Raw genomic sequence first — 91074 nt, 5'->3', positions numbered from 1 at the left:
TGACCCCAATACCCCAATACCCCAATACCCCAATACCCCAATACCCCAACACCCTCCACCCTCCACCCTCCGTCCTGAGGAACACTGCTCTCCGGCAAAATCCCGAAGCCGCTTTCCCGATAATTACGCAAGCAATTGGTACCGGCTTCAGACAACAATAAGCGTGAAAGCCAGACGTGGTAAAACCCATGGTTTTCAACGCCTACAGTAACCCTATCCAAAGCCAGCACCAAGGATTGTGGGCGGATACTCTGCTCCGTTACACCATCGCCTTGATGCGATGGAGCCTACCATGAGTCCTTTAACCTGGACTTCTACCCCAGCTTCTGAGGTGAGCCAACGTCAGGGATGGAATTTCCCCAGCATTGGGAACCCTAGGCTCGACAGTGTGCATGCCCCTACCTTCCAGGATCTTCCCTTGAACCACCATCGTGCTGACCTGGCTAAATCTTGCCCCTCTGTGGTTCCCATACCCATAGAGGCGGCATGTTACCTGATCAAGCTCACGACCCATAACCAAGAACCCCTGTTTGGCCACCTAGTAGACGGTTGTTTTCAACTCAACGCCCTAGGCCAGGTAGCCGCCGACGAATGGTTGCGATCGCCCCAGGGCAAGCGGGGGATCGAGCTAGACTGCTGGGATATTTCCAGCGATCAGCTCCAAGGTATTGTCATTATCCGCGAACCAATAGGCAATAAAGGTTACGGATCCCCCGTCTCAAACAAACCCCGACTCCTCTCCTCCTTCGTCGCTGGGTACAAAGCAGCAGCAGCCAAGCGCATTAACCTGATCAGGAACCATCCTGGATCATCCGTTTGGCAGCGTAGCTATCAAGAACGCCTGCTGCCAGACCAGACTGTGCTCCAGCGGGTACGCCAAATGCTGTCCCACCCCGCCGCGTCCTAGTGTTCTGGCAAGAAAATCTTGAGGGTCTTTGACCCCCAAGATTTAAATGCAGACAAATTAAATACAGACAAATGCCCTACTCATCCAACAATCCCGGTGGTGGATTAATTTCCAGAAAGCCCTCAGCCAGATTGACCGTAGGCACAATTTCGTGAACAAAGGGCACCAGTACGGGCAGCAGTTTGCGAGAAGAAGTTTTAGGGGAACGGCTGGAGGAACGACCGGACGAGACCTTCACAGGCTCACCGCCAGCTTTAGGGTCGGTCTGGGCAAACAGTTCCACCGCCAGCAGATCATTGCCCGCAGCGAACAAGTCCACGACGATGCCGATGGCCTCCCCATTAGTCTGGAGGCGCACCTCTAACCCCACCAAGTCACTGACATGAAATTCCCCCGGCTCTAGGGGGGGACGATCCTGGGCAGAGACTAGAATCTCAGCATTCTTCAGGGCGTCTGCCTGCTCCCGCTGCTGGATTTCGGCAAACTGCACCACATACAAGCCTTTGCCCTCTAGGCACCGTCCAGTCACCAACGTCAAAAGCTCAGGTTCCGCATTGGGCTGACGCCGCAGCCACCGCTTACCAGGGGTAAGAAACCGCTCGGGGAAATCAGTGTCAGGATAAATTCGGACCTCCCCCTTGAGTCCTTGGGAAGATACCACACGGCCAATTACCGTCCACATAGGGTGTTGCAAGACGCTAGAACCCTAACTAAGGAGACTCGCTGCCACTGGAGCTGATGACTGGAGCACCGGCTGATACACCTGATTCACAACGGTAGCAAGGTGCCTCATGCCCGTAGCGATCTCGTCATCGGTAGCAGTCAGGCTAATGCGAATGCACTGATGGGTATGGGGCCAGTCTTCCTTAATGCCGGGGAAGAAGGGGCTTCCAGGCACCGTAATCACACCGTACTGCTTCAGGGCCTGGTAGAGTTCCCAATCACTGATGGGGAGCTGATCAAACCACAGCCATGCAAAAATGGCTCCCTCGCCCCGATGGAGGAACCAAGGCACCTCCTTCGGCATGTAGGCGTCCAAATTCTCCTCCAGCACGGTGAACTTGTGGGCGTAGTGGGGTCGAATTACCCGCTCAGAAATTTCCGCTAAGGCTCCAGAGGCGATGGCTTGAGCTGCGATCGCTTGCCCATAGCGGGAGGAGTGGATACAGAAATTGGTCTGGAAGGATTGCAGCACTTGAATAATGGCCTCGTCCCCTAGAGCGATGCCGATGCGCTCTCCGGGCAATCCTGCTTTGGAGAGGCTGACGCAATGCACCATATTGTCCCCAAACACCGGAGCCATGTCGGTGAAGTTCAAGGCCGGGTAGGGCGGAGCATAGGCCGAGTCCACGAAGACGGGAACGTTGTGGGCTGCGGCTAGGGCGGCAATCCGGTTCACCTCTTCATCCGTCAACACATTCCCCGTGGGATTGCAGGGCCGTGAGAAGAGGACAAAGCCGGTGTGATCGGTAATTTCGAGCTGGTCAAAGTCGGGGCGGTACTTGAAACGATGGGGCTCGACAATATCCAACGTGGGTTTATAGGCTCGCAGCGCTTCCTGCACTAGTGAAACACCGCCATACCCGGTGTAGTCCGGGCTCAGGGGCAGCACAATGTCCTTGAGTACGCCATCACGGGTATAGCCGCCAAAGGCATTGGCCGCAAAGAAATACAGGGCTTGGCTACCGGGGGTGATTAGGACGTTGCGCTCAGTCATGGAGAGACCATAGCGCTGGTTGTAGTCCCCCAGCACCGCCTCAACGAAGGGTTCATACCCTTGGCTAGAACCGTAGCGGCAAACCACTTCGCCGTAGTCAGAACTGGCTAAAAGCTGGGCGGTGCAATCCCGCCAGAGCTGTTCTACCTCGGGCAGGATTACCGGATTTCCCGCACTGAGGTTAATAAAAGTTTGACCGTTTCCCGCTCGCAGGGTCTCAATAATGTCTTTCATGATGGCCCGAACCCCTGTCAGGTGGGACATCTGATCGCCGAACTGAGTCAGAGCAGGGTTCATAGGCCGGAGGGGAAAACCTGTCAGGAGGTCAATTTAATGTAGTGCCAATATTATCGGATCTTGATCTGAATTCCGAATTTTATAGATATCCGATTTAGATCCAACCTTAACCAGCATCGCACGGATTGTTGGGCGATGAACAGCGATCGCAGATCCCCTGTACCGTGACCTCATAGGATTCCGGCTGGAGTCCTGGACGGAGAGCGGCTTTAGCCAAAGGGCCAAAGGCATCCCAGGGAATATCTTCAATGCAGCCACAGCAACGGCAGCGGAAATGGTGGTGGGGCGACACATTGGCGTCGTAGCGCGACACCCCCTCCTCCAGCAGCACCTCCCGAATCAACCCCACCTCCCGTAGAGCCTGCAACGAGTTATAGACCGTCGCTTGGGACGAGACAGGCCCCCCCTGATTCAGGTCCGCCAGCAATTGCTCCACTGTGGGGTGGTCCCTACGCCCCAGCAAATTAGTATAGACGGCATAGCGCTGGGGGGTTACCCGCAGCCCTTGGGCCTTGAGATTGGCAACGATGGCATTTGGTGAGAGTTCACTCATCTCGATTCGTGGAGCTGTGGCTTCAGTATGAATTTGGGGGGCAGGCGGAATGGCTTGCGGATGTCCGAAGGATGACAATACATTCCCTTTTTATCCTAGTAGCATCTCTGCGGTGCATAGCCCTACGGCGAAGCAATGCACCAATAGGCAAGGTGGCAATTGGTACCTTATTTTCTTGCGAGTCCCTAAGGTCCGCTCCTTAAACTAGAAATATTCTAACCTGTTGTCAGTTTCCGAATTTAGAACTATTCTAACTTATGGAGGCCGAAGGGCTATCCACAACATCCATAGAGCTGGATCTCCAATGCTAGCGGCTCCTGTCTTGGCTAGGATGCAGTCCTTCGCCCGTATTACGGACAGATACCTAGGGCAGGGCTCAGATGCTCTGTGGATTTTCAAAAACTAGACGCAGAGGTTGTTATGGCTGTAATTGAGCGCGTACCCGACGTTGTATTCAAGACCCGCGTACGGGATGAGTCCGTCGAGGGGCCAAATCCCTTCCGTTGGCAAGATCGCACCACCCAGGAAATCTTTGGCGGTAAGCGAGTGGTGGTCTTCTCTCTACCCGGAGCCTTTACCCCCACCTGTTCCTCCACCCACCTGCCTCGTTATGAGGAACTGTACGAGGACATCAAGGCCCAAGGTGTTGATGAAATCCTCTGTATCTCTGTGAACGATGCTTTTGTCATGTTCCAGTGGGGCAAGGCCCAGGGTGCTGACAAGGTAGTCCTGCTGCCCGACGGCAACGGTGAATTTACCCGCAAGATGGGGATGTTGGTGGACAAGTCTAATCTGGGCTTTGGGCTGCGGTCTTGGCGCTACTCCATGGTGGTGAACGACGGCGCGATTGAAAAAATCTTCATCGAGCCTGACTTCAGCGACAACTGTCCCACCGATCCCTTCGAGGTGTCTGACGCAGATACGATGCTGACCTACCTGAAGAGTGCCAAGGCGTAGTCCTAGTAGGCCAAAGGTCCGCCAGACTGGGGCCGAAGGAGCATCCTTCTGGTGGCAGGAATAGGGTCTAAGGTAAGGGGAGGCCAACTGACGGTCTCCCCTTTGCTATGGGGAGTTTTAGGGGGAAGGGGTAGCGGATTCACGGGAGTCGCGTTCTCCCAGTCATCCCCGCTGGAATTTACGGTGTTGACAAGACTGTACTGAAAGTTGCCATTTGCTATTGGCTGGAGGGGACAATCACCATGAGCTATGACTTTGACCTATTTGTGATCGGGGCTGGGTCCGGCGGCATCGCCTCAGCCCGCCGTGCCGCCCAGCACGGAGCCAAGGTCGGTATTGCGGAATCCTGGACCTTGGGGGGCACCTGTGTAAACCGGGGTTGTGTGCCCAAAAAGCTGATGGTCTACGCCTCTCATTTTCCCGAGTATTTCCATGCTGCGGTGGGCTATGGCTGGAGTCCGGTGGAAAGCAGCTTTGACTGGGGCCACCTGACCGCTGCGGTGAACAATGAGGTGCTGCGGCTGAATGGGATTTACCAGCGCATGTTGGATAACTCTCAGGTAACTGTTTTTCCCCACCATGCTAGTTTCATCGACGCCCATACCCTGGCGGTGGGGGATGACAAGGTAACGGCGGACAAGATTCTCATCGCTGTGGGGGGAGAGCCGGTGAAACCGCCCCTTCCCGGCATTGAGCACGCCATCACCTCTGATGACATTTTCCACTTGCCTAACCAGCCCGAGCGCATGGTGATTTTGGGTGGGGGCTATATCGGTTGTGAGTTTGCCTGCATTCTGAATGGCTTGGGCACTGAGGTGACTCAGGTAATCCGCTCTGAGAAGATTTTGCGGGGCTTTGACGCCGATATTCAGGCGGAGGTGCAGGGGGCAATGGCGGAGTCGGGCATTCGCATCCTCGCCCACACGGATCTGCGCGGTATTGAGAAGACCGAGCAGGGGGTGAATGTCACTGTTCGTACCCAGGCGGGTGAGGAAATTTTAGTGGCGGATGCGGTGAGTTTGGCGGCTCTGGGTCGGAAACCAAAATTGGCGGGGCTGGGGCTGGAGCAGACCGGGGTGGAACTGGCGGCAGGTGCGATCGCAACTGACCAGTACAGCCGCACCGCTGAGCCCAACATCTTTGCCGTCGGGGACTGCACCGATCGCATGAACCTGACCCCCGTGGCCATCAACGAGGGCCGCGCCTTTGCCGACACGGAATTTGGCGGCATCTCCCGCACCATGAGCTACGAGAACGTTCCCACCGCCATTTTCACGACGCCTGAAGCGGCCACCGTCGGCATGACGGAGGCGGAGGCGGTGGAGAAATATGGGGAAGACGGTATCCAGGTCTTCCGCTCTAAGTTCCGGCCCATGTACTACACTCTGCCCAACATGCAAGTCAAAACCCTGATGAAGCTAATCGTCCATCGGGAGACGGATCGGGTTCTAGGAGCCCACATGGTGGGGGATGACGCAGCAGAAATTATCCAAGGTGTTGCGATCGCACTTAAAACCGGAGCCACCAAGGCCAACTTCGACGCCACCGTGGGCATTCACCCCAGCGCCGCCGAAGAGTTTGTCACCATGCGCTAGATAGGGCAACCGACCTAGGGACCTACCCTAGGCCATAGGCAAGCTACACACCGTCGAGATGGCACAATGCCCCGTCTCGACGGTGTGTATGTTTAGGAAGCGGATGGGCACCTTAAGAGCGCTTGAGCCTGCTCCATCAGATCCCAACCCTCCCGTTCTGGCGATTCGGGGAAGAATTGAATCGGGGAAGAATCGGTCGGATGCTTTTTGAGATGGAATACCCTTAGGGTTGAAGCGTGAAAAACGGCACCGTCATGAGGTGTACCGTCATTATGTGTGTTGAAGTCCAGGTAACCCCATCGGGTTTCTTTCCCATTGTTGAGGATAACGATTAACCATGACGCAAGTGAAGCGTGCCCTGCTAACCGGCATTACAGGACAAGACGGGTCTTACCTGGCGGAATTACTTTTAGAACAAGGCTACGAGGTCCACGGCATTATTCGCCGCACCTCTACCTTCAACACCGATCGCATTGATCATATCTACGTCGATCCCCACAGCGATGATGCTCGACTGTTTCTGCACTATGGCGACCTCACCGACGGCACCATGCTGCGACGCATTTTAGAAGAGGTCAAACCCCACGAGGTCTTTAACCTGGGAGCCCAATCCCACGTGCGGGTCAGTTTTGACTCCCCAGAATACACCGTAGATACAGTCGCTATGGGCACCCTGCGTCTGCTGGAGGCCATTCGCGACTACCAGCAGCGCACCGGAGATGAGGTGCGCTTTTACCAAGCGGGTTCCTCAGAAATGTTTGGCAAGGTGCAGCATATTCCCCAGAAGGAAGATACGCCCTTTTATCCCCGCAGTCCCTACGCCTGCGCCAAGGTGTTCGCCCACTGGCAAACCATCAACTACCGCGAATCCTACGACCTCTTTGCCTGCAATGGCATCTTGTTTAACCATGAGTCGCCTCGACGGGGGGAGACCTTCGTCACCCGCAAGATTACCCGTGCCTTGGCCCGAATTGTAGCCAAGCGTCAAGACAAGATCTACATGGGCAACCTCGATGCTAAGCGGGACTGGGGCTATGCCAAGGACTATGTCCGGGCTATGTGGCTGATGCTGCAACAGGATCAACCCGATGACTATGTGGTGTCCACGGGGGAGACCCATTCTGTACGGGACTTTCTAGACATCGCCTTTGGCCATGTCAACCTGGACTGGCAAGATCATGTGGAATTTGATCCGCGTTACCTGCGACCTACAGAAGTGGATCTCCTGATTGGAGATTCCTCTAAAGCCCGCAAAACCTTGGGATGGGAACCTTCCGTCACCTTTGAGGGCTTGGTGAAGCTGATGGTGGAGGCAGATCTGCAAGCCCTGGGGATTAACCATACAACGGGTAATGGTGATGGCCTCTTGGCCTCTGGAGACAAAGCGACGGTACGGCGAGAGGCACAACAGGCGATTTCTTGACAATGGAAAACACCATGAATCTGGCAAGTAAGCGTATTGTCGTCACCGGGGGGGCCGGGTTTCTGGGGCAACAGGTGATTGCCCAGTTACACCAAGCTGGGGTTGACCCCGCCAAAATTACCGTCCTGCGATCGCGGGAGTATGACCTGCGCCAGTGGGATGCCTGTGAGCGGGCTGTGGCCCAGCAGGACATCGTCATCCACCTAGCGGCCCACGTCGGCGGCATCGGGTTGAATCGAGAAAAGCCAGCGGAATTGTTCTACGACAATTTGATGATGGGGACACAACTCATCCACGCCGCCTATCAGGCTGGCGTAGAGAAATTTGTCTGTGTGGGCACTATCTGCGCCTACCCCAAGTTCACCCCCATCCCCTTCAAGGAAGATGACCTCTGGAATGGCTATCCAGAGGAAACCAATGCCCCCTATGGCATTGCCAAAAAGGCGTTGCTGGTTCAACTTCAAGCCTACCGAGATCAGTATGGCTTCGATGGCATTTACCTGCTGCCGGTGAACCTCTACGGCCCCCAGGACAATTTCGATCCCCGCAGTTCCCACGTCATCCCAGCCCTGATCCGCAAGGTCTATGAGGCTCAGCAGGCGGGGCAAACCCAACTGGCTGTGTGGGGAGATGGCAGCCCCACCCGCGAGTTTCTCTACTCGGAGGATGCCGCGCGGGGAATTGTCATGGCGACTCAGCACTATAGCGGGGCTGAACCCGTAAATTTGGGCACCGGCCAGGAAATTACCATCCGTACCCTGGTAGAGACGATCTGCGAGGTTATGGGCTTTACCGGCACCCTGGTTTGGGAAACCGATAAACCCAACGGCCAACCCCGCCGCTGTCTAGACGTAGAACGAGCCCGCCAAGCCTTTGGCTTTGAGGCCCAAATGGACTTTCGCCAGGGCTTGCAAAACACGGTGGACTGGTATCGCCGTTATGGGGTTTCTTCGTAGCGGGAGGAACCTGGACGATCAAAGTTGTCTGGGTTGGGGGGATATTCCAATCCCAGACCCAACTCCAAGCCCCAACCCGTGAAGGGTAGAATTCAGACGGACTGCGATGGTCATTGGCGTAGCCGCACCAAAGGGGCTAGACCGACCCAAAGGGCCATCGCGGCAAGCGACAGAGACAGAAAGCGGTTTATCCTAATGCTTAATACCTAGGACGAGCGTCCCCGAGGATGCTCTATACCCCTGGCAGAGTGATCATCTTTCGGAAATACCATGGCTGAAGACGAGAAGAAATCCCCGACTACGGCTCCTGCCGCTGCGGCCAAGGCCAAAGCCAAGAAGGAAAAGCCCCCTGCCCCGGAGGACAAGCCCTTTGGAGAATTTATTCAAGAGCACTATCTCCCTACCCTAGCAACAGCATTGACGGAGCGAGGATTTCAGGGTACTCGCCTGAGCTTTGAGGATGCCCCCCTAGCCTTAAACCAAGCGGGCACGGAATCCTATTGGCAGGTCAGTGGTCAACTCCCCTCAAGCCAGCGCCAGTTCAGCGTAGTGTTTACCCAGGAAGATATTAAGGGGCCTAAGTTTTTCTACTGCACCGAGGGCCGCGATCGCGCCAGCACGATTGAGCAATTCATGGGAGACGAACGCAAGATCACCCTGGATCTGATGGTGCTGTACGTCCTTCAGCGACTAAACGGTCAAAAGTGGTTAGTCCGCAATTAGGGGAGCCATAGATTAAGGACAATAGAGCGTATCTCGGGTATCGCGGCCTGTGACGGGGTTCGTGCCCTGGGCCACAGCGCAAAGAAGATCATTAGTCTTGGGGTCTAGAAAGACATCGGTGAAGTCGGCCCCGTCAATGATGGCCTTGCGAAAGTCCGTATTAAAGGCATAGGAGCCCGCCAAAATAGCGTTAGTCAGGTTGGCGGCTAGGAACCGGGCTCCGTCCAGGGTGGCTCCCCGTAAGTCTGCCCCTTCCAGATTCGCCTTGGTGAGGTTGGTGTCAAAGAGGCGGACTCCCTGGAGATTGGCCCCGGTCAGGTTGACCTCTGCCATATCTGCCCGAGTGTAGTCATTGCCCCGCAGATCTTGTCCCGAAAAATCCCTCATGCGGAGGTTTTGACGGTCAAAGCTTTCGGCTTGGGCTACGGGAGAGATAACCACAACCATCAACAACACCGCTAAGCCAGTCAGTATCCATCGCCGTGCGATGGATACTGACTGGCCAAAGGCCATCGCACTTATATCTGTCCTTGGCATCACTTTCACCCCATCTCTGCTCAGTAGCTTCGATCCTACTAGGCCGGGGTTCGCTTGCAACAGTCCTTGAACTTGGGACACTTACCCGCCATCACCGCAGCAGGATCAAGCTCACCAGAAACTTTAACTCTGCTTAATATTTAGCATCGCATTTTAGAAGTCTTCATGAAGTAGCCCCAGAGAAAATACGGATCTTAGACAAATAAATTTATTGTTTTAGAGGGTAACTTGCGTAGGACTTCGCAGGAGCTGATGCCTCCGTCCACCCTAGCGGAATGAGTCAGCCAAACCTATCGGGTGCAGGACGTACCGCAGCTCAAGCTCATTACTCAGCAGCGGTCATCCAGTCAGTACACATACACCACGGGAATTTTGTTGTGCGGGCTCAGGGTAACCAGCCTAGAAGAGAGAGGCGACAGGCCCTACAGGCTTTGCCGCCGCCGCCGCGCCTGCGGACGGCACGATTTCAGTTCCTCTATACCTTTGAGTCTGGAGGGCAGTTAGAGGGCTGGTTAGAGGGAGATCACCTCTGGAATCGGCCCAATCTGGTGTTCAATCTGCGATCGCTAACAGCAGCGTATCAGGATCTCAACCTGCGATCGCCCCTCTACTTCGATACCGTATACGGGCAGTGCAACCTAGATTTTCCCGGTGCGCTCTTCTCCGGCTCCAACGCTGCCACCCATGGTTTTTTCAGTTTCAACTACCGCAGCTTGGAAGCGATCGTTTACGACCAGCAGGCCGGGGGTTGGCTGGCCGAGGGCTGGAATCCCAGCCAGTGGCAAATTCAGCAACTAACCCCAGTCAAGTCTGTCGGCATACCTGCTGCATCGTTGCTGGTCAAACAAAGCGCCTAACGTAGCGTTATAGCGGTTCCCTAATGTATGAGGTACACCTCAACTTAATGACACTTTGGCGAACAAGGGGCTTAAGCCCCTTGCCTGTACTTAACCCGAGTGAGAACCACTATAGCCAGGTCTAACAGTCCTAAGGAACCCGGATCCTTAATAATGTGCAATTCTTGTGGGTCAGGCAAGATGCCTGACCATGGACAGCCGGAACGGCCAGACCACATTCTTTGATCTCACTCCTAAGAACCAGAGTAGGTCAAGGCCCGCAGGGCAAACTTAGGCAGAGCCAACATCCGTCGCCAGCGCCAGGGCTCTTGGTAGAGACGATAGAGCCACTCTAGATTATTGTTACAAAACCAGGCCGGAGCCCGTTCCTTTCGCCCTGCCCAAATGTCAAAGCTGCCCCCAACCCCAATCCAAATCGCCTGGGGACAGAGATGCTGATGGGCCTGCATCCAAAATTCCTGACGCGGCACCCCCAGGGCCAAAAGGATCACCGTTGGCTGGGTGGACTGGAGGTGGGTCTGAAAGGCTGCCTCCTCATCTGGGGTGACGAACCCGTGCTGGAGTCCCGTTACCTGCAACTGGGGATTGCGCTGCTGCCACGCAGCAGAAGCCGCTGCCGCCACACCGGGAGCCCCCCCAAAGAACACCACCGACTGATCCATTCTCAGGCTTTGCAGTACCGCTTCCGCCAGCTCAATGCCGGGACAGCGCTGAATACGTTTGCCCTTAAGGCGAAAGTAGAGCACAATCCCCGCCCCGTCAGGAATCACCAAGTCTGCCTGCTGAATCATCGCCTTGAGTTCAGGAGTGCGATCCGCCAGCATGGCCATTTCTGCATTTAGGGTGACCACTTGAGCCCCCAATCCCTGGGACTGGCGCAGCAGTAACCAGTCGGCGTACTGATCGCCGATGTGGACGGGTAACCCCATGACCGATAGCGTTGTCAACTCTCTGGATTGCAACTCACCCATAGCCTCCTCCTGCCGATTCCTGACCCATCTTAGAGTTTTCCAGCTCAATCTATGGATAGGGAGTGGGGGGGTGTTGGGGTAAATCCCGTAGGGGCAATGCCTATCCTGCCCTATGCCCTGCGGACCGGCTCCGTCCTAGCGTTAGCCTTAGCGTAGCCATGCCAAAGGCTATGGCCCGCAGGACGGGGGGTCACTTTTTCCACAGGCTGTGGAAAAAGCTGGGGAAGACGTTCTGTATTCTAGACCACAAATTTAGGGGCTTTTCGGATTTGAGATGCCCCTAAACTGACCTGGGTATGCAGTACTCTTGAACTATAAGCCCATTATGATGGGGCTATTACCTGTTGTGTACCCGTCGTAGTGCCATGGGTCGTCCACCGCTGCCGTCGCTATCCCCTGTCCATCGGTCTGATGGGCCACGACCCCATCCCCTGGGCTCGATCTGGGCTATGGTCTTGGCTGCGATCGCGGGTTCTGGAGTGGTTTGGGGTTTGGCTGTGGGACTAGGGTTGTCGGACCTAGCGGAGACCCAGAAGCCAGGGGATCCAGACCCCGTTGCCGAGATACCATCATCCCCACCGCCCCCTGCGCTCGATCCTGTGGTGCTGACCCTGGAGCCAGACCAGGACAATGTGGTCGCGACCAATTCCCTAGAAGCGGAGCTGAGGCAAGATCCGGGGAAGCAAGCTTTGAGCAAGGCTGGGGATGGGGATGGGGAATCGGAGGTGAGCGTTGATAGCCCTTGGGATCCATGGCAGGGGGGATCTTTCCCCTTAGAAAACTTTGTGGCCTACACCTCCCCCTTTGGCTATCGCCAGCACCCCTTTGGGGGGTGGCGGTTCCACTATGGGCTAGATTTGGCGGCTCCTATGGGTAGCTACATCCGTTCCTGGTGGGAGGGCAAGATTGTGGAGGTCTCCGATGACACCGCCTGCGGCACCAGTATTGTCATTGAGTCTGGAGATTGGATTCATATCTACTGCCACATGCAGGGCTATGTGGTGATTGAGCCCGATGGCGATCGCTGGCTCGTGGACAATGCCGGTGGGGTGCAGTTGCGGCAAGAGACGACGGTTTACACCGGGCAGCGCATTGGTCGGGTAGGGATGACCGGGCGCACAACGGGACCACACCTACACTGGGGCTTGAAGTACCAGAACCGTTGGGTGGACCCAGCCATGGTGGTGCGGGCGATGCTAGCGAGTCAGGGGGAGTGAGCGGAATATGACCTCTCCAACCACGGTGCGTGGGATTAGGGCGCAGTCACCGTCAGGCGGCGGGTATCAATGACCCAACCATCGGCCCCCACGATGACAGAGGAAACCCAACGCTGATCAGCCTTGCCTGGAGCCCGCCCAATCTTGAACAACCCTCCCGCCGACAGCGAATCTAAAGTGAGGGGACGAGGAGTCAAAAAGTCTTCGGAGGTTACCCCCTCCTCAAAGGCCCGCCCCAGAAGCACCCGATTGCCCAAAGGTTCTTGCACAATGGCGTCAAACCCATAGCGAGCATTCACCCGCACCGTTTCTGGCAGTTGCACCACTACGGTAGGGGCAGCATTGCCCAGGGTCAGCCGTGACTGCTCCGCCAAAACCTCCTGGGATACCAACTGACCTGCCTCTAGGCGCTGCCGCGATCGCACCGTTGCCCGCAGGGTAAAATTCCGTCCATCCTCCAGCCGGGTGCCCGTAATTGTCGTCAGGGTTTCCACCACGAACCCACTGCCCATTGGCTCCCAAGACAGGAGTTCTACGTCGTACTGCAAATTTTGATAGGCTGCCCAGACTTCCCCGAGGGTCGCCGCATATTGGCTACGGTCAAAGCCATCGCCATGGACGAAGCCCGCTCCATAAAAAGCCATCACGCTCTCTAAATCCTGGGCATTAGCCGCCGCCTCAATCTGGGCCAAGGTATCTGCCACCTCAGGAGGCGCAGTTTCGGCAGGTGCCGCTATTGCTGCTCGGGGAGCACTCCAGCCCCAACAGGCTGCGCCCACCACCAGTACCGACGCTACAGACCATAGCCGACCTGCCATATTTCCTATCCTCACGCAATACCCCATGACTTACCCTGCATTTTCTCAGACTAGCGCGGAATGCAGGGACTGTCCCTGGTTCCATCTATCCCTTGTCATCGGGGAGCATGGGTTTCTCTTCTGGCAAATCGATATCCTTTAGCAGAGCATTGGCCGTCGGTAGGGGCAGACGACTCGAAAACGCCAAAGCTGCCACCTTTTGGTTGCGCAAGTTAGCCCAAAGACTACAGTGCTCTGGAGCCACCGTTACCACCACATCGGCTCCATGCTGGGAAAGTTTGCAAGCCAGATGGTACAACCTTGCCCGACGGCTGGTTCTCCAGGTATGGAGGCGATAGTACAACTCAGACTGATAATGAATACCGTCCTGCACACTGTTGTTAAACCAAAATTTAAAGGGACTTACCTGGGTTTCCTGAATAACTTGGGGCAACACAGTGACACGCTTAGGTGTTGAAGCAGCTATAGACAGGTGCCGTTCCCGAGGGGAAGACAATGGGGTAAGCCCCCAAAATCCATCCGTAGCTAACATGATTCCCATAGAGAGTGCCCTAATCTAAGGTATTGATGTACACGGACTGGCTACAGCAAACCATTGGGATTTGTCCAGACCACAACCTTCAATCGTCACGCCACGCCATTACGGGAGTCTCAAGGCCCGATTCCAAAGACGAGAAGGAAACTCGGTAGGACTGCTTGACCAGAGCAGATTGGATGAGAGAGGTAAGGACATCGTCGGTCAAGGGCTTGACTAAAAAGCCATCCAAATCAGGCGTTTCTTCCTGGGGCTCCCAATTGGGGTGGGTTGAGTCCGTCAGAGCCAAAATGGTGGCTTCCGTCGCCTGGGTAACCTGCCGCAAGGTATGTACTTGGGCCTTGACCCAATTTTGGTCATCCCCCACTAGGATGACCAAACAGGGAGGAGCCTGTTGGGCTTGAGCAATCGCCTGTTCTGAAGAAGAGGCAACGTATACAGGGCAGCGTACTGAGGTCAGGGGCAAATCTGTTTGGGTTAGCCACTGATATTGCTCATCAATAATGAGAACGTAATTGCGTGAGGGGACCATTACTTACCAGGGTGTTAGACAATCTCAAGGAAAATTTCAGGAGCACTTAGTACTGGGCGGCGGAAATACCCTGGCCGTTCCATCGTGACACACTCGGCCCCTCACCCTAGCCCTCTCCCAAGGGGAGAGGGGACCGGAAAAAGTTGAGCTGGTGCGACAATAGTGGGCTGATTTACGCCCTGCGGTACTAGTGTTCCGTCAGGAAAATTTTGATGGGTCGAAGACCCTCAAAATTCAACCCCAACTAAACTCCAGGGTTTCGGTCACCCGTCAATCATTAATTGACTGAACACAAGTACTCGACGGCGTAAATAAGCCTTGCCCAAGTCCAGAAGTGAAGTTTTCCCGGTGGGGAAACTCCAGATTTCGAGCTGGACTTGGTATAACCAGCATTGCGCCGTTATATTGATGACCTGCCCTAGGGCTAAATATCACAATGTTCTACAGAGAACCCAAATTTATTACTCCCTATTGTTCTGCACTCGTGGGGAAAAGATGGGATTTAAGCAGTTTTTTTTCAGATTTACAGAAGTCAACAAAACGCAGTATCCAGTAATTTCTTGTCTTAAAACTATTTTTTAGGCGTAATGATTGCTCCATCTTAAGGATTAATTTCAAAGGCGTGTATATTATCTAGTTGCTTGAATTGACTGAGCACTAGTGCAGCGTCAAGCTGCGATTTGTAGGCTGGGTTAGCGCTAGCGTGACCCAGCAAAACCCTTGCCTGTGCTGGGTCTCACTTCGTTTGACCCAGCCTACATCAATCACAAATTGAAGGTTGACAGACCACTAGGGTGCTAGGCGGGCTTTTTTGAGACGATTGTCTTCATACCAAGCCGCGATCGCAGGTACCCAGGTTTGAAAATGGGGCCAGATACATTCACAGAGCTTTTGGGCCTCTAGCTGGGCATCGGCTTTCCAGCGCAAGTCTAGAAGATGCATCAGCGATCGCACATTTGCCGACATCACCCAATGCTGCCGCACATCAAAGGGAATTAATCCCCGCGCATGTTCCTCCGCAAAACCTTGTTCAATTCGTACTTTGTAACGGCGACAGGCTTCTAAACACCACTCGATATCCTGCTGTCGCTGCTCCGCAGTGTATTCATACTTCTTGCCCTGACGGTCGGCATAAAAACCCAGAGGCCGGAGATAAAAGACTTCTTCAACCTCAAGCTTGTCATCCGCAACATCCACAACCCGTTGCCCGGTGTAGCGGAAAGAATTGTGGACAACCACGCCGTTAGCCACAAAGTTATGCCAGGAACCTTCGACTTCCAGATCGTAGGTGGTCTGCATACCCAGGTATTCAACCGAAACCACCTGAACCGGGTGAGCTTTGAGCTTACGCCCCGTTGGCGTTGGCTTAGCTGCCCAAAACATAGAACATCCTGCTAGGGCCGCGATGTCATCGACGTAAAGCCCTTGGGCAAGCTGGGCCTGGAGCCACGCTTTGTCGCGATAAAGGCCATTGCCTGCAACGGTCTTAAGCCCGCGCCACCGTCCTGAGGGCAACTTGAGCTGAAATTGTTTGGCCCAGTGACGAATAACCTCGACAGAACACCCACACTGCTCGGCAATTTGTTTCGCTGTTAAGCCCTGGTTGACCTGGGCTTTTAACCAAGGCTCCTGACTGTAGAGGGCATCGGGGCGTACAACACCGTTGGTCATCAGTTCACAAGTTTTAGTAACCGCCAGCACCTGATTGTCGGCATCGGCAATTAACCCCAGAGCATCTCCCATGCGCTGCCAACCTTGGGAGGTATAGAGGCGATGGTTGGTGGTGCAGTCGAGGGTTTTACCATCGGCCAGGGTGAGGCGATAGACCGGCTGCAAGCCGCTACACATGACATCTTGAATGTGGCCAAGTTCAAAAATGTCTGTTTCTTCATTCAGAACCCGCAGACGCATTTTCTTGAGACGAGTTTTGCAATCGCGGCGATAGGTGCCGGGGGGTTCGCCCTTGCACCCACGAATTTTGCGTTCTCGGCTTGCTTGCTCGCCGTTAGTCCACAAATCGTACAGCTCAGCAATTTTGATTTTTCTTAGACCCCCAGAGGCGTGAACGAAAGTCACCTCAGTATCACCAGCAAGACACTGCACATCAAAGCTCACGCCAACCCTGTGAGTGCGGATCTGTTGCATGGTGCTGTGGGGAAACCAGCCACAGTTGAGCACAATTTGGGGATGCTCTAGGGGGCCATAGTGACCGCGTCCGCCCTTGAGGAGGTTTTTGATCACCAGTTCGCCACAGCGGGATTCATCGGGCCAGCGATCGCGCTCTCGGGTTACAAATTCCTCTGCATAGTCCTGGTGCATCGCCGCATAGATGGTCTGCTGCGGGTTGGGGGTTTGGGTAATGACTTCGACTGCAAAGCGATCCATAGGATTTAGAGAAGGGCGGCTAGCTAGGGTGATCGGGATATAGCGGTTCCCTAATGGATGAGGGACACCTCAACTTAATGACACTTCGGCGAACAAGGGGCTTAAGCCCCTTGCCTGTCCTTAGCCCGAGGGAGAACCGCTATATAACAGCTAGATATTAGTATTTCGGTGGGGCGATGCCCCGCATCCTTTTAGAACCCTCAAGGATTCGAGCCATAGTGTTTTAGTCCTCGGGGGCCGCAAGCCCTGGGGCCAAGGCCGCTACCAGGCGCTGGATGTGGGTCTCTTCGTGGGTGGCCATCAGGGTCAGGCGGAGGCGGCTAGTAGGTACCGTCGGGGGACGCACGGCAGCCACCCAGACTCCAACCTCTCGGAGGTGCTGCCCCCAGGCCAGGGCCGTAGCAGCATCCGCCACCTCCAGACAGACAATGGGGGACTCGGAGGGGAGGCGACGGCGGATCCCCTCCGGTGGGGCTGCTGCCAACAGGGCATCCAGTTCAGTGGAGAGTTGCTGTACCCGTTGCCAGAGCCGTGCGCGCCGTTCTGGCTCTGTATGGATCACCTGGATGGCCGCTAGGGCCGCAGCGGTGTCCGCTGGAGACAATCCTGTGGTGTAGATCCAACTGGCGGCTCGGTTCCGGAGCAAATCCATTAGGGTGGCCGACCCAGTGACATAGCCCCCCAAGCTCCCCAGAGCCTTGCTGAGGGTGCCGACTTGGATCAGCGATCGTCCCCGACAGCCTAAATACTCCACAGCTCCAGCCCCAGTTTTTCCCAGTACCCCAGTGCCGTGGGCTTCATCCACCAACACCATCGCTCCATGGGTGTCAGCTAGATCCAAAATCTCCGGCAGAGGGCACAAATCCCCATCCATACTGAAGACGGTATCGGTAAGGATCAGGCAACGGCGATACTGCTGGCGCTGGGTTTCCAGGTGGCGGCGCAGGTCATCACTGTCTCCGTGGGCATAGGTACAGACCGTGGCTCCACTAAGGCGGGCTCCATTGATCAGGCTGGAGTGGTTGTACTGATCGGAGAGCACGAGATCCCGACTGCCGACTAGGGCGCTGATGGTGCCCAGATTGGCGCTGTAACCAGAGCTGAAAACGATGGCGTCCTCGGTGCCCTTCAGATCTGCGATCGCACTTTCCAACTGACGATGGATAGGACGATGACCGCTGAGCAACCGCGATCCCGTACTGCCGGTGCCGTAGGTCCGAATCGCCGCGATCGCCGCCGCCGCCAGACGCGGATCCCCCGCCAGCCCCAGGTAATCGTTGCTGGCAAAGTTCAGCATCGGTTGGTTGGCCCAGGTCACCACTGGCCCCGGCAAACCATCTAGGGGCGACACAACCCGATGCCAGTGGGCCTTATGAAGGGTAGCTAAGGACTGATCGATCCAATCGTAGGGACTCGGAGAAAGGGCCATAGCTGAAATCGTTGAGTGTATTAATCTAAATTAATATTGGTGAAGTTTAAATCCGTGGCAGTCATCAATGGCAGCAATCAGCAGTAGTAATCAGCAGTAGCGTGGTAGTACGGCACAATTAATTAGGCTTAAGTTAATTAAGCTCAGTTATTAGGACTAGCGAAAAACTATGGGTGAAGCCAAAAATGTACTCGGTGAAGCGCTACAACCCTGTTCCACAGACCCCATGACCGGGTTCTATCGGGATGGTTGCTGTCATACCGGAGCCGAAGATCACGGCCTCCATGTGGTCTGTGCCCAAATGACAGAATCCTTTTTGTCCTATACCCGTGCCCAGGGCAATGATCTCTCCACTCCTGTGCCCGCCTACAACTTTCCTGGACTGAAACCGGGCGATCGCTGGTGCCTATGCGCCACTCGCTGGCGGGAAGCCCTCAACGACGGTGTTGCCCCCCCAGTAGTTCTAGCCGCCACTCACCTCGCGGCTTTGGAAATCCTAGAGATCATCGATCTTCGAGCCCATGCCCTCGATCCCTAGTACTCTGCGGCGTAAATACCCTGGCCGTTCCATCGTGGCACACTCGGCCCCTCACCCTAGCTCTCTCCCACGGGGAGAGGGGACCGGAAAAGGTTGGGCTGGTGCGACAGTAGTAGGCTGATTTACGCCCTGCGGTACTAGACCCTTTCAAGGGGCATTTCAATCCGCATACTTAAATCCAACCAGGGTGACCGCGTAATCGGGGCACTGGTGGAAATATAATCCACGCCAGTCTCCGCCACTGGACGGAGAGTATCGAGGGTGATGTTGCCAGAAGCTTCAATGGGGACGGGGCGATCGCTCTGGCGAATTAGGGCGACGGCCTGCCGCATCAGGTCCAGAGGCATATTATCCAGCATGATGATGTCTGCCCTTGCGATCAGAGCTGACTGGACCTGATCTAGGGTTTCTGTTTCCACCTCAATCGTGAGGGGATAGGGAATTCGCTGGCGAATCTGGTCCACAGCGGCTTGGATGCCCCCAGCAGCAGCGATATGGTTTTCCTTGACCATCACCCCGTCATCGAGACCCATGCGATGATTCCTGGCCCCACCAACCCAGGTGGCGTACTTTTCCAAAAGTCTGAGTCCCGGTGTTGTTTTCCGGGTATCTACAAGTTGAGTAGGGAGATCAGAAATGCGATCGCAATATTGCCGCGTCATAGTGGCAATACCGCTGAGACGCATGGCCAGGTTCAACGCCACTCGCTCCCCCATCAGCAGGCTGCCCAGGGAACCCGTCACACCCGCAATCTTCTGCCCCGGTTCACAGGTTGCCCCATCTTCTACAAGGAGCGCAAACTGCACAGTCCCATCCAAGAGTTGAAACACTCGCCGCGCCACGGATAACCCCGCCACAACTCCCGTCGCCTTAGCCACCCACTGAGCCTCCCCGAGGGTGTGAATGCAGCTCCCCAGTCCCTGGGTCGTGCGATCACCCCGACCAATATCCTCCTGCAACCACTGCCGCAACAACGGGTCCAAAACCAGATCCAAGGGCACCACGGCGATCCCTCCACAACGTCACCTTAGTATCTTCGCAGTAAGGCCAAAGCGGAGCGCGTAGGACAAATGTGAGGAAATTCTAAAGAAACCCCTATTTGGGGGGGTCAAGGGTTGACAACATTGGGACAAAACTGTAAATTTAGATACAGAAAGCAAAACGTTCATCTCTAAAGCAACTTGCAGCAGAGACGGAAGTAAGGATATTCCTGAAGGAACGCGCCTCTTTCCCTTCAACCAGTTGTGATTTTGAGGCGACAACTATGAACTTGCGTTATCGCGGTGTTGACTATCAACCCAACCAAAGCAATCTAGAAACCACAGAAGAAGTCATCGGTCGTTACCGGGGCGCAGTGGTAACCCGTCGAGTAACTAATCAAGGGGCTAAGACCCATCCCCAAGGGCTTAAGTACCGGGGCGTGGACATCCACTAAACCTGTACGGGTTCTGGCCTCTGAGCCCACGTTCCTGAGTCCCTTAGTGATTCTGGCCCGTGAAGCTATCGTCAACAGCCAGAGCTGATATTGCTCATCAAGCGACAAAAGCGGCATCCAAACAGATGCCGCTTTTGTCGTTTTTTTCACACCTCCAGACCTACAACTCTGGCCCTATGGCGAAAATCCGTCCCCATGACTAGGATTGCCCAGATATCCCCATGGAGGGAGAAGAGGGGCACCTAGGACAAAATCGCCCTTAATCGCCCTTAAATGAGGCTCAAAACTCGTATAGACAGCCCATGGGCTGTCTATACGAGTTTCCCGGCAGGGGATTTATAGATGAGTTCCAGGCTGCCTAGGCGGCATCCTCACGCTCAACATACAAAAATAAGAACGCCATGGTCGCGGCGGGAAAAACAATGCCCACCAGAGGAACTAGGACGGAGGGTAGAAATGAAGCTGCCATATCAGATTTCCTATCGCATCCTTCAACACAGATTAAATGTCCCCGACTTAACCCGCCGCAGAGGCTCTACAGCCCGCTAAATTAGGGAACTTCTCGACTAGATTACTGTGAAATGGTGGGAAATACTACGATTCATGGCGGGGTCTGCTGCATTTCTTAACGTTTCTCGATGCCCTGAGGAGCAAGGCAAACCGGATCTAAATATCCTCGTCAGCGGGGAGATCTAAGAGGTGGGGCGGAATAATCGTACGGTGTAAGGCCACCTTGCGACTTTCCTGCTGATTGGTGAGGTCAATGGCAATGGCTTCAAACCGAGCCGCTAAACAGCCCATAGGCACCTGTATCTGCAACACCGTTTCCTGTCTCTCTCCCTCCAGGGGGGTCCAGGTCATCAGCCAGCGGGGTTTTTCCACCAGGCTGCGACTCTGGATATCAGTCATCCAAAACTTCACTGCTAGACGCTGAGGTAGACGCGGCAGCCGTATCACCACCGTAATCGGAGTCCCCGCAATTAGGTCACCCTCAGGCAGGTCTAGCTCTGGTACGGGCACCACAGGGATGTCCTCTAGGGCGTCTGGGCCTAGGGCTGCTGTGGGGATGTCGCTGGCTCCAGAGACCGGGGTAGGCTCTGGAAAATTGGGGTCGGCATCGTACATCACCACCTCGTGCTCAAAGGCGATGGCCTCCTGGGCGGTAGCTTCCGGGTCAATCGCAGGGGAATTGGGGACGGGCGTCGGCAGCGTTGGTAGGTTGATCTCTGGGGCGGAGGAATCTAAATCCAGGCCCGCCGCCTGCATTTCAGTTTTAAGACTAGCAGCGGAGGTATGACCATCCTGAGCCAAGGCACTCAGCCGTGACCAAAAGCGATCTTGCAGCCTTAACGCTTGGAAGTCGGGGTCGGTGGAAGCATTCATGTCTCCCGTATCTCCCGTGAAAGCTGGAACATCGGCTGCGGTAGCCGCCTCTGCTGGAAAGCTCGGAGCCGGAGGTTCCTTAACAAAATTGGGGAGGTCAAGGGGGCGGTCCACGGGAGCATCAGGTGCAGTTTCCGGAGGTAGGGATGCCACTGCCAAGGGGGGCAGTTCCAGGGCTCGATCTGGACGGTTGGGGTTGGCGGGGTGGGACGTGCGCACCGTCTGGTTAGGTAGGGCGGGCAGTGCGATGGCCCCTTTGGGCCGGTCTCTGACCATCGCGGATGGAATTCCCCTGGTACTCTCTGGGCGATGGATTTGGGGGGGCAGGGTAAGACCAGTGGTGGGCAAGTAAATCTGTCGGAAGGGAATATCTCGGGGGCGGGGTATCTGAAGCGGCGGGGCCGGTTCCTGAACTGAGGCTGTTGTCTCGGGGGACGCCGTTGCCACAAAGGGATCCAGACGACCCTGTTCCCCTTGGTTCGCCACCACCTCTAGGAGGGTATCGAGGTTGATGGTGATGGTGAATCCCTGAAGGGCAATAACCTGCTCTGGTGGTGTGCCCTGCCAGAGACTCATTTCTCCCACCAGAAGACGGGTGGGTTGGTGTTCCGGGAGGGGCACCGTCAGGGTAAACGGCCCTTGATCGAGGGGCAGCGATCGCGATAGACGACTGACGATGGCCCCGGTCTCTGGGTTGCGAAGCTGTACCCAGAGATGGGCATTTTCCCCCAGGGTCATGGGCTCTTCTGCCGCTGCAACCACCTCTCCCCGTAACACCACAGGAACACCCTGGCGCGCCACCAAAGCCTGTTGTTCTAGGCGCAGCCGTAGGGGTAGAGCCGTAAGTTGGGCCGTGTCAAGGTCCGGGGGAGCCTCAGCGGTGGGAATCAAATCTCCCGGTGCAGACGTGAGCGGGACCCCAGGGGAATCCTGGTTTGCCGGATGAGCCAGATTGGCCAATTCTGGAATCTGGCCTAAATCCTGAGCAGGGTCCGGCAGTTCCCAGTCAGGAGCCCAACCTTCGGGATCTGCCTCCACGGGAAGGACTTGGAGCTGGACACCGTATTCCCATGCCTCGGCTCTGGCCTCGGCAGCGCGACAGCGCACGGTCCAGGTTCCCGCCACCAAATGAGTGAAGGGCATGACGGCCATCAGTCCCTCCCCATTGGTCTGGCCTTGGCGCTTCAATCCCCGGCGCTTGGGAGGCTGGGTATCCTGAACAACTTGAATCAATTGCACCTCTACCGCCGTGTTGTGGTGACTGGTGTGGGCGACGATGCGATAGCGCCCCTCCAGGATTTCCACATGGGTGGTTTCTAGGGGCAGCCAACTGCGATCGCCCTCTTGCTGTAGTAGGAACTCCCAATAGGCCATAACCCACGCTGCCGCCCGCTAGTGAAATACTAATTAGTGGAATACTAATTATTTGGTGTTGGTGCAATTCTAAGGAGTAGAAGTATAGCGGTGATCCTAGCGGGTTACCCTAGTTCCGGCAAATTCTTGCTCTCCTTCGGCCAGCGCCAGAACCGCCACACAAAGGCTCCTAGTACCGTGCGGTGTAAATACTCTGGCCGTCCTATCGTGGCACACCTCGGTCTCTCACCGTTCGGCTGAGCTCACTATGGCTAGGTTGCTCCTCCGGAGCAACGGACCCAACCCAAAATGTTGGGTAATGCCCGGAAGAAACAGAGGGAAGCCTGTCATTCCGAGCGAAGGGAGGAATCTCGGTCTGGCTCACGGAGATCTGAGTTCGACTTAAGCTTCGCTGCCCATCCGCCAGGGAATAAATTGCCCTGGCTCATAGCAGAAGTCCGTTAAAACGGACTCGCCCCCCTATTCCCAGCCCAGCTCCCAGTCCATTTTTAATGGACTTAAGCCTGTTAGCCGGGAATTTTGAATTCCCGGCGGGGTGACAGCGCTGATACCGCATTGACGTTTTTTAGCCCCCTACTCCTTGTCGAGCTCAGGTCACGGAGGGAAGTTTCTGAGAAGTCGCTCCGCGAACAACATGACAATCCGCCTGTCATTCCGAGCGCAGGGGGAAATTTGGGTCCTGCCCACAGAGGGGAGTTTCTTAGAAGCCGCTACGCGAACAGGGCAAGCAAGAGATTGCTCCTACGGATCCAGATCAATATCGGTCACCCGCAAACTGGGTAGGGCGGGTTTTGAGCCTCCCATTTTGGATTTCCCAGTCAATACGAGCCAAACCCGCCCCTACGGCGACATTCTGCATTGGGCGCGGTTTCCGCGCCCCTACACCATCACCTGTCACCCCCTGCATTGGGCGCGGAAACCGCGCCCCTACGGGTAATTCAATTCAAAACGAAACGACTGGATTACCCGGTACGGGGCAGGGCGGGTTTTGCCAGCTCATTCCTGAATCACCCACCCAATCCCGGCTAAACCCGCCCCTACGAGACATTCCATTCAAAACTCAAAACTCAAAACTCAAAACTCAAAATTCCTGCCACCCCCTGCATTGGGCGCGGGCACTGCGCCCCTACCCCATCACCCCCCTACCCCATCACCTCCCTACCCCATCACCCCCCTACCCCATCCACCCCAATATCGGTCACCCGCCCACCGGGCAACCACAAGGGATTGCCCCTACGGCGACATTCTGCATTGGGCGCGGAAACCGCGCCCCTACCCCCACCTCACGGAGCAAGAGAATAGCGATCGCGGCCCTTTTGCTTCGCTTCATACAGGGCTTCGTCCGCCGCCTGGAGCAGGGTCTTGGCAAAGTCTCGCGCCTGGGGGCAACGGCTAGCAATCCCAAAGCTGAGGGTGACCCGATCGCTCACCAACGAGGTGCGATGGGGCAGGTATCGATCATGGAGGGCCTGCTGAATCGATTCCACCACCGCGATCGCACCCGTCACCGTGGTATTGGGCAGCACCATGACAAATTCCTCTCCCCCAAAGCGGGCTACCAGGTCAGCGGGGCGCTGCATGGCCCCTTGCAGCGCCGCTGCCACCTGGGCTAGACACTTATCCCCCATGACGTGGCCATAGGTGTCGTTGTAGCGCTTGAAGTGGTCCACATCGCACAGAACCAAGGTCAGAACCGTCTGGTCGCGGTGAGCCCGCTTCCATTCCTGGCCCAAGTGCTTCATAAAATAGCGGCGATTGGGTATGCGGGTGAGGGCATCATGGTTAGCCAGATATTCCAACTGCTGGTTAGTGACCTGCAATGTTTGGTAGAGGTGGGCCTGACGAATGGCAATGCTGAGCTTTTGGCTCAACTGCTGAAGCAAATCAATATCTGCGTGCTGCCAATGGCGAGGGCGATCACATTGCTGAATCGCCAGTAGCCCCCATAGAGTTGCTTCTTGCACAATGGGCACCACCAAATTAGCCCGCACCTGGTAGCGCTGGAGCAACTCCCGATAACAGGAGGCTAGGGGCACGGCGTCGATATCTGCGATCGCCTGCACTTTACCCCGTCGATAGGCTTGAGTCCGCTGCTCCTCCCCGAGGCAGGGCTCATCTATCGTCACGTCCTGCATCGAAGGCCAATCACCCTCCACTGCCTCCGATACCACGATCCCCCGGATCTGATCACGCCCCTGCTGCTGATCGGTAATTTGATACACGAGGACACGATCGGCCTGGAAAAAATGCAGAATGGTGAGGACTGCTGCATCCAGAATGCTCTGAATATCAAAGGTTTCCTGAATGGTGTTAGTAACCGTGGTTAACACCGCCTCCCGCGCCGCCTGCTGCTGGAGCGCCACCTCCGCCAACTTCAGATCCGTGAGATCCCGACTGGCCACCACAACCCCCGCCAGTTGCCCTGCTGAATCATAGTAGGGCGCGTAGGTGGCCCCCACAAAACGTTGCGTCCCTTCGGCAAAGGTGAGCCAGTCCTGGTAGCGGACAATTTCCCCGCGTAGAGCGCGATCTAGGCTGGGTTTAGTCACGGTATAAAACACTGCTTCCCCCAGGAGATCGGCAGCGGACTGACCTAGAATGTCCTCCCGGCGTCTGTGGTGCCAGTCGAGGTAAACCTGGTTCACCATCTGATAGGTGTAATCAGGAGCCACTAGGGCCATAGCATCGGGGATAGCCGACACAATTCGCTCATACTGCCGCAGGGCTTCCTCCGCCTGCTTGCGGGGGGTAATATCCACATCCACGCCGACAAAGCGTAGGGGGCGTCCCCCTTGATCTCGCACCACTTGACCCTGGCTGGCCAACCAATGTTGAGTCCCATCCGCTTTGAAAAAGCGAAACTCTATATTGTAGGGCACCTCCTGCTGGATACTGGCCTGCACCGCCGCTTCCACGCGCTCTACATCCGCCGGATGCAGTAAGGGCCGCACTTGTTCGATCATGACCAGGGTACCGGGGGCAAAGCCCAACAGGGTTTCTAGACTTTCAGAACAGGTCACCTGACCCGTGACCAAGTTCCAGTCCCAACTGCCCATCCCGGCCCCCTCCAAGGCGAGGCGCAACCGCTCCTCATTGCTGCGTAGGGCCAGTTCGTACTGCTGTCGGGCCGTAATGTCTTCGTAGACAATGGCCACCCCATAGTTGGACAGGGGAATCGGGGTGGCGGTGACATTCAACCAACGGAGGGTATCATCGGGGCGCAGGATGCCCATTTCCACATCCGCCACGGTGCGGTTTTCCCGCAGGGCCAAGATGCCGGCATATTCCGCTGGGGGCATAATGCTGCTGTCTGGGTGCAGCATCTGCCAGGGGCTAGAATCACAGCTACGACCCACCAGTTCCTCACGGGAAATTCCCAACAGGGTCTCGGTGGCAGGATTAACCTCTAGAATTACTCCCTCGGCATCGGTAATGGTGATGCCCATGGGCAGGATATTGAACAGGGTTTGGTACTTTTGCTGACTAGACCGGAGTTGATTACTCATCTCCATTTGATCCGTAATATTGCGGGCCACTATGAGGACTTCGTTGGCCCTAAGGGGAACGACGCGGGCTTCATAGTAATGGGTATGAGTATTAATATTCAGACTATATTCGACGGTGCTAATATGCTGATTTTGCAGGGCTAATTGAATAGCAGCTTGGATATTTTGGGCAGTCTCTAGGGGAAATAGTGCATGAAAAGACTGGTTGAGACAGTCTGCTAGAGAGACATAGAAATCCTGCTGCTTCTCCTCCGATAGACTTACACTTTGGCATTCCAAAATGGTGCCGTCTCCCCGCACCCGAAATACCAGATCGGGAAACGCCTGGAGCATAGCCCGAAGTTCCTGATTGCGCTGCTCTAGGTCAGATTCTGCCCGTTTACGATCGCTGATATCGACATTGAAGGCGGTGACGACCCAACTCTGGCCCTCCGGTTCTGGGCGCACTGAATGGTGACTGGCAATCCAGCGCAGATCCTGCTGACCATGGTGAAACCGAAACTCCAGGGTAAAGGGTTGTCCCGATAGGATCCCTTCGTAGCAGGATTCGAGAAGGGTTTCCCGGTCTTCAGGATGGACGTGTGACAGCCAGAGGGTGTTGTCTGCCAACAGCGCCTCAGGGGAATAGTCGTAGAGATGTTGACAGCCTGGAGAGAAGTACAAGTACTCCCAGTTGCGACTTGCGAACATCCGAAACACAACAATTGCCGCCTCACTATGATCCAGGATGTCCAGTAGAACAGAGGCATCTGGATAACGGTATTCAGGAAAAGCGTCACTGTCTAAGTTGATGTTCGACAATTCAAATTGATGTTTAGAAGACTCAGAAAAAGGTGGAAATGCGAAAGAAGTACCCATTTTCATGGCACCGCCTACAAGAAGTTTTGGGAAGAGGCGATAGCGCGGCAGAGTATTCCATCTAAAAGAATCACCCTCTGATGAGGCAAAAGGAATCGCTTAGCTTAGTTTATGTTTTAGATTCTACTCAGATCTGGGGCAGGGATTGAGCTGGAACACTCTTAATGGGATTCTACAGATGGGCAAGGTTCAATGGATCCAGTCTTGTGGGGGGCTTGCATCTCAAGATCAGAGGTACGGCGAAAGGTGAACCCCTGCAAATACATCTGTAAAATCCCTACAAAATACTTGCGAAATCTGCAACAACTGAAACATGGTCAGGGGTTCTGCTACTACTATTCTTCCCTATAAACTTCAAAAAATGGAAATAAATGACGCAGAGATTTACCTAAAAAAACGATAGTTTAGAAATCCTTCGGAGCATCAAGTATTAAATACTACAAACTGCGTCTACTAGAATACGGGGCTTCTACCCCTAGACTGCACTAGCATCCACACCATAGACCAAGCTCTGGGTGGACGCTGGTGGGGACGGTTCCTAGTCAACGATCGAGGTATCGGTCTCTTTCCTGAATTCTGGGACAATGGCGGGCATGGTTTTGGAGGGTAGCTCGTGGCAAAAGCAACACAGGTAATTGGCATCGACTTGGGGGGCACCGCCATCAAGTTGGGGCAATACACGGCGACGGGAACCTGTCTCCGAACCTTAGTTGTGCCGACTCCTCAGCCCGCTACGCCCGATGCGGTGTTGCAGGCTATGGTGGCCGCGATCGCACAATTAGATCCCCAGAGGGCAGCCCAGGCCATTGGCATTGGTACCCCCGGCCCCGCCGATGGGGCCGGACGTATTGCCCGCGTCGCCATCAACTTGGCCGGTTGGCGAGATATTCCTCTGGCTGACTGGGTAGAGACCCACACCCAGCGCCCTACGGTGCTGGCCAATGATGCCAATTGTGCTGGTTTAGGAGAAGCCTGGTTGGGGGCGGGAAGACGGTTTCAGGATTTAGTGGTGCTCACGCTGGGTACCGGGGTTGGGGGTGCTGTGATTTTGAATGGAGAGCTGTTCGTGGGACGGCTGGGGGCAGCAGCGGAGCCCGGTCTGATCACCCTCAACCCCGATGGCCCCCCCTGCAATAGCGGTAACCGGGGATCTCTGGAGCAATATTGCTCGGTGCAGGCGGTGCGGCGAGATAGGGGCTGCGAGCCGGGGGAGTTGGCGGCTCAAGCGGCGGCAGGGGATGAATCTGCGATCGCATATTGGCAGCAGTATGGCCGTCACTTGGGAGCGGGGCTGACGAGTCTCATTTACCTGCTGACGCCAGAGGCGATTATTCTAGGGGGCGGCATCAGTGCCGGGGCCGAGTTATTCCTACCCACAGTTCTGGCGGAAATTGAGCAACGGGTACTCCCCAGTTCCCGAGAAGGGCTCCAGATATTAATTGCGGAACTGGGAAACCAGGCGGGAGTAGTGGGAGCAGCGCGGTTGGCCCTGCAAACCCATCCCTAGTCTCCCGAAGGATTCGTCAAGATATGGTTATATTTTGTATGGGTTGCCCAATTAAGGTCCGACTCAGTAACGACACCTGGTGAACGCATGGGGAACGCCTATAAACGGGTATTGCTAAAGCTCAGCGGCGAAGCGTTGATGGGTGATTTGAGCTATGGCATTGAGGCTGCGGTGGTACAGTCCATTGCCCAGGAAGTGGGGGAGGTAGTGCGCCAAGGCGTCCAAATCGCCATCGTCGTCGGGGGAGGCAACATCTTTCGCGGCATCAAGGGGGCATCAGCGGGAATGGACCGCGCCACCGCCGACTACGTGGGCATGTTGGCCACCATCATGAATGCAATGACGCTCCAGGATGCCCTAGAGCAACTGGGCACCGTAACTCGGGTCCAAACCGCCATCTCTATGCAGGAGATAGCTGAGCCCTATATTCGCCGTCGGGCCATTCGCCATCTAGAAAAAGGTCGGGTGGTAATTTTTGGGGGCGGATCCGGTAATCCGTTCTTTACCACCGACACCACGGCGGCGCTGCGGGCGGCGGAGATTAACGCCGATGTCGTCTTCAAGGCGACCCAGGTAGATGGCGTCTACGACTCAGACCCGAAGTTAAATCCAGAAGCCAAGCGGTTTAGCAGCCTCACCTACGGCCATGTGCTCAGTCATGACCTGCGGGTAATGGATGGCACTGCGATCGCCCTGTGCAAAGATAACAACATCCCTATCATGGTGTTTGACCTATCGGTGCCTGGAAACATCTGTCGGGCCGTGATGGGGGAATCCATCGGCACAATTGTGGGAGAGTCTTGTGAAATTAGCTGAACTCAGTGATATCGAAGAGGCTATGGCCAAGGCGGTAGAAGCCACCCGCCGCGCCTTTAATACCATTCGCACGGGCCGGGCCAATGCCTCCCTTTTAGACAAAGTCATGGTTGACTACTACGGCTCTCCGACGCCGTTGAAGTCCCTGGCTAATATCAACACCCCAGACGCCAGCACCCTCAGTATTCAACCCTTTGACCCTAGTTCTGTAAGCGCCATTGAAAAGGCGATTTCCCTCTCAGACATTGGCCTTACGCCCAACAATGACGGCAAGATTATTCGCCTGAATATTCCTCCCCTGACCAGTGAGCGGCGGAAGGAATTCGTCAAGGTAGCCTCTAAGTATGCCGAAGAGGGGCGGGTGTCTGTCCGTAATGTTCGGCGAGAGGGCATTGACCGCTTTCGCAAACAGGAGAAAGACAGCGAGATTTCTGAAGATGAGTCTCGCGATCTTCAAGAGCAGGTCCAAAGCCTGACGGATAAATACGTCGCCCTGGTAGACCAGGCGTTTGCTGACAAGGAAAAGGACATCATGACTGTGTAGTGGTGTGCCCACAAATAGGGGGGTCAACGTAAGCCGAGACAATATTGCTTCCGAGGAATTTAGGAGTCAGGAGTCTCATGGATTCTCAATATCTGACACCTGACTCCTCCCCAGGAGATTTGTCCCACTTTGAGTTGATACCCCACAAATAGAGTTCCATCTGTAGGGGGGTGATGGGGTGGGGGTGGGGGCGCGGTTTCCGCGCCCAATGCAGGATGCCGCCGTAGGGGTGTGGGGTTTCTTGCCCAATGCAGGATGCTGCCGTAGGGGCAATCCCTTTTGCCCTTAATCCACAATAAGCCAAGAAAATGCAGACTATCCCAGGGTCACTTCAGGGTGCTGGGTCAGAGTGCTGGGGACTCGGGAGGCGAGAATCAGCGATCTCACTAGCATTAGACCGACGAGGGCAAGCCACAGAAGAGGGGGAGAGTGCCACCATCGCCCCAGGAGTGCCAGCGGCAAAAATCCCACCAACGTCGCTAACACCGTGGAAAGTCGCAACCATTTCCCTGCGGTCAGGCCCAAGAAATAGCCGTCTAGCATAAATGCGATCGCGCCTAATCCCAGTACTGGCACCAGCCACCAGCCATACTGTTCTACCGTCACCAATACCGCCTCATGGTCCGTCATTAGGCCAAACAGCGATCGCGGCCAGAGGGCAAACCCCAGGGCAAACCCGAGTCCTACCACCAGACTGAAGCCACCCCCCATTTCCAATAGCCGTCGCAACTGCTGGTAATCCTGCGCCCCCCAAAACTGGCCCGCAAAACTCTCCGTCGCAAAGGCAATACCATCCACCACATAGGAGGTCAGGGTGAACACCTGCAACATCAGGGCATTGGCGGCTAGAACCGTGGTGCCCAGGGTGGCACTCCAGTGGGTAAAGAGGGCGAAACTCATCACCAGAACAAAGGTTCGGATCAAAATATCCCGGTTAAGGCGCACCATGATGCCCAGGGCTTCAGGTTGCCACAGATCCTGTCCCAGGGTGCGCCATTCTCGCCAAGGCAGCGATCGCCCCAGGTAGATCATCCCCACCCCCAGCATCAGATACTGGCTCAAGCTCGTTGCTACTCCGGCTCCACCACTGGCCCAGCCCAGCCGTTGGATAAACCAGTAGTCGAGAATAATATTGCTGCCATTCGCTACGACAGAGAGTACGATCACCCGGCGGCCCTGGCCCAGCCCCAGCATCCAGCCCAAAATGACAAAGTTCAGCAGTACCGCTGGAGATCCCCAGATGCGACCATAGTAGAAGGCTTCACCCGCTTGCCGCAGGTCGGCATCGCCCCCCAATAGTCCAAATCCAACCACGCGAATGGGTTCCTGCAACAGCAGCAGGGCGAAGCCGATGGCTAGGGCCACCAGACCATTGCGCACTAACACCAGATAGACATCGAAATAGAGATCGGTGCGATGGCCTAAAGATCGACCCAGAGGGCCATCGCGACGCCCCTGGGCTTGGGCCGTGAGCCCGGTGGTTCCCATCCGCAGGAAGCCAAAGCTCCAGTACACGACGTTGAAAATTACCGTGGCCAGCGCCACGCCCCCCAGGTGATGGATCTCCGCTAAATGGCCCAGGAAGGCGGTGTCAATGATGCCCGCCAGCGGCACCATCAGGTTGGCAATGATATTTGCGATCGCAAGGCGACTAAAACGAGACAGCAATGTCCCCGAAGTCAGGTTGATATCCACAGGCTCCCCATGACAGACTCCCTTTAGCCAAGCAGAACCCTGCTCCTTCTGGATACTAGCCCGCAAAAAAGAGCGCAAAAAAAGGGGGGCTAAGCCCCCCTTTTTGGAGTGTCGAGATGGGTTGGGACGATTAGCTCTGGGCTTACTGCTTGCGCTTGAGGGATGCTGCCGCACCGCCAACAGCCACTAGACCCAGAAGAGCAGCGGGTTCAGGCACCGGCTTCGGACCGGGATCCACTGGTCCACGTTTCACATAAACCGAAAAATGAGAGAGACCAGGCTCAGCTTTACCGCTACCCGTCAAAACCCCCTTTGTATCCCAAGCTAGGTTCTGTCCATCTCCCAGTTTGGAAAGGTCTTCAAACACGTAAACACTGTAGGTGGGGCCACCTTTGATGGCAACTGCCAACTCGGTGATACCTTCGCTTACAAGCTTGGAAATATCAATATCCCAGGTACCAGACTTAGCTTTATTATCAGCTTGTTGAACATCTAGGTAGCTAGCGCTACCGCTGCTGTCATCCACCTTAGAAAGGAATGTCCATGCAGGATCCTTGAGTACTGATTGCACAGCGCTAGCACTATCATTGCCACTCACAGGACCAACACAGAAATTGGCTAAGGTGCCTAATACACTGTCTTGACAAGAAACTTCAGAACTAGATCCACTACTTGAGCTTGGACCTTTATCCTTACCTTTCCCATTTGCCCAAGCAGGGGCAACGGCAGAAGCTGCCAGGGCAAACCCCAAACCCAGGGCAATGAATAACTTGGACGATTTCAACAGCATTCCGAACTCCTACAAGTAAGCCTCAGAAGTTTCCGAGATGCACTTACCCTTGTCAGTCCCAAGGTAACGGCCCCATCACGGACAGCCAAGGGGATATCCCTGATATTCATGGAAACTTTAAATAAGCAGGGAGATTGTGTTCATCTCATAAACAGCGCTCTTCAGCGCCCCCATCAATGACCCGTAAATCCCCTTAAAAGTGCCCCAAAGTGCCTGCGGAATTCCTCTCCTAGACAAGATTGCCTCTGTGAGGCCACTTATATTTCCCATGGCTACCCGATGGCAGACCCGCAAAAGAGTTCGTCCTAATCCCAGGGTTGCGAATATTTATTGCCCTCCGACAGAAAATTTGTTGACATTTGCTTGTCACGCAGGCATTTTGCCTGCGGCCAACTAGTACAACTAGGCTGAAATAGGCTTGCTACTCTGTCGCACCAGCCCAACATTTTCCGGTCCCCTCTCTGGGAGAGGGCTAGGGCTTCGGCGTAAGACTTCGGCGTGAGCTCAGTCGAACGCTCAGCCGAACGGTGAGGGGTCGAGGTGTACCACGATAGAACGGTTAGAGTATTTACGCCGCACAGTACTAGTACTGGGTGGCTGAAATGACCTTACCATTGAGAGGTAGGGTAAAGAGGACTTTTCTACAATGGCTAGACTGACTGCCGCCAGGCTCACTTTGAGCGAAACGGAGCGGAGCGACTTAGAGCAATTGATTCGACGTCAGCGGACGTCACAGCAGCTCGCTTTGCGCGCCAAGATTATCCTCACAGCTGATGAGGGCAAAGGCCATGGCGAAATCGCCCGAGACTTGGGGGTCAGCAAAGAGATGAGTCGCCGCTGGCGGGGGCGTTGGCTGGAGTTGAGTCAACAACAGGTCGCTGTGGAAGAGCGCCTACAGGATGTCCCTCGTCCCGGGGCTCCGGCTACCTTTAGCCTCGAACAAATCACGCAACTCTATGCCCTAGCTTGTGCACCGCCCGAGCAGTATGGCCGCCCCATCAGTCATTGGACCCCTGGAGAACTGGCCGATGAACTGAGCAAGCAGGGAATTGTCGAGAGTATCAGTCCCCGTCATGTGGGCCGACTGTTGGCCGAGGCTGACCTCAAACCCCCCCAGAGCCGTTACTGGCTCTCCCCCCCCCCGACCCTAACTTCGAGGACAAAGTCAAAGACATTTGCCAGGTCTACGAACAGGCTGCCACTCGTGCCGAACACGGCGAGCTGACCTTCAGCCTGGATGAGATGACGGGAATCCAGGCTCTGGAACGGACGATGCCTGACATCGCCATGAAGCCGGGACGCTGTACCCGCATTGAGTTTGAGTATATTCGCCATGGCACTCAAACCCTGATTGCCTCATTCAATGTCGCTACCGGACAGGTGGATCAGGCCACCGTGGGAGACACCCGCACCGAGCAAGACCTCGAGAGTCACCTCAGAGCCTTACTGGCCCAAGTTCCAGATGCCTCCAAGATTCATCTGGTCATGGATTGCCTCAACACTCATCAATCGGAATCTCTCGTCCGACTGGTGGCGGAACGCGAGGAAAAACCGATTCATCTGGGCCAGAAAGGGAAGACGGGCATTCTCCTGTCTATGGCGACCCGAGCGGCGTTCTTGAGCGACCCCAGCCATCGACTGGTCGTTCACTTCACCCCCAAGCATTGCTCCTGGCTCAATCAAATTGAGCTTTGGTTCTCCATCCTGGTACGTAAGCTACTCCGACGTTCGAGTTTTACCAGTCAAGCCCAACTCAAGGCGAAGATTTTAGCGTTTGTCGATTACTTCAATCGCACCATGGCTAAGCCCTTCAAGTGGAACTACACGGGTAAGCCCTTGGTCGCATAAATGCCTTGGCCACTTCCGCCAAGCAGTACTAGGGGCTGTGGACAATCAAAGCCTGATTCCTGGTTATGGGCGGTTACAGCCCCCAGCTTGCTTCAGTCGTGCGGGCGTGGTTATGCCTACCCCTCAAGGGTTTCCTCGTTAATTTTCCACACATCCTCGACTTCGAAGAGCTTAGTCGAGCAAAGCTGGCGCGACAGTAGGGGGACTTACGTTGCCCAGTGCTAGGCTTTCCCCTCAGGGGTAGCTGGAGATTTACCCGTCAGACGCTGCCAGACCATCTGGAGGCCCAGGAGCAGGAGGCCCAGGGCGGCGATTCCAAAAACACCCGTGCCCATGGCCACAACGCCCAGCACCAGGGTCCGCACGGCAGCAGACAGGTTGACCACGGTAACGTTGTCGGAATGCACGGGTTTATTAGCAAAGGTAAGGGCGATTCCCGCCAGCATTCTATAGAGCAGTAGGGCTAACGTCGTGGCGATGCCCGATCCTAAAAATGCCCGCCCAATCCGGCTCCAGGTGGAATTCAGCGCAATGGCTCCCTGGGGCGGGTCTGGGACAATCCCATCCGGTGCTGCCCCATTTTGGGACTTTGGGGTCTGGGGTGTTGAGACAGGGTCAGGCATAGATGGGGGGACTCACTTGGCGGTGAAGCGTATCCCTCAGTGTCCCAGACCCCACTCAGGGATTCAACCCCAGGGCTGGGCCTTAGTGATCTGCGGGGTAATGGTGTACCAGGTGGCCAGGTTTCGACTTCGCTCAACCTTCAGTGATCGAGGGCTGAGCGGAGTCGTTCGCGTAGCGTCTCCCGAAGGGAGAAAGCCCGATCAGCGGGTACCTTATTTTTCCGCGAGTCCCTTACTGTTGGGCTGGGGGCGTGGAGGCTGTTGGTGTGGGTCGCTGCCGCCAACGGCGAAAGCCCAGGGCTACCAGCAGAATTCCCCCCCAGTAGGGACTGTAGGCCAATAGCCACAACCCCAATCGTAGGAGTCCTAGGGAGACTGTTCCCATGGAGTGAGTGGCGGCTTGCCAGGTGTGGGCCAGGGTTTCTGATACGGGATCTGTTAACGGCACCGGGGAGGTCGCCGTGGCTAAGGTGAGGGAAATGGTGGAGAAAGCCACCTGGTTGCGGAGGTTTTGCACCTGGGCATCGGTGCGCTCAATCGCCTCGCGCACTGTGCTCAGTTCCCGCGAGACCTCTAGCACCTCAGAAATAGAGCCCGATCGCTCCATGATCGCCAGTAGGGCGGTTTCGGACTGGCGCAGGTTTCGCACCCGAGCCTGGAGATCCACCAGTTGATTGGAGACATCCTCTGCCGTGAGACTCTGCTGCTGAACCGTACCCAAATCCTTCAAGGCAGCAAGGGTGGAGGATAGGTTGGCCTCTGGTACCCGCAGTTCTATCTGGACTTGACGGGCTTGATTCGCTGCCGCTGTGCCCGCATCTGAGAGCTGGAGAATGTCCCCCTGCTGTTGGGTCAGTAGCCCTTCAACTGTTGCGATCGCAGTTTCCAAATCAGCAATTTTCACAGTCAGACTGGCCCGCTTCACCAAACGGGGAGCCTGCTGGGGCACCGTGGCGGTATTCGCCAACTGGGCCACCGCATCCCCTGGGGCCGTTGGTGCAGCGGCTTCCTGATCTACAGGGCTAGCCCCGCCACTGGGCTCAACGGAGTAGGATTCTGCGACCTGATCAGATGAGTTCAGGATGGGAGCTGCTCCACACCCTGCCAGAAGACAAAGACTTAAAATACCAGCCCATCGAGGGGCAGCGGTACTGACAATAAACCCGGCCATTACTATCACCATCCATGTCTGGGGTTGATGCCTCCAGTATGGACAGGACCTCCCAGGGCCGGGATGAAGTTGCAAATATCGTAACGGGATTAAGCGTCAAAACCTTTACAGAGTATTAGCCTGATTTTTGTTTGTCAGATTCTTGGAACAGCACAACTCGCTTCTTTGCTTTCTTGGCTTTATACATTGCGGTATCGGCATTTTTGAAAAGAATGTTGGCCGTTTCGCCATCTGTGGGATATATAGCAATACCGATACTGGCTTTTATAGAAAAAGTATTCCCATTAAACTCGAAGGGTTCGGCAATCCGATCTATCATCTCCTCTGCAAGGGAAGTCACGTCGGCTTCTTGCTTAACTTTCAACAACAGGCAAACAAATTCGTCGCCTCCCCAACGACTGACCCTATCTTCACCTCGGACAAAAGTTTGCAAACGGTTTGCCACCGTCAGGAGTACCTGATCTCCCGCATCATGACCATAAGAGTCATTAATGCTCTTGAATTTATCTATATCAATAAATAGAACGGCGAGTTTCCAACTGTGTCGCTTTGCCTGAATCAATCCGTGGTCGAGACCCTGTTCAAATAACACACGGTTTGGAAGTCCGGTGAGTGCGTCCTGAAGCGCAATTTTCTGCGCTTCTTCTTCTTTTTGTTGAGATTTCGATAAATCGACACGCACTTCGGCCAACTCGGCCTTCGTATCGGCGAGTTCAGATTCTATAGTTATTCGGTCAGCCAACTCTTTGGCCAGTTTGGTGTTAACTCGCTTCAAATCGACTGCTGCTTTTGTAACCTTCTGTTCAATATTTTCATTCTGAGTGAGAGCCTGTTTAATAACCTGGACAGGAACCTCTTCTTGATTAAGAGATTCATTTACTGATGTGAGTTCACTGGCAGCATTTTTGACAGTTTTTTTGATTTTTTCATTTTTCCTCAGCACGTGTTCAAGCGATGCTTTCTTGGCGGACGCGCTTTTGTTTGCATCTTTTGGTTTCATAAATCTCTCTCTTTGTATAGAGCAAGCTAATGGTGCCCATCACCCGTCCTATATAAGCTCTGCTACTGGAGCGGTCATAAACCGACGCTCACGATCGGTAGCATAAGCAATAGATGCCTTTAAATCTTCTCGTGTCAGATCGGGGAAATTATCGAGAATTTCCGCTTCGGTCATCTCGAAAGCTAGGTACTCAAGCACTTCATAAACCGTAATCCGCAAGCCACGTACACAAGGTTTACCCTTGCGTTTATTTGGTTCGATTGTGATGTAGTTTCTGTAGTTCATAATTGAAATTATTGATTGGCATTATGTTCTTGCCGTTTATACAATCTTAGACTAAGGTTTCTGGTTTGGCTCTGTCATCCACTGGGCAAGTTGAATCACAACACCATCTGGAAATGCGTCAGCCTAACTCCCCGGTATGAGCGATTAGACAGAAAGATTCAGTATAGTCAGGCGTTCAGTTTGTTGGCGAGGCTGTTTAAGGTTTGTTTCCTGCCTTCGTTGGTGAATTACGCTTGACGCTGCACTCGGCTCTGTCTGGGCACCTTCCCAGCAGGGCTCTGTCTCCTCCAGGCGGTAGAGCCGCCCAGATCGGCTACCAGCCAGAGGCTAGGAGCGAGGGACAGAGTGAAGTATGCGCCTATTTCTGCCATCCAGTACTAGGAGCCAGAGAACCTAATACAATTGAGCCATTATCCTTAAGCCACCACATTTCAGTTATGGATTGGGCAGGGAGTATTCGTGCTAGTACCGTGATTTTTGCCAGCTTTATGGCCTCTTTTGCCACAGCGGCGTACACCTTAGCTGCTCACGTTGCCTCAACACACTACTGCTGTGCAAGCGCAGCCCGGAGCAGTCGTTAACTTAACGAAGCTGGCGGAAAAAATTGGGGTGGTAAATCAGGGAACGACTGTGAATCAGACAAATAATTTCTCGTTTTAGTCTCTAAATAACATCGTGCTTCTCACAGAACGATATGGTACAAATCACGATCGCCATTTCTGATGACCTTGCCCAACACCTTCAGCAGGTTCAAGCCCAACTGCCTCAGGTGCTAGAGCTGGGTTTGCAGGAGTTTCAATCTCAGCAACGACAATCCAATTTTCTGGATGCGCAGGACATTATCAGCCTCCTTGCCAGTCAGCCGACCCCAGAGCAAATTCTAGCCATTCGTCCAAGCCCGGAGTTTCAGGCACGAGTCAGCGATCTGTTAGCCCAAAGTAAAAGCGGAACACTTTTTGCCAAGGAAGAAGCCGAGCTAGAGCGATATCTCACCCTGGAGCATTTGGTGCGTCTCGCCAAAACCCACGCTCTAGCCAACTTCAGTTAAATCATCCCGATCGCCTGCAAGAGCGTGAACGACTCATCGCGATCGCCCAATATCCGTAGATCAGAAATAGAGCCATGACAGAACCGTTGGCGAATAAAATCGGGGTGGTGAATCTAGGGACGGTCTATGGTCAGACCAATAACGTCACCATCCATGAAGCGCAAAAAGTAGCATTGATTTACAGCGACCCGGTGCCTGACCTGCGGTTTTTTTAGGGACGGGACGAAGAAAAAGAGCTGGTTCCCCGCCTGTTGCGGCATTTGCAGCAGAAATCGTCCGTTGAATAAGTGGCATCCATCCAGAAATAGAGACACTATAAGGTGTCTTTTATCTGCGGAGGGTTGGTGCCATGGTCTCTGTATCGCTTCGGTCTTGGACTACGCTGCTGCCGATGTTGAGTCTATCACTGGCTACCCCGATCGCTCTGCTGCTACCAGCACCAGCCCAGGCGGAGGAAATTGCAACAGATACCGAAGCGGCAACTAATAGACTCGCTGAGGGCGATCGCCTCCTAGAACTTGGCACTCAATATTATCAAGATAATCAATTTTCTGAAGCACTTCAGACCTGGCAACAGGCACTAGATGCCTATCAAAATTCAGAAATTCAGGCTTACTTTCCACGGTCCAGTCAAATTGGTCAAGCAGTTGCTAAAGTTGGTATTGGATTAGTCCATCGCAACGAAGGACAGTACAGCACGAGTATTTCATACTACACCAGTGCTCTTGAAATTTTTCAAGATTTTGTCATTCCCTCAGTTCGTTCCGGCATTGCTGTTGTTCGAGTTCGTAGTAGTTGTAATGCCTCGGTTGCCGTTGAAACCAGCTTCCACGAACAAGACTTAATTAGATACATCAAAATTTTGACTGAATTATTTCAGGCAAATGAAAGCTATGTACATCGCAATGGCGACATTGAATTTTACGAAGATCTATCTGCCCTGGAAGCTGATATCTTTATCTGGATAGGAACTCGGCTTTATAATCAATATGATTGTCAAGGAGCATTCGACTTCTATGTTCATGCACTCAAAAGAGTTTTCAATCAAAGGAGATACGAGGAAATAAGCTCACTGCTTCGATTGACTTTGCGCGCTAGCTCCACATCAGAAAACTACGATCTTCTGCTGGAGATGAGTCAAGAAATTTTTCAGATCTCTAAAAATCAAAATGACGACAATCTAAAAAAGACATTATTCGACTTTCTTGAATCAATTCTTGCAAATCATTCACTGTATCAGCAAGCCGTAGGCACTAACACTTTAGAATCCTGGAATAAAGCAGTCGCAATACTGCGTATTTTTTATTTTGCAGAAAGCAATATAAATGGCACCCCCAAGCTGTTTACTATAGAAAGATTGGGTGTTTCCAGCTATTATCTTGGTCGTTACGATGCAGCTCTTGATTTTTATCGAGAAGCATTGGATCTTGCTTCCACTAGAGAAGTGTCTGATCGTTTGGACTTGGTAAGACATGATGACATTGACCAATTCAGGGCCATGCAGTTCAACCACATGGCTCTGGTTTATAGAGCGTTGGGCGACCATAGTACTGCTCAAGCTCTTATTGATCAAGCTCTCTTAATATTTGAGGGGACTTGTCCGGGGAATGATTGCCCTACTGAAATTCGTTCAATAGCTTACTCACTTGGCTATCAAGGACTAATTTTACTTGACTTAAATCAATGCAGCCAAGCCTTAGAGATTTTGGAGACTGCAAATACTTTGCGTGGTGGATTTGTCCAGGATTCTTGGTGGGAGCCAGCCCATGAAATCATGGTCGGAACTGTTCAGACCCATGCTTGCCTAGAAAATTATCAGGATGCGATTGAATCCCTTGAAGATTTGATCACTTCTCTCCGAGAAGCTCCCCATACACTCGAAGATCAAATTGCTTTTATGTATAACGATTTAGCCTCTTTCAAGCTTGAGTTAATGGATTTCGAGGAGAGTATCCGCTTAAATCAGGAGGCTCTTCTAATACATCGGTCATATTTGAGTAAGGAAGGTGAGGCGGCTTCTCTGGCAGGAATTGCTGATGCTTTGCGGCGGCAGCTTGATCATAAGTTGGCTATTGTTTTCTACAAGAATGCTATCAATATTTGGGAAGAGATTCGAGCTGCTAATCGCCCGCTTACTCCTGGCTTACAGCAAGCCTACGTTTCTACTATCGCCAACAACTACCGTGCCCTGGCTGACCTGCTGCTTCAGCAGAATCGGGTGCTGGAGGCGCAGCGGGTTTTGGACTTGCTGCGAGTGCAGGAACTAGACGATTACCTGGGGGGCGTGCGCAGCAATGCCCAGACCCAGAGCGGCGTTGACCTACGGGGGGCAGAGACCGAGATTAGTAACCGCACCGTGGCCATTGGCTACCAGTTGGCGCAGTTGCGGGCGATTCCCTTCGGGCAGCTTTCCGAAGCCCAGCGACAGCAACTGGCGGCGTTGGATACGCAGCAGCAGCAGCAGATCCAGGACTTTCGGGGATTTATTACCAGCCCTGAGATTCAGAGCCTAGTGGCCCAACTGGCCCCAGGAAACCAGAGCCAGGATTTGCTGGCGGAACTGGAGAGTTTTGTGAATCTGCAACAGAGCCTCGCAGCGCTAGATCAGAATGCGGTGATGATCTATCCCGTGATTCTGCCGGATCGGTTGGAATTGGTGCTGCTCACCCCCTTCAGCGAACCAGCCCGCTACCCCGTTGCCGTCAGCCAGGGAGAGTTGAACGAGGCGATTCTGGCGTTTCGGCAAGCCTTGGATGATCCCTTCAGCGATCCCCGACCCATTGCCCAACAGCTTTATCAATGGCTGATTGCCCCCATGGCCGACGACCTAGCCGCCATTGGGGCCGAAACCCTGCTCTACGCCCCCGATGGAGCACTGCGCTACATCCCCCTAGCGGCGCTCCACGATGGGGAACAATGGCTGGTGGAGCAGTATCGCATCAACCACATCACCGCCGCCAGTTTGCAAAACCTGGGACTGCTTCCCAACAGCCAGCCCCAGATCTTGGCAGCGGCCTTTAGTCAGGGCTTCTTTGAGTTTCAGGTGGGACAGCGCTCTTTTTCCTTTGGGGGGTTGCCCTTTGCCGGGGTGGAGGTAGAGAACTTGGCGGCGGCTTTCCCTGGCACCACGACGTTCAACAATGACGAGTTCAGCCGCTCCGTGGTGGAACTGGCTATGGATAGCCATACCATTGTCCATCTGGCTACCCATGCCGCCTTTGTCCCCGGTGCTCCTTGGGATTCCTTCATTTTGTTTGGCAATGGCGATCGCCTCTCACTGCAAGAGATTCGAGATACCTGGCAGGGGCGCTTTAACCGGGTAGAACTGGTGGTGTTGAGTGCCTGCGAGACGGGGCTGGGGGGAGATGCCCTGGGCAGTGGGGAAGAGATTTTGGGGTTTGGCTATCTGATGCAGGCGGCGGGAGCGCGGGCTGCGATCGCGTCCCTATGGCAGGTCAACGATGGCGGCACTCAGGTCTTGATGAACGCCTTCTATGGGTATCTCGACCAGGGTATGAGTAAGGCGGAAGCCCTGCGCCAAGCCCAGGTGGCCTTGATTAGTGGGGATTTTACCGCGACCAGTGGCCTGGATCCCAGGGGCTCGATTGAGGTGGTCAGTAGCCGCCATCAGGGATTACCGGCAACTGTTATCAATAACCTGACCCATCCCTATTACTGGGCACCCTTTATCCTGATTGGGAATGGGTTGTAGTTATCGCCTTTTAGGCGAAGCCCGATGGTAGGGGAGGTCCAATTAGGGGTAGAGATCAAATAACGTGGGATAGCCGTCCCGGCTGTCCAAGGTCAGGCAAGATGCCTGACCCACAAGAATTGCAAATTAAAGGATCCAGGTTCCTTAGCCGAACTTGCTGTTGGGCAGAGGATCCAGGTCAAAGAGGGTGTGCAGAATGTGCATGGCCTGCTGTCGGGCTTCGATATCCCGCTGTGCCCGCAGTTGCACCATGGGGTCGTGGAGAATCTTGTTGACGATGCCTCGGGTAAGGGCTTCCACGACCTCTTGGTTTTTCCCGGCAAACTCATTGCCCATGCGAGAAAGTGCCTTCTCTAGCTCCTGCTTACGGATTGACTCCACCTTGTTTCGCAGGCTACTGATGGTGAAAACCGTATCCAGGGAACGCCACCAGTCGATAAAGGCTTCCACTTCTTCCTCCAGTAGCGCCTCTGCCTCCATGGCCATACGCCGACGGCTCTCTTGGTTTTGGGCCACCACCGCCTTGAGATCGTCCACATTGAAGGCTTGTACTGCCTCCAGTTCGTTGACATTGGTGTGGACGTTGCGGGGGACAGCAATGTCAAACAGCATCAAGGACTGTTTTGCGCCTAGCAACGGCTCTAGGGTAGCTCGGTCGAGAATAGGCTCCGTTGCCGAGGTGCAGGTGAAAACCACATCGGAGTTGCACACTGTCTCTACCATGGTGTCGAGGGTGCCCGTTTGGATGCCCGCTCCGTTGAACTGGGCCGCCAGTTCATCTGCCCGTTGGAGAGTGCGGTTGAGGATGGTGATCTTGCAGGAATCCTTGGCCAGAAGGTGTTGCACTAACAGGCGCGCCATTTTCCCTGCCCCTAGAATACTGATGCGACAACCCTCTAGGTGGGGGACTTTCATTTTGGCTAGCTCCGCAGCAGCGGAACTAATAGAGACCGCACCAGTGCCAATACTGGTTTCAGTGCGGACCCGTTTGCCTGCGGAGATAGACTGCTTCAAGAGCTGGTTGAGGATGCGGCTGACACCCTTGTGTTGTTGACCCAGTTTATGGGCGTGCTTAACCTGGGAGAGGATTTGCCCTTCCCCAAGTACCAAACTGTCGAGGCCCGCTGAGACCCGCATCAAGTGCATGACGGCGTCTTGGTGCAGGAGGATAAATAGGTGTTCTCGGAGAGCTGCTAGGGGCACTTTGCCGTAGTCGGAGAGAAACTGGGTGACGGCCCGTACGCCCTGCTCAGTTTCCTGGGTGACGATGAGGATTTCAAGACGGTTGCAGGTGCTGAGAATGGCAACTTCGTCGATATGGGGGGAGCTGGTGAGTTGGGCGATCGCTTCTCCGGTTTGAGGCGTGGGAATGCTGAGTTTTTCGCGAACTTCTACCGGGGCAGTTTTATGGCTCAAGCCCACAACAGCAATATTCATGTGTCCTCCCAACTAAGGTTTTTTGTTATCCAGCGAATGAAAAGGGGATGGTAGCTGAACCTATCTGACGATGATCGGTTCCCTCACCAGCATTTCTGAAGTTAAATAACAACGCTAGCGGGACTCAAGGAAACTCAACAAAAGTCCATCAAGCCTAACCTATACCCACAAAATAGGGATGACGCGATGGCCCTCTGGGCCGGTCTTTAGACCATCGCATCATCCCTATCAGTAGGCGGACTAGTACTGGGCGGCGGAAATACCCTGGCCGTTCCATCGTGGCACCCTCGGCCCCTCACCCTCTCCCTCTCCCAAGGGGAGAGAGGACCGGAAAAGGTTGGGCTGGTGCGACAATAGTGGGCTGATTTACGCCCTGCGGTACTAGGTAGACCTTCTCAATTTCCAGGGTGGTCCCTGTTTAGGACGATTGCCCTGGATTGAGTAGGCATCTCCTAGGGGTGGATAGCTGTGCACTTCGGTAGGGGTGTCCACTATCTCAGTTGCAGCAATTTGGGTTCTTCTACCATGTGGATGGCATCCACAAAGCGGGCGGTCTTGGATTGGCTAGAAATAACCAGACTCTGGGTCCGGACACCCCCATGGAAGAATCGAACGCCCTCCATTAGGGTGCCGGGGGTGATACCCGAGGCGGCAAAGAGAACCGTGTTACCGGAGGCCAGTTCCTCACTTTCGTACACCTTGTCCGGATCGGTGATGCCCATTTCCGTTAGGCGGGCAATGTTGCTCTCTCGACTTTCCCCAATCAGCCCAGTTTTGACCACGGCAGGGTCGTAGATGAGCTGGCCCTGGAAGTGACCACCTAGGCAACGCATGGCGGCAGCGGAAATGACCCCTTCCGGTGCTGCCCCAATGCCCATTAGGGCGTGGGTATTGGTCCCAGAGAAGGCACAGGAGATGGCAGCGGACACATCGCCATCAGAAATTAAGCGTACCCGCGCCCCAGCGTCCCGAATTTCTTTGATTAACTCGGTGTGGCGATCGCGCTTCATGACCACCACTACCAGTTCATCAATGGCGCGGTTTAGGCACTCGCCCAAAATTTTCAGATTTTCGGTGGCGGATTTACGAATGTCCACCTTGCCTTTAGCCAAGGGAGGGGCAGCTAACTTCTTCATATAGAAATCAGGAGCGTGGAATAGTCCCCCCTTTTCGGAAATCGCCAATACCGCCATGGCACCGGGCTGCCCGTAGGCACAGAGATTGGTGCCTTCACAGGGGTCAACGGCGATGTCGATCTCCATCAACTCATCAGGGTTGCAGTAGGATGTGGCATCGGGTTGCGTACAGATGCCCACTTCTTCGCCGATGTAGAGCATGGGGGCGTCGTCCCGCTCCCCTTCCCCAATGACGATGCGGCCCCGCATGTGGATTTGATTCATGCGTTCCCGCATGGCTTCCACTGCGACCTCATCCGCCGTGTTTTTGTCGCCCTTACCCATCCAGCGCGCAGACGCGATCGCAGCTTTTTCAACGACTTCAATAATCTCTAATCCTAGGGTGCTCTCCACGGCCTCTATCCTCCAAAACTGCCCAATTCTCGTGGCTTTGACCTGTCTTCTCTCAAGATTTAAGTCTATCAGACGGTGGGATCGGGTTGAGGTATTGGGCTGGGGGAGTGGGGAAATCTAAAATCCAGTTGCGCAAAAACACCATCGCCTGCGTCTGTCCCTTAAACTGCATGTCGGAGAGCATTCCCCCAGCCGTTTTACGATTTAAGAGGACCGCTTTAGATGGATTCCACAGCACTGTGGCAGCGCTACCAGGACTGGCTCTATTACCACCCAGGGTTGGGGCTCTATCTGGATATCAGTCGGGTTCGCTTTGATGATGGCTTTGTGGCTCAGATGCAGCCCAAATTTGCCCAGGCATTTGAAGCGATTGCGGCTTTAGAAGGGGGTGCGATCGCAAACCCAGACGAAGGGCGCATGGTGGGCCACTACTGGCTACGGGATGCAGACCTCGCCCCAACCCCTGACTTAAAACAAGACATCCTCAGTACCCTAGACAAGATTGAAACCTTCACCAAACAAATCCATACCGGTAATATCTATCCCCCCGGCCAGGAACATTTCACCGATGTCCTATCTATTGGCATTGGCGGATCGGCCCTAGGCCCCCAGTTCGTCTCTCAAGCCCTGAGCGGGGTTAAACCCCTACTGCGGTTGCACTTTATCGACAACACCGACCCAGCCGGGATTGATCACGTCCTAGATAGCTTGGGTGATCGCCTTGCCACAACCCTAGTCCTCGTCATCTCTAAATCCGGCGGCACCCCCGAAACCCGCAATGGCATGGAGGAAGTGAAGCACCGCTTCCAGCAGCGGGGACTCAACTTTCCCCGCCAGACGGTGGCCGTTACCGGCCTAGACAGCAATTTAGCCCAACGTGCCCAGGCCGAGGGTTGGCTGGAAACCTTTCCCATGCGCGACTGGGTGGGGGGACGCACCTCAGAACTCTCTGCTGTGGGGCTGCTCCCTGCTGCCCTAGAGGGGATCAATATTCGGGCCATGCTGGCGGGGGCCAAGGAAATGGATGAGGCCACCCGTATTCCGAACCTGAAGCAAAATCCCGCTGCGCTCTTGGCCCTGAGTTGGTATTACACGGGCAAGGGAAAAGGGGAAAAGGACATGGTGTTACTGCCCTACAAGGACAGTCTGCTGCTGTTTAGCCGCTACCTCCAGCAACTCGTGATGGAGTCCCTGGGCAAGGAGACCGATCTAGACGGCAACGTCGTTCACCAGGGCATCGCTGTCTACGGCAACAAGGGCTCCACAGATCAGCACGCCTACGTGCAGCAACTGCGGGAGGGAGTCAATAACTTCTTTGTCACCTTCATCGAAGTGCTGCAAGACCGACAAGGCCCGTCCCTGGAAATGGAACCGGGGGTCACCGCTGGCGACTACCTTTCGGGGCTGCTCCAGGGCACTCGGCAAGCGCTGTATGACAACCAACGGGATTCTATTACCGTCACCATTCCAGCGGTCACACCCCCCATAATTGGAGCCCTGATTGCCCTTTATGAGCGAGCTGTCAGCCTCTATGCCTGCCTGGTGAATATCAACGCCTACCACCAGCCCGGTGTGGAAGCTGGGAAAAAGGCTGGTGCCTCCATCCTGGCCCTACAAAACCAGATCCTGTCTGTCCTTCAGGCCAGTCAGGGATCCCTGTCCCTGGGGGAACTGGTGACCCAGGCCCAAGCCCAGGATCAGATCGAGACGGTGTATCGAATTCTGCGGCATCTAGAAGCCAACGATCGCGGAGTGCAGTTGCAGGGAGAGCGGCAACGACCCATGACAATAACGGTAACCTACCGAAAATAGCTAAGTTACTTTAACTTCTGCTCCGGAAGCTCCCGAGTAGAGGTGCAGCCCTTAGCCTATAGTTAGGGAATTTTTTTGCCCATCTGCTGCATTCTGGCCAAACTTCATGCCGCTGACCATTCTCGTTGTAGAAGACGACGAGGGCACTCGTCTCTCCATTCAGGGTTATCTAGAGCTAGAGGGCTATTCTGTAATGACCGCCAAGGATGGCTGGGATGCTCTGGAACGGGTGGAAACCCTCCAGCCCCAGCTCATCATTACGGACATCACTATGCCGCGTCTGGATGGGTATGCCTTGCTGAAATCCCTACGGCAGCGTCCTGCCTGGCGACTATTGCCTGTGGTGTTTTTGACCGCCCACAGTGAAACCCGAGAACGGGTGCGGGGATATCAAACCGGCTGTGATGCCTATTTAGAAAAGCCCTTTGAGCTAGATGAGCTAGGGGCAGTGGTGCGGAATTTACTGGAACGATCGCAGTTGGTGCAAGCGGCTTTATTGCAGTACAGCCTTGCTATTCAGCCCTCTCAAGCTGCCTCCAGTGCTCCCGATCCCCTTGCCCATACCTTGGAGAGAAACTTAGCCTTTACGGCACGGGAGCATAGTGTGCTGGATCTGCTGTCGGAGGGGCTCTCGAATGCCCAAATTGCCGATCGGCTTTATCTCAGCCCCCGCACCGTAGAAAAACATGTCAGTAGTCTTCTGCGCAAAACTGACACCACCAATCGGGCAGAATTAGTGCGCTTCGCCATGGATCACCATCTGGTGGATTAGGGATCTAAATTTAGGGGACAGGGGAGAGGGGACAGGGGACAGAGGCAGGAATACTGAGCTCGGTAGAACTCCACTAGAGAACGCCGACCTTGACAGGGCGGCGTTCTCTAGTGGAAGTAGTTCTGATCTGGGGCTAGCGCTGATCGGAGGTGGCAGCAGCTTCGGCTACGGACTGGGATATTCCTGAGGCTATGGCGGTTTTGGCATTGGCCTCACTCGCTTCCTGGGGCGGACAGCGCTTCGAGAACCCCCAGGCAAACAACAGACCAATCGCCGCCACCATAGCCCATTCGGGGGGAACCCAGTCGGGATTGATTACCCGCACCAGCAGGCGTACCCCAACGACGGCTACGGTGACAAAGCCGGCGTCTTCTAAATACTCAAACTCTTCTAACCAGCGGATAAAAAGCCCTGCCATGAATCGTAGGGTGACGACACCGATGGTGCCCCCCAGAAGTACGACCCACAGATCACGGGACAGTGCGATCGCAGTAGTGACACTATCCAGAGAGAAGGCTAAGTCCGTCATGGCAATGATGGGAATGGCTTGCCATAGGGACGCAAAGCGAGGGCCATGGTGATGGTGTTTATCATCCACAGCCCCCCGAAAATGCTGATATACCAACCACAGTAGGTAAGCAGCCCCCATCACCTCAAACTGCCAAAACCGGAGAACCCAAGTGGCGGTCAAGATCAGCGTCATCCGCAACCCAAAGGCAATTACCAAGCCAATGTTGAGGGCACGCCGCTGGAGAACCTCTGAATCTAGCCCCTGGGCAATCGCGGCTAGAGCAATGGCATTATCGGCAGACAGCACCACTTCCAACGCGATTAGGACTGGTAGCAATAGCAGGGTATCGACCCCGATATTGGAGGAAAAGTTAAGGAGTTGATCCAGCATTCCGGTGGGCCTTGATCACAGTGGGTGTTTGTTGATGAATGGGGTAGGGAACTGAGGATTTTAGAATGGGCTCGGTAGATCCTAGGGTTGAGCCCATGGTGAGCCTGGGGCTTTCCAGGTTTTGCGCTCCAATCTGCCACCATACCTCTAAGGTAAAGGAATCTGGACATCTCTCCCAGAGTTCTGGCAGTACGTATGACAATGGCTTCTCCATGGCAACGATTTCGCGATCGCTATCCCAACGGGGCATTGATCAGCGAACTCCTAGGCATTCACAATAGCCAATTTCTGGTTCGGGTCGAATTGCGACAGTACAGCCCCACCGCTGTGGTGCTGGCCACGGCCCTGGCGGCAGATAGCCACCTAGAAACCGCCGAAGACAAAGCCCGCCACCGGGCTCTGGAGATGCTAGGACTAACCGCCGAATTCGCTTTCTCTCCTGCAACCCTACCGTCTGTGCCGGAAAGATTGTCCCTATCGCCGCTGAAGCCACCCCTGACATCCCTAGACCCCCTACCGTCTCCAGAGGCAGTACCCTCTTGGCCAGAGGAGGATGGGATGCCGGTGCCACCAGAATCCTTCGCCCCAGTGGTTCCCATGGCGATTGTACCGCCGCCCCCGAAGTCCAAGGCCAGCCCTCCCGAAGCGACCCAGATTCCGGCCCAGAACTCAAATCCAATACCCACTCAGACTCCAGATCAGGCCACAACTCCCAAAACCGCGATGGCCCCTTTGGGCCGGTCCCTAACCATCCCAACTGCCGTCACGAAACCGCCAGAACTGCCAGAATCCCCAGCAGCATCAGAACTGCCTGCCCATCTGTCATCCCCTGCCCCTGTTGACCTTTCAGATGTGATTGCCCAAACTGGGGTTGAATTGCAGCGTCTCGGATGGTCCGTCGCCGAGGGGCGGGAGTACCTAGAGGCCACCTACAATAAGCGATCGCGCCATGATCTCAGTGACGAAGAACTACTGGAGTTTTTGCTGTACCTGGAAACCCTCCCCAGTCCAGGCACGGAAGCCTGAGGCCAGGAAGATGCTAGAGCTTCCAACGCCAAGTTCTTCTCTCCCTGATTTTTCTGCCCGTTACTTGCCAAGTCGTATGGCTAATCCGATAGTGTGGATGTACCGTGCAGGCCACCACATTTGAGGACAGATAGCCATGGCGACCCAAGAGCAGCTCATCCGCAATGCTCAGATTGTGATGCCCTCCGGGGAGGTGGAGCTTGGAGATGTGCGGATTGTGGGGGATCGTATTGCCGACGTGGGATCCGTAGGGACAGTGACAGCGAGTTCGGATGCTACGGATATTGATGCCACGGGGTTGTTGCTGCTGCCCGGTGTGATTGATCCCCAAGTTCATTTCCGAGAACCGGGGCTGGAGCACAAGGAAGACCTACACACCGCCACCCGTGCCTGCGCCAAGGGCGGAGTCACCTCTTTTTTGGAAATGCCCAATACGCGCCCCCTGACCATTACCCAGGAGGTGCTGACGGCTAAGTTGGCCCTGGCGGCAGAGAAATGTCTAGTGAACTATGGCTTTTTTATTGGGGCAACGGCGGAAAATCTGCCAGACCTCCGCACTGCGAACCCCACCTGCGGCATCAAGATCTTCATGGGATCTAACCATGGAGCGCTGTTGGTGGATACGGAGGCGGCGATTGAGCCTATTTTTGCCACCGGCCATCGCCTGATCGCCGTCCATGCGGAAAATCAGGCCCGGATTCTGGCTCGCAAGCAGCAGTTTGCTGGCCAGACGGACCCAGCGATCCATTCCCAAATCCAAGATTGCCAAGCAGCCCTAGAGGCAACCCAACTGGCGCTGAAGCTGTCGAAGAAATACCAGCGGCGGCTGCATATTCTGCATCTTTCTACGGGTATTGAGGCGGACCTGCTGCGGCAGGACAAGCCCGCCTGGGTGACGGCGGAGGTGACGCCCCAGCACTTGGTGCTGAATACCGATGCCTACGGCACCATCGGTACCCTGGCCCAGATGAATCCGCCCCTGCGATCGCAGCAAGATAATGAAACTCTGTGGCAGGCGTTACTGGATGGGGTGATCGACTTCATCGCCACGGACCACGCTCCCCACACCCTAGAGGAAAAAGCCAAACCCTACCCCCACAGTCCTTCTGGAATGCCGGGGGTAGAAACCTCTCTGCCCCTGATGCTGACCCAGGCCAAGGCGGGCCGCTGCACCGTGGCCCAGGTGGCCCACTGGATGTCTGCCGCCCCTGCCGCCGCCTACGGCATTGCCAACAAGGGCAAAATCGCACCGGGCTACGATGCGGATCTGGTGCTGGTGGACTATGAAACGGTGGCTCCCGTCACCCGCCAGGGATTGCAGACGAAATGTGGCTGGAGCCCCTTTGAGGGCTGGCCCCTGACCGGATGGCCGGTGATGACCTTGGTGAACGGCCAAGTGGTCTATAACCGGGGCCAGTTTGACCTATCGGTGCGGGGACGTGCCCTCAGTTTTGGGGACAACTGAGGGGGACAGGGGTGACGGCATTAAGGAAACCGGATCCTTGTAATGTGCAATTCTTTTGGGTCAGGCATCTGGCCTGACCGTGGACAGCCGGGACGGCTATCCCACATTATTTGATCTCTACTCCTAAAGGAATGCTTCATCCCTGGGAATAGGCTTAGGCCAGATTCGGTGACCGCCGATGCCAGTCGGTGGCCTGCTCATAGGTATAGCCCACCTCAAACAGCACATCTTCCCGCAGCACATTGCTAATCAGTTGTAGGCCGATGGGCATTCCCCCCCGGTCGAAGCCACAGGGAAGACTCATGCCCGGTAGCCCTGCTAGGTTTACGGGAATTGTCATGAGGTCCGACAGATACATGCTGAGGGGATCATCCACCTTTTCCCCCGCTTTGAAGGCGGTAGTGGGGGCGGTGGGACACACCAACACATCCACTTGCTCAAAGGCCCGCTCAAAGTCCTGCTTGATCAGGGTACGAACCTTTTGGGCCTTGAGATAATAGGCGTCGTAGTAGCCTGCCGATAGGGCATAGGTGCCGATCATGATCCGGCGTTTGACCTCGGAGCCAAACCCCTGGGCGCGGGTTTTGCTGTACATGGACAGCAGGCTGTCGTTATCCGCCCGTAGGCCATACTTGACGCCGTCATAGCGGGCCAGGTTTGAGGAGGCTTCGGAGGGGGCAATGATGTAGTAAGTGGGCACCCCGTAACGAAACTGGGGGCAGGAAATGGGGACTACCTCTGCGCCTAGGGCTTCCAGTTGCGCGATCGCAGTTCGCACCGCAGTTTCCACCTCTGGATCGAGCCCTTCACCAAAGGTTTCTTGAATCACCCCTACCTTGCGTCCCTTGCAGTCGAGACCCGGTTTCAGCGCCGCCGTATAGTCGGGAATCTTGACCTGGAGACTGGTGGAGTCGCGGGGATCATGACCCGCGATCGCACCCAACAGGATGGCGGCATCCTCCACGGTGCGGGCGAAGGGGCCAATTTGGTCTAGGGAAGAGGCATAGGCTACGAGGCCATAGCGGGAAACCAGGCCATAGGTGGGTTTCAGCCCCACGACACCACAGAAGGCCGCAGGCTGGCGAATTGATCCGCCGGTGTCAGACCCGAGGGCAATGGGGGCTTCATCCGCCGCCACCGCCGCCGCCGATCCCCCGGAGGAGCCGCCCGGAACACGGGAGGGATCCCAGGGATTCCCCGTCACCTGGTAGGCGGAGTTTTCCGTAGAGCTGCCCATGGCAAACTCATCCAGATTGGTTTTGCCCAGTGCGATCGCACCTGCCGCCGCCAGCCGCGCAGTCACCGTCGAACTATAGGGGGGGACAAACCCCTCTAGTACCCGCGAGCCGCAGGTGGTGGGAATTCCCTGGGTACAGAGGTTGTCCTTGAGGGCAATGGGAATCCCTGCGAGGAGGCCCACATCATCCCCAGCGGCAATTTGGGCATCTACCCGCTGGGCCTGGGCTAGGGCTTGGTCCACCGTCACCGTCAAAAAGCTGTGGAGGGTTGGCTCTAGCTGCTCAATACGAGTCAGATAGGCTTGGGTGACTTCAACGGCGGAGCGTTCCTTTTGCACCAGTTGGCGGTGTAGATCGCGAATCAACGACATAGATCTGCCTTTTCAAATGCCTTGTCAAACAGCGGAATAGCGCAGGGGAATCGGGAACCGAAGTCCCCGTCATCAAGGTACCAGCCTTAGCGGTGCATTGCGGTGCATTGCTTCGCGTTGGCGAAGCCGCGCCCTAGCGCTATGCACCCTACCAATACCCCAATACCCCCACACCCTCACACTCCCATACCCCCTCACCCCCTCACCCCCGAGTCATACTCCCGGCCTCGCCAACGGGTCGGAGTACGCAGGGAAGAGCGCCAAATCCGGGCTACTGCGATCGCATCTGCCAGGGGCGACAGCCAAAAGATCCAGCGGCTCCGTGCCTGACTCAGATCATAGGAAGGCAAAATGGCCCATTGCAGAGCAAAGCGCACCGCCACCAGGCTGGCATTGATGCCTAGGGCAATCTGCACCGGCAGGGTGATAGATCCCCCCAGGGCTGCGCCAATGAGCCAAGGGAGGGCCAGCCAAGGGAGGGCCTGAATACTGGTGAGAAACCAGAGATCGCCCCATACCTGTCCCCGAGAAGACGCATCCTTGAGGTCTAGGGAACGGCCCCATTCCCGCCAGGTTTCCTGAAACCCCTCATACATGCGGACCTTGAGTAGTAATGCCCCGTCCCAAAAGCCCACCCGCGCCCCCTGCTGAGCGGCGTAGCGGGCCAGGGTGACATCATCGCAAAAGGATTGGCGGGCACTGGTGTAGCCCTCCAGGGACTCCAGGAGAGTGCGGCGACAGAGAAAACATTGGCCATTGGCCATCACCCGCTCCGCATCCACCGCCTGGGAGCCCGTGGGACCAAAGCGATAAACCAGGGTTATCAGTAGGGCGGGTTGCAACCATAACTCCCCCGGTGTTTTCAGAATGAACTGGGGGGATAGGGAAACCAGATCGTAGCCCTCCGCTTCGGCAGTTGCGATGAGTGCCGCGACCAAACCGGGCTGGGGCTGAGTATCGGCATCTACCCCCAAAATCCACTCGCTCTGGGTCGAACTGTGGAGAAAGCCGGTATGCAATGCCCAGGGCCGACCCACCCAGCCCAGGGGCAGGGGATCATCCGTCAACAGCCGAAAGCGGGGATCGCGGGATTGGGCCTGCTTAACCAGTGCCGGCGTGCCGTCCTGGGAGCGACTGTCTACCACCAGCACCTCCCGCACCTCATAGGTCTGTCGGCCAATGCCCTCTAGGCAAGGGGACAGGCGTGTGACTTCGTTTAGGGTGGGGATGACGACGCTAACGGAGCCGATGTGGTGGGGTTCTGCCCGTCGGGGTTGCAGTGGGGGACGGCGGCGTGGCCCCTGCAAGAGGCGAGATAGCAGTACCATTACCGCTGGAAATTGCAGGACTAACAGCAAAAGTGCGATCGCACTGATCCAGAGCCCACTGGGCAGTAGGTCACCGAGATTAGCAGTCTCCATCTATTTGGTGCCAGCGCCAGCGGTCGTAGCAGGCATCCGCAGGGCATCTAGGTTTTCGGTGACAGCGGGGTGATCGCTACCCTCATCGGCGGCGCGCCAACAGAGGACAGCGGGAATCGCCCCCACTACAATCCCTAGGCCCACGGGCACCCACATGCCGCTGGCGAGGCTCATCACCATGGCAAAGGCGAAGTTAGCCAGGTAGATCACTAGGGGACTGGTCAACTGCGATCGCTCTAGGGTGGTGGGGCGATCGCTACTGCGCCAAAACAAGGCGGCTACGGTCATGAACACCACCCCAGTTCCAAACCAGCCGAAGAAGTTCTGATAGGGCATCCCAAAGAACGCGCCGGGGGTGTGCCAGTACCAAAAGGGCATGGCGGTCTGGCTCATGGCCGGATCCAACACAAAGTCCCAGGACATCAGCAGCAGGGCTCCAGTTGCGATCGCGGCCATCTGTCGCAGCAGCCCCGATCGCAATCCCGCAAGAATGCCCCCCCGCGCTAGTAGATAAGCCGAAATTCCCAGATAGAACCAAGACAGGGGAATTGTGAAGGGCACCAGAGCCGCAATCTTATAACCGAGACCATTGAGGTAAGTGTAGTCGCCAAAGGGAAAGCCCGTACTCGTGCCCAGAAGTTCACTACTCAGAGATAACCCCACAGCGGGAATCAGGAAGGTGAGCAGAGTTCGGAGTCCCAGCACGCGATAGGTGTACAGAGCTACCGCGATCGTCCCCAGCAGGATATAAATCACCCCACCCCCCGCTAGACTCCAGCGGTACATGAAAGGACCAGCGGGCAAATACTCCAGAATCTCTGGATGGGGCATCACCAGCAGCAACCCTGCCAAACCAAATGCCATTGACACGATGTGCCCCCACAGGCACCACTTCTCTATCAGCCTCAAGCGATCCATGACCAAAACCCTCAAACTGCCCCTAAGCCACCCTGATAACCCCAAGCTCAGAATCAGAGTCTTGCCGCAGGGAAAACTCTAGCTTCAAGCCAGTCTGGCTATCATGCCGTAGCTAGGACGCATTGACATTTGCTATATCTCTGAGATCGTGCCCCAGATCCCATGTTTTGTAAAGTTTCCTAAACCCTGGCCCAGGAATCTGTAGCGGTTTTAACGAGGATCCTAGGGACGGTTACTAGAGTAACTAACAAAGCAACTCAGTAGATGGGTCAAATTACATTGACCTTCCTGTTGGGGTTTCTCCCTCCGGGAGACGCAAGCATCTAGCCCAAGGAGCAAGCCCGGTCTTATAAATCATTGCGCCCATCTACTTACAAGACACCGCTAATTTTCGCTGGCAAAAGAAAAACTGAATCATGGGCAGCACTAGTGCTGCCCATGATTCAGAGATGAGGCTAAGAATCAAACCAGCGAGGAACTGGGGGCTACGTCAATGGATAGCAGGCGCTCCACGCGCTGATCGGTGGCGGGGTGGGTGGCGAAGAGGTTGCTGAGAAACTGTTTAGACGGCCCATTCACAATCATCAGAGGCGCAAAGGCGGGGTTGCCAGCCATGGGAACACGCTGGGCTCCGGCCTCCAATCGGCGCAGGGCACGGGCCAAGGCTTGGGGATTTCCCGTCAGCTTGGCGGCTCCGGCATCGGCGGAAAACTCGCGGGTACGGGAAATGCCCAACTGAATCACGGTGGCGGCAATGGGGGCTAGGAGAACTGTCGCTAGTAGCGCCAGGGGATTTTGCCCTTCATTGTCCCGAGAGCCGCCACCAAACCACATAGCATAGCTAAGGATTTGGGCCAGGAAGGAGATTGCCCCGGCGATGGTGGCGGCGACGGCCTGGGTCAGGGTATCTCGGTTGAGAATGTGGGTGAGTTCATGGGCGATGACCCCCTCCAGTTCATCAGCGGGGAGCATGTCCACAATGCCCTGGGTGACGGCGACGGCGGCATGTTGCGGGTCGCGCCCGGTGGCAAAGGCATTGGCCGATGCTTGGGGAATCACATACACCGCTGGGGTAGGAATCCCAGCTTTTTGAGCAAGACGCTTAACCATGCGGTGGAGTTCGGGCGCTTGCTGGGGCGTGATGGGCTGGGCGCTATAGGCGGCCAAGGCAATGCGGTCAGAGTAGTACCAGGCTCCCAGGTTGGTGACGGCGGCCAGGGCAATCCCCGCGATCGCGCCTAGGGTGCCGCCTAAAACGCTGTAACTGATGGAAATCAGCAGGGCGCTCAGTAGACCCAACAGCGCCACGGTTTTGAATTGATTCATGGTGTTCTTGCCTCCGGCTAACGAGGGATGGACAGCAATAGGGCTGAATCCCATGGCTTGATTGTAGGTAAGGACTTTCTGGTTGCAGAAGGGCGAAACTGCCACCTCAGAGGTACGGGTCTACACCCCAGCGAGCTTAGACCTCCGAGGTTTTAGGGGGAGGCGCGTTGGAGTTTCGTCAGCTTGGGGTCAATAATCTTGCGACCCTGGCCGGGAAACTGAATCGCTAGGCAAATCTTGTTGCCTGCCCCAAAAATATGGGTGACTTCCCCTGCTCCATAGGCGGGATGGACCACCACATCCCCCGCTGTCCAATCCGACTCGTGGGCTCCACTCCCCGGTCGAGCACTGGTTTCCTGCTGATGGCGGGCCGCTCGTAGGGGCGTGGCCATACGCTTGGGCATTCCTCCCCCTACATTTGTTGTGATGTAGTCCGGGGGCAGTTCTGCCAAAAACAGAGAAGGGCTGGCGGGTTCCCGAGTGCCGTAGAGACGACGGGCGCGGGCATAGGAAATGAACAGCCGTTCCTGGGCGCGGGTGATGCCCACATAGCAAAGACGGCGTTCTTCTTCAACGGAGGCGGGGTCTTCCAAAGACCGGAAGTTGGGAAACAAGCCCTGTTCTAAGCCCACCAGAAAGACGACGGGAAATTCCAATCCCTTAGAGGAATGCAGCGTCATCAGCGAGACGGCCTTGCCGCCTTCCTGGACATCATCCAGATCAGAGGCCAGGGAGGCATTGGCGAGGAAGGCAATCAGGGAGGAATCTTCATTGTTTGTATCTTCTTCAAATTGGAGGACAGCGTTGTAGAGTTCCTGCACGTTGCCCGCCCGCTCTAGGGCTTCGTCGGTGCCCTCCCGTTGCAAATCCTGGATGTAGCCTGAGTCCTCCAGCAGTTCTTGGATAATTTCGGAACCCTTGGCGGTATCCAGTCGCGCTCGATATTTCTTGATCAGGTTGGCAAATTCCAGCACTCCCTTGGCCGATCGCCCTGCCAGGGTTTTGACTGAGGTTTCATCACTGAGGATTTCCCACAGGGGAATGCCCCCCAGGGTTTGGGTGGCCTGGTCCAGTTTGTCTAGGGTGCCTTTGCCCACCCCCCGGCGGGGTACGTTGATCACGCGCTTGAGGCTGACGGTGTCGGCGGGATTTGCGATCGCGCGTAGATAGGCCAGCACATCCTTAATTTCGCGGCGATCGTAGAACCGCAGCCCCCCCACGACTTGGTAAGGGACACTGTAGCGGGTCAGGACTTCTTCAAAGGCCCGAGACTGGGCATTGGTGCGGTAGAGAATAGCGAAATGGCCCCAGTTCAGCTCTGGATGTTGGGTCTCTAAATTGCGGATTTGGGTAACCACAAAATCCGCTTCATAGGTTTCATCCTCCGCCCGGTAGCAAAGAATGGGTTCCCCCTCACCCCGCGTAGCCCGCAGAATTTTGTCAATGCGCTCGGTGTTATTTTCAATCAGGTGGTTAGCCACCTCTAGAATATTGGCGGTGGAGCGATAGTTTTCCTCCAGCTTGACCATGCTGCGGGTATCGTCGTCCGGCAGGCCATCGCCAAAGTCATTCTGAAAATTCATCAGAATGGTAAAATCTGCCGCCCGAAAAGAGTAGATGGAGTTGTGGACAAGCATGCCCTCTGCGACGTAGCTATGGCTGCGATCGATCTCTAGGTCATAGACTTCACCGTCATACTCCTCCTGCCAGACCTGGGTGACTTCCTGTTCCTCCAGATGTCCCCCCACGTCCACCAGCACCCGCATCCCAGGATGAAGGTGCGACAGGGGCAAAAAATCATAGATTGCGCTGTCAATCTGGGCGCGACGGCGGACCTCTAGTCGTCCTGCCTGGGCCACCGCTTTCACGGTGGAAACCGCTTCGGGATAGGCAGCTCTCGCTGTTTCAAAGCGGTAGGTACCCGGCAACTTACCAGCCCGGATAGGATATCCAGCCTCGGTCAAATTGGTAGCAATGTCAGCCCGGTTGGAGGACCACTGAATACGATGGTCAGCCTTGGGAGGGCGTCTTTCCTTTCTGACGTTCCCAAACATAGTCAGGTTAATGGTCTGTCGTCGCAGCCCATTTTGGGGTCGGTAATGGGGAAACTCCGGGTGCAGCCAAAAATCCTGCATGAGGGCTTCGGCCCTGGTGAACGTGTCCAGTTCAGAAAACAACTTGAAGATGGTTTCGTCTGAAATGCTAAGCTTGCGCCCCACGCTGTGGAAAACCATCGTGGGTAAGCCGTACTTGGCCGCAAAATAGGCTTCGTAGTAAGCAGCCTCTTCATAGCTATCAGTGGCTTTGAGCACCCAGAGCTTGTCGGCATTTTCCTGAGCAACCCGCACCTTAAAGCCGATTTCCTTTTTGCCGTAGTCGTTGGAGCGCTGCCCGGTGGTGATGCCAATGCGGTAGCCCCGGTCTTCCCGAAACATCAGGTAGACGTAGTGGCGATTTTCTAGGGGCACCACACGGGCTAGGACAATGTGGTGGGGGGTGCCGCGTAGGGTGCGATGGTCAGAGACCGGCTCCGGGCCATCGCCTACTTTTACACACCACAACACCCCGCTAAATCGCCCTGTTTTAATCTGGGTGATCTTGGCCGAGTGCAGCGTCCGTTGCCCTAGGGTAGACAGCACCTCATCCCCCACCCGAAGCGATTGGATGGGTACTTGGCCCTGGGGCGTGAGGATTTCGGTTTCCGGCGGCAGGCACTGGTCCGCATCCCCTACGACAAAGGTAGATCGGTGTTCCCAATTATTGAAGCTTTCAATATCTTCACCGTTGGTGGAGAGTAGGCGAATCAGATCATATTGGGTGCGGTTGGTGTCTTGGTACTCATCTACCAGAATGTGACGAAAACGCTTGTGCCAATAGGCTAGGAGCTGTTCGTTTTGCTGCAACAGTTTCACCGGCAGCAGAATCAGATCATCAAAGTCTAGGGCATTATTTTCCGCCAATGCCTTTTCGTAGTGGCGATAGACATCGGCAATCACCCGACCCCGGTAGTTGGGTTGATCGCGCTCAAATTCATCGGGGGTGAAATTTTGGTTCTTGGCGTTGCTAATGGCGTAGCGGACGGAGCGGGGGTTGAATTTCTTGTCATCGAGACTCAGGGTTTTAGTGACGATGGTTTTGACTAAACCCTGGGCGTCGGATTCATCGAAAATCGAGAATTCTTTGGTCCATTTATAACCAAGGGGGTGCTGATATTTCTCGATGTCGAACCGCAAAATGCGGGAGCAGAGGGCGTGGAAGGTGCCAATCCACAGATATTTGGTAACGGTTTTATAGACCTGGGATTTCAGTTTGGTCTGCTCATACTCCGGTAGGGCTGAGAGTCCCTTGCCATGTTTGGCGCGGGCTTCCTGTTCGGCAAAGAGCACCTCAATACGGGCCTTCATTTCCTTGGCGGCTTTGTTGGTGAAGGTGACCGCCAGGATGTTTTCCGGGTCTACCCGGTGGTTCAGGACCAGGTTGGCAATACGGAAGGTGAGGGCGCGGGTCTTGCCGGAACCCGCCCCCGCTACCACCAACAGAGGACCGCAAAAATGCTCGACGGCGCGGCGTTGGGAGGGGTTGAGCTGGGCAAGGAAGTCGGTGGAGGCCGTCATGGGCAGACAAGGTGCGGTGCAAACATCCCCTTAGTATGACATCCTGCCTCCGGCGACCTGCCCCAGGCTCCTATAGAGTGAGGTGGCATTCGTCCACCTCAGTGCTGCGACCCTGCGCCGGAATGGAATTCCGGCGCTCATAGCTACCGTCCTCTTAAAGAGGACTCCTGAGCATTGAGTTCTCTTTAGAGAGCGGCAGCGATTAGCCCGGTCATTTTGGTCATTTTAATGCCGGGTGGTTGGGGACTTGGGGAGTCTGGGATAATGGGGTGCCCTGTGATGGATTTGTGCCATGGCTTCCAGCGATACTTCCCCTGCAATGAAAAAATCCTGGCTGCGATTGCTCAAGCCCAAGGGGCAGGGGGCAAATATTTCTGTCCTATTTATGGTGTTGGGGGTGCTGATTACGGGGCTCTTTATTGCGATCGCACTTTTGGCCCCCACGCTCCAAGCCTGGGGCATTTTGCAAGACCCCACCACCTCCCTGAGTAACCCCATCCACCAGCCCCCCTCAGCGGAGCATCTGCTGGGCACCAGTCGCCAGGGATACGATGTGCTGTCGCGGGTTCTGTTCGCCACCCGCGCCGCTTGGCAGGTGGTGCTGCTGGCCACCGCCATGAGTGTTGTGGTGGGGGTGCCCCTGGGCATGGTCAGCGGCTATCTGGGGGGCAAGCTAGACCGGGTACTGCTGTTCTTTATGGACACCATCTACACCTTGCCGGGACTGCTGCTGTCGGTGACCCTGGCCTTTGTCGTGGGTAGAGGGGTGGTGAATGCGGCGGTGGCCCTCAGCATTGCCTATGTGCCCCAGTACTACCGGGTGGTGCGGAACCATACCGTGAGCGTCAAGACGGAGCTATTCATTGAAGCGGCCCAGGCCATGGGAGCCTCCACCTGGGCGGTACTGAGTCGTTACCTGTTTTTGAACGTAGTGCAGAGTGTGCCCGTCCTCTTTACCCTGAATGCCGCCGATGCCATTTTGGTGCTGGGGGGGCTGGGATTTCTGGGGTTGGGCCTACCGGAGCAAACCCCCGAGTGGGGGGCCGATATTCGTCAAGCCCTAGATGCCCTGCCCACAGGCATCTGGTGGACGGCCCTTTTCCCAGGGCTGGCATTGACGCTGATGGTGACCGGCCTGTCTCTGGTGGGGGAAGGACTAAACGAATGGGTTAACCCCCTGCTGCGCCGAGAGAACTGGAAGCATTAGGGATCTGCGGATTAATGGTGTGCCAGGTGGCCAGGTTTTCTCCCTTCGGGAGACGCAAGCGCGTTGGCGGAGCCTGTCTGAAAGACTTACGACTTCGCTCAACCTTCAGTGATCGAGGGCTGAGCGGAGTCGAAGCCCGATCAGCGGGTACCTTATTTTTCCGCGAGTCCCTAAGCCCCTTGTTCGCCGAAAACTGTTCGCCGAAAACCCTAATCTCCTTGGGGATACAGGGGGAGACGAATCTCAAATTCGGTGCCGATGCCCGGTGCCGTCTCGTGGTCGGAGAAACTGCGCGATCGCACATAAAACCGACCCCCATGCTTGGCCGTGATGATGCGATAGCTCATGGCCAGATGGGTTTCCTTTTCCAGACGCTTCTCAATGGAAAAAGACCGCAGCACCTCCTCTTGGGCCGCAGGGGACAGCCCCGGCCCATTGTCAGCAATCACCACCGAGATCCAGCGTTGACCGGGATTGGCCAACTCCTGGGGAGGACGACAGAGACTGGTGGAAATGATGATTTTAGGGGACTCCAACGCCTCCAGGGACTGGCCATCCTGGGCTGCTTCCCAGGGATTAGTAGAGGCATCTTGCCGACTGGTGCGCTCCAGGAGGGCATCTAGGCAATTGGTGAGGATATTCATAAACACCTGGCTCAACTGGCCCCCAAAACAGGTAACAGGCGGTAGCGGATCGTAGTCCCGCACCACTTCAATTTGGGTCGTGAGACGACTCTTGAGCAATAGCACCACACTATCTAAGAGTTCGTGCAGGTCAGCCGGCTTGGGATAGATATCGTCGATATGGCAAAAATTTTGCAGGCTGAGTGCCAGCCGCTTGAGGCGATCGGCCCCCCCCTGAATACTACGAATGGTGTTGGGCAGATCCTCTTGCAGATAGTCCAGTTCAATATCCTCCCGCAGGAGGGCCACCGCCTCAGAAGGGAGAGTCACCGACTCTTCATAGACTGCGATCAGGTCCAACAACTGCTGACAATAGCGGCCCAAATGGGCTAGATTTCCCCAGATAAAGCCAAGGGGGTCCAAAATCTCATGGGAAACCCCATCTACCAACCGTCCCAGGGCTGCCATCTTCTCACTTTGCAGCATTTGAGCCTGGACCCGTTCATAGCGCACCTGGGTTTCAATGCCGCGAATTTGCCAATGGGCACGATTCAGGTCATGAATATGGACCAGCCGATCACCCCGAGGGGAAGTCACCACCAAGGGTTCCCCCTGTTGATCTAAGGGTCGCCGCAAGACCAACTGCGCCGCCGCCAGAATCGGTGTGGTGTGAGCCAAGACTAAGGGGGGCAGGCGGGCATAGCTATACATCACCCGTAGGGGCTGGGCCAGAAATAGATCAATTCCCTTAGGCCGCAGCAAATATTCCAAAAAGCGCTGGCGAGATAGCATGCCCACCGAGCGTTTACCATCCGTCAGAATGATGCCCGGTAGGGTGGGCTCCCCCTCAAAGAGGTGGGCAGCTTCGTGACCAGGGTCGCCGATATCTAAACTGGCCTCCCACAGCGGCAACTGGGCTAGCACCGACTTGGTCCCTAGGGCAAAGGATTCTGCCTCCGCTAAGGTTGCTAGCTCATCGTATTCAGATTCAGTGATGGAATCAGTGACGGAATCAGGTTCAGGGTGGGGATTAGACATAGATGCGGATAGCGAACCGATCTGCTACTCAACGGATGACTGCAAGTGGATGCTCCTGCGCTCCCAGTATGCCCCTGAATTTACCGAGAAACGCTGCTCTTTTTAGTAAATCAAAGACTTTTCAACCCGGACAGAGCTTGCCTAGTCCCCTAGTACCGCAAGGCAGAAGGATGAGGGCAGAAGGATGAAAGGGGATTCCAGGACACACAAGGGGCTCTGCCTTGGCAAATAGGTGAGCATGACATCCTTGCGGTGCATTGCTTCGCGTAGGCGAAGCAATATCTTAGCGTTATGCACCCTACAGCACGCTATCGTCGCACCAGTCCAACGTTTTCCGGTCCCCTGTCTCAAGGGGAGAGGGCTAGGGCTTCGGGGTGAGACTTCGGCGTGAGCTCAGTCGCACGCTCAGCCGAACGGTGAGGGGCCGAGGTGTACCACTATGGAACGGTTAGGGTATTTACGCCTCAGCCAGCAGTCAACGGGCTCGGTTCTCTGTAATCTTCCAAAATCTTCCAAGTTGTATGAATGAACCTTACGTCGCTTGCAGTAGCATTCCGTCAGTCATGAGCAGTTATGCCTAGCTTGGTCGTGTAAGGTTAGGGGAAGCAAGAAATATTTACAATTATCCTTCTCCCCTCGCCTCAAGGCTATGACTAATCTCCTCACCCGTCCCCAGGCCGAAACTACAGCACCCGCAGCGGCCACGACACCCCATCGAGTCGTGATCATTGGCGGTGGTTTTGGTGGGCTCTACGCGGCCCAGGCATTGGGACGCGCCCATGTGGATGTGACGCTGATCGATCGCCGCAACTTTCACCTGTTTCAGCCGTTGCTGTACCAGGTGGCAACAGGGGGGCTCTCCCCCGGCGACATTGCGTCACCACTGCGGGCGGTACTCAAGCACCAGGACAATACCCAGGTGTTGTTAGGGGATGTGGTGGACATTGACCCCGATGCCCAGCAGGTGCTGTTGAAGCGGGGGCAAGCGGTGCCCTATGACAGCCTGATCATCGCCACGGGGGGGGCTCACCATTACTTTGGCAATGACCATTGGGAAAAACTAGCCCCCAGCATCAAGACCGTGGAGGATGCCTTGGAGGTGCGGCGGCGGATTTTTCTAGCCTTTGAAGCGGCGGAAAAGGAGACGGATCCGGAGCAGCGCCAAGCCCTGATGACGTTTCTCGTGGCGGGGGGTGGACCCACCGGGGTAGAACTGGCAGGAGCCCTGGCGGATTTGGCCTACAGCACGCTCAAACAGGATTTCCGCGCTATTGACACCGATGCAACTCGGATCATCCTGGTGGAGGGGATGGATCGGCTGTTGCCCCCCTTCCCGCCGGAACTGTCGGCCCATGCGGAGGCGGCGCTGAAAAAGCAACGGGTGGAGGTGCGGACCAAAACCTTGGTCACATCTATCGAGGGGGACCGTGTTCGGCTTCGCAGTGGGGATGAGGAAACGGAATTGCGGACCAAGACCGTACTCTGGGCGGCTGGGGTCAAGGCATCCGCCATGGGAAGAATCATCGCCGATCGGACTGGCTCTGACTGCGATCGCGCTGGTCGAGTAATCGTAGAAGCGGACCTGAGTCTGCCCAACCATGCCAACATTTTTGTCGTAGGAGACTTGGCCCACTACGCCCACCAAGGCGGTCAGCCCCTCCCCGGTGTGGCCCCGGTGGCTATGCAGCAGGGCAAGTACGTGGCCAAGCTGATCCAACATCGGCTCAAGGCAGAGCCCATTCCCCCCTTTTACTACCGGGATGCGGGTAGCCTAGCGGTGATTGGCCGCAACGCAGCGGTGGTCAACTTCAATTGGCTCAAACTCACGGGCTTTCCGGCCTGGGTGATCTGGCTCTTTGTCCATATCTTTTACCTGATTGAGTTTGATAACAAGGTGGTAGTGATGACCCAGTGGATGTGGGGCTACTTCACCCGCAACCAGGGATCCCGCCTAATCACCGGGCGGGATGTGGACAAGGTAGAAGCGGCCTACACCGATGCCTCTTGAGTGATCAGTGCTAGGGCAGACTGCAAGGCTTGGTGGCGGTCTTCTACTTGGTATACCGGCGGACAGTCGGGCTTCTCTCCGCCTCGTCTTGCCTTGGTACGCAGCCCCGAGAAGCAATGTAATTCTAAACTGTGGATCCGGTCCTGGACCTGTCCAGGGGCCGCCACAATCCACACATGGCGACCGCGTTTGAGGGCATCCTGCACCATGGATTCAATGGCGAGGGCCGCAGTGACGCCGATGGTGGGCACTTCGCTGAGATCCAGCACTAAAACTTGATAATTGCGGACAATCGCCAGTCGTCGAGAAATACTCTTAGCCGCCCCAAAGCTCATCGGCCCCCCGAGTTGAAAGAGCAGGATATCTCCCTTGGACTGAGTGAGAATATCCTGCTCTGCTGGGCTCAGATTTTGGCCCTGGGCGGGATCGGTAATGGCGTGAATGCGATTGCTCTGCACATCCGTCAGCCGCTTGATGGTCAGAATATTGGCCACAAAGGCTCCCACTAGCACCGCCGTAATTAGGTCTACAAAGACCGTCAAAAACAGCACCAGATACATGATGCCTGTGCCCTTGATCGAGAGGCGGGGAGCCCGTTTGATAAAGCCCCAGTCCAAAATGTCAAAGCCCACCTTGAGCAGCAGCCCCGCCAAGACTGCGTAGGGAATCTGGGCCGTTAGGGGTCCGGCCCAAAACACCACGAGGAGGAGTACTAGGGCGTGGATAATGCCCGAAAGTGGGGTTTTGCCCCCCGCCTGCACATTCACCACCGTCCGCATGGTGGCCCCGGCTCCGGGCAAGCCCCCACAGAGCCCCGATAGCAGGTTGCCTAGACCCTGGCCAATGAGTTCCCGGTCAGAATCGTGCTGGGTACGCGATAGGCTATCGGCGACAAGGGAAGTCAGCAGGGAGTCAATTGACCCCAGTACCGCCAGCATCAGCCCATAGCGCAGCATGTCCGTTAGATCCCCCAGTCGGAAGGTGGGCAGTTGCAGGTTGGGCAATCCCCGAGGAATGGCACCAATGCGGGCAATATCTGCATCGCCAAACACCACGACCGACACCACCGTACCCACCGTCAGCGCCACTAGGGGGGAGGGCAGAAACCGATTGAAGCGAGTGGGGATGGCACAGACAATAGCCAAGGTCAGCAGCCCCAGCCCCAGCGAGACCAGGTTCGGCTCGCGAAAATAGCTCGGCAATTGCTCCAGGGTGCCTAGCACCCCACCGGAAGCCTCATGTCCCAGGAGCGGCGGCAGTTGCAGCAGCACAATGATGACGCCAATGCCGGACATAAAGCCGGAAATGACGGTGTAGGGCATCAAGGTAATGTATTGCCCTAACCGCATTACCCCAAACAGAATTTGCAGCAGTCCCCCTAGCATCACCACAGTAAAGGCGATCGCCAGTCCCGTATCGGGATGGCGGGCGACGAGGGAGGCCACTACTGTGGCCGTCACGACAGTCATGGGGCCTGTGGGGCCGGAGATCTGGGTGGGGGTGCCGCCAAATAGGGCGGCAATAAAACCGACAATAATGGCACCGTAGAGACCCGCGATCGCACCCGTGGGTCCAATCCCAGAGGCCACCCCAAAGGCGAGGGCGAGGGGTAGAGCGACAATAGCCGCCGTTATCCCCCCAAATAGGTCGCCACGCCAATGGCGCAAGTGAATTTTGTTGATCAGATTGATGGACGCCATAGTGCGAGTCTTTCTTTTTTAAATGGATGTAGGTTGCAGGAGAATGGGGGCATTGGCAAAGGGGGGCGTCAAAAAAACCAGAACTTTATGGTCATCAACGAAATACCAGTACAGGAATATGGCTACTGCGAAGAATTTGGACCGTAGTACTGCCGATAACCAGATGACGAATGCGACTATGGCCGTAGGCTCCCATCATCAATAGATTGATGTTGTGTTGCTCACTGTAACGAGCGATCACCGTTTCCGGATTTCCCTGAGTCAGGCAACAGATGGGCTCAAATCCACCTGCATGGAGCTGTTGTCTGGCCTCCTCTAGACGAGAACTGGCAATGCCATCGCTGTCACTCTTAGCCACGGTGACAGCATGAATCTCTAGTCCCTTGAAGATCGGTGATGCGCTGATAAATTTCAGTAATTTTTGACCGACGGCACTACCGTCATAGGCCAATAACAAGCGCTCAATAGGGTGAAATTTTCGTGAGGTCACCAAGCAGGGTTTATGGCTGGAGCGCAAAATTCGTTCTAGATTCGCCCCTAGATGGCCCGAGGCAAATTCAGCGGCTTCTCCCCGTTTCCCCAAGATAATTAAATCCGTTTGGGATTCCAATTCAGGGATAAAATCCACCAAAAATCCAGTTTTGTGCATCAGCTTAATCGCCTCCACACCCTGATCGGTCAATACCTGCTCAGCATGGTGTAAAACCAACTTTGCCCGCTGATGGTTGAGTTTTGACTTCTCATGCTCTAGGGCCACCAGTTGGTTAAGCAGGACATCCGAGGCATTGACCCCAATACTGCCACTCCAGTTCTTGGCCTCCGCTGTCGCCTGACTGCGGGCATCCGACACATACAAAACATTGATGGTGGCCCCTAGCCGTGTTGCCAACCAAGCCCCGTACTGATAACTACTTTGGGAAAAAATCGAGCCATCTGTACATAGCAAAATCTGTTTCATCGTGACTGATTTCCCTTGTTAAGACCTGGCTTTACTGGGTATCGGACTGGGGGTTGGACTGGGGGTATGTAGCCAACCTGTCAACCAATGTGGCACTGGCTTCATTCAAACCCACCACATCCACATCTGCTCCATTGCGACGAAACTTTAAGATGGCGCGATCGAGGAAGGCGACTGACCCCTGATCCCACAGATGGGCCTGGGAGAGATCAATGGTGACGCGATCGACAACTTCTCTAAAGTCAAAATGGTCAAAAAACTCATCCTTCGAGACGAAAAAGATCTGTCCTCTGACCCGGTAAGTACGATGACTGCCATCTTCGCTTAAAATCTGGTCTACAAAAACGAGCTGGGCAATTTTTTGAGAAAAGAACACCGTACTCATCACAATGCCCGTTACGACCCCTAGGGCAAAATTTCGGGTAAAAATTGTGACGAACATGGTCGTCAACATGACAATGCTTTCAGTCTGGGGAATGCGGCGAATATCCCTCAAGGAGGACCAGCGGAAGGTCCCGATAGACACCATGATCATGATGGCCACTAGGGCCGCCATCGGCATTTGTTTGACCCAGTCCTGCATTACCAAGATGGCAAACAGCAGAAAAAGGCCAGAGGCCAGGGTGGATAATCGACCCCGGCCACCGGATTGCACATTGATGACCGATTGCCCAATCATGCCGCACCCCGCCATACCACCAAAGAAAGCAGTGACAATATTGGCAAAGCCTTGACCTTTTGCTTCTTGGTTTTTATCGCTGGGGGTATCCGTTAGCTCATCCACTAAGGACGCGGTCAAGAAGGAGGCTAACAACCCCACAATGGCTAAGGTTAAGGCGTAGGGCAAAATAATTTGCCAGGTTTCCAGGGTTAAGGGCACCTGGGGCAAGGCAAAGAAGGGGAGCGTTGTGGGTAATTCCCCCATATCCCCAACGGTGGGAACTTCTAATTTCAGGGCTATTGCCGCTAAGGTCATCACCGCCAAACACACCAAGGGAGAGGGAACTGCTTTGGTGAAGCGGGGAAGAATATAGATGATGGCTAAGGACAGGGCGGTGAGAATATAGACCGCTGGTGGTTTACCCGTCAGTTGGGGCAGTTGAGCCAGGAATATCAAAACCCCCAGGGCATTGATATATCCCAACATCACAGCGCGGGGGACATATTTCATCTGGCGACCTAGTTTGAATACGCCAAATAAAACCTGGATTATTCCTGTCAAAAGGGTCACGGCGAAGAGGTATTCCAAGCCATGGTCCTTAACTAAATCAATCATCAGCAGGGCCATTGCCCCGGTTGCCGCTGAAATCGATCCAGGTCTCCCCCCCAGAAAGGCGGTCATGACGGCAATGATAAAGGAGGCATAGAGCCCCACTTTCGGGTCTACCCCCGCAATAATCGAAAAGGCGATCGCCTCTGGAATTAGCGCTAGTCCAACAACTGCACCTGCCAAAATATCAGCTTGGACGTTGGAAAACCACTCCCGTTTCAAGGTCTCGATATTCAACTTTCCTCCAGTTCATCAGGGAAACATCTACAGAAAGAACTGCTAGATTAAGCAGTTTTTCTCAGATCTATTCTCAGCATTCATGGAAAAGAAAGCCCTCCCTAAGGGGGACTGAATGGACCGAAGATTGACCTAGAGGAATTGGCAGATAGAGACACAATAATAATTTCTAAGAAGCTGTTATATCTACTGCAATTCGGAAGATGTTTTGATACTTTGAGGCGACAGCCATTTTACCACGGGGGGGCAGGTGGTGGTTGCGATCGCAAGCATACAGAATCTCTGCCGCTATTCCTTGCGGCTGAGTTGCAGGGGATGGGGGCGACCGGGAAGAGCTTCCATGGCAGCGAGGACCGCCTGTTGGGCAGCCAGGATATCCCGTTCTTCTCCCCCAAGGTAAAGACGGCCAAAACTGCCAACAGCCGCAATTTGCAAAATATTGATCAAGGCAGCTTTTTCCGCTTCGTTGGCGGCAAGAGCGGCGTAGGCGGCGGGCTCTACTTCAAAAACGTAGAGGGTTTGGCCCGCCACAATCATATTGCCCCGGCGGCTGCGGTTGATTAACTGCACATGGTGGGGGTCTAGGTTGCGGATCACCTGGCTAGAAATCACCCGAGGCCGTAGGCAATCATTGCGGTTAACCCCGAGGGCATTGAGCATAGCCTTGCCAGCGGCATGGACTTCCCCCTGCTTGCTGGCATGGATTTCCAGATTGCCGTAGAGACGTTCTACCATCAGCACCGCCGGACGGACCACAGCTGACTTGAGAGCAATGTCCATCAGGCGGTTGATTTCAATACCCGGTGAAATCTCAAGCCAAAGTGAGGCATCACCGGGGAGGGGGAGGAACCCTACGGACACCGTCCCCATGTAGGCGGCGTGCTGCGGTTGCAGGTTGTCGATGTATACATAGCTGCGCAGGTCAACGCCCAAGGTGGTCTTCTCTCCCAATTCCCAATCGTCCCCTGGTCAGTATACCGGGGATGGTCTGGGGTTACGGCGTTTTCTGCCTCGCCCAACCCAGGCAGAATGGACCAAAGATGCTTTAACGGTGGACAGCCCTCAATACTAGCCTGTGGCCAATACTATTTACCTTCGAGAAAATAATAAACAAGAGCATAGTGTGTTTACATTTGTTAAAAGATTTTCAAGTGGAAGCCCCAAAAATATTGCGAATTGTTAAGCATGTTGGCCCAAGCCCTTTGCTGGCAAGGTTTTTCTGATACAACGTCCTATAGGTTCTCCCGAAAAAGCAGCCTACTTTCTTGCCTTTCTTTACTGGAGTCATCCCTGCATGTTCACCCACGTCAAGCCCACCGTGCGCCACATTGTGCCCGAGGATCTCAACGGGCGGTCGCTGGTCAAGGTGGTCTATGTGGTCCTTGAGCCCCAATACCAAAGCTCCCTCTCGGCGGCGGTACGGGCCATTAATACCCAACATCCCCAGGTGGCGGTGGAAATCAGCGGCTATCTGATCGAAGAACTGCGCAGCCGCGAAAATTACGAGGCATTCAAACGGGATGTGGCTGAGGCCAATATCTTTGTTGCTTCCCTGATTTTCATTGAAGACCTGGCAGACAAGGTGGTGGAGGCTGTCCAGCCCCACCGCGATCGCTTGGATGCAGCGGTGATCTTCCCCTCCATGCCCCAGGTAATGCGCCTGAACAAGCTGGGCACCTTCTCCATGGCCCAGTTGGGCCAATCCAAGAGCGTCATTGGCGAATTCATGAAAAAGCGCCGCCAGAAGCAGGGCAGCGGCTTTGAAGATGCCATGCTGAAGCTGCTGCGGACGCTGCCCAACGTGCTGAAATACCTGCCGGTGGAAAAGGCCCAGGATGCCCGTAGCTTTATGCTCAGCTTCCAGTATTGGCTGGGGGGCTCGGCGGAGAATTTGGAAAACTTCCTGCTGATGCTGGCGGATCGCTACGTCCTGAAGAAGGAATCTGGGGCGGGCTCGGAAACCTCCTCTCCCCTCCAGTACGCCGATCCCGTCACCTTTGCCGATACGGGCATCTGGCACCCCATGGCCACCCAGCTCTTTGAGGATGTCAAGGAGTATCTGAACTGGTACGACTCCCGTAAGGATCTCTCGGAGGATCTGAAGGATCCCCTAGCTCCCTGTGTGGGGCTGGTGCTGCAACGCACCCACCTCGTCACCGGGGACGAAGCCCATTACGTGGCCATGGTGCAGGAGCTGGAATACCTGGGGGCACGGGTGATCCCCGTCTTCTCCGGGGGGCTGGACTTCTCCAAGCCCGTGAACCAGTTCTTTTTTGATCCCCTCAATCCCGATCAGGCCATTGTGGATTCCGTCGTCTCCCTCACTGGGTTTGCCCTGGTGGGTGGCCCCGCTCGCCAGGATCACCCCAAGGCGATCGAAACCCTGAAGCGTCTGAACCGTCCCTACATGGTGGCCCTGCCCCTGGTATTCCAAACCACGGAGGAATGGGAAGACAGCGACCTGGGGCTGCACCCGATCCAGGTGGCGCTACAAATGGCGATCCCGGAACTGGATGGAGCGATCGAGCCCATTGTCCTCTCAGGGCGCGATGGTCTGACGGGACGGGCCATCTCCCTGCAAGACCGGATTAGTGCGATCGCCCAACGGGCCATGAAGTGGGGCGGTCTGCGCCGCAAGCCCAAAATTGACAAAAAGCTGGCCATCACCGTCTTCAGCTTCCCGCCCGATAAAGGCAATGTGGGCACCGCCGCCTACCTGGATGTCTTCGGCTCCATTTACAAGGTGCTGGAGGCCATGAAGCACAACGGCTACGACGTGCAGGATCTGCCTGAGTCGCCGGAAGCCCTGATGCTGGAAGTAATCCACGACGCCCAGGCCCAATACAACAGCCCCGAGCTGAACATCGCCTACCGCATGTCCGTGCCGGAATACGAAGAACTCACCCCCTATTCCGTGCGCCTAGAGGAAAACTGGGGAGCCCCTCCCGGACACCTGAACACCGATGGCCAAAACCTACTGGTATACGGCAAAGCCTTTGGTAATGTCTTCATCGGCGTCCAGCCCACCTTCGGCTACGAAGGCGACCCCATGCGGCTGCTGTTCTCCCGCTCCGCCAGCCCCCACCACGGCTTCGCCGCCTACTACACCTATTTGGAAAAAATCTGGGGCGCGGACGCGGTGCTGCACTTCGGCACCCACGGCTCCCTAGAGTTTATGCCCGGTAAGCAGATGGGCATGTCCGGCACCTGCTACCCCGACAACCTGATCGGCACCACGCCCAACCTCTACTACTACGCCGCCAACAATCCCTCCGAAGCCACCATCGCCAAACGCCGGGGCTATGCGGAAACCATCAGCTACCTCACCCCCCCAGCGGAAAACGCCGGACTGTACAAGGGGCTGAAGGAGCTGAGCGAACTGATCGCCTCCTACCAGTCCCAAAAGGACAGTGGCCGCGCCATCCAAATCGTCAACGCCATCATCGAAACGGCACGGGTGTGCAATCTGGATCGGGATGTGCCCCTGCCAGAAGAGGACGGGGCGGAAATGTCCGCCGAGGAACGGGATACCCTGGTGGGCAAGATCTACATCAAGCTGATGGAGATCGAGTCCCGCCTACTCCCCTGTGGCCTGCACATTATTGGCAAGCCGCCGACAGCGGAGGAAGCGATCGCCACCCTCGTTAACATCGCCGGTCTAGATCGAGAAGAGGAAGGCATCAAGAGCCTCCAGCGCATCATCGCCGAGAGCCTCGGACGAGATATCGACGAGATCTACACCAACAGCGACAAAGGAGTGCTAACGGATGTCCAACTCCTCTACGACATCAACCAGGGCTGTCGCGAGTCTGTCGCCGCCCTCGTCCATGAGCAGATCGACGCCGAAGGCCGTGTCTCCAAGGTCTCCCGCCTCAACTTCCTCAACATTGGCCGCAAGGAACCCTGGGTCAAAGCCCTCCACGAAGCGGGCTACCCCAAGGTCAACACCGATGACCTGAAGCCCTTGATGGAGTATTTGGAATTCTGCCTAGAGCAGGTGTGCGCCGACAACGAACTGGGAGCCCTGCTCAAGGGACTCGAAGGGGAATATGTCATCCCCGGCCCCGGCGGTGACCCGATTCGCAATCCGGACGTACTGCCCACGGGCAAAAACCTCCACGCCCTAGATCCCCAGTCCATCCCCACCCTGGCGGCGGTGCAATCCGCCAAGATCGTGGTGGATCGCCTCCTGGAGCGTCAGCGTCAGGAAAATGGCGGCACCTACCCCGAAACCATCGCCACCGTCCTCTGGGGCACGGACAACATCAAAACCTACGGCGAATCCCTGGCCCAAATGCTCTGGTTCGTTGGAGCCAAACCCGTCCCCGATGCCCTGGGCCGGGTCAACAAGCTGGAACTGGTGTCCCTAGAGGAACTGGGTCGGCCCCGCGTGGATATCGTCGTCAACTGCTCCGGGGTGTTCCGGGATCTGTTCATCAACCAAATGGCCCTGCTGGATCGGGCCGTGAAAATGGCCGCTGAAGCCGACGAGCCCCTAGAGATGAACTTTGTCCGCAAGCACGCCTTGGAACAGGCGGAAGAGTTGGGCGTGGATCTGCGCACCGCCGCCACCCGCATCTTCTCCAATGCCTCCGGATCCTACGCCTCCAACGTCAACTTGGCGGTGGAAAACAGCAGTTGGGAAGAGGAAACCGAACTCCAGGAAATGTACCTGAAGCGCAAGTCCTTTGCCTTCAACTCCGACAATCCAGGGGTGATGGACAATTCCCGCGAGTTGTTCGAGTCTTCCCTGAAGCGGGCGGATGTCACCTTCCAAAACCTGGACTCTTCGGAGATTTCCCTGACGGACGTATCCCACTACTTCGACTCGGACCCGACGAAGGTGGTGGCCAGTCTGCGGGAAGACGGCAAGCAACCCGCTGCCTATGTGGCGGATACGACGACCGCGAACGCCCAGGTGCGGACGCTGTCGGAAACGGTGCGCCTGGATGCCCGCACCAAAATGCTCAACCCCAAGTGGTATGAGGGTATGCTCTCCCACGGCTACGAGGGGGTGCGGGAACTGTCGAAGCGCTTGGTGAACACCATGGGCTGGTCGGCAACGGCGGGGGCGGTGGACAACTGGGTCTATGAAGACACCAACACCACCTTCATCAAGGATCCAGAAATGTGCAAGCGACTGATGGATCTGAACCCCAACTCCTTCCGCCGCATGGTTTCGACGCTGCTGGAGGTGAATGGGCGCGGCTACTGGGACACCAGTGATGAAAACCTGGAGCGGCTCCAGGAACTCTACCAGGAGGTGGAGAATCGCATCGAGGGCGTTGAGTAATCCGTCAACGATCTGTTAGAGCAGAGGGGTGGGCGCAAGCCCGCCCCTTTTCGCTATAGTTGAGTCACAAAAATGAAACCCCTAACGACTCTTGAAACAAGCTGAAAAGCTTGCTACGTCGTTGTATCCATACAAACATCCAGTTCCCTGAGCGGAGTCGAAGGGAACGGCCAGAACCCGGTGGTGTGGCTGGCTTCGACTCCGCTCAGCCAGCGGTCAATGGGCTCGATTCTCCGTAACCTTCCAAGTCGTGTCTTGATCCTTGTAATCAATCAGTATGTTTACCCTGGGTGACTGACAAAATCCGTGAAACTCTCATTCTTTCGTAGGTTGGGTGGAGCGTTAGCATAACCCAACGAAATCGCCACCAGTGTTGGGTTCCACTCCGTTTCACCCAACCTACAAAAAGAAATATTTAGGGCTCTTCCGGTCTGGCTATGGTGTTTCAAAAGGAAATACCCACGGCAACAAAGCTCTTAACTTGAAATTGTCAAAATTGCCAAAGCCATAACCTAATCTCTTGATCAACTTAAGCTTGTTATTTATTCCCTCCACAACCCCATTAGTTATTCTCAGTTCAAAGTATGATGTCACCTCATCAAACCATCGTTTAATCGTGCCACAACTCTGATTGAAAAATGTCGATGAATCCGCCATCCAGTCCAGTAACTTTAACGTCCCTTCTGCCCAATTCTCGAAGGATTCAAAGATTTCTCTGAACTCTTCTTTCAATCGATGCATCGTTGCTAATTTAGGGGATACTTCGCTCACTTCTATGAGCTTCTTCTTCTGTTTCTCATTCAAATTCCCTTCGTTCTTTAGTAACGCATACTTACTGCCATTAAGACCCTCTATGACGCGCTCCCTCTCAGCCTTTTTTGCGATCTTCTTGGCCGCTCTCTTCTCCGCTTTCCGTTCGTTATCTAACTCCTCATTGACGAGTTTGGTGACATGGAATCTATCCGCGACAATGGTCGCATTCGGCATCATCTCTTTTACCAAACTTTGGTAGGGCTTCCACAGGTCTATGCTCACCCCTTCAATCCCCTCAAGCACCTCTGGTCCCCATTGGCTAAGGACTTGGCGCAATCCCTCTTGTGTTCGTGAGGGTAGAAGGGTGATCGGCTGGTGCGTCTCTAGGTTCACTAGCACCCCATAATAGTTACCCTGACCTTTGACGACCGCTATCTCGTCTATCCCGAGATATCTAATCGGTTCTGGGCTCTCGGGTAAATACGCCTTTCCGGCATCCTTTATCATCGTCTCAATCTGCTCGTCACTCAGCCCTGTCCGAGCCGCCACACTGTGAATGCTACTCCCTAACACTTGGCCGACAATCTGCTTCGCTAGCCGCTGCGTATACAACCGCCTTTTCTTAACAAAGGCCAGTTCTTCGCTAAACACTTGTCCACATTCCTGGCACCAAAACTGGCGGCGATTGACTCGCAACACTACGGGCTGTTGATTCCACGGCAAATCCTCAATGTTATACCGATGATTCTCATGCAAATGACGACTTCGCTTCCCACACCGGGGACACTCTGCATCTCGGCGGGTGGGGCTAATTACAAAAAATAGCCCCACCCCATCTATCATTGTCATATCCTCTACTTTTGTCTCAGGAAGACCCAGTAGCTCTGTCAATTGCCTCGCGTCAGATTCTGTGATCATGGCGCTCACCCATATATGGCGACTTTCTCTCACCCTTTAATTCTTAGCCAATCCCTTGTATATCAAACACTTCACGCCTTTCTAGCGTTTATTTCTCTCTCCATTTCCCCTGCTCAGTAGCCCTTTGTCCATAGCCAGACCGGAAGAGCCATATTTAGGAGATGCCAATGATTAATGATCAACTTACACCTGAAGAACAAGAGATTCTTAAGTCTGTAGAAAATATCACCCATTTACTCCATCAGTTTGTCTCGCGGAATCATGATTGCCCTATCCGATAAAAAGCTCTGGTCGTTTGATGAATTCGTGGCTTGGTACCCCGAAGATTCAGAGCATCGCTATGAGTTGAGACGTGGGGTGGTGGCTGAAATGCCAAAACCAAGGGGAAAACACTCCCGAATTGCAGGCGATTTGGCCTATGAGCTAGGAACTGCCATTCGACAAACACAGCAACACTACTTTGTGCCAAAGGAGTGTCTGATTAAAATTTCAGATGATACGGGCTACGAACCCGATGTTGTCGTATTGGATGACGATGAAATTGCCCAGGAAACTCGATGGGAACGAGAATCCATTATCACTAGGGGAAAAACAATCAAGCTGGCTGTAGAAGTAGTGTCCACCAATTGGCGTGACGATTATTTGGTCAAAATGGCGGATTATGAGTCATTGGGTATTCAAGAATACTGGATTATTGATTATCTGGGCCTTGGTGGACGACGCTACATTGGCTCTCCTAAACAACCAACTTTGACGGTTTGCTCATTGCTAGAGGGCGAATATGAGCTACAACAATTTCGGGGTGATGACCTCATCCTTTCCCCTACTTTTCCTCGCCTAGAATTGACCACTGCTCAGATTTTCAAAAGTGATGTTTAATCACAATGCTGGACTGTTAGCAGATGATAGATGCGAAAGGCATTGTCACGCGAGCATTAGCCAATGCCACTCCATTGCAATTAGCACCCCCGCCCCAGTAAAGCCGCAGAACTATAGACCACTCCCCCCCTAACGCGCCCATCACCACAGCAGCGACTTCCCAAGATCAGCCTAGACCGCAAGTAGGGCCGTCTGCCTAACACTCCCCATCACAGTGCTTATCCAACACTAGATATGCCTAAACACCCCATTGGGGCGATATAGGCAAAGCATGACCTGTCTATATTGCTTCAGCAGCCAAATCGGCAGACTATAATCTGTCTAATCAACCAATTTGAGTGCTTATACAGACTGTGATCTGCCTAAACAGTTATTAGCTGGCTTAGGTGATCTGTTGAGACAGTGGGCGTTAATCATCGTTTCGGCCACTCCGACTGGACAAGCCTTCTCCTCAGTAATCCGCAACCTTTGTGGGACAAGGCTTCAAGGCATACAGTTCATTTGAACTGTCCAGCAAAGTGGATGAAGGTGGCCGAAACGATGACAGAGGCCAGACCGTGCTTGTAGGCTATCTGTTTGTGTCTATAGTTGTTACTACGTAAAACTCTTTGAGGAAATTGAATGCCTATTGAAGTTGGAATCTGGCGGTTAGGAGACAAACCCGAAAAAGTTGTGATGTCTACGATTGACTCTGAGTCAAGGTTAGAAGATGCACTTGTTCAAGATATTTCTATTTTGTCTGATCAGTTAATATTGATTGGGCGACAGGTTTCAACATCTTATGGCAAGTTCATTGATATGTTGGCAATGGATATGTCTGGCAACCTATCCATTATTGAATTGAAGAAAAATCGCACACCACGCGAAGTCGTGGCACAATTGCTTGACTATGCCTCTTGGATTCAATCTCTCTCTTACGAAGAGATTGCAGCCATTTATTCAGATAAAAATGCTGGCAAGAAATTGGAAGAGGGCTTTGATGACTCGTTTGGCATGAGTTTACCAGAGCAGATTAATCAGCAACATGAGTTAATTGTAGTTGCATCAGAGATCGATACTAGCACAGAAAGAATCATCAATTATTTAACTGACAATTATGGTGTACCCATAAATGCTGTTTTCTTTCGTTTCTTTCGAGATGAAGATCGTGGTTACTTAGCTCGAACTTGGCTAATTGAACCTGAAGAAGCTGAACGCAAGGTGAGTAAATCAACAGTTAGAAAAGGTAGTGAGGCTTGGAACGGACGAGATTTCTATGTCAGTCTTGGTGATGGTGAACACAGAAGTTGGAATGATTGTCAGAAATATGGGTTTGTATCAGGTGGTGGTGGCAAGTGGTATAGTCAAACACTTAAGCTGCTATTTCCAGGTTCGCGTGTCTTTGTTAATATTCCCAAAGCTGGCTATGTTGGAATTGGTTTAGTAAAAGACAATGTTGTTCCTGTCAAAGACTTTAAAGTATTGCTTGAAGATCAAGAAGTACCCATACTAAGTGCGCCACTTGCAGCGCCTAATATGGGTGAAAATTCTGACAACTTGGATTTATGTGAGTATGTTGTGCGTGTTGAATGGCTTAAAACCATTCCAAAAAATACAGCCTATTGGGAGAAAGGACTCTTTGCAATTCAACATACAGCCTGTCGAATGACCAGCAGTTTCACAATTGAGAAATTGTCACAACACTTTGGGTTGCAAAATTAATTTACCAGTTAATCGGGATGCCACTGTCATCGTTTCGGCCACCTACGGCCATTCATGGATAGTTTATCTAAACTATTGAACTCTCAAGCCTTGTCCCCCAAGGGCTACGGCTTCCTGGAGACTATCCTTGCTTAGTCTGAGTTGCCGAAACGATGATTAACGCCCTTCTTCTTCGTTAGCAACTGTTGCTATTCGTGTTGACTCTGAGACTTTATCATAGTTTCAATTCAGAGGAGAAGAAGCTGAGTAACATATGGCTGCTGCTCTACGAATCTACGCAGAAGCGCAGAAAAAAGCCCTATAGAACTACAAAATTCTCGTAATTGGGATTTTTCATGAAACCTGGCCTCCGTAGTGGAAAGCTTGCAAAATGGAAGGATGAGCGTGGATTTGGCTTTATCCAACCCGTTGATGGGGGGCAAGAAGTTTTTTTGCATATTTCCGAAATCAAAAATGCAACTCGCCGCCCACAAGAAAACGACACAATTTATTACTACTGCACAACTGACTCAGATGGCAAAGTTCGCGCTTGCAACGCATTTATTCTGGGAGCAAGAAATAAACCATCGTCTTTGAGTAATCGTGCTAACCCCTCTGATGCCGTCACTTCAAAATTCCCGATAGTTGAAGTGATTCTGTTGTCACTTCTGCCTTTGGTTGGAATTATTCATTTTACATGGACTACGCTCAATCCCCTTCCACTGATTATTTATCCTGTAATGAGTTTGGTGACCTACGCCCTATACGCTGATGATAAATCGCGCGCCAAACGAAAGGATTGGCGGACTCCTGAACAAACACTACATTTATGCGAACTTGTAGGAGGATGGTTGGGCGGGTTTATTGCCCAGCGGATACTGCGTCACAAAAGTCGAAAAAAATCTTATCAAGCTGAGTTTTGGATGATCGTGATTATTCATTATATTGCATGGCTGTTTTGGCTATTTTGGGGAAGAACGCTATAGGTTTAACTCTGTTCTATGTGTTAGAGTCATGACCTTGATCTGGCTTACAATAGGAAGCCACAGAGTTTTATCTCATTCATTTATAAGGAGGAAAAATAGCAACACTAATCTTGAGTGACGAGCAGGTTATTGACCTTGTTAAGCAGTTGCCAGTTGAGCAACAGGCCAAGGCAAGGTGTTCAGATTCTTACTTCTCCAACAGTGGGGGAAATGGGAGTCGTTATCACGTTACGGAGCTGAAAAAGCAAGGCTAGTTGCTCAAGAGAAAGGTCTTGACTGGGATGCGATATCAGAAGAAGAACGTGAAGCTTTCATTGATGATGTGGTGCATGAAGACTAATGCAGTATATTGTCGTTTTTGATACCAATATCTTGCTTTCCGCCCTATTATCTACGAGTGGCAATCCATTTCGATGTATGGCTCTGGCAAAAATAAGATCGAAGATGGTTTGGCTGGAGGTGGGTTTGTCAGTTGCTCCAGTCACCGAGAAGACGGATGAGTAGAAATACTCATGGCCGGTTTTGCAGGCGAGGCAGGGAAGTGACTCCCTATCCTTAACCAGCGAAAGGGCTATATCTCAAACCCCTTCCTTGACCCGACCTCACAAACCCGCGACCAATACTTGGGGGTTAACCGAATTACTGGTGACTGGACAAATGCTGAAGCTTTACAATGGGGGTATGTAGGTAAAGCAATCTGTGCAGGGTAACCATGCCAATCATGTTTCGGTTTCATCCAGAAAAAGCTGTTGAAGCCGCAGCAACACTCTTAAAGCTCCACGGCAAGCCTATGAAATATTTGGGCTTGCTTAAGATGCTTTACATCGCTGACCGCATTGCATTAGAACGCATGGAACAACCGATTACTGGTGACCATTATGTATCAATGGATTATGGTCCTGTGCTTAGCGGTGTTTATGACCTAATCAAGGGGCACCCTGCCGCCGATGCTTTACCGCTTTGGTCTAAATTTATTTCTCCTCGAAATAAGAACCACGTTTCTTTGCTAGACGATCCAGGAAGCGGAGAACTGTGTGAAGAAGAGGAGAAAATCATTCAACAGGTTTATCAGAATTTTGGTAATCTTGACCCCTTTGATGTTGCTGAGTGGACTCACGATCTTCCAGAGTGGCAAGATCCCCATGGCTCTTGTATCCCGATTTTAGTAGAAGAAGTTCTCAAAAATTTGGGTAAAAATGATGAGGAAATAGAAGAGATTCAGCAAGAAGCCATTCGAGAGGCATATTTAGATAGGGTTTTGAATGACTAGCATCACCATTAATTTGGGAGATGCTTTTTTGATAGATACACCTCCCAACGGCGAACATCTTTATATTGCCATTGCACAAACTTCTGGAAGCAACTATCTCTTCGTTAACGTCACTACCCGCAGACCTAATTCTGAAGCGACCTGCGTTCTCATGCCAGGTTCAGGTGTAGCGATCGCAGCTCTGGAGTTAGCAAAGGAAATGCTGACAGCCTATGCGAATCTGGCTTGAATCTGTCCCACGCCCGTTAAAGTGTGAGGTTGCAGATTACGAGGTACGCACAGTTGTTAAGATGGGGTGGTTAGGGAAAAAGAACGGTGAACTGCTAAGACTTATGATCCACGAGGGTTTCACGATGAAAATTCCCTCTGTTTCTTCCGAGCATTACCCAACATTTTGGGTTGGGTCGGTTGCTCCAGCGGAGAAAAGTCGTATGAACGGTTCTGAGAGAAGAGAGGAAGCAATATCTAAAACTTCCTCCTTTACCCGACGGCTGGTATAAGGATAAAAAATGAGATCAATGCAGAGTAAAAACTTACATTTCGAGCCACTCACTGCCGCCCATGCTGACGATCTCTTACCTATTCTGACTACACCTTCTGTCCTTGCCTTTATCGATCCAACAGGAACACCACCAACCTTAGAAGAACTCAGGGCAGAATACGCTGCTCGTGCGAGTGGGCCAGTAAATTTGGTCACGCCCGCCGAGCAATGGTTCAATATGGCAATATATTTGAAAGCTGATTGCTCTAAAGCAATTGGTCGGCTGGAAGCAACAAGATACGGCGAGTGGGGCGAGGTCGCCTACTTATTAGGTGAAGCTTGGTGGGGAAAGGGATTGGCGTTCGAGGCGATGCTTTGGTGGCATGATTATCTTAATGCGATTGTACCAGGAACCCAGTGGTGGGCTACAGTCCATCCAGCCAACCAGAGGAGCATCCGACTCCTGACACGTCTTCAGTACGAGGAGTTAGATTCGAGTAGGAGGCCGAAACTTCAATCCTATGATTTAGGAGATCGCTGCTTCGCTCATTCTGCTCATGTTGAAGAGTATCCCGCCTAACAATCCCGTTGCACGCCGACCGTATCGAGTATAGTCGGTGATTCCGAAAAACTGGTGGCGGGTGAACAGGGTCGTTAGTAGACTCAGAATATAGAACTACAAAATTTTCGTAATTGAGACTTTTCTTGAAACGTGGCCTCCGCAGTGGAAAGCTTGCAAAATGGAAGGATGAGCGTGGATTTGGCTTCATCCAACCCGTTGATGGGGGCCAAGAAGTTTTTTTTGCATATTTCCGAAATCAAAAATGCAACTCGCCGCCCACAAGAAAACGACACAATTTATTACTACTGCACAACTGACTCAGATGGCAAAGTTCGCGCTTGCAACGCATTTATTCTGGGAGCAAGAAATAAACCATCGTCTTTGAGTAATCGTGCTAACCCCTCTGATGCCATCACTTCAAAATTCCCGATAGTTGAAGTGATTCTGTTGTCACTTCTGCCTTTGGTTGGAATTATTCATTTTACATGGACGACGCTCAATCCCCTTCCACTGATTATCTATCCTGTAATGAGTTTGGTGACCTACGCCCTATACGCTGATGATAAATCGCGCGCCAAACGAAAGGATTGGCGGACTCCTGAACAAACGCTACATTTGTGCGAACTTGTAGGGGGATGGTTGCGCGGGTTTATTGCCCAGCGGATACTGCGTCACAAAAGTCGAAAAACGTCTTATCAAGCTGAGTTTTGGATGATCGTGATCATTGCTTTCATTACTTTGGCCCGATTTCAACAATGACGGGGGTATGGTCGCTGGGTTTTTCTTGCTTGCGGGGGTCTACATCAATGGTGCAGTCAGTGGCGCGATCGTAGAGGATGGGGGACAGATAGTGGTGATCAATGCGCCAGCCCCGATTGCGGCGAAAGGAGGCAGCGCGGTAGTCCCACCAACTGTAGTGCCCGCTTGCTTCGGTGAACTTGCGAAAGGCATCCCGCAACCCTAGGGATAGAATTTCCCGCAGTGCTTCCCGTTCCTGGGGGGAGGCCATGATGTGGGTGTCTTTGCCCTCCGGGTCGTGAATGTCGCGATCTTCTAGGGCAATGTTGAAATCTCCGCACACCAGAAGGGCGGGATGTTTCTCCAGTAGGGTTTCCAGGTAGGTACGGAGGAGGGTGAGCCAGCGCAGCTTGTAGTCATACTTATCGCTGCCCACGGAGGAGCCGTTGGGCACGTACAGGTTGACGATGCGTATATCGCCGCTATCAGTGTTGAGAACGCCGGTGATTACCCGCTTCTGGGTATCGAGATCCCCTGTGGCTTCCTCCCCGACAATGGGGGCAAACCCAGTGCTCACGGCGGTCAGGGGCTCACGGCTCAGGAGGGCCACTCCGTTGTAGGATTTTTGGCCACTGATGGCGGCGGTGTAGCCCAGATCTACAAAGGGTGCCAAGGGAAAGTCTCCATCCACCACTTTGGTTTCTTGCAGGCACAACACATCCACTGGGTTGGTCGTGAGCCAGTCCACTACATGGGTGAGCCGAGAACGGATGGAGTTGACGTTCCAGGTGGCGATTTGCATGGCGAATGACGGCAGGGTGGTGAAGGATCTGTGCCGTCTTCTAGGGTACTGGTTTGGGGGAGGGGTGTGAGGGTGTGTGGGTAGGAGGGGGGTAGGGGGGTAGGGGGGTGAGCGATATTGGGCTGGTCGTGGGTGTTATTTAATTGCGGTAATTGCATGTCCCCAGGGGATTGCCGACAATGGGGGGGCTAGGGAGGAAGCCATGGCGGGAAAGGGGCAGGGGCCGCTGGAGGGGGAGGCGCTGATCAAGGAGGTGTGTCGCCGGATTCGGGTGGCGCGCAGCTATTGGGATGCCCACAATAACGCGGCCTGTCGTCGGGAACGGGAGCGGGCGTTGGCTCTGTACAACACCCTGGATCAGGAGCAAAAGGAGCAGATTCCCCAGGTGTTGCGGGTGTGGCTACGCTATCGCAGTGAAAAGTATTTTGGAGACCATCGCACACCGCCAGGGAAGCAGGGACGGAACTCGGGACAAAAACCGCGATCGCAAAGGGTTGGTCGAAGACCATCGCGCTAGTCTTGACCAAGATAAGTTGGCTGACCGACTGCACAGTGTTCAATCTCGCCGTCTCCTACCGGGAAAAAGACGCGGATTATACTGGACAAAGTAAGCAAGACAGGCATAATTGACAGAACTCTATAAATCAAACCGTTCAAACTAACTGTCAATAAAACCGTTCAATAATTCAGATACACAAAAGCCCGACGATCCGTCGGGCTTTTTTTTGCCTCATTACCTCATTTGACCAGTCTCATCGTTCAGGGCGGCTGGGGGTCAGCACCATTAAGCCATCTAACTGGATCGCCTCTGCACCCACGGAAAAACTGCTACTGACGGCGGGGATGCTCCCCAGCCAGCGCCGCCCTGGGGAAATGGGCGCTTCAGAATCGTCAGCAATCCCCAGTCCATTGAAGACAAAGGAAAGGGTGGCGCTGATATTAGCGTAGACATAGCCTTGATTGGGGGTCGGAAAGCCCCGTGTGGCGCGCCGAAACAGGGGTGCCCCGGCTAGGGTTTGCCGCTCCGAGAGGGTCAGGATGGGCTCTAGGGAGCCCCCGCCCAGGGTGATGACGGCGGTGTTATCATCGGCCCAGCCATGACCTAGAAGGCTAATGGCTGGGTTAGTCTCTCCCGGCAGGTGCCAGATTGAGGCGGGTTGACCGTTGATTTGCTGGGATTCAACGGAGAGAAAGTCTGCCCCAAAGTGTTGATCGAGTTTGGCGAACATGGCCTCAGCGGCAGCGCGATGGTCTCCGACCGGCCCTTGGCCATCGCGGGTTTGCACCACCATTCCTAGCCCCACCTCTAGGGCCGGGTCAAATAGCACCAGGGGCGTATTGCGGGTGGGAAAGAGAAATAGGGTAAAGCCCCCCTCCATCCACCGGAACACATCCTCATCCAGACTCAGCCCGGTAAAGGCTTGAAACAAGCCCCGCCCCAAGTTGAGAAATATACTCAAGTCCTCATTCTGTTCCAGGGCGGTGGCTACAGTCGCCCACAACCCGGCTAGGTTTTGCCCACTGACTATGAGGTAGGTGGCAGCGGGTACTTGGTTCAACACCTCTGGGTTAGCCGGGGATAGGAATTGGGGAAATTGTCGCAACAGGGGACTGTTGTCGTAGTAAACCCGACCTTGGAGCCGCAGCCCCTCAGCCTGGGGATAGATAAAAATCTCTAACCCGCTATCCAATTGCAGGGCGGCAAGGCGGGCAATTTCAGCGGGGGATAGATCCCCCAGCAGAGGCGGCAAGGCCAGGGGACCGGCAAGTCCCGAAAAGGGCGTCTCCACCAAGGCATAGTTCACCAGTTCCGCCAGATTGCCGTGGAGAGTGCCCAGGGCCGTATCATAGCGGGGATTTTCCACCGTGCGCTGGAAGCGAGGGTCGGTAGCCAGGGCCATATCGGCATCCTGGGGCCGTTGGTCGAGCCAGTGGCGAATGGCGGCGGGGGATTCTGCCACGACGAGATAGTCGGCCACTACGGCGATGGCCATGGCGGGGAGGTCGGGGATGGGGGTTTCGGGCACTGGCAGCGCGATGTCAGGAAACCCAATGTCCGGCAGGGCTTTGGTGAAAATCTGGTTGAGGGGGTTGGGCCTGTTGCCCTTGACCTCTGGCGATGGGCTGCTGGAGTCAGTGCCGTTGGAGTCAGTGCCGTTGGGGACAGTACCGTTGGGGACAGTGGGGCTGACTGGTTCTGGTTCTTCTTCTAGTTTCGGTGGTGACGGGTCGGGTCGGGACTCCGCATCGCCGTTGTGCTCCGCATCGAAATACTGGGGTGCCCAGTACTGAATTTCAACATCGCCATAGGACTGAACCTCCGGTGCATCGGGGCGCAAGCTGGCAATTTCCCCGAGGAATGCCGCAAAGGTATCGGCGTTGTCGATGGGGGCCAACATTACCAGATGATCTGCCATCTCCACCGCTTGCGGCTGGGGTAGGGGCAGCAGGGCGATGGCCACCGTCTCCCCCACCCAGGGTGCGATCGCACTTGAATAGTCCAGTTCTGGGGGCAAAAAGGGTAAGACGCCGGGATTGGGCGAATCACCCGTCTCGGCACTGATCTGCTCAAACAGGAGGTATTGCTCTAGCCGTTGCCAGGTTTCTGGGCGCGTGTCGAGCAGCGCCACGTAGGCAACATCTGCGGGTAGTTCTAGGGCAGGGTCAGACCTGGCGATGGTCAGGGACCGGCCCAAAGGGGCCATCGCGGTGTTTGCCGCCAAGGTGGGAAAGGCAAGGGTAGGTGCAATTGCCCCGACAAGCAGCGTTCGCCGAACGAAATTTAGCGCCATATTCGCCTGCTCTCCCCCTATATAGGAATAGAAATTAGGAATAGAAAAACCAGAAGTCCTAGTCAGCCGAGTCCCTAAGCTCCCAGCTTAGCCTTCACCAGGGCTTGCACCTTGGCTCCATCGGCGCGGCCCTTAAGCGCCTTCATCGCTGGCCCCATGACCTTGCCCATATCCTTGGCAGTAGTGGCTCCGACCTTGGCAATCAAGCCATCAATCACTGCTTCAACCTCCCCATCTGCCATCTGGGCGGGGAGATATTCCTCAATGATGGCCAACTCCGCCGCTTCCGCCGCTGCCAGATCTGCTCGTCCTGCCTGGGTGTATTGCTCCGCTGCATCCTTGCGCTGCTTCGCCAGTTGGGTTAGCACTTCTAGATCCTGAGTTTCCGTCAGCACCTCCTGGCCCTGAGCGCGTAAGGTGCTTTCCTTTTCTAGAATTACCTTTTTAATGCTGCGGACGGTCTCCAGCCGCACCTTATCCTTGGCTTTCATGGCGGCTTTGATATCGTCGGTGATGCGGTCTTTGAGGCTCATAGTACTGAAGAAAATGTGTCAATGGTATCCCTATCCTATCGGGGGATTTCCCGCGATGGCCCCTTGGGGACGGTCTATGACCATTGCGGCCTCCTCCCAGAGCCTACCTTCAAACTGTCGGCAATAGAAATTGGGCTGGAACTGTCTCACCTGACTGGAGACAGGATCGGGTATGGTCTTGATCGACCGCACTATTTCTACTACTTAAGGAAGATGAGCATGACCCTGGCTTGGCTGCCATCGCGGCGGCTATGGCCCCGCCTCCTTACCCTGGTTGTGACCCTGGTGATGGTGGTGGCCTGCCAATCCGCTGCGCCCCCTCCCGATGATGGCCCTAATGGGGAGGCGGGGGAATCTCTAGAACGGATCGCGCTGAACGGGGCGGGGGCGACCTTTCCCTATTTGCTCTACGAGCGCTGGTTTCAGGAATACAACCAGACCCATCCCCAGGTTCAGATCAACTACCAGCCCACGGGGAGCGCGGTCGGGGTCCAGCAGATGATCGCGGGCACCACGGATTTTGGGGCCAGCGATGTGGCCATGACCGATGAAGAAATGGCGGCGGTAGATCGGGGGGTGGTGCTGCTGCCGATGACGGCGGGCAGTGTGGCGGTGGCCTACAATCTGCCGGAGATCGACAGTGGACTCAGGTTGTCGCGGGTGGTACTGGCGGATATCTTTTTGGGCAAGATTACCACCTGGAATGATGCCGCGATCGCAACCCTCAACCCCGACTTGGATCTGCCGGACTTGCCCGTCGTAGTGGCCCATCGCTCCGACGGTAGCGGCACCACCGCCGCCTTCACCGCGCACCTCAGCATGGTGAACCCCGAGTGGGCCGAGACCGTGGGGACCGGACTGAGTGTGGTTTGGCCAGCGGGGATTGGCATCAAGTCCAATGCCGGGGTGAGCGCCCAGGTTTTGCAAGAGGTGGGCAGCATCGGCTATGTGGAATATAGCTATGCCAAGACTCTGGACATGACAATGGCGGCCTTAGAAAATCAGGCGGGCAATTACATTGTGCCGACGGTAGAATCGGCGGCGGCTTCCCTGACGGAGGTCGTGTTTCCCGAGGATTTGCGGGTGGTAGTGCCCGATCCGACTCCGGCGGCGGGCTATCCCATCGTCACCTACAGTTGGCTGCTGGCCTACGCCCGCTATGACGACCCCAATCAGGGGGCGGCGCTGCGGGAGGTGGTGCGCTGGGCGCTAACGGAGGGCCAGGTCTACAGCGAAGAGTTGGGCTATGTGCCTCTGGAGGGGTCAGTGGTAGATCGAACGCTGGCAGCGGTGGATACGATTGGTTCTTAGGGAGGTTCTGAAGAACCCGGATTCTTTAACATGCAATTCTTGTGGGTCAGGCACACGACTTGGAAGGTTACGGAGAACCGAGCCCATTGACTGCTGGCTGAGCGGAGTCGAAGCCAGCCACACCACCGGGTTCTTGCCGTTCCCTAGCCCCTCTGGGGCGGCAAAGCCAACGACTCCGCTCAGGGAACTGGATATCTGTATGGAGACAACGACATGGCAGGCTTTTCAGCCCGTTTCAATACATAAACTTCCAAGTCGTGTCAGACATCCTGCCTGACCATGGACAGCCGGGACGGCTATCCCACATTATTTGATCTCTACTCCTTAGAGCCATAGGTTTCCCAGGAATTTATCCCTCAGGAATTTACCCCATGTACGCGCTGACCCATGGCACCCTCTACACGGGTACGGAGGTTCTCCACAACGGTCATTGGCATAGCCGCCCCCAAGAGGATTGCGCCCTGGTCATAGATCGCGATCGCATTCTCGATATTCTGCCGTTGGCGGCATTGCCCTCCGACTGTCCCCGTCTGGATCTAGCCGGGGCCTCGGTGGCTCCAGGGTTTATTGATCTGCAACTGAACGGCTGTGGCGGCGTCATGTTCAACGACGCCATTACCGCCGATACCCTGGCGGTAATGCACGCGACGAACCTCCGCAGCGGCACCACCAGCTTTTTACCCACCCTAATCACCGCCCCCGACGCGGATATGCGGGCCGCGATCGCCGTCGTGCAGGACTATCGACACCACCAGCCCACCGCCGTCCTGGGGCTGCACCTAGAGGGACCGTACCTGAATCCCAAGCGCAAGGGCATTCACAATGGAGCCTATGTGCGATCGCTAGATGGGGCCATGGTCCAAACCCTCGTGGCGGCGGGGGACAAGGTGGTAAAACTGCTGACCCTGGCCCCGGAGCAGGTGGCGGCAGCGGATATTCAACGCCTCGTCGCGGCGGGAATTGTCGTCTCAGCGGGCCATACCGACGCCAGCTATGAGCAAGGGATGGCGGGCTTTGACGCCGGGATCACGATGGCCACCCACCTGTTCAATGCCATGTCCCCTTGGCAGAGCCGTAGCCCCGGTATGGTGGGGGCGGTGTTGAATCGGCCTGAGGTCTACGCAGGCATCATCGCCGATGGTCACCACGTTCACTTCCCCTCGATTCAGCTTGCGAAAAAGCTTAAGGGAGACCATTTATTCCTGGTCACCGATGCCACCCCCCCGGCGGGCACAACGGGGATAGAGTCCTTCCAAATTGGTGGCCAGGAGGTGTTTTATCGCCAGGGCCAATGTGTTTCCGCCACGGGCACCTTGGGCGGGTCAGCCCTGACGATGATTGAGGCCATCGCCCACTGTGTCCACCAGACCCATATCTCCCTAGAGGAGGCCCTGCGGATGGCCACCCTCTATCCAGCCCAGGCCATCGGCGTGGATCATCACCTGGGACGTTTGGCTCCGGGCTACTGGGCTAATCTGGCGGTATTCAACGCTGATTTAGAGATCCAGGCGGTGGTAGATCGGGGTCAATGGCACCCCTTCACGCCCCAGTGGCCCCAGGACTTTCCTTAGCCAGAAACGTGATCGCCATGCCCTGGACTCCCCTCCACGCCCAGATTCACCAAATTCTGCGATCGCGCTTACTCCTACCTCGGGGAGCCCCCATTCTGGTGGCGGTGTCCGGTGGCCAAGATTCCCTCTGTCTGCTGCGGTTATTAGTGGATCTGCGGGACAAATGGGGCTGGCGGCTGGTCGCAATCCACTGCAACCACCGCTGGCGTCAGGATTCCGCCGAGAATGCCGCCTTTGTGGTGCAACTAGCCACCGATTGGGGCGTGCCCTGCGAAGTCGTCACCGCCCCAATTCCACCCGCCAGTGAAGCCGCCGCCCGCACTTGGCGCTATGACACCCTAGCCACGGTGGCCCAAGCCCAGGGCTGTAGCCATGGCGTCACAGGCCACACCGCCAGCGATCGCGCCGAAACCCTGCTTTACAACCTGATGCGAGGCAGTGGAGCCGATGGCCTGCAAGCCCTGACCTGGCAGCGGCCCCTGCATCCCCGACATCCAGACATCTCCCTAGTCCGGCCTTTGCTAGCGGTCACACGGGTCCAGACCGGGGAATTCTGCCAGAACCAAGGCATTCCCCTGTGGCTAGACACCACCAACGAGGACCGCACCTACACCCGCAACCGCATCCGCCTAGACCTGTTGCCCCTCCTCCGCACCTTCAACCCCCAGGTGGAAACCACCCTGGCCCACACCGCCGAAATGCTCTCCGCTGAGGTCGCCTACCTGGAGGCAGAAACCGATCGCCTCATGGCCACCTGCGTCGCCTGGGATCCTCCCCGATGGCAGCGGCAAGCCCTCCAAGCCCTCCCCCTCGCCCTCCAGCGTCGAATCGTGCGACGGCTCCTACACCACCAGCTCCCCAGTCCCCCCCTTTTTGACCATGTGGAAAAGGTCATCGCCCTGATTCAGGCTCCCAACCACAGTCAAACCGATCCCTTTCCCGGTAATGCGATCGCACGGGTAGAAGCAGATTGGATTATTCTGGATTTTCCGGCACCGGGTAAGGCAGGTTTTGAGCGTTAACCCCTGAATTGTCCAGTAGATACGAGCCAACCCCACACCCCGGCAGGGCGAGCACCGCTCGCCCCTACCC

At 54.9% G+C, this 91074-nt stretch carries 74 protein-coding genes and 1 riboswitch; of the genes, 37 read left to right on the top strand and 37 right to left on the bottom strand.

Features of this window, described 5'->3' with window-relative positions:
- The first annotated feature begins 292 nt into the window (after positions 1-292).
- Positions 293-907: a hypothetical protein gene (locus LEP6406_RS0202295; RefSeq protein ID WP_008308435.1), complete on the top strand. Its 615-nt coding sequence runs from the start codon at positions 293-295 to the stop codon at positions 905-907.
- A gap of 76 nt (positions 908-983) precedes the next feature.
- Here the strand turns inward: LEP6406_RS0202295 and rimM are convergent, their stop codons facing one another.
- From rimM to LEP6406_RS0202280, 3 genes are all read right to left on the bottom strand, one after another.
- Positions 984-1589, bottom strand: a complete 606-nt coding sequence (gene rimM / locus LEP6406_RS0202290; RefSeq protein ID WP_008308433.1) for a ribosome maturation factor RimM — start codon at positions 1587-1589, stop codon at positions 984-986.
- A gap of 24 nt (positions 1590-1613) precedes the next feature.
- Complete coding sequence (locus LEP6406_RS0202285) at positions 1614-2921, bottom strand: valine--pyruvate transaminase (RefSeq protein WP_008308432.1); 1308 nt, start codon at positions 2919-2921, stop codon at positions 1614-1616.
- Positions 2922-3027: 106 nt separating this feature from the next.
- On the bottom strand, positions 3028-3474 hold the full coding sequence (locus LEP6406_RS0202280; protein WP_008308430.1) for a Fur family transcriptional regulator: 447 nt from the start codon (positions 3472-3474) through the stop codon (positions 3028-3030).
- Positions 3475-3894: 420 nt separating this feature from the next.
- On the opposite strand from LEP6406_RS0202280, the gene LEP6406_RS0202275 reads away from it, so the two are divergent.
- From LEP6406_RS0202275 to LEP6406_RS0202255, 5 genes are all read left to right on the top strand, one after another.
- Positions 3895-4431 (top strand): peroxiredoxin, encoded by a 537-nt coding sequence (locus LEP6406_RS0202275; protein ID WP_008308428.1) that lies wholly within the window; start codon positions 3895-3897, stop codon positions 4429-4431.
- Positions 4432-4673: 242 nt separating this feature from the next.
- Complete coding sequence (gene gor / locus LEP6406_RS0202270; RefSeq protein WP_008308426.1) at positions 4674-6026, top strand: glutathione-disulfide reductase; 1353 nt, start codon at positions 4674-4676, stop codon at positions 6024-6026.
- Positions 6027-6363: 337 nt separating this feature from the next.
- Positions 6364-7449 (top strand): GDP-mannose 4,6-dehydratase, encoded by a 1086-nt coding sequence (gene gmd, locus LEP6406_RS0202265; RefSeq protein WP_008308424.1) that lies wholly within the window; start codon positions 6364-6366, stop codon positions 7447-7449.
- Positions 7450-7463: 14 nt separating this feature from the next.
- Complete coding sequence (locus LEP6406_RS0202260; RefSeq protein ID WP_008308423.1) at positions 7464-8405, top strand: GDP-L-fucose synthase family protein; 942 nt, start codon at positions 7464-7466, stop codon at positions 8403-8405.
- A 270-nt stretch (positions 8406-8675) separates the two neighbouring features.
- Complete coding sequence (locus LEP6406_RS0202255; RefSeq protein ID WP_008308421.1) at positions 8676-9128, top strand: DUF2996 domain-containing protein; 453 nt, start codon at positions 8676-8678, stop codon at positions 9126-9128.
- Positions 9129-9140: 12 nt separating this feature from the next.
- Here the strand turns inward: LEP6406_RS0202255 and LEP6406_RS0202250 are convergent, their stop codons facing one another.
- On the bottom strand, positions 9141-9665 hold the full coding sequence (locus LEP6406_RS0202250; protein ID WP_225886396.1) for a pentapeptide repeat-containing protein: 525 nt from the start codon (positions 9663-9665) through the stop codon (positions 9141-9143).
- A 275-nt stretch (positions 9666-9940) separates the two neighbouring features.
- Between LEP6406_RS0202250 and LEP6406_RS0202245 the strand changes: the two genes are divergently transcribed.
- Positions 9941-10522, top strand: coding sequence for a hypothetical protein (locus LEP6406_RS0202245; RefSeq protein ID WP_155834609.1), 582 nt, complete (start codon positions 9941-9943; stop codon positions 10520-10522).
- Positions 10523-10755: 233 nt separating this feature from the next.
- On the opposite strand, the gene LEP6406_RS0202240 is transcribed toward LEP6406_RS0202245, so the two are convergent.
- Positions 10756-11493, bottom strand: coding sequence for a WecB/TagA/CpsF family glycosyltransferase (locus LEP6406_RS0202240; protein WP_008316308.1), 738 nt, complete (start codon positions 11491-11493; stop codon positions 10756-10758).
- 360 nt (positions 11494-11853) lie between these two features.
- Here LEP6406_RS0202240 and LEP6406_RS34010 point away from each other — a divergent pair, with 360 nt between their 5' ends.
- Together LEP6406_RS34010 and LEP6406_RS31830 are read left to right on the top strand one after the other, a co-directional pair.
- Complete coding sequence (locus LEP6406_RS34010) at positions 11854-12000, top strand: hypothetical protein (protein ID WP_225886394.1); 147 nt, start codon at positions 11854-11856, stop codon at positions 11998-12000.
- Positions 11991-12710, top strand: coding sequence for a M23 family metallopeptidase (locus tag LEP6406_RS31830; RefSeq protein ID WP_317133869.1), 720 nt, complete (start codon positions 11991-11993; stop codon positions 12708-12710). The genes LEP6406_RS34010 and LEP6406_RS31830 overlap by 10 nt, the downstream gene beginning before the upstream one ends.
- Positions 12711-12745: 35 nt before the next feature.
- Here the strand turns inward: LEP6406_RS31830 and LEP6406_RS26295 are convergent, their stop codons facing one another.
- The 5 genes from LEP6406_RS26295 to bioF all read right to left on the bottom strand — a co-directional run bounded on the left by LEP6406_RS26295 (position 12746) and on the right by bioF (position 18409).
- Positions 12746-13528 carry a hypothetical protein gene (locus LEP6406_RS26295; protein WP_008316312.1) on the bottom strand — a complete coding sequence of 261 codons (783 nt, stop codon included), beginning with the start codon at positions 13526-13528 and terminating at the stop codon, positions 12746-12748.
- 85 nt (positions 13529-13613) lie between these two features.
- A complete protein-coding gene (locus LEP6406_RS0202225) occupies positions 13614-14069 on the bottom strand; it encodes a hypothetical protein (protein ID WP_008316313.1) in 456 nt (151 codons plus the stop codon).
- Positions 14070-14148: 79 nt separating this feature from the next.
- Positions 14149-14595 (bottom strand): hypothetical protein, encoded by a 447-nt coding sequence (locus LEP6406_RS0202220; RefSeq protein WP_008316315.1) that lies wholly within the window; start codon positions 14593-14595, stop codon positions 14149-14151.
- 789 nt (positions 14596-15384) lie between these two features.
- Positions 15385-16980 (bottom strand): FAD-dependent thymidylate synthase, encoded by a 1596-nt coding sequence (gene thyX / locus LEP6406_RS0202215; RefSeq protein WP_008307763.1) that lies wholly within the window; start codon positions 16978-16980, stop codon positions 15385-15387.
- Between the two features lie 223 nt (positions 16981-17203).
- On the bottom strand, positions 17204-18409 hold the full coding sequence (bioF, locus tag LEP6406_RS0202210) for an 8-amino-7-oxononanoate synthase (protein ID WP_008307765.1): 1206 nt from the start codon (positions 18407-18409) through the stop codon (positions 17204-17206).
- 169 nt (positions 18410-18578) lie between these two features.
- Between bioF and LEP6406_RS0202205 the strand changes: the two genes are divergently transcribed.
- A complete protein-coding gene (locus LEP6406_RS0202205; RefSeq protein ID WP_008307767.1) occupies positions 18579-18947 on the top strand; it encodes a DUF2237 family protein in 369 nt (122 codons plus the stop codon).
- Positions 18948-19084: 137 nt separating this feature from the next.
- On the opposite strand, the gene nadC is transcribed toward LEP6406_RS0202205, so the two are convergent.
- Positions 19085-19951, bottom strand: a complete 867-nt coding sequence (gene nadC / locus LEP6406_RS0202200; RefSeq protein WP_008307769.1) for a carboxylating nicotinate-nucleotide diphosphorylase — start codon at positions 19949-19951, stop codon at positions 19085-19087.
- A gap of 156 nt (positions 19952-20107) precedes the next feature.
- A riboswitch (Glutamine riboswitch) is annotated at positions 20108-20172 on the top strand.
- A gap of 39 nt (positions 20173-20211) precedes the next feature.
- On the opposite strand from nadC, the gene LEP6406_RS30825 reads away from it, so the two are divergent.
- Entirely contained in the window at positions 20212-20382 is a 171-nt protein-coding gene (locus LEP6406_RS30825; RefSeq protein WP_008307771.1) for a DUF4278 domain-containing protein, read from the top strand.
- Between the two features lie 358 nt (positions 20383-20740).
- Here the strand turns inward: LEP6406_RS30825 and psaI are convergent, their stop codons facing one another.
- The 3 genes from psaI to LEP6406_RS0202180 form a co-directional block, all read right to left on the bottom strand.
- The gene (gene psaI / locus LEP6406_RS0202190) at positions 20741-20851 is read right to left on the bottom strand and encodes a photosystem I reaction center subunit VIII (protein WP_008307773.1); all 111 of its coding nucleotides are present in this window, start codon (positions 20849-20851) and stop codon (positions 20741-20743) included.
- A gap of 197 nt (positions 20852-21048) precedes the next feature.
- On the bottom strand, positions 21049-23139 hold the full coding sequence (locus tag LEP6406_RS26290; RefSeq protein ID WP_008307775.1) for a hypothetical protein: 2091 nt from the start codon (positions 23137-23139) through the stop codon (positions 21049-21051).
- Between the two features lie 1283 nt (positions 23140-24422).
- On the bottom strand, positions 24423-27503 hold the full coding sequence (locus LEP6406_RS0202180; RefSeq protein ID WP_162160840.1) for a sensor domain-containing diguanylate cyclase: 3081 nt from the start codon (positions 27501-27503) through the stop codon (positions 24423-24425).
- A 613-nt stretch (positions 27504-28116) separates the two neighbouring features.
- Between LEP6406_RS0202180 and LEP6406_RS0202175 the strand changes: the two genes are divergently transcribed.
- The 3 genes from LEP6406_RS0202175 to frr all read left to right on the top strand — a co-directional run bounded on the left by LEP6406_RS0202175 (position 28117) and on the right by frr (position 30370).
- Positions 28117-29010 (top strand): ROK family protein, encoded by an 894-nt coding sequence (locus LEP6406_RS0202175; RefSeq protein ID WP_008308237.1) that lies wholly within the window; start codon positions 28117-28119, stop codon positions 29008-29010.
- A gap of 87 nt (positions 29011-29097) precedes the next feature.
- Positions 29098-29826 (top strand): UMP kinase, encoded by a 729-nt coding sequence (gene pyrH / locus LEP6406_RS0202170; protein WP_008308239.1) that lies wholly within the window; start codon positions 29098-29100, stop codon positions 29824-29826.
- Positions 29827-29848: 22 nt separating this feature from the next.
- Entirely contained in the window at positions 29849-30370 is a 522-nt protein-coding gene (gene frr / locus LEP6406_RS0202165; RefSeq protein WP_036028999.1) for a ribosome recycling factor, read from the top strand.
- 315 nt (positions 30371-30685) lie between these two features.
- On the opposite strand, the gene LEP6406_RS0202160 is transcribed toward frr, so the two are convergent.
- On the bottom strand, positions 30686-32065 hold the full coding sequence (locus tag LEP6406_RS0202160; RefSeq protein WP_008308243.1) for an MATE family efflux transporter: 1380 nt from the start codon (positions 32063-32065) through the stop codon (positions 30686-30688).
- A 142-nt stretch (positions 32066-32207) separates the two neighbouring features.
- A complete protein-coding gene (locus LEP6406_RS0202155) occupies positions 32208-32855 on the bottom strand; it encodes a PEP-CTERM sorting domain-containing protein (RefSeq protein ID WP_008308245.1) in 648 nt (215 codons plus the stop codon).
- Positions 32856-33501: 646 nt separating this feature from the next.
- On the opposite strand from LEP6406_RS0202155, the gene LEP6406_RS0202145 reads away from it, so the two are divergent.
- Both LEP6406_RS0202145 and LEP6406_RS0202140 read left to right on the top strand, forming a co-directional pair.
- Positions 33502-34080 (top strand): helix-turn-helix domain-containing protein, encoded by a 579-nt coding sequence (locus LEP6406_RS0202145; RefSeq protein WP_027268760.1) that lies wholly within the window; start codon positions 33502-33504, stop codon positions 34078-34080.
- A gap of 17 nt (positions 34081-34097) precedes the next feature.
- A complete protein-coding gene (locus LEP6406_RS0202140; RefSeq protein WP_027268735.1) occupies positions 34098-34703 on the top strand; it encodes a transposase in 606 nt (201 codons plus the stop codon).
- 221 nt (positions 34704-34924) lie between these two features.
- On the opposite strand, the gene LEP6406_RS0202135 is transcribed toward LEP6406_RS0202140, so the two are convergent.
- The 4 genes from LEP6406_RS0202135 to LEP6406_RS0202120 form a co-directional block, all read right to left on the bottom strand.
- Complete coding sequence (locus LEP6406_RS0202135) at positions 34925-35326, bottom strand: DUF3082 domain-containing protein (RefSeq protein ID WP_008317085.1); 402 nt, start codon at positions 35324-35326, stop codon at positions 34925-34927.
- 232 nt (positions 35327-35558) lie between these two features.
- Positions 35559-36497, bottom strand: a complete 939-nt coding sequence (locus tag LEP6406_RS26285; protein ID WP_008317088.1) for a DUF4349 domain-containing protein — start codon at positions 36495-36497, stop codon at positions 35559-35561.
- A gap of 115 nt (positions 36498-36612) precedes the next feature.
- Positions 36613-37497, bottom strand: coding sequence for a diguanylate cyclase domain-containing protein (locus LEP6406_RS0202125; protein ID WP_008317091.1), 885 nt, complete (start codon positions 37495-37497; stop codon positions 36613-36615).
- A 48-nt stretch (positions 37498-37545) separates the two neighbouring features.
- Positions 37546-37782, bottom strand: coding sequence for a DUF433 domain-containing protein (locus LEP6406_RS0202120; RefSeq protein WP_008317094.1), 237 nt, complete (start codon positions 37780-37782; stop codon positions 37546-37548).
- A gap of 694 nt (positions 37783-38476) precedes the next feature.
- On the opposite strand from LEP6406_RS0202120, the gene LEP6406_RS0202115 reads away from it, so the two are divergent.
- The 3 genes from LEP6406_RS0202115 (at position 38477) to LEP6406_RS35090 (ending at position 42542) form a co-directional block, all read left to right on the top strand.
- Positions 38477-38830, top strand: coding sequence for a hypothetical protein (locus tag LEP6406_RS0202115; RefSeq protein ID WP_008317096.1), 354 nt, complete (start codon positions 38477-38479; stop codon positions 38828-38830).
- A 74-nt stretch (positions 38831-38904) separates the two neighbouring features.
- A complete protein-coding gene (locus tag LEP6406_RS32560; RefSeq protein WP_008317099.1) occupies positions 38905-39045 on the top strand; it encodes a hypothetical protein in 141 nt (46 codons plus the stop codon).
- 134 nt (positions 39046-39179) lie between these two features.
- Positions 39180-42542, top strand: a complete 3363-nt coding sequence (locus tag LEP6406_RS35090; protein WP_008317101.1) for a CHAT domain-containing protein — start codon at positions 39180-39182, stop codon at positions 42540-42542.
- Between the two features lie 144 nt (positions 42543-42686).
- Here the strand turns inward: LEP6406_RS35090 and LEP6406_RS0202100 are convergent, their stop codons facing one another.
- Positions 42687-43979: a glutamyl-tRNA reductase gene (locus LEP6406_RS0202100; RefSeq protein ID WP_008317103.1), complete on the bottom strand. Its 1293-nt coding sequence runs from the start codon at positions 43977-43979 to the stop codon at positions 42687-42689.
- A 491-nt stretch (positions 43980-44470) separates the two neighbouring features.
- The gene (gene glpX / locus LEP6406_RS0202095; RefSeq protein ID WP_008317105.1) at positions 44471-45508 is read right to left on the bottom strand and encodes a class II fructose-bisphosphatase; all 1038 of its coding nucleotides are present in this window, start codon (positions 45506-45508) and stop codon (positions 44471-44473) included.
- 222 nt (positions 45509-45730) lie between these two features.
- On the opposite strand from glpX, the gene LEP6406_RS0202090 reads away from it, so the two are divergent.
- Together LEP6406_RS0202090 and LEP6406_RS0202085 are read left to right on the top strand one after the other, a co-directional pair.
- Positions 45731-47320, top strand: a complete 1590-nt coding sequence (locus tag LEP6406_RS0202090; protein WP_008317107.1) for a glucose-6-phosphate isomerase — start codon at positions 45731-45733, stop codon at positions 47318-47320.
- Between the two features lie 106 nt (positions 47321-47426).
- Entirely contained in the window at positions 47427-48092 is a 666-nt protein-coding gene (locus LEP6406_RS0202085; protein WP_008317109.1) for a response regulator transcription factor, read from the top strand.
- Between the two features lie 133 nt (positions 48093-48225).
- Here LEP6406_RS0202085 and LEP6406_RS0202080 read toward each other — a convergent pair whose 3' ends face one another.
- Entirely contained in the window at positions 48226-48993 is a 768-nt protein-coding gene (locus tag LEP6406_RS0202080) for a TerC family protein (protein ID WP_008317111.1), read from the bottom strand.
- 201 nt (positions 48994-49194) lie between these two features.
- On the opposite strand from LEP6406_RS0202080, the gene LEP6406_RS0202075 reads away from it, so the two are divergent.
- Together LEP6406_RS0202075 and LEP6406_RS0202070 are read left to right on the top strand one after the other, a co-directional pair.
- The gene (locus LEP6406_RS0202075; protein ID WP_008317113.1) at positions 49195-50019 is read left to right on the top strand and encodes a hypothetical protein; all 825 of its coding nucleotides are present in this window, start codon (positions 49195-49197) and stop codon (positions 50017-50019) included.
- A gap of 136 nt (positions 50020-50155) precedes the next feature.
- Positions 50156-51484: a dihydroorotase gene (locus tag LEP6406_RS0202070; RefSeq protein ID WP_008317116.1), complete on the top strand. Its 1329-nt coding sequence runs from the start codon at positions 50156-50158 to the stop codon at positions 51482-51484.
- A gap of 154 nt (positions 51485-51638) precedes the next feature.
- Here the strand turns inward: LEP6406_RS0202070 and gatA are convergent, their stop codons facing one another.
- The 5 genes from gatA to LEP6406_RS35085 form a co-directional block, all read right to left on the bottom strand.
- Positions 51639-53093, bottom strand: a complete 1455-nt coding sequence (gene gatA, locus LEP6406_RS0202065) for an Asp-tRNA(Asn)/Glu-tRNA(Gln) amidotransferase subunit GatA (protein ID WP_008317118.1) — start codon at positions 53091-53093, stop codon at positions 51639-51641.
- Positions 53094-53287: 194 nt separating this feature from the next.
- The gene (cruG, locus tag LEP6406_RS0202060) at positions 53288-54514 is read right to left on the bottom strand and encodes a 2'-O-glycosyltransferase CruG (RefSeq protein ID WP_008317119.1); all 1227 of its coding nucleotides are present in this window, start codon (positions 54512-54514) and stop codon (positions 53288-53290) included.
- Positions 54515-55432, bottom strand: a complete 918-nt coding sequence (gene cruF / locus LEP6406_RS0202055; protein WP_008317121.1) for a gamma-carotene 1'-hydroxylase CruF — start codon at positions 55430-55432, stop codon at positions 54515-54517.
- 462 nt (positions 55433-55894) lie between these two features.
- A complete protein-coding gene (locus tag LEP6406_RS0202050) occupies positions 55895-56758 on the bottom strand; it encodes a M48 family metalloprotease (protein ID WP_008317122.1) in 864 nt (287 codons plus the stop codon).
- Positions 56759-56910: 152 nt separating this feature from the next.
- Positions 56911-60372, bottom strand: a complete 3462-nt coding sequence (locus LEP6406_RS35085; RefSeq protein ID WP_008317123.1) for a UvrD-helicase domain-containing protein — start codon at positions 60370-60372, stop codon at positions 56911-56913.
- A 292-nt stretch (positions 60373-60664) separates the two neighbouring features.
- On the opposite strand from LEP6406_RS35085, the gene LEP6406_RS0202040 reads away from it, so the two are divergent.
- Positions 60665-61579, top strand: a complete 915-nt coding sequence (locus LEP6406_RS0202040) for an ABC transporter permease (protein ID WP_008317124.1) — start codon at positions 60665-60667, stop codon at positions 61577-61579.
- 209 nt (positions 61580-61788) lie between these two features.
- Here LEP6406_RS0202040 and LEP6406_RS0202035 read toward each other — a convergent pair whose 3' ends face one another.
- The gene (locus LEP6406_RS0202035) at positions 61789-63240 is read right to left on the bottom strand and encodes a sensor histidine kinase (protein WP_008317125.1); all 1452 of its coding nucleotides are present in this window, start codon (positions 63238-63240) and stop codon (positions 61789-61791) included.
- A gap of 649 nt (positions 63241-63889) precedes the next feature.
- On the opposite strand from LEP6406_RS0202035, the gene LEP6406_RS26275 reads away from it, so the two are divergent.
- On the top strand, positions 63890-65248 hold the full coding sequence (locus tag LEP6406_RS26275; protein ID WP_008317127.1) for an NAD(P)/FAD-dependent oxidoreductase: 1359 nt from the start codon (positions 63890-63892) through the stop codon (positions 65246-65248).
- Here LEP6406_RS26275 and LEP6406_RS0202025 read toward each other — a convergent pair.
- The 4 genes from LEP6406_RS0202025 to LEP6406_RS0202010 form a co-directional block, all read right to left on the bottom strand.
- Positions 65230-66948: a SulP family inorganic anion transporter gene (locus LEP6406_RS0202025; RefSeq protein WP_008317128.1), complete on the bottom strand. Its 1719-nt coding sequence runs from the start codon at positions 66946-66948 to the stop codon at positions 65230-65232. The genes LEP6406_RS26275 and LEP6406_RS0202025 overlap by 19 nt on opposite strands.
- Positions 66949-67042: 94 nt before the next feature.
- The gene (locus LEP6406_RS0202020) at positions 67043-67906 is read right to left on the bottom strand and encodes a universal stress protein (protein ID WP_008317131.1); all 864 of its coding nucleotides are present in this window, start codon (positions 67904-67906) and stop codon (positions 67043-67045) included.
- A 31-nt stretch (positions 67907-67937) separates the two neighbouring features.
- Positions 67938-69413, bottom strand: a complete 1476-nt coding sequence (locus tag LEP6406_RS0202015) for a SulP family inorganic anion transporter (RefSeq protein ID WP_008317133.1) — start codon at positions 69411-69413, stop codon at positions 67938-67940.
- 288 nt (positions 69414-69701) lie between these two features.
- Positions 69702-70346 (bottom strand): beta-carboxysome protein CcmP, encoded by a 645-nt coding sequence (locus LEP6406_RS0202010; RefSeq protein WP_027268756.1) that lies wholly within the window; start codon positions 70344-70346, stop codon positions 69702-69704.
- 361 nt (positions 70347-70707) lie between these two features.
- Here LEP6406_RS0202010 and LEP6406_RS0202005 point away from each other — a divergent pair, with 361 nt between their 5' ends.
- Complete coding sequence (locus tag LEP6406_RS0202005) at positions 70708-74706, top strand: magnesium chelatase subunit H (RefSeq protein WP_008317138.1); 3999 nt, start codon at positions 70708-70710, stop codon at positions 74704-74706.
- Positions 74707-75141: 435 nt separating this feature from the next.
- Here the strand turns inward: LEP6406_RS0202005 and LEP6406_RS0202000 are convergent, their stop codons facing one another.
- Positions 75142-76377: an ISL3 family transposase gene (locus tag LEP6406_RS0202000; protein WP_027268755.1), complete on the bottom strand. Its 1236-nt coding sequence runs from the start codon at positions 76375-76377 to the stop codon at positions 75142-75144.
- 261 nt (positions 76378-76638) lie between these two features.
- Here LEP6406_RS0202000 and LEP6406_RS0201995 point away from each other — a divergent pair, with 261 nt between their 5' ends.
- From LEP6406_RS0201995 to LEP6406_RS33995, 7 genes are all read left to right on the top strand, one after another.
- Positions 76639-77256 (top strand): Uma2 family endonuclease, encoded by a 618-nt coding sequence (locus LEP6406_RS0201995; protein WP_008315820.1) that lies wholly within the window; start codon positions 76639-76641, stop codon positions 77254-77256.
- A 621-nt stretch (positions 77257-77877) separates the two neighbouring features.
- The gene (locus tag LEP6406_RS0201990) at positions 77878-78957 is read left to right on the top strand and encodes an endonuclease NucS domain-containing protein (protein ID WP_008315818.1); all 1080 of its coding nucleotides are present in this window, start codon (positions 77878-77880) and stop codon (positions 78955-78957) included.
- Positions 78958-79292: 335 nt separating this feature from the next.
- Positions 79293-79922 (top strand): DUF1294 domain-containing protein, encoded by a 630-nt coding sequence (locus LEP6406_RS30820; RefSeq protein ID WP_071992186.1) that lies wholly within the window; start codon positions 79293-79295, stop codon positions 79920-79922.
- Between the two features lie 712 nt (positions 79923-80634).
- Positions 80635-81192, top strand: a complete 558-nt coding sequence (locus LEP6406_RS0201980; protein ID WP_008315847.1) for a Panacea domain-containing protein — start codon at positions 80635-80637, stop codon at positions 81190-81192.
- A complete protein-coding gene (locus tag LEP6406_RS26270) occupies positions 81185-81421 on the top strand; it encodes a hypothetical protein (RefSeq protein WP_008315844.1) in 237 nt (78 codons plus the stop codon). The genes LEP6406_RS0201980 and LEP6406_RS26270 overlap by 8 nt, the downstream gene beginning before the upstream one ends.
- Positions 81422-81701: 280 nt before the next feature.
- On the top strand, positions 81702-82253 hold the full coding sequence (locus tag LEP6406_RS26265; protein WP_008315842.1) for a GNAT family N-acetyltransferase: 552 nt from the start codon (positions 81702-81704) through the stop codon (positions 82251-82253).
- 132 nt (positions 82254-82385) lie between these two features.
- Complete coding sequence (locus tag LEP6406_RS33995; protein WP_263971119.1) at positions 82386-82994, top strand: DUF1294 domain-containing protein; 609 nt, start codon at positions 82386-82388, stop codon at positions 82992-82994.
- Here LEP6406_RS33995 and xth read toward each other — a convergent pair.
- Positions 82969-83775: an exodeoxyribonuclease III gene (gene xth, locus LEP6406_RS0201965; protein WP_008316634.1), complete on the bottom strand. Its 807-nt coding sequence runs from the start codon at positions 83773-83775 to the stop codon at positions 82969-82971. The genes LEP6406_RS33995 and xth overlap by 26 nt on opposite strands.
- A gap of 202 nt (positions 83776-83977) precedes the next feature.
- Here xth and LEP6406_RS0201960 point away from each other — a divergent pair, with 202 nt between their 5' ends.
- On the top strand, positions 83978-84292 hold the full coding sequence (locus LEP6406_RS0201960; protein ID WP_008316632.1) for a hypothetical protein: 315 nt from the start codon (positions 83978-83980) through the stop codon (positions 84290-84292).
- Between the two features lie 235 nt (positions 84293-84527).
- On the opposite strand, the gene LEP6406_RS0201955 is transcribed toward LEP6406_RS0201960, so the two are convergent.
- Positions 84528-86567 (bottom strand): DUF3352 domain-containing protein, encoded by a 2040-nt coding sequence (locus tag LEP6406_RS0201955; protein ID WP_008316630.1) that lies wholly within the window; start codon positions 86565-86567, stop codon positions 84528-84530.
- A gap of 74 nt (positions 86568-86641) precedes the next feature.
- Positions 86642-87100 (bottom strand): GatB/YqeY domain-containing protein, encoded by a 459-nt coding sequence (locus tag LEP6406_RS0201950; RefSeq protein WP_008316627.1) that lies wholly within the window; start codon positions 87098-87100, stop codon positions 86642-86644.
- A 21-nt stretch (positions 87101-87121) separates the two neighbouring features.
- On the opposite strand from LEP6406_RS0201950, the gene pstS reads away from it, so the two are divergent.
- The 3 genes from pstS (at position 87122) to tilS (ending at position 91004) form a co-directional block, all read left to right on the top strand.
- Entirely contained in the window at positions 87122-88411 is a 1290-nt protein-coding gene (gene pstS, locus LEP6406_RS0201945; RefSeq protein ID WP_008316625.1) for a phosphate ABC transporter substrate-binding protein PstS, read from the top strand.
- A 371-nt stretch (positions 88412-88782) separates the two neighbouring features.
- Entirely contained in the window at positions 88783-89982 is a 1200-nt protein-coding gene (gene nagA, locus LEP6406_RS0201940; RefSeq protein WP_008312810.1) for an N-acetylglucosamine-6-phosphate deacetylase, read from the top strand.
- Positions 89940-91004, top strand: coding sequence for a tRNA lysidine(34) synthetase TilS (tilS, locus tag LEP6406_RS0201935; RefSeq protein ID WP_008312807.1), 1065 nt, complete (start codon positions 89940-89942; stop codon positions 91002-91004). Before nagA ends, tilS begins: the two co-directional genes overlap by 43 nt.
- Positions 91005-91074: the final 70 nt, after the last annotated feature.

Source organism: Leptolyngbya sp. PCC 6406, from assembly GCF_000332095.2.
Lineage (GTDB): Bacteria > Cyanobacteriota > Cyanobacteriia > Phormidesmidales > Phormidesmidaceae > PCC-6406.
Note: the sequence above shows the minus strand (reverse complement) of the source record. Positions and strands in the feature narration are given on the sequence as shown.

What these genes read in the sequence shown, in the direction of transcription:
- LEP6406_RS0202295 (WP_008308435.1), top strand. Translation starts at nt 293, where the DNA reads ATGAGTCCTTTAACCTGGACTTCTACCCCAGCTTCTGAGGTGAGCCAA.
- rimM (WP_008308433.1), bottom strand. Translation starts at nt 1,589, where the DNA reads ATGTGGACGGTAATTGGCCGTGTGGTATCTTCCCAAGGACTCAAGGGG.
- LEP6406_RS0202285 (WP_008308432.1), bottom strand. Translation starts at nt 2,921, where the DNA reads ATGAACCCTGCTCTGACTCAGTTCGGCGATCAGATGTCCCACCTGACA.
- LEP6406_RS0202280 (WP_008308430.1), bottom strand. Translation starts at nt 3,474, where the DNA reads ATGAGTGAACTCTCACCAAATGCCATCGTTGCCAATCTCAAGGCCCAA.
- LEP6406_RS0202275 (WP_008308428.1), top strand. Translation starts at nt 3,895, where the DNA reads ATGGCTGTAATTGAGCGCGTACCCGACGTTGTATTCAAGACCCGCGTA.
- gor (WP_008308426.1), top strand. Translation starts at nt 4,674, where the DNA reads ATGAGCTATGACTTTGACCTATTTGTGATCGGGGCTGGGTCCGGCGGC.
- gmd (WP_008308424.1), top strand. Translation starts at nt 6,364, where the DNA reads ATGACGCAAGTGAAGCGTGCCCTGCTAACCGGCATTACAGGACAAGAC.
- LEP6406_RS0202260 (WP_008308423.1), top strand. Translation starts at nt 7,464, where the DNA reads ATGAATCTGGCAAGTAAGCGTATTGTCGTCACCGGGGGGGCCGGGTTT.
- LEP6406_RS0202255 (WP_008308421.1), top strand. Translation starts at nt 8,676, where the DNA reads ATGGCTGAAGACGAGAAGAAATCCCCGACTACGGCTCCTGCCGCTGCG.
- LEP6406_RS0202250 (WP_225886396.1), bottom strand. Translation starts at nt 9,665, where the DNA reads ATGCCAAGGACAGATATAAGTGCGATGGCCTTTGGCCAGTCAGTATCC.
- LEP6406_RS0202245 (WP_155834609.1), top strand. Translation starts at nt 9,941, where the DNA reads ATGAGTCAGCCAAACCTATCGGGTGCAGGACGTACCGCAGCTCAAGCT.
- LEP6406_RS0202240 (WP_008316308.1), bottom strand. Translation starts at nt 11,493, where the DNA reads ATGGGTGAGTTGCAATCCAGAGAGTTGACAACGCTATCGGTCATGGGG.
- LEP6406_RS26295 (WP_008316312.1), bottom strand. Translation starts at nt 13,528, where the DNA reads ATGGCAGGTCGGCTATGGTCTGTAGCGTCGGTACTGGTGGTGGGCGCA.
- LEP6406_RS0202225 (WP_008316313.1), bottom strand. Translation starts at nt 14,069, where the DNA reads ATGGGAATCATGTTAGCTACGGATGGATTTTGGGGGCTTACCCCATTG.
- LEP6406_RS0202220 (WP_008316315.1), bottom strand. Translation starts at nt 14,595, where the DNA reads ATGGTCCCCTCACGCAATTACGTTCTCATTATTGATGAGCAATATCAG.
- thyX (WP_008307763.1), bottom strand. Translation starts at nt 16,980, where the DNA reads ATGGATCGCTTTGCAGTCGAAGTCATTACCCAAACCCCCAACCCGCAG.
- bioF (WP_008307765.1), bottom strand. Translation starts at nt 18,409, where the DNA reads ATGGCCCTTTCTCCGAGTCCCTACGATTGGATCGATCAGTCCTTAGCT.
- LEP6406_RS0202205 (WP_008307767.1), top strand. Translation starts at nt 18,579, where the DNA reads ATGGGTGAAGCCAAAAATGTACTCGGTGAAGCGCTACAACCCTGTTCC.
- LEP6406_RS30825 (WP_008307771.1), top strand. Translation starts at nt 20,212, where the DNA reads ATGAACTTGCGTTATCGCGGTGTTGACTATCAACCCAACCAAAGCAAT.
- psaI (WP_008307773.1), bottom strand. Translation starts at nt 20,851, where the DNA reads ATGGCAGCTTCATTTCTACCCTCCGTCCTAGTTCCTCTGGTGGGCATT.
- LEP6406_RS26290 (WP_008307775.1), bottom strand. Translation starts at nt 23,139, where the DNA reads ATGGCCTATTGGGAGTTCCTACTACAGCAAGAGGGCGATCGCAGTTGG.
- LEP6406_RS0202180 (WP_162160840.1), bottom strand. Translation starts at nt 27,503, where the DNA reads ATGGGTACTTCTTTCGCATTTCCACCTTTTTCTGAGTCTTCTAAACAT.
- pyrH (WP_008308239.1), top strand. Translation starts at nt 29,098, where the DNA reads ATGGGGAACGCCTATAAACGGGTATTGCTAAAGCTCAGCGGCGAAGCG.
- frr (WP_036028999.1), top strand. Translation starts at nt 29,849, where the DNA reads ATGGCCAAGGCGGTAGAAGCCACCCGCCGCGCCTTTAATACCATTCGC.
- LEP6406_RS0202155 (WP_008308245.1), bottom strand. Translation starts at nt 32,855, where the DNA reads ATGCTGTTGAAATCGTCCAAGTTATTCATTGCCCTGGGTTTGGGGTTT.
- LEP6406_RS0202145 (WP_027268760.1), top strand. Translation starts at nt 33,502, where the DNA reads ATGGCTAGACTGACTGCCGCCAGGCTCACTTTGAGCGAAACGGAGCGG.
- LEP6406_RS0202140 (WP_027268735.1), top strand. Translation starts at nt 34,098, where the DNA reads ATGACGGGAATCCAGGCTCTGGAACGGACGATGCCTGACATCGCCATG.
- LEP6406_RS0202135 (WP_008317085.1), bottom strand. Translation starts at nt 35,326, where the DNA reads ATGCCTGACCCTGTCTCAACACCCCAGACCCCAAAGTCCCAAAATGGG.
- LEP6406_RS26285 (WP_008317088.1), bottom strand. Translation starts at nt 36,497, where the DNA reads ATGGCCGGGTTTATTGTCAGTACCGCTGCCCCTCGATGGGCTGGTATT.
- LEP6406_RS0202125 (WP_008317091.1), bottom strand. Translation starts at nt 37,497, where the DNA reads ATGAAACCAAAAGATGCAAACAAAAGCGCGTCCGCCAAGAAAGCATCG.
- LEP6406_RS0202120 (WP_008317094.1), bottom strand. Translation starts at nt 37,782, where the DNA reads ATGAACTACAGAAACTACATCACAATCGAACCAAATAAACGCAAGGGT.
- LEP6406_RS0202115 (WP_008317096.1), top strand. Translation starts at nt 38,477, where the DNA reads ATGGTACAAATCACGATCGCCATTTCTGATGACCTTGCCCAACACCTT.
- LEP6406_RS32560 (WP_008317099.1), top strand. Translation starts at nt 38,905, where the DNA reads ATGACAGAACCGTTGGCGAATAAAATCGGGGTGGTGAATCTAGGGACG.
- LEP6406_RS35090 (WP_008317101.1), top strand. Translation starts at nt 39,180, where the DNA reads ATGGTCTCTGTATCGCTTCGGTCTTGGACTACGCTGCTGCCGATGTTG.
- LEP6406_RS0202100 (WP_008317103.1), bottom strand. Translation starts at nt 43,979, where the DNA reads ATGAATATTGCTGTTGTGGGCTTGAGCCATAAAACTGCCCCGGTAGAA.
- LEP6406_RS0202090 (WP_008317107.1), top strand. Translation starts at nt 45,731, where the DNA reads ATGGATTCCACAGCACTGTGGCAGCGCTACCAGGACTGGCTCTATTAC.
- LEP6406_RS0202085 (WP_008317109.1), top strand. Translation starts at nt 47,427, where the DNA reads ATGCCGCTGACCATTCTCGTTGTAGAAGACGACGAGGGCACTCGTCTC.
- LEP6406_RS0202080 (WP_008317111.1), bottom strand. Translation starts at nt 48,993, where the DNA reads ATGCTGGATCAACTCCTTAACTTTTCCTCCAATATCGGGGTCGATACC.
- LEP6406_RS0202075 (WP_008317113.1), top strand. Translation starts at nt 49,195, where the DNA reads ATGGCTTCTCCATGGCAACGATTTCGCGATCGCTATCCCAACGGGGCA.
- LEP6406_RS0202070 (WP_008317116.1), top strand. Translation starts at nt 50,156, where the DNA reads ATGGCGACCCAAGAGCAGCTCATCCGCAATGCTCAGATTGTGATGCCC.
- gatA (WP_008317118.1), bottom strand. Translation starts at nt 53,093, where the DNA reads ATGTCGTTGATTCGCGATCTACACCGCCAACTGGTGCAAAAGGAACGC.
- cruG (WP_008317119.1), bottom strand. Translation starts at nt 54,514, where the DNA reads ATGGAGACTGCTAATCTCGGTGACCTACTGCCCAGTGGGCTCTGGATC.
- cruF (WP_008317121.1), bottom strand. Translation starts at nt 55,432, where the DNA reads ATGGATCGCTTGAGGCTGATAGAGAAGTGGTGCCTGTGGGGGCACATC.
- LEP6406_RS0202050 (WP_008317122.1), bottom strand. Translation starts at nt 56,758, where the DNA reads ATGAATCAATTCAAAACCGTGGCGCTGTTGGGTCTACTGAGCGCCCTG.
- LEP6406_RS35085 (WP_008317123.1), bottom strand. Translation starts at nt 60,372, where the DNA reads ATGACGGCCTCCACCGACTTCCTTGCCCAGCTCAACCCCTCCCAACGC.
- LEP6406_RS0202040 (WP_008317124.1), top strand. Translation starts at nt 60,665, where the DNA reads ATGGCTTCCAGCGATACTTCCCCTGCAATGAAAAAATCCTGGCTGCGA.
- LEP6406_RS0202035 (WP_008317125.1), bottom strand. Translation starts at nt 63,240, where the DNA reads ATGTCTAATCCCCACCCTGAACCTGATTCCGTCACTGATTCCATCACT.
- LEP6406_RS26275 (WP_008317127.1), top strand. Translation starts at nt 63,890, where the DNA reads ATGACTAATCTCCTCACCCGTCCCCAGGCCGAAACTACAGCACCCGCA.
- LEP6406_RS0202025 (WP_008317128.1), bottom strand. Translation starts at nt 66,948, where the DNA reads ATGGCGTCCATCAATCTGATCAACAAAATTCACTTGCGCCATTGGCGT.
- LEP6406_RS0202020 (WP_008317131.1), bottom strand. Translation starts at nt 67,906, where the DNA reads ATGAAACAGATTTTGCTATGTACAGATGGCTCGATTTTTTCCCAAAGT.
- LEP6406_RS0202005 (WP_008317138.1), top strand. Translation starts at nt 70,708, where the DNA reads ATGTTCACCCACGTCAAGCCCACCGTGCGCCACATTGTGCCCGAGGAT.
- LEP6406_RS0202000 (WP_027268755.1), bottom strand. Translation starts at nt 76,377, where the DNA reads ATGATCACAGAATCTGACGCGAGGCAATTGACAGAGCTACTGGGTCTT.
- LEP6406_RS0201995 (WP_008315820.1), top strand. Translation starts at nt 76,639, where the DNA reads ATGATTGCCCTATCCGATAAAAAGCTCTGGTCGTTTGATGAATTCGTG.
- LEP6406_RS0201990 (WP_008315818.1), top strand. Translation starts at nt 77,878, where the DNA reads ATGCCTATTGAAGTTGGAATCTGGCGGTTAGGAGACAAACCCGAAAAA.
- LEP6406_RS30820 (WP_071992186.1), top strand. Translation starts at nt 79,293, where the DNA reads ATGAAACCTGGCCTCCGTAGTGGAAAGCTTGCAAAATGGAAGGATGAG.
- LEP6406_RS0201980 (WP_008315847.1), top strand. Translation starts at nt 80,635, where the DNA reads ATGCCAATCATGTTTCGGTTTCATCCAGAAAAAGCTGTTGAAGCCGCA.
- LEP6406_RS26270 (WP_008315844.1), top strand. Translation starts at nt 81,185, where the DNA reads ATGACTAGCATCACCATTAATTTGGGAGATGCTTTTTTGATAGATACA.
- LEP6406_RS26265 (WP_008315842.1), top strand. Translation starts at nt 81,702, where the DNA reads ATGAGATCAATGCAGAGTAAAAACTTACATTTCGAGCCACTCACTGCC.
- xth (WP_008316634.1), bottom strand. Translation starts at nt 83,775, where the DNA reads ATGCAAATCGCCACCTGGAACGTCAACTCCATCCGTTCTCGGCTCACC.
- LEP6406_RS0201960 (WP_008316632.1), top strand. Translation starts at nt 83,978, where the DNA reads ATGGCGGGAAAGGGGCAGGGGCCGCTGGAGGGGGAGGCGCTGATCAAG.
- LEP6406_RS0201955 (WP_008316630.1), bottom strand. Translation starts at nt 86,567, where the DNA reads ATGGCGCTAAATTTCGTTCGGCGAACGCTGCTTGTCGGGGCAATTGCA.
- LEP6406_RS0201950 (WP_008316627.1), bottom strand. Translation starts at nt 87,100, where the DNA reads ATGAGCCTCAAAGACCGCATCACCGACGATATCAAAGCCGCCATGAAA.
- pstS (WP_008316625.1), top strand. Translation starts at nt 87,122, where the DNA reads ATGGTATCCCTATCCTATCGGGGGATTTCCCGCGATGGCCCCTTGGGG.
- nagA (WP_008312810.1), top strand. Translation starts at nt 88,783, where the DNA reads ATGTACGCGCTGACCCATGGCACCCTCTACACGGGTACGGAGGTTCTC.
- tilS (WP_008312807.1), top strand. Translation starts at nt 89,940, where the DNA reads ATGGCACCCCTTCACGCCCCAGTGGCCCCAGGACTTTCCTTAGCCAGA.